The 115,343-nt window shown below is 39.3% G+C and carries 101 protein-coding genes and 1 tRNA gene (1 of these 102 running past the window's edge); 59 read left to right on the top strand and 43 right to left on the bottom strand.

All coding sequences use genetic code 11. The features are described from left to right. Positions 1 to 1,171 carry the 5' portion of an NADP-dependent isocitrate dehydrogenase gene (locus tag C1E24_RS13835; protein WP_138482392.1) on the bottom strand. The gene continues 1,052 nt to the left of window position 1, outside the view, so 1,171 of the gene's 2,223 nt are visible here — the first part of the coding sequence; its start codon is at positions 1,169 to 1,171; its stop codon lies off the left edge, out of view. Between the two features lie 307 nt (positions 1,172 to 1,478). Continuing rightward, positions 1,479 to 1,697, bottom strand: a complete 219-nt coding sequence (gene cspD / locus C1E24_RS13830) for a cold shock domain-containing protein CspD (protein ID WP_138482390.1) — start codon at positions 1,695 to 1,697, stop codon at positions 1,479 to 1,481. A gap of 200 nt (positions 1,698 to 1,897) precedes the next feature. Between cspD and clpS the strand changes: the two genes are divergently transcribed. Both clpS and clpA read left to right on the top strand, forming a co-directional pair. Further along, positions 1,898 to 2,215, top strand: a complete 318-nt coding sequence (gene clpS / locus C1E24_RS13825; protein WP_138482388.1) for an ATP-dependent Clp protease adapter ClpS — start codon at positions 1,898 to 1,900, stop codon at positions 2,213 to 2,215. A 29-nt stretch (positions 2,216 to 2,244) separates the two neighbouring features. Continuing rightward, the gene (gene clpA, locus C1E24_RS13820) at positions 2,245 to 4,512 is read left to right on the top strand and encodes an ATP-dependent Clp protease ATP-binding subunit ClpA (protein ID WP_138482386.1); all 2,268 of its coding nucleotides are present in this window, start codon (positions 2,245 to 2,247) and stop codon (positions 4,510 to 4,512) included. A 154-nt stretch (positions 4,513 to 4,666) separates the two neighbouring features. Here clpA and infA read toward each other — a convergent pair whose 3' ends face one another. From infA to trxB, 4 genes are all read right to left on the bottom strand, one after another. Next, on the bottom strand, positions 4,667 to 4,885 hold the full coding sequence (gene infA / locus C1E24_RS13815; protein ID WP_058029687.1) for a translation initiation factor IF-1: 219 nt from the start codon (positions 4,883 to 4,885) through the stop codon (positions 4,667 to 4,669). 95 nt (positions 4,886 to 4,980) lie between these two features. Next, a complete protein-coding gene (locus C1E24_RS13810) occupies positions 4,981 to 5,688 on the bottom strand; it encodes an arginyltransferase (protein WP_138482384.1) in 708 nt (235 codons plus the stop codon). Beyond that, a complete protein-coding gene (aat, locus tag C1E24_RS13805; RefSeq protein WP_138482382.1) occupies positions 5,681 to 6,400 on the bottom strand; it encodes a leucyl/phenylalanyl-tRNA--protein transferase in 720 nt (239 codons plus the stop codon). The genes C1E24_RS13810 and aat overlap by 8 nt, the downstream gene beginning before the upstream one ends. An 80-nt stretch (positions 6,401 to 6,480) precedes the next feature. Next, positions 6,481 to 7,431 carry a thioredoxin-disulfide reductase gene (gene trxB / locus C1E24_RS13800; RefSeq protein WP_138482380.1) on the bottom strand — a complete coding sequence of 317 codons (951 nt, stop codon included), beginning with the start codon at positions 7,429 to 7,431 and terminating at the stop codon, positions 6,481 to 6,483. A gap of 252 nt (positions 7,432 to 7,683) precedes the next feature. Here trxB and pssA point away from each other — a divergent pair, with 252 nt between their 5' ends. The 6 genes from pssA (at position 7,684) to C1E24_RS13770 (ending at position 15,684) form a co-directional block, all read left to right on the top strand. Then, positions 7,684 to 9,009 carry a CDP-diacylglycerol--serine O-phosphatidyltransferase gene (pssA, locus tag C1E24_RS13795; protein WP_138482378.1) on the top strand — a complete coding sequence of 442 codons (1,326 nt, stop codon included), beginning with the start codon at positions 7,684 to 7,686 and terminating at the stop codon, positions 9,007 to 9,009. Positions 9,010 to 9,127: 118 nt separating this feature from the next. Next, entirely contained in the window at positions 9,128 to 10,336 is a 1,209-nt protein-coding gene (locus C1E24_RS13790) for an ABC transporter substrate-binding protein (RefSeq protein WP_138482376.1), read from the top strand. A gap of 3 nt (positions 10,337 to 10,339) precedes the next feature. Further along, positions 10,340 to 13,633, top strand: coding sequence for a response regulator (locus C1E24_RS13785; protein ID WP_240722021.1), 3,294 nt, complete (start codon positions 10,340 to 10,342; stop codon positions 13,631 to 13,633). A 45-nt stretch (positions 13,634 to 13,678) separates the two neighbouring features. Next, a complete protein-coding gene (locus C1E24_RS21250) occupies positions 13,679 to 14,029 on the top strand; it encodes a DUF1294 domain-containing protein (protein ID WP_431188329.1) in 351 nt (116 codons plus the stop codon). Between the two features lie 80 nt (positions 14,030 to 14,109). Next, a complete protein-coding gene (locus C1E24_RS13775) occupies positions 14,110 to 14,865 on the top strand; it encodes a Nif3-like dinuclear metal center hexameric protein (protein WP_138482372.1) in 756 nt (251 codons plus the stop codon). 9 nt (positions 14,866 to 14,874) lie between these two features. After that, positions 14,875 to 15,684 (top strand): methyltransferase domain-containing protein, encoded by an 810-nt coding sequence (locus C1E24_RS13770; protein ID WP_138482370.1) that lies wholly within the window; start codon positions 14,875 to 14,877, stop codon positions 15,682 to 15,684. 61 nt (positions 15,685 to 15,745) lie between these two features. Here the strand turns inward: C1E24_RS13770 and C1E24_RS13765 are convergent, their stop codons facing one another. Both C1E24_RS13765 and soxR read right to left on the bottom strand, forming a co-directional pair. Beyond that, complete coding sequence (locus C1E24_RS13765; RefSeq protein WP_138482368.1) at positions 15,746 to 17,518, bottom strand: DUF885 domain-containing protein; 1,773 nt, start codon at positions 17,516 to 17,518, stop codon at positions 15,746 to 15,748. Between the two features lie 12 nt (positions 17,519 to 17,530). Continuing rightward, positions 17,531 to 18,040, bottom strand: coding sequence for a redox-sensitive transcriptional activator SoxR (gene soxR, locus C1E24_RS13760; protein ID WP_138482527.1), 510 nt, complete (start codon positions 18,038 to 18,040; stop codon positions 17,531 to 17,533). A 105-nt stretch (positions 18,041 to 18,145) separates the two neighbouring features. Between soxR and C1E24_RS13755 the strand changes: the two genes are divergently transcribed. Next, a complete protein-coding gene (locus tag C1E24_RS13755; RefSeq protein ID WP_138482366.1) occupies positions 18,146 to 19,582 on the top strand; it encodes a sigma-54 interaction domain-containing protein in 1,437 nt (478 codons plus the stop codon). Between the two features lie 134 nt (positions 19,583 to 19,716). Then, positions 19,717 to 21,099, top strand: coding sequence for a cytochrome c oxidase accessory protein CcoG (gene ccoG / locus C1E24_RS13750; protein ID WP_138482364.1), 1,383 nt, complete (start codon positions 19,717 to 19,719; stop codon positions 21,097 to 21,099). 198 nt (positions 21,100 to 21,297) lie between these two features. Here the strand turns inward: ccoG and C1E24_RS13745 are convergent, their stop codons facing one another. Next, positions 21,298 to 22,134, bottom strand: coding sequence for a transporter substrate-binding domain-containing protein (locus tag C1E24_RS13745; RefSeq protein WP_138482362.1), 837 nt, complete (start codon positions 22,132 to 22,134; stop codon positions 21,298 to 21,300). A gap of 189 nt (positions 22,135 to 22,323) precedes the next feature. Between C1E24_RS13745 and C1E24_RS13740 the strand changes: the two genes are divergently transcribed. From C1E24_RS13740 to C1E24_RS13725, 4 genes are all read left to right on the top strand, one after another. Next, a complete protein-coding gene (locus C1E24_RS13740; RefSeq protein WP_138482360.1) occupies positions 22,324 to 22,920 on the top strand; it encodes a hypothetical protein in 597 nt (198 codons plus the stop codon). 122 nt (positions 22,921 to 23,042) lie between these two features. After that, the gene (locus C1E24_RS13735; RefSeq protein WP_240722020.1) at positions 23,043 to 25,286 is read left to right on the top strand and encodes a TonB-dependent receptor; all 2,244 of its coding nucleotides are present in this window, start codon (positions 23,043 to 23,045) and stop codon (positions 25,284 to 25,286) included. A 42-nt stretch (positions 25,287 to 25,328) separates the two neighbouring features. After that, a complete protein-coding gene (locus tag C1E24_RS13730) occupies positions 25,329 to 27,995 on the top strand; it encodes a 7TM diverse intracellular signaling domain-containing protein (RefSeq protein ID WP_138482356.1) in 2,667 nt (888 codons plus the stop codon). Positions 27,996 to 28,382: 387 nt separating this feature from the next. Next, complete coding sequence (locus C1E24_RS13725; protein ID WP_240722024.1) at positions 28,383 to 30,050, top strand: MFS transporter; 1,668 nt, start codon at positions 28,383 to 28,385, stop codon at positions 30,048 to 30,050. A gap of 83 nt (positions 30,051 to 30,133) precedes the next feature. On the opposite strand, the gene C1E24_RS13720 is transcribed toward C1E24_RS13725, so the two are convergent. Both C1E24_RS13720 and C1E24_RS13715 read right to left on the bottom strand, forming a co-directional pair. After that, entirely contained in the window at positions 30,134 to 31,294 is a 1,161-nt protein-coding gene (locus tag C1E24_RS13720; RefSeq protein ID WP_138482352.1) for a putative manganese transporter, read from the bottom strand. A gap of 71 nt (positions 31,295 to 31,365) precedes the next feature. Next, positions 31,366 to 32,991 carry a M28 family metallopeptidase gene (locus tag C1E24_RS13715; protein ID WP_138482350.1) on the bottom strand — a complete coding sequence of 542 codons (1,626 nt, stop codon included), beginning with the start codon at positions 32,989 to 32,991 and terminating at the stop codon, positions 31,366 to 31,368. 141 nt (positions 32,992 to 33,132) lie between these two features. Between C1E24_RS13715 and C1E24_RS13710 the strand changes: the two genes are divergently transcribed. After that, positions 33,133 to 33,933: a DUF3025 domain-containing protein gene (locus tag C1E24_RS13710; protein WP_138482348.1), complete on the top strand. Its 801-nt coding sequence runs from the start codon at positions 33,133 to 33,135 to the stop codon at positions 33,931 to 33,933. Between the two features lie 58 nt (positions 33,934 to 33,991). On the opposite strand, the gene C1E24_RS13705 is transcribed toward C1E24_RS13710, so the two are convergent. Then, on the bottom strand, positions 33,992 to 35,716 hold the full coding sequence (locus tag C1E24_RS13705) for a proline--tRNA ligase (protein ID WP_138482346.1): 1,725 nt from the start codon (positions 35,714 to 35,716) through the stop codon (positions 33,992 to 33,994). An 83-nt stretch (positions 35,717 to 35,799) separates the two neighbouring features. Beyond that, on the bottom strand, positions 35,800 to 36,504 hold the full coding sequence (gene tsaA / locus C1E24_RS13700; RefSeq protein ID WP_138482344.1) for a tRNA (N6-threonylcarbamoyladenosine(37)-N6)-methyltransferase TrmO: 705 nt from the start codon (positions 36,502 to 36,504) through the stop codon (positions 35,800 to 35,802). 148 nt (positions 36,505 to 36,652) lie between these two features. On the opposite strand from tsaA, the gene C1E24_RS13695 reads away from it, so the two are divergent. Next, on the top strand, positions 36,653 to 36,841 hold the full coding sequence (locus C1E24_RS13695; RefSeq protein WP_138482342.1) for a hypothetical protein: 189 nt from the start codon (positions 36,653 to 36,655) through the stop codon (positions 36,839 to 36,841). Continuing rightward, positions 36,825 to 37,124, top strand: coding sequence for a hypothetical protein (locus tag C1E24_RS13690; RefSeq protein WP_171040895.1), 300 nt, complete (start codon positions 36,825 to 36,827; stop codon positions 37,122 to 37,124). The genes C1E24_RS13695 and C1E24_RS13690 overlap by 17 nt, the downstream gene beginning before the upstream one ends. Positions 37,125 to 37,130: 6 nt before the next feature. Here the strand turns inward: C1E24_RS13690 and C1E24_RS13685 are convergent, their stop codons facing one another. After that, positions 37,131 to 37,607, bottom strand: coding sequence for an acyl-CoA thioesterase (locus C1E24_RS13685; RefSeq protein WP_138482338.1), 477 nt, complete (start codon positions 37,605 to 37,607; stop codon positions 37,131 to 37,133). Between the two features lie 105 nt (positions 37,608 to 37,712). Then, positions 37,713 to 39,359, bottom strand: coding sequence for an electron transfer flavoprotein-ubiquinone oxidoreductase (locus C1E24_RS13680; RefSeq protein WP_138482336.1), 1,647 nt, complete (start codon positions 39,357 to 39,359; stop codon positions 37,713 to 37,715). Positions 39,360 to 39,643: 284 nt separating this feature from the next. Here C1E24_RS13680 and C1E24_RS13675 point away from each other — a divergent pair, with 284 nt between their 5' ends. Next, complete coding sequence (locus C1E24_RS13675) at positions 39,644 to 40,396, top strand: electron transfer flavoprotein subunit beta/FixA family protein (RefSeq protein ID WP_138482334.1); 753 nt, start codon at positions 39,644 to 39,646, stop codon at positions 40,394 to 40,396. Next, positions 40,393 to 41,319, top strand: coding sequence for an electron transfer flavoprotein subunit alpha/FixB family protein (locus tag C1E24_RS13670; protein WP_138482332.1), 927 nt, complete (start codon positions 40,393 to 40,395; stop codon positions 41,317 to 41,319). Before C1E24_RS13675 ends, C1E24_RS13670 begins: the two co-directional genes overlap by 4 nt. Positions 41,320 to 41,385: 66 nt before the next feature. Here C1E24_RS13670 and C1E24_RS13665 read toward each other — a convergent pair whose 3' ends face one another. Further along, a complete protein-coding gene (locus C1E24_RS13665; protein WP_138482330.1) occupies positions 41,386 to 44,130 on the bottom strand; it encodes a methyl-accepting chemotaxis protein in 2,745 nt (914 codons plus the stop codon). 128 nt (positions 44,131 to 44,258) lie between these two features. Then, positions 44,259 to 46,724: a TonB-dependent receptor gene (locus C1E24_RS13660; RefSeq protein WP_138482329.1), complete on the bottom strand. Its 2,466-nt coding sequence runs from the start codon at positions 46,722 to 46,724 to the stop codon at positions 44,259 to 44,261. A gap of 139 nt (positions 46,725 to 46,863) precedes the next feature. Between C1E24_RS13660 and C1E24_RS13655 the strand changes: the two genes are divergently transcribed. Continuing rightward, positions 46,864 to 47,388 carry a YaeQ family protein gene (locus C1E24_RS13655; RefSeq protein ID WP_138482327.1) on the top strand — a complete coding sequence of 175 codons (525 nt, stop codon included), beginning with the start codon at positions 46,864 to 46,866 and terminating at the stop codon, positions 47,386 to 47,388. Between the two features lie 2 nt (positions 47,389 to 47,390). On the opposite strand, the gene yfaE is transcribed toward C1E24_RS13655, so the two are convergent. The 16 genes from yfaE to ubiG form a co-directional block, all read right to left on the bottom strand. Next, complete coding sequence (gene yfaE, locus C1E24_RS13650) at positions 47,391 to 47,663, bottom strand: class I ribonucleotide reductase maintenance protein YfaE (RefSeq protein ID WP_138482325.1); 273 nt, start codon at positions 47,661 to 47,663, stop codon at positions 47,391 to 47,393. Further along, entirely contained in the window at positions 47,663 to 48,793 is a 1,131-nt protein-coding gene (nrdB, locus tag C1E24_RS13645; RefSeq protein WP_138482323.1) for a class Ia ribonucleoside-diphosphate reductase subunit beta, read from the bottom strand. The genes yfaE and nrdB overlap by 1 nt, the downstream gene beginning before the upstream one ends. 469 nt (positions 48,794 to 49,262) lie before the next feature. After that, entirely contained in the window at positions 49,263 to 50,903 is a 1,641-nt protein-coding gene (gene merA, locus C1E24_RS13640; protein WP_138482321.1) for a mercury(II) reductase, read from the bottom strand. Further along, positions 50,900 to 51,346: an organomercurial transporter MerC gene (gene merC / locus C1E24_RS13635; protein ID WP_138482319.1), complete on the bottom strand. Its 447-nt coding sequence runs from the start codon at positions 51,344 to 51,346 to the stop codon at positions 50,900 to 50,902. The genes merA and merC overlap by 4 nt, the downstream gene beginning before the upstream one ends. A gap of 4 nt (positions 51,347 to 51,350) precedes the next feature. Next, positions 51,351 to 51,626, bottom strand: a complete 276-nt coding sequence (gene merP, locus C1E24_RS13630; protein WP_020743018.1) for a mercury resistance system periplasmic binding protein MerP — start codon at positions 51,624 to 51,626, stop codon at positions 51,351 to 51,353. 35 nt (positions 51,627 to 51,661) lie between these two features. Continuing rightward, positions 51,662 to 52,006, bottom strand: coding sequence for a mercuric transporter MerT family protein (locus tag C1E24_RS13625; protein ID WP_138482317.1), 345 nt, complete (start codon positions 52,004 to 52,006; stop codon positions 51,662 to 51,664). A 74-nt stretch (positions 52,007 to 52,080) separates the two neighbouring features. Further along, positions 52,081 to 52,479, bottom strand: coding sequence for an Hg(II)-responsive transcriptional regulator (merR, locus tag C1E24_RS13620; RefSeq protein ID WP_138482315.1), 399 nt, complete (start codon positions 52,477 to 52,479; stop codon positions 52,081 to 52,083). 85 nt (positions 52,480 to 52,564) lie between these two features. After that, positions 52,565 to 54,748 carry an ATP-dependent DNA helicase gene (locus C1E24_RS13615; RefSeq protein ID WP_138482313.1) on the bottom strand — a complete coding sequence of 728 codons (2,184 nt, stop codon included), beginning with the start codon at positions 54,746 to 54,748 and terminating at the stop codon, positions 52,565 to 52,567. Then, the gene (locus tag C1E24_RS13610; protein WP_138482311.1) at positions 54,748 to 55,191 is read right to left on the bottom strand and encodes a hypothetical protein; all 444 of its coding nucleotides are present in this window, start codon (positions 55,189 to 55,191) and stop codon (positions 54,748 to 54,750) included. Before C1E24_RS13610 ends, C1E24_RS13615 begins: the two co-directional genes overlap by 1 nt. Next, the gene (locus C1E24_RS13605; RefSeq protein ID WP_138482309.1) at positions 55,192 to 55,605 is read right to left on the bottom strand and encodes a hypothetical protein; all 414 of its coding nucleotides are present in this window, start codon (positions 55,603 to 55,605) and stop codon (positions 55,192 to 55,194) included. Beyond that, positions 55,598 to 57,811: a hypothetical protein gene (locus C1E24_RS13600; protein WP_138482307.1), complete on the bottom strand. Its 2,214-nt coding sequence runs from the start codon at positions 57,809 to 57,811 to the stop codon at positions 55,598 to 55,600. Before C1E24_RS13600 ends, C1E24_RS13605 begins: the two co-directional genes overlap by 8 nt. Further along, positions 57,811 to 59,436: a tyrosine-type recombinase/integrase gene (locus C1E24_RS13595; RefSeq protein WP_138482305.1), complete on the bottom strand. Its 1,626-nt coding sequence runs from the start codon at positions 59,434 to 59,436 to the stop codon at positions 57,811 to 57,813. Before C1E24_RS13595 ends, C1E24_RS13600 begins: the two co-directional genes overlap by 1 nt. Further along, positions 59,437 to 60,720 (bottom strand): site-specific integrase, encoded by a 1,284-nt coding sequence (locus C1E24_RS13590; RefSeq protein WP_138482303.1) that lies wholly within the window; start codon positions 60,718 to 60,720, stop codon positions 59,437 to 59,439. An 80-nt stretch (positions 60,721 to 60,800) separates the two neighbouring features. Continuing rightward, positions 60,801 to 63,086, bottom strand: coding sequence for a class 1a ribonucleoside-diphosphate reductase subunit alpha (gene nrdA / locus C1E24_RS13585; RefSeq protein WP_138482301.1), 2,286 nt, complete (start codon positions 63,084 to 63,086; stop codon positions 60,801 to 60,803). 357 nt (positions 63,087 to 63,443) lie between these two features. Beyond that, entirely contained in the window at positions 63,444 to 64,088 is a 645-nt protein-coding gene (locus C1E24_RS13580) for an HAD family hydrolase (RefSeq protein WP_138482299.1), read from the bottom strand. Continuing rightward, entirely contained in the window at positions 64,088 to 64,798 is a 711-nt protein-coding gene (gene ubiG, locus C1E24_RS13575) for a bifunctional 2-polyprenyl-6-hydroxyphenol methylase/3-demethylubiquinol 3-O-methyltransferase UbiG (protein ID WP_138482297.1), read from the bottom strand. The genes C1E24_RS13580 and ubiG overlap by 1 nt, the downstream gene beginning before the upstream one ends. A gap of 178 nt (positions 64,799 to 64,976) precedes the next feature. On the opposite strand from ubiG, the gene gyrA reads away from it, so the two are divergent. The 9 genes from gyrA (at position 64,977) to pyrF (ending at position 75,257) form a co-directional block, all read left to right on the top strand. Then, positions 64,977 to 67,661 (top strand): DNA gyrase subunit A, encoded by a 2,685-nt coding sequence (gene gyrA, locus C1E24_RS13570; RefSeq protein WP_138482295.1) that lies wholly within the window; start codon positions 64,977 to 64,979, stop codon positions 67,659 to 67,661. A gap of 105 nt (positions 67,662 to 67,766) precedes the next feature. Continuing rightward, a complete protein-coding gene (serC, locus tag C1E24_RS13565; protein WP_138482293.1) occupies positions 67,767 to 68,846 on the top strand; it encodes a 3-phosphoserine/phosphohydroxythreonine transaminase in 1,080 nt (359 codons plus the stop codon). Next, complete coding sequence (gene aroA / locus C1E24_RS13560; protein WP_138482291.1) at positions 68,846 to 70,126, top strand: 3-phosphoshikimate 1-carboxyvinyltransferase; 1,281 nt, start codon at positions 68,846 to 68,848, stop codon at positions 70,124 to 70,126. The genes serC and aroA overlap by 1 nt, the downstream gene beginning before the upstream one ends. Before the next feature lie 154 nt (positions 70,127 to 70,280). Next, positions 70,281 to 70,994: a (d)CMP kinase gene (cmk, locus tag C1E24_RS13555; protein WP_138482289.1), complete on the top strand. Its 714-nt coding sequence runs from the start codon at positions 70,281 to 70,283 to the stop codon at positions 70,992 to 70,994. Between the two features lie 92 nt (positions 70,995 to 71,086). After that, positions 71,087 to 72,754, top strand: coding sequence for a 30S ribosomal protein S1 (gene rpsA / locus C1E24_RS13550; protein ID WP_138482287.1), 1,668 nt, complete (start codon positions 71,087 to 71,089; stop codon positions 72,752 to 72,754). A gap of 58 nt (positions 72,755 to 72,812) precedes the next feature. Next, the gene (gene ihfB / locus C1E24_RS13545; RefSeq protein ID WP_138482285.1) at positions 72,813 to 73,103 is read left to right on the top strand and encodes an integration host factor subunit beta; all 291 of its coding nucleotides are present in this window, start codon (positions 72,813 to 72,815) and stop codon (positions 73,101 to 73,103) included. 14 nt (positions 73,104 to 73,117) lie between these two features. Then, a complete protein-coding gene (locus tag C1E24_RS13540) occupies positions 73,118 to 73,381 on the top strand; it encodes a lipopolysaccharide assembly protein LapA domain-containing protein (protein ID WP_138482283.1) in 264 nt (87 codons plus the stop codon). A 2-nt stretch (positions 73,382 to 73,383) separates the two neighbouring features. Continuing rightward, positions 73,384 to 74,520: a lipopolysaccharide assembly protein LapB gene (locus C1E24_RS13535; RefSeq protein WP_138482282.1), complete on the top strand. Its 1,137-nt coding sequence runs from the start codon at positions 73,384 to 73,386 to the stop codon at positions 74,518 to 74,520. A gap of 32 nt (positions 74,521 to 74,552) precedes the next feature. Next, positions 74,553 to 75,257 carry an orotidine-5'-phosphate decarboxylase gene (gene pyrF / locus C1E24_RS13530; RefSeq protein WP_138482280.1) on the top strand — a complete coding sequence of 235 codons (705 nt, stop codon included), beginning with the start codon at positions 74,553 to 74,555 and terminating at the stop codon, positions 75,255 to 75,257. Between the two features lie 108 nt (positions 75,258 to 75,365). Here pyrF and C1E24_RS13525 read toward each other — a convergent pair whose 3' ends face one another. Together C1E24_RS13525 and C1E24_RS13520 are read right to left on the bottom strand one after the other, a co-directional pair. After that, on the bottom strand, positions 75,366 to 76,202 hold the full coding sequence (locus tag C1E24_RS13525) for a CvfB family protein (RefSeq protein WP_171040900.1): 837 nt from the start codon (positions 76,200 to 76,202) through the stop codon (positions 75,366 to 75,368). Further along, positions 76,199 to 77,524: a DEAD/DEAH box helicase gene (locus C1E24_RS13520; RefSeq protein ID WP_138482276.1), complete on the bottom strand. Its 1,326-nt coding sequence runs from the start codon at positions 77,522 to 77,524 to the stop codon at positions 76,199 to 76,201. Before C1E24_RS13520 ends, C1E24_RS13525 begins: the two co-directional genes overlap by 4 nt. 198 nt (positions 77,525 to 77,722) lie before the next feature. Here C1E24_RS13520 and C1E24_RS13515 point away from each other — a divergent pair, with 198 nt between their 5' ends. The 5 genes from C1E24_RS13515 to C1E24_RS13495 all read left to right on the top strand — a co-directional run bounded on the left by C1E24_RS13515 (position 77,723) and on the right by C1E24_RS13495 (position 80,476). Continuing rightward, positions 77,723 to 78,712, top strand: a complete 990-nt coding sequence (locus C1E24_RS13515; protein WP_138482274.1) for a rhodanese-related sulfurtransferase — start codon at positions 77,723 to 77,725, stop codon at positions 78,710 to 78,712. Between the two features lie 113 nt (positions 78,713 to 78,825). Continuing rightward, positions 78,826 to 79,197 carry a hypothetical protein gene (locus C1E24_RS13510; protein WP_138482272.1) on the top strand — a complete coding sequence of 124 codons (372 nt, stop codon included), beginning with the start codon at positions 78,826 to 78,828 and terminating at the stop codon, positions 79,195 to 79,197. Between the two features lie 84 nt (positions 79,198 to 79,281). Next, positions 79,282 to 79,372: transfer RNA gene (locus C1E24_RS13505), tRNA-Ser, on the top strand. Between the two features lie 49 nt (positions 79,373 to 79,421). Further along, entirely contained in the window at positions 79,422 to 79,793 is a 372-nt protein-coding gene (locus tag C1E24_RS13500; protein ID WP_138482270.1) for a hypothetical protein, read from the top strand. Between the two features lie 65 nt (positions 79,794 to 79,858). Further along, entirely contained in the window at positions 79,859 to 80,476 is a 618-nt protein-coding gene (locus tag C1E24_RS13495) for an FKBP-type peptidyl-prolyl cis-trans isomerase (protein WP_138482268.1), read from the top strand. 321 nt (positions 80,477 to 80,797) lie between these two features. Here the strand turns inward: C1E24_RS13495 and asnS are convergent, their stop codons facing one another. Next, positions 80,798 to 82,195: an asparagine--tRNA ligase gene (asnS, locus tag C1E24_RS13490; RefSeq protein WP_138482266.1), complete on the bottom strand. Its 1,398-nt coding sequence runs from the start codon at positions 82,193 to 82,195 to the stop codon at positions 80,798 to 80,800. A gap of 230 nt (positions 82,196 to 82,425) precedes the next feature. On the opposite strand from asnS, the gene C1E24_RS13485 reads away from it, so the two are divergent. Then, positions 82,426 to 82,860 carry an ATP-binding protein gene (locus C1E24_RS13485; protein WP_138482264.1) on the top strand — a complete coding sequence of 145 codons (435 nt, stop codon included), beginning with the start codon at positions 82,426 to 82,428 and terminating at the stop codon, positions 82,858 to 82,860. A gap of 92 nt (positions 82,861 to 82,952) precedes the next feature. Here the strand turns inward: C1E24_RS13485 and ald are convergent, their stop codons facing one another. Beyond that, a complete protein-coding gene (gene ald / locus C1E24_RS13480; protein ID WP_138482262.1) occupies positions 82,953 to 84,074 on the bottom strand; it encodes an alanine dehydrogenase in 1,122 nt (373 codons plus the stop codon). 144 nt (positions 84,075 to 84,218) lie between these two features. Here ald and lrp point away from each other — a divergent pair, with 144 nt between their 5' ends. The 7 genes from lrp (at position 84,219) to rmf (ending at position 91,794) form a co-directional block, all read left to right on the top strand. Next, on the top strand, positions 84,219 to 84,698 hold the full coding sequence (gene lrp / locus C1E24_RS13475; protein ID WP_138482260.1) for a leucine-responsive transcriptional regulator Lrp: 480 nt from the start codon (positions 84,219 to 84,221) through the stop codon (positions 84,696 to 84,698). Positions 84,699 to 84,856: 158 nt separating this feature from the next. Next, positions 84,857 to 87,466: a DNA translocase FtsK gene (locus C1E24_RS13470; RefSeq protein ID WP_138482259.1), complete on the top strand. Its 2,610-nt coding sequence runs from the start codon at positions 84,857 to 84,859 to the stop codon at positions 87,464 to 87,466. Further along, on the top strand, positions 87,467 to 88,099 hold the full coding sequence (gene lolA / locus C1E24_RS13465; protein ID WP_240722019.1) for an outer membrane lipoprotein chaperone LolA: 633 nt from the start codon (positions 87,467 to 87,469) through the stop codon (positions 88,097 to 88,099). Positions 88,100 to 88,104: 5 nt separating this feature from the next. Continuing rightward, positions 88,105 to 89,442: a replication-associated recombination protein A gene (locus C1E24_RS13460; RefSeq protein WP_138482257.1), complete on the top strand. Its 1,338-nt coding sequence runs from the start codon at positions 88,105 to 88,107 to the stop codon at positions 89,440 to 89,442. Then, entirely contained in the window at positions 89,435 to 89,815 is a 381-nt protein-coding gene (crcB, locus tag C1E24_RS13455; RefSeq protein WP_058029743.1) for a fluoride efflux transporter CrcB, read from the top strand. Before C1E24_RS13460 ends, crcB begins: the two co-directional genes overlap by 8 nt. 7 nt (positions 89,816 to 89,822) lie before the next feature. After that, a complete protein-coding gene (gene serS, locus C1E24_RS13450; protein ID WP_138482255.1) occupies positions 89,823 to 91,124 on the top strand; it encodes a serine--tRNA ligase in 1,302 nt (433 codons plus the stop codon). Between the two features lie 499 nt (positions 91,125 to 91,623). Beyond that, on the top strand, positions 91,624 to 91,794 hold the full coding sequence (gene rmf / locus C1E24_RS13445; protein ID WP_058029745.1) for a ribosome modulation factor: 171 nt from the start codon (positions 91,624 to 91,626) through the stop codon (positions 91,792 to 91,794). Between the two features lie 81 nt (positions 91,795 to 91,875). Here rmf and fabA read toward each other — a convergent pair whose 3' ends face one another. Next, the gene (gene fabA / locus C1E24_RS13440; protein WP_138482253.1) at positions 91,876 to 92,391 is read right to left on the bottom strand and encodes a bifunctional 3-hydroxydecanoyl-ACP dehydratase/trans-2-decenoyl-ACP isomerase; all 516 of its coding nucleotides are present in this window, start codon (positions 92,389 to 92,391) and stop codon (positions 91,876 to 91,878) included. Between the two features lie 200 nt (positions 92,392 to 92,591). Between fabA and C1E24_RS13435 the strand changes: the two genes are divergently transcribed. From C1E24_RS13435 to C1E24_RS13425, 3 genes are read left to right on the top strand one after another with little or no spacing between them, the layout of a single operon-like run. Then, entirely contained in the window at positions 92,592 to 93,449 is an 858-nt protein-coding gene (locus C1E24_RS13435) for a 6-carboxytetrahydropterin synthase (protein WP_138482251.1), read from the top strand. Then, on the top strand, positions 93,442 to 94,260 hold the full coding sequence (locus tag C1E24_RS13430) for a M23 family metallopeptidase (RefSeq protein ID WP_138482249.1): 819 nt from the start codon (positions 93,442 to 93,444) through the stop codon (positions 94,258 to 94,260). The genes C1E24_RS13435 and C1E24_RS13430 overlap by 8 nt, the downstream gene beginning before the upstream one ends. Before the next feature lie 8 nt (positions 94,261 to 94,268). Then, a complete protein-coding gene (locus C1E24_RS13425) occupies positions 94,269 to 94,700 on the top strand; it encodes an acyl-CoA thioesterase (protein WP_138482247.1) in 432 nt (143 codons plus the stop codon). 28 nt (positions 94,701 to 94,728) lie between these two features. On the opposite strand, the gene C1E24_RS13420 is transcribed toward C1E24_RS13425, so the two are convergent. The 3 genes from C1E24_RS13420 to bioA all read right to left on the bottom strand — a co-directional run bounded on the left by C1E24_RS13420 (position 94,729) and on the right by bioA (position 98,446). Further along, complete coding sequence (locus tag C1E24_RS13420) at positions 94,729 to 95,568, bottom strand: HDOD domain-containing protein (RefSeq protein ID WP_138482245.1); 840 nt, start codon at positions 95,566 to 95,568, stop codon at positions 94,729 to 94,731. 125 nt (positions 95,569 to 95,693) lie between these two features. Next, positions 95,694 to 97,031 carry a KamA family radical SAM protein gene (locus tag C1E24_RS13415; RefSeq protein WP_138482243.1) on the bottom strand — a complete coding sequence of 446 codons (1,338 nt, stop codon included), beginning with the start codon at positions 97,029 to 97,031 and terminating at the stop codon, positions 95,694 to 95,696. 119 nt (positions 97,032 to 97,150) lie between these two features. Continuing rightward, complete coding sequence (bioA, locus tag C1E24_RS13410; RefSeq protein ID WP_138482241.1) at positions 97,151 to 98,446, bottom strand: adenosylmethionine--8-amino-7-oxononanoate transaminase; 1,296 nt, start codon at positions 98,444 to 98,446, stop codon at positions 97,151 to 97,153. 123 nt (positions 98,447 to 98,569) lie between these two features. Here bioA and bioB point away from each other — a divergent pair, with 123 nt between their 5' ends. Genes bioB through bioD form a run of 4 tightly spaced genes read left to right on the top strand, consistent with a single transcriptional unit; the run spans position 98,570 to position 102,197 of the window. Beyond that, a complete protein-coding gene (gene bioB, locus C1E24_RS13405) occupies positions 98,570 to 99,604 on the top strand; it encodes a biotin synthase BioB (protein ID WP_138482239.1) in 1,035 nt (344 codons plus the stop codon). Positions 99,605 to 99,607: 3 nt separating this feature from the next. Beyond that, a complete protein-coding gene (locus tag C1E24_RS13400) occupies positions 99,608 to 100,756 on the top strand; it encodes an aminotransferase class I/II-fold pyridoxal phosphate-dependent enzyme (protein ID WP_138482237.1) in 1,149 nt (382 codons plus the stop codon). Next, positions 100,753 to 101,514, top strand: a complete 762-nt coding sequence (locus C1E24_RS13395; protein WP_138482236.1) for a methyltransferase domain-containing protein — start codon at positions 100,753 to 100,755, stop codon at positions 101,512 to 101,514. The genes C1E24_RS13400 and C1E24_RS13395 overlap by 4 nt, the downstream gene beginning before the upstream one ends. Further along, entirely contained in the window at positions 101,514 to 102,197 is a 684-nt protein-coding gene (gene bioD / locus C1E24_RS13390) for a dethiobiotin synthase (RefSeq protein ID WP_138482234.1), read from the top strand. The genes C1E24_RS13395 and bioD overlap by 1 nt, the downstream gene beginning before the upstream one ends. Positions 102,198 to 102,322: 125 nt before the next feature. Here bioD and C1E24_RS13385 read toward each other — a convergent pair whose 3' ends face one another. Further along, a complete protein-coding gene (locus C1E24_RS13385) occupies positions 102,323 to 103,825 on the bottom strand; it encodes a sensor histidine kinase (protein ID WP_138482232.1) in 1,503 nt (500 codons plus the stop codon). Beyond that, positions 103,822 to 104,364: a heme NO-binding domain-containing protein gene (locus tag C1E24_RS13380; protein WP_138482230.1), complete on the bottom strand. Its 543-nt coding sequence runs from the start codon at positions 104,362 to 104,364 to the stop codon at positions 103,822 to 103,824. The genes C1E24_RS13385 and C1E24_RS13380 overlap by 4 nt, the downstream gene beginning before the upstream one ends. A gap of 109 nt (positions 104,365 to 104,473) precedes the next feature. On the opposite strand from C1E24_RS13380, the gene C1E24_RS13375 reads away from it, so the two are divergent. The 10 genes from C1E24_RS13375 to C1E24_RS13330 all read left to right on the top strand — a co-directional run bounded on the left by C1E24_RS13375 (position 104,474) and on the right by C1E24_RS13330 (position 115,244). Further along, positions 104,474 to 105,760, top strand: a complete 1,287-nt coding sequence (locus C1E24_RS13375; protein WP_138482229.1) for an HD domain-containing phosphohydrolase — start codon at positions 104,474 to 104,476, stop codon at positions 105,758 to 105,760. 92 nt (positions 105,761 to 105,852) lie between these two features. Further along, a complete protein-coding gene (locus tag C1E24_RS13370) occupies positions 105,853 to 107,445 on the top strand; it encodes an ABC-F family ATPase (protein ID WP_138482523.1) in 1,593 nt (530 codons plus the stop codon). A gap of 136 nt (positions 107,446 to 107,581) precedes the next feature. Continuing rightward, positions 107,582 to 108,064, top strand: a complete 483-nt coding sequence (gene purE / locus C1E24_RS13365) for a 5-(carboxyamino)imidazole ribonucleotide mutase (protein ID WP_130254288.1) — start codon at positions 107,582 to 107,584, stop codon at positions 108,062 to 108,064. Position 108,065: 1 nt separating this feature from the next. Then, on the top strand, positions 108,066 to 109,205 hold the full coding sequence (locus C1E24_RS13360; protein ID WP_138482227.1) for a 5-(carboxyamino)imidazole ribonucleotide synthase: 1,140 nt from the start codon (positions 108,066 to 108,068) through the stop codon (positions 109,203 to 109,205). Between the two features lie 76 nt (positions 109,206 to 109,281). Further along, complete coding sequence (locus tag C1E24_RS13355; protein WP_138482225.1) at positions 109,282 to 110,214, top strand: YeiH family protein; 933 nt, start codon at positions 109,282 to 109,284, stop codon at positions 110,212 to 110,214. Between the two features lie 273 nt (positions 110,215 to 110,487). Then, the gene (locus C1E24_RS13350; protein WP_138482223.1) at positions 110,488 to 112,968 is read left to right on the top strand and encodes a S9 family peptidase; all 2,481 of its coding nucleotides are present in this window, start codon (positions 110,488 to 110,490) and stop codon (positions 112,966 to 112,968) included. Positions 112,969 to 113,249: 281 nt separating this feature from the next. Next, positions 113,250 to 113,717 carry an OsmC family protein gene (locus C1E24_RS13345; RefSeq protein ID WP_138482221.1) on the top strand — a complete coding sequence of 156 codons (468 nt, stop codon included), beginning with the start codon at positions 113,250 to 113,252 and terminating at the stop codon, positions 113,715 to 113,717. Between the two features lie 109 nt (positions 113,718 to 113,826). Next, positions 113,827 to 114,207 (top strand): hypothetical protein, encoded by a 381-nt coding sequence (locus tag C1E24_RS13340; protein ID WP_138482219.1) that lies wholly within the window; start codon positions 113,827 to 113,829, stop codon positions 114,205 to 114,207. 3 nt (positions 114,208 to 114,210) lie between these two features. Then, complete coding sequence (locus tag C1E24_RS13335; protein ID WP_138482217.1) at positions 114,211 to 114,840, top strand: hypothetical protein; 630 nt, start codon at positions 114,211 to 114,213, stop codon at positions 114,838 to 114,840. Positions 114,841 to 114,956: 116 nt separating this feature from the next. Beyond that, entirely contained in the window at positions 114,957 to 115,244 is a 288-nt protein-coding gene (locus C1E24_RS13330; RefSeq protein WP_138482215.1) for a hypothetical protein, read from the top strand. Positions 115,245 to 115,343 lie beyond the last annotated feature (99 nt).

The following is a 115,343-nucleotide window of genomic DNA, read 5'->3' as shown; positions in this document are numbered from 1 at the left end:
AGTCGATAGTTGCTTGGTAAACACCAGAGTAACAACGGTCCGGAATAACAAAGCTCGTGTCTTGTTGCTTACCTTCAGCATTCCACATCTGACCGCTTGTACGGATAGCTGCAGGCATAGACGCATCGATGATCACATCACTTGGTACGTGTAGGTTTGTGATACCACGATCAGAATCAACCATAGCAATGCTTGGGCGCTCAGCGTATACAGCTTGAATGTCAGCTTCAACTTCAGCACGTTTTGCATCGTCTAATTGCGCGATTTTAGCGTAAACGTCGCCAAGACCATTGTTAACATCAACACCTAGCTCTTCAAATAATTCGCCATGCTTAGCAAATACATCTTTATAGAATACTTTTACAGCGTGGCCAAAGATGATTGGATCAGACACTTTCATCATTGTTGCTTTCATATGTAGAGAGAAAAGTACGCCTTTCTCTTTAGCAGCATTGATTTCTTGTTCTAGGAAAGCTTGTAAGTCAGCCGCGCGCATGCGAGATGCATCAATGATTTCACCAGCAAGTAGAGGTGTGCTTGCTTTAAGTACAGTAACGTCGCCATTTTCTGCAACGTGCTCGATGCGAACGTCAGTTGCATTTTCTACAGTTGTAGATAGCTCAGAACCAAAGAAATCACCATCAGCCATGCTAGCAACATACGACTGTGAGTCAGTTGCCCATGCGCCCATTGAGTGAGGGTTTTTACGCGCATATGCTTTTACAGAAGCTGGCGCACGACGGTCAGAGTTACCTTCACGTAAAACTGGGTTTACCGCAGAACCTTTGATTTTGTCGTAAGTTGCTTTAATAGCAGCTTCTTCATCTGACTTTGGTTCTTCAGGGTAGTTTGGTAGTGCGTAACCTTTCTCTTGAAGCTCTTTGATTGTTGCTTTTAATTGCGGTACTGACGCAGAGATGTTTGGAAGCTTGATGATATTAGCTTCTGGTGTTTTAGCTAATTCACCAAGTTCTGCAAGTGCATCGCCAATGCGCTGCTCTTCAGTTAAAAACTCAGGGAAGTTTGCAATTACACGACCTGCAAGTGAAATATCACGAGTTTCAACTTCAACGCCTGCAGCATTAGTGTAAGCTTGAATGATTGGAAGCAACGAGTATGTAGCTAAAGCCGGTGCTTCGTCAGTTTTTGTATATATAATTTTAGATGTCATTATCATTCCTAGATCAGGGGCACAGAGTGCCTATCAAAACGCAATGGGAATGCTATGTTGCCTAAGGCAACTTTATATAGCAAGTTTGATAGTTATAACTACTCTAAAAGTCTATATGCACCATTGACGGTGATACCTAAATAATTGGGTAAACCTAAATAGGTATAACTAACAAGCCTGAAAACAGACACTAGTTTAACAAGCAATCTATATATGGGCTAATTTAAAAATTTAAAGTTGGAAAGAGAAATTAAATGAGAAGGGGGTGAAGCGAGTTAAAACCCGCTTTATTAATGAGATAATAACATCAAGCGAGTTCAGTCTCTCTAGGAGCGATGTTCGTTGCATGAAGCCCTTTTGGACCTTGTTGCAACTCGAAGGTTACATCTTGACCGGCTTTAAGTGTTTTGTATCCATCCATCACAATCGTTGAGTAATGGGCGAAGATATCTTCTTCACTGCCGTCTTCTACGATGAAACCAAACCCTTTGGCGTTATTGAACCATTTGACTTTTCCGCAAGCCATACTTCCACATCCTTCTATAAGTTGACTAATTTAGTTAATCTAAACTTTATAATTTGCTAGACTGCCCATAGATTAGACAATCTAATAACGACTGTAGTTTAATTGAGCAATCAGTCAAGACTTTTAGACAAATTTTTAACAAAAAATTTATTTTTCAATTCAAGTTTGCTTGAGTTAACAACACAAGACTATATTTTATTATGAGTGGTATTAAAGATTCTGGTGTAATCGATACAGTTAGAGAGAAGCAAAAGCAAAAGCTAAGCCCACCTCGAAAGTATAAAGTCATTTTAAACAATGATGATTACACTCCAATGGACTTTGTAATCGAAGTATTAATGACGTTTTTTAATATGGATAGCGAAAAAGCAACTGACGTGATGCTGCGCGTGCATCACGAGGGAAAGGCAGTATGTGGCTTATATCCTTCCGATATTGCACATACTAAGGCGGAACAAGTAAATCGTTACGCTCGCGACCATGAACATCCACTGCTATGTAGTTGTGAGCAGGAATAACCGATATAAATCTCGTTTGGGGGTTGCTTATGCTAAACAAAGATCTTGAAATTACCTTAAATGCAGCATTTCGTGAGGCAAGAACACGTCGTCACGAATTTATGACTGTTGAGCATTTATTACTTGCATTAATAGATAACCCATCAGCAGGTGAAGCATTAGGCGCATGCGGTGTTGATACAGAAACGCTCAAACGAGAGCTTTCTGAGTTTATCGATGAAACAACACCATTATTACCAGAAAGTGAAAATGATAGAGAAACGCAGCCGACACTGGGTTTTCAGCGTGTTTTACAAAGGGCTGTATTTCATGTGCAATCATCTGGGCGCACCGAAGTTACAGGTGTGAACGTATTAGTCGCAATTTTTTCTGAACAAGAAAGTCAAGCTGTCTATCTACTGAAAAAAAGTGATATTAGCCGCTTAGACATAGTGAATTTCATTTCTCACGGTGTGGCTAAGTCAGATGACGAGCATCATGAAGATGATCACGAAGATATCAATAGTGAAGATTCAAACGACATACAAGGTGAAGAGAAGACTAAACTTGAAAACTTCACAACTAACCTGAACACGATGGCGCATGCGGGACAGTTAGACCCGTTAGTAGGCCGAGATCAGGAAGTAGAACGCACAGTACAGGTTTTATGTCGTCGTAAAAAGAATAACCCTTTACTTGTAGGCGAAGCTGGCGTTGGTAAAACAGCGATTGCAGAAGGGCTTGCCTATAGAATCGTTAATGAGCAAGTACCCGATGTGATTGCCGATGCGGTTGTCTATTCACTCGATATGGGCGCTTTGTTAGCGGGGACTAAATATCGCGGTGATTTTGAAAAGCGTTTTAAAGCGCTTTTAAAAGAGTTACAAGCAAAACCGCATTCAATTTTATTTATTGATGAAATCCATACAATCATAGGTGCAGGTGCTGCGTCGGGTGGTGTGATGGACGCCTCGAATCTAATTAAACCGTTACTGTCTAGTGGCCAATTAAGGTGTATGGGCTCAACGACTTATAACGAGTTTAAAAATATCTTTGAAAAAGACAGAGCACTTGTTCGTCGCTTCCAAAAGATAGATGTACTCGAACCAAGTGTTGAAGATACTACAAAGATCCTAATGGGGTTGAAAGATCGTTACGAAGATCATCATGGTATTCGTTATACCCAAAAAGCACTCCGTGCGGCTGCAGAATTGAGTGCGAAATATATCAACGAGCGTCACTTACCAGATAAAGCCATTGATGTGATAGATGAAGCGGGGGCAAACCAACGCTTACTGCCTGTATCTAAACGTAAGAAAACCATCAACGTTGCAGATATTGAGCAGATAGTATCTAAAATTGCGCGTATACCGCAGCAGAGTGTATCTTCAAGTGATAAAGAAACACTCAAAAACTTAGACAGAAACTTAAAAATGTTGGTGTTTGGTCAAGACCAATCAATCGATGCATTAACGTCCGCAATTAGATTGTCTCGCTCAGGTCTTTCAAATGAAGACAAGCCAATTGGTTCTTTCTTGTTTGCAGGTCCAACCGGTGTTGGTAAAACAGAAGTAACAAAGCAACTTGCAAAATGTATGGGCGTGGAGTTCATTCGTTTTGATATGTCAGAGTACTCTGAACGTCACGCGGTTAGCCGGTTAATCGGCGCGCCTCCAGGCTACGTAGGTTATGAGCAGGGCGGTTTGCTAACTGACTCTGTGATCAAACACCCTCATGCTGTTGTGCTTTTAGATGAGATTGAAAAAGCGCACCCAGATATTTATAACATTTTGCTACAAGTGATGGACCATGGCACGTTAACAGACAACAATGGACGCAAAGCAGACTTTAGAAATGTTGTACTGGTCATGACTACGAATGCGGGTGTTCAAGAAACCATTCGTCAGTCAATAGGATTTGCGCAACAAGATCATTCGCACGATGCCATGGTTGAGATTAATAAGGTGTTCACACCTGAATTTAGAAACCGCTTAGACAACATCATTTGGTTCAACCATTTAGATAAAGATGTCATTTTACAAGTTGTAGATAAATTCTTAGTTGAACTTCAAGCGCAACTTGACCGTAAATCTGTGAACCTTGAGCTTACAGCAGCAGCCAGAGAGTGGTTAGCTGATCTGGGTTACGACAAGGCAATGGGGGCAAGACCAATGTCACGTGTTATTCAAGAGCAATTGAAAAAGCCGCTTGCAAATGAAATCCTCTTTGGCAAGTTAGCCGAAGGCGGCACAGTCAAAGTGGGCCTGAAGAGCAATAAGCTAAACTTCCAATATGATGTTGAAATGGCTGAAGCTTAAGAGTGGGGAAGTGTAATCTCACCATTTTCATAAGACCATTAAAAAAGCCTAGCTAAGCTAGGCTTTTTTATTTAACACATCAAGTTAAATCACGATGATGAGTCAAAAGTAAAACGAATGAACTTAACCAATACGCTTTACAATCACGGCGTAATTAACGCGCGCGGAAAACGATACGACCTTTAGTTAAATCGTATGGCGTCATTTCAACAGTTACTTTATCGCCTGTTAAAATACGAATGTAGTTTTTGCGCATTTTACCAGAAATATGAGCAACCACTACGTGGCCGTTTTCAAGTTCAACGCGGAACATTGTGTTTGGTAAAGTATCAAGGACCGTGCCTTGCATTTCAATTACGTCTTCTTTCGCCATGTGTAGCGTAACACCTCTTTGATTAGATTAACGCAGCAGATTTTGCCGAAAACCACACAATAAGTAAAGGTAAGGGGGGAAATTAGTTAATTTAATTACAGCTTCAGTTGCCAAACATCCGATATAAAACGCTCTGCAGGTTTAAATTGTGACTTGTAAGACATCTTTCTGCATTCATCAATTTGATAACCCAAATACACGGAATCTAAACCAGAGCTTTTTGCGAATTCTATTTGAAGCAATATCATCACAACACCAAGGCTAAACTTGTCATAGTCAGGGTGATAAAATGTATAAATCGCAGACAATGAATTTGGCATAGTGTCTGTCACTGCAACAGCAATAAGTTCATCTTGATCCCACAACTCAATAAAGGTGACAGGTAACCAGTTACAAAATAAAAAGCTTTCATATTGCAGGCGATTTGGAGGGAACATGGTGCCGTCATAATGCTTTTGATTTATATAGTTTTCATATAAAGCGTAATAATTTGATTGCTCTTTATCACTCACCTTAATATTGAAATTGCTTTTAGCTGCTTTTAGTTTACGCTTTTGTGATTTTGATAGCACAAAATCTTTAACAGGAAGGCGCATTGACTCACAGGCATTACAACTAGGACAATGAGGGCGATAAATTTGATCACCACTTCGTCTGAAACCTAATTCTAATAAGTCTTGAAACCGTGCTGCGTTGTAGCATTGACTATCGAGAATGACGAGCAGCTGTTCTTGTTTGTCAGGTAAATAACTGCAATCAAACTGTTGGCTTAATCCAATCTTTGAAGGAAAATGTTCAGTCATAAATCTCTTCCAATACTTGTGGTTTCCACATCGAACTGGGTATATCAAAGCCCTGAGCTAACTTAAGTTTAGCTAAAAACTCAGACCTTGAAATTAATTTTGCACCTAAAGTGGTTAAATAGGGGTTTTCCAACTGACAATCTACAAAATGGGCGTTGTGTTTTTTAAGCCAATTAACTAACGCCCACATGGCTAACTTTGAGCCGTTTGGTTGATTAAAAAACATAGACTCTCCACAAAAAACACCCGAGTTCATAACCCCATAAAGACCACCCATCAGACTATTGTTTTGATCCCAGACCTCGAGGCTATGTGCAAAACCTAACGAATGCATATGACTGTAGGCAGCCAGCATCTGATGGTTTATCCAGGTACCTTCTGCATGTAACCTTTGCTCTCGGCAGGCATTGATAACAGTGTCAAATGCTTTATTAACAGTGACTATAGGTTTTGTTCTTCTTACCACTTTTTTTAATGAACGACTGACATGGAAATCATTCAGTTCAATCACACCTCTGTCATTTGGCGACCACCACATGATGGGCTCTTTTTCATTAAACCAAGGGAAAATACCTGACCGATATGCAAGATTGAGTCTTGCAGGCGTAAGACAGCCTCCGATAGCAAGTAAGCCATCAGGTTCATTTAAAGCCAAAGTTGGTGAAGGAAAATCGATTGTTTCAGTTGATAGTTGATATAGGCGTGGTGTCATTTAAGAAATTAATCGTATTTTTTAATGAAAAACATCTTAAAGTGAAAGCGGAGGGTTAAACAACCCTCCTGGTCTGAAATTTATTGGTTATCTAGGAAGCGCTCGGCATCTAGTGCTGCCATACAACCAGTACCAGCTGACGTAATTGCCTGACGATAGATGTGATCAGATACATCACCAGCTGCAAACACACCTTCAACAGAAGTTTGCGTTGCATTACCATTTAGACCTGACTGAACAACTAAATAGCCATCTTTCATTTCAAGTTGGCCTTCAAACATGTCAGTGTTTGGTTTGTGACCGATTGCAATGAACACACCAGCTAAATCAAGCTGCTCAACATTATCTGAGTCAGTATCTTTAATTTTGATACCAGTTACACCCATTTCATCACCAACTACTTCATCTAAAGTACGATTGAAATGAAGTGTCACGTTGCCATTTTTCGCTTTTTCCATTAAGCGGTCAGATAAAATCTTTTCACTGCGGAATGAGTCTCGACGGTGAATAACATGAACTTCATCTGCAATGTTAGAAAGATACAGAGCTTCTTCAACCGCAGTGTTACCACCACCAACAACAGCTACTTTTTGTCCGCGGTAAAAGAAACCGTCACATGTAGCACATGCAGAAACACCACGACCTTGGAAAGCTGTCTCAGATTCAAGGCCTAGATACTTAGCAGAAGCGCCAGTAGCAATGATAAGTGCATCACAAGTATATGTACCTTGATCGCCTGTTAGTGTAAATGGACGCTTTGTAACGTCTACTTTGTTGATATGGTCGAAAACAATCTCAGTTTCAAAACGCTCTGCATGCTCTTTCATACGATCCATCAGTGCAGGTCCAGTTAAGCCGTGCGCGTCACCAGGCCAATTCTCTACTTCAGTCGTTGTCGTTAGCTGACCACCTTGCTGCATACCAGTAATTAGCACAGGGTTTAAATTCGCTCGTGCTGCGTAAACTGCAGCAGTATAACCTGCAGGGCCTGAGCCTAAAATTAAAAGTTTACAGTGTTTTGCATCACTCATGAGGTATTCCTAATCAATTATCTTTTTAACGAAGTGAGGACGATTCTATGTAAAACAAGTAAGAAGTAAAATAAATTAGGAATATTGAAAATTAATAAATTTAAAAGGTGTCAAATAATCTGTACTTGTTGAAAAAAACATCCAAAAATCGATGTTTTATCAGAAATTCATGACCTAATAATATTTTTTTGATATGTTCTTACTAATTTTGTGTGAGACTCTGGATTGAGTCACCTTTATTTATAGGTTGTTATGGCATTTTGGCAGGACATTCCAAGCTTTGAGTTAGCAGACAAAGACGTTGAAATACTAAATAGCGCAAAGCAATATCATGAAAGACTGTTAAGTCTTATTGAAAGCGCTAAATATCGGATTTATATCACTGCTTTGTATTTACAAGACGATGAAGCGGGTAGAGAAGTGCTTTCAGCACTTCATAAAGCTTCAATTGCAAACCCAACGCTTGAGATTAATGTATTAGTTGATTTTCACCGAGCTCAACGTGGCCTTATAGGCGCTGAGAAATCAGAGGGAAATGCAGCCTTATATTGTGATGAATTAGAAAAACATCAAAGTAATGTAAAAGTATTTGGTGTGCCAGTTAAAGGCAAAGAACTATTTGGCGTTCTGCATCTAAAGGGCATTGTTATAGACGATATCTTGCTTTATAGCGGTGCTAGCATAAACAATGTTTATATGAATGTGGGTGAAAAGTATCGACTTGATAGATACTTCATCCTACAACAGGCAGGGTTAGCGGACTCTTTTTGTAACTTCACAAATGATTTTTTGTTGTCGTCAAAAGCTGTACCAAGAATAGATAGTCGTCCTATACCTAAATACAGTGAGATTAAAGTTTCTCAGCGTCAATTGATGAAAGAGTTGAGAAAAGGGCGATACAATATAGAATCAACGAACACAGACTCTCCTTTGAATGTTCGACCATTCTTAGGGTTTGGTAGACGTGCAAATAAGTTGAACAGGTTAATTAAAACCTTGTTTGACACAACAGAAAAAGAACTGCTGCTTTATACGCCATACTTCAACTTTCCAGCGCCGTTACTTCGCTCTTTACGTCGTTTACTAAAGCAAGGTAAGGAAATAACCATTGTTGTTGGTGATAAAACAGCGAATGATTTTTATATTTCTCCAGAACAACCATTTAGTAAAATAGGTGCGTTACCTTATCTTTATGAAACGATTTTATTTAAATTCTTAAAATCTAATAAAAGGTTCATCCAGTCAGGGTTACTTAAGGTACACCTTTGGAAACATGAAAATAACTCTTTTCATTTGAAAGGCGTAAGTAAAGATGGTCAGCTACATCTACTAAGTGGTCATAACCTAAATCCGAGGGCTTGGGGTTTAGATATTGAAAATGGTATTTTGATTGAAGATAAAGCACACAAGCTCGACAAATTACTATTAGCAGAAAAGCAAGACATTCTTCAACACTGTCGATTACTATCTAGTCATGAAGATCTTGACTCAGTTCAAGATTACCCGTTACCTGTAAGGAAGCTATTAGGGCAGGCAAAGCGTGTAAAAGTTGATTTCATAATCAAAAAATTTATTTAGGAAAGGCCAAATATGGCCTTTTTTATTAAGTTTTATCTAATCAATATACTTTCTTAAATTTCTACAAAGTTGATTTTTTGGACTAAGGTTAAAAAAACAAAATCAACCAGATGAAATTATGAAGGCCATCCAATATTGCTTTATCATTTGTTTTTTTGCCTATAGTTCATCAAATTGGGCGCAATTAGGTCACCAATTCAATATTTATCATGATTCAGATTACTCAAACCATTTTGCATCCGCAAATGCAATTAAAATGGGATTTATGTCTGCGTTAGAATCTGAAAAAAGTAGGCTAGAAAACGTCGAATTTAATTTTTTAGAAATGGATCATCGAGGTAATAGCAATCGTAGCTTGTTACATATGAAGAAGTTTCTCAAAGACCCTAAAGCATTGTTCATATTAGGCGGCCTTCATTCTCCTCCGTATATAAAAAATAGAACCTTCATAAACAAAGAAGAGATCTTATTATTGGTGCCTTGGGCCGCAGGTGGTCCAATTACTCGCTATGAGCATGGAACAAACTGGGTTTTTAGATTGTCAGTTGACGACACTAAAGCAGGATACCGAATAATCCAATTTGCAAAAGAAGCACGTTCTTGTGAGCAGCCTCATTTGCTCCTTGAAAACACGCCATGGGGCAAATCAAACGAACGAACCATGCAAGATGCGCTTGGTAAAAATAAAGCTGAAGTAACATGGTTTAATTGGAATACGAGACTAAAAAAATCAAAGCTAATATTGAGAGAAATTATAAAATCAGGATCTGATTGTATTGTCTTTGTAGGTAATGCCATTGAAGGTAAATACTTCACTCAAGCGATGGCAGAAATAGATAAGACTTTGCAAAAACCTATAATCAGTCACTGGGGGATTACTGGAGGTAATTTCTTCAATAATACTAAGCAATATTTGTCTCAAGGGATTGAACTCAATTTTATTCAGTCTTGCTTCTCTTTTGAAGATCTACCTCATTCAGATAGTGTCAAAAAAGCCATTATGTCTGCGACGAGGCTATTTAAAAATGATTTTGACATTAAAACGTTACAAGCTCCAGCTGGTTTTGTGCATGGCTATGATTTGGGATTACTGTTTGTTCAGGCCATGACACAAATTGAAGCGACAAAAAATATAGCCAGTACAAGAGAGTCGTTAAGACATTCGCTCGAGAATCTCAACTCAACTGTAGATGGCTTGATAAAGGTTTATTCAAGACCATTCTCAAATAAGGGTGAAGATTCGCATGAGGCTTTAGGTTTGGAAGACCTTTGTATGGCCAAATACAAAGATAATGGCTCAATTTCTATCATAAAGAATAAAGGCTAGTGCGTGAAGTCACAGTTCTTAAAAATGCAGCTTGATGCCAACAAAGCTTTCATTGTCTTTGTTGTAATGAGTCTTTTGTTATCGGTATTTATAAGCGTGATGCTAGTAGGAAGAGAAGCATCTTCAGTATTAAATGGCTACAAGCAACAAGCATCTGAAACAGAAGCGAAGCTCAGTGCAAAATATGTAGAAAACTTTTTAGAAACTAGAATTTTGTTGCTTAAAGATCTATCAAGTCAACCTATTATCATTAATGGCGTTATGGGATCAGGTGTATCAGAAGCGTCTTTAAATGATTATTTGTCTGAGTTTAAAATTCTAGGGATAAAAGAGCAACTTTGGGTTTTTAATGTCCTAGGCGATTATGTGTATAAAAATAGTGAAGAGCAGGCATTGAAAGAAACTCCAAGTGATTGGCTTGAAGATTTACTTAATGGTGAGCTTTCACACGCTGTATTGCTTGATCAAAACCAAGGGCAAGCATATTTCAAGTTGGCAGTACCAATAAATTATAACGGGTTCACTGAAGGGGCGCTGATTGTCAAGTTTGAAACCCCCATTGATGTTTTATTATCTGAAGTTCTAGAGTCAAATACACATGGCGTTAAACTATCAGGCCCTTGGTTAAATTATTCAAATTTAAGTACAAATAATCAGTACGACTCAGTGCTAAAATCTGACCTTCACAGTTCCGGCTTGATGCTGAATTACTTAGTTGACTCTACTTTAGTAGAAAAACAAGTGAAGCAAGTCATTATAAGTATCGCCAGTGCAATTTTTGTGAGTCTGTTTTTATCTTCTTTATTTTTATTCTTAGTTGGTCAGAAACTACTTTTAAATCCCTATAGAAAGCTTGAGTTGTCTCAACAAGCAACAAAGTTGAGTGAAGAAAGGTTAAACCTTGCAATTAATGGGAGTTTAGATGGCATTTGGGACTGGGATATAAAAACAGGAAAGGTATTTTGTTCTGTGCGTTTCAGAGAGTTACTCGGTTATGCATCTAATGATGATTTTCCCGAGGACTATACGGTCTTAGAAAGAATGGTCCATATTGAAGACCGTGAATATGTAAAAAGCAGCTTAAAAGCGCACCTTCAGCAAAAAGCAATTTATGATGTGCAACACAGATTCATGACCAAAAAAGGGGAGTTTAGAGTTTACAGAGTGAAGGGCGATGCACTATTTGACAGTACTAACAAAGCCATCAGGATGGCAGGGTCAATGACAGATGTCACAGAGCAAATACAAGCGCAACAAGCGTTGAAAAAAGCGAAAGAAGAAAATGATTTATTAGCCCTTTCTATTGATGCTAGTAACCTCGGAGTAACAATTAGCTCAGTATCTGATCCAGAACTACCTCTCATATACATAAACCAAGCTTTTACTAACATAACAGGTTATGGAGAAGAGATCCTAGGAGAAAGTTGTCGTTTCTTACAAGGAGAGCAAACATCTCAACTAACAATTGATAAGATCAGGAAGGCTTTAAAAAATCATGGCATAGTGAAGGTTGACCTCTTAAATTACAAAAAAAATGGTCAACAATTTTGGAATAGTTTACAGCTTTTTCCTGTACATAATGAAGCGGGAGAGCTCACCGCTTATGTGGGTATTCAACAAGATATCACAGATAGAGTTGCTTCAGAAAAAGCATTAAAAGAAGCCAAAATGATGGCGGAGCAAGCCAGCATTGCCAAAAGCGAGTTTTTGGCCTCAATGAGTCATGAAATACGTACCCCAATGAATGGAGTATTAGGCATGCTTAATTTACTGCTTAATAGTGACTTAAATGCAGAACAGCAACATAGAATCAACGTTGCAATGAGCAGTGCTAACTCGCTTCTGACTTTAATTAACGACATCTTAGACTTCTCAAAAGTTGATGCTGGCAAGTTGGAATTAGAACACCTAGAGTTTGATTTACGAGGGTTGCTCGGTGATTTTGCGGAGTCAGCCGTTATACAAGCACACAACAAAAGCATAGAACTTATTTTAGATGTAACAAACATAGATGAAGCCGTTGTAGTTGGTGATCCTGGTAGGTTGAGGCAAATCTTAAGCAATTTGGTTGGTAATGCCATTAAGTTCACTTCAGATGGTGAAGTACTCATAGAAGCTTCATTGATTAAATATGATACACATAATTGGCAGTTAAATTGTAATATCAAAGATACAGGCATTGGAATATCACCTGAGCAGCAGGCAAAATTGTTTCAATCATTCAGTCAGGTTGATGCTTCAACAACCAGAAAATATGGTGGTACAGGACTTGGCCTAGCAATTGTAAAAAAACTTTGTGAACTGATGGGTGGTGAAGTCTCTGTTTCCAGTCAGGCTGATAAAGGGTCTTGTTTTAGTTTTTCGATTCTATTAGGAAAGAGTAATGCGTCATTTCATGTTATTCCAGATGTTGAAATGAAGCACCTTAATATTTTACTAGTAGATGATAACAAAACTAATCGTGAAGTACTCAGGGCACAGCTTGAACATTGGGGCGCTACTGTAACAGAGGCGCGTTCAGGAATAGAAGCCTTAACCATCAGTGAAGCTTACTTTGCAAAACACTATAACTGCTTCGATATCGCATTTTTGGATATGCAAATGCCAGTCATGGATGGGGCTCAATTGGGGGAACATATAAAAGCAAACGAACATTTAAAAGCCATGAAGTTAATTATGATGACATCGATGTGTCATAAAGGCGATGCGAAGTTTTTTGCTAACTTGGGGTTTGATGGATATTTTCCGAAGCCTGCGACAACATTCGATTTATTTGCAGCACTTTCTATCGTTGCAGAAGATGGAGAAGCTCTCAAAGGCGCTAAACCTTTAGTGACGACTCATTACATAAAGTCGCTAAAAGCTCAATCAGCTTTAAAACCTGAAGAGATATGCTGGGGAGAGGGGATCCGTATTCTTTTAGCAGAAGATAATCGGGTTAATCAGATTGTTGCACAAAGTATGTTGGCAAAGCTTAACTTAACGCATATCGATATAGCGGCAAATGGTGAAGAAGTCATTCAAAACTTATTAAATACAACAAGAGAGACTAAATACACAGCCATTCTTATGGATTGCCAAATGCCAGAAATGGATGGGTATGAAGCTTCACAAGCCGTTAGAAATGGAAAAGCAGGGGAGCTTTATAAAGATATTCCGATCATTGCGATGACGGCAAATGCGATGGTTGGTGATAAAGATAAATGTCTAGAAGCCGGTATGGATGATTATATTTCAAAGCCAATAAAACCCGAGGTTTTATTTGAACGTTTGTTACAATGGCTACCTTACAAATAAATAGAATCATGAGATTAACAAAGCTTGAACTTATTTTTTCGAAGTGTGAACCACTCCCTGCTTATACTAACCCTCTTTTTAGTCACGATTTTTATCGCCACTAATGACAAACTTTTACTGCTTGTTTTAACCTATTTACTCATAACTAATTCGATCTTTTGTTTTTTATTCTTACTTGATAAAAAGCGGGCAAAAATGGATGGGCAAAGGATCAGTGAGTTAAGTTTAAGTGTCACGGCGCTGCTATCGTTCAACCTTTCAACTTTATTGATGCAAGAGTTAATACGTCATAAGACTATAAAATGGCAGTTCAACGGTAAGCTCTTTATTACATTTGTAATTCAAAACATACTTTTACTCTTTTATTTCTTTCTTCAAACCTTTTCAAAGATCTAAAGCACTCGTTTATTGTTGTGCTTTATCATCATGACTAAGCTGTTAAAATACGCCCTAAATTTAAAGGGCCGAGAAATCAAATGAAAAGAACAAAACTTGTTAATCAATTAACTGAACTATTAAAACCATTTTCTATTAGTGACTATTGCCCGAATGGTTTACAAGTTGAAGGGGCTGAAGAAGTTAAAAAAATTGTGACGGGTGTTACTGCAAGTCAGGCGCTGATCGATGCTGCCGTAGAAGCTGGTGCAGATACAATTCTGGTTCATCATGGATTCTTCTGGAAAGGTGAGGATCAAACTATTACAGGCATGAAGCAAAGACGTATTAAAGCGTTATTAGAAAACAACATCAATTTACTTGCTTATCATTTACCTCTAGATGTTCACCCAGAACTTGGCAACAATGCGCAATTGGCTGAGTTACTCGATATAACTTACGAAAGGCCTCTGGAGCCTTGGAATAAAAACTGTGTGGCAGTGAAAGGCAAACTCAAGACACCAATGAGCTTAGAGACATTTTCGCAATTGGTAGAACAGAAACTTGATAGAAAACCATTAGTAAATCAAGCGGGCGACCACCAAATTAAAAGCATTGCTTGGTGTACAGGTGGAGGCCAAAGTTTTATTGATATGGCCGCAAGCCAAGGCATTGATGCCTATTTAACAGGTGAAGCTTCAGAGCAGACAATCCATAGTTCTAATGAACAAAATATCCACTTTATAGCAGCAGGCCATCATGCTACTGAACGTTATGGTGCCAAAGCTTTAGGTGAGTACCTTGCTAAAACTTATGATTTAGATGTCGAATTTATAGATATCAATAACCCGGTTTAACCACTGAATATGAGCAAGAAAGGCAAAAGCTATAAAGATAAATTAGCGCGAGATAGAAGTTTTAATGCTATCTCGCAAAAATTTAAGAAAAATATATACGGTACACCCAAAGGCAAAATACGAGAAGCCGTTTTAAAGCGTGATTTTTCTCAGCATATTCCATGGCTAGATAATGCGAATGCACCAAAACGAATAATAGATATCGGCGGTGGGCAAGGGCAGTTAGCGATTTATTTGGCTAGTTTAGGTCATCACATCACGCTGGTGGATATATCGGAAGATATGCTACAACTTGCCAAAGAGCACGTGGATCAAGCTGGTTTAAGTGGTCAATTCGAATTTATTCACGCACAATTACAGGCTTTGCCTGAATTAGAGTTAGGTACTTTCGATTTTGTACTATGTCATGCTGTGCTCGAATGGTTAGTTGACCAAGTTGAGGCGATTACAGTTTTGTCAAAGCTTGTCGGCGATGCGGGTTATTTGTCTTTAATGTATTTCAATAAAGATGCGCATTTATTTGCAAATATGGTCTATGGAAACTTTGATTATGTAAATCAAGGTTTGCATGTAAAACAAAAAGTTGGCTTAAGCCCAAATCACCCTGTAGAACCTGAAATTGTGGACAATGCTTTAAGTAGCGAAAACTTTGAGCGTCTCTGTAAAACGGGTGTGCGTTGTTTTCATGATTATTTGAGAGAGCTTGAAAAAGGCAAAGCGCACTTTGATGACTTGCTTGAGTTAGAGCTTAAATATAATCAACAAGAGCCTTATGCGTCGCTAGGTCGTTATACACATTTATTACTTCAAGCTAATTAGTGATCCTCTTAACCAAAATAATAAGCCCTTAAACAAGGGCTTATTCAATTAACTTTTGGCGTTATTTATCAGTCATTAACGCCTTGACGTATTTTACTGGTGTACTGCCATAGCTTAAAAACTCCTCATGGAACGCTTTTAAGTTAAAGTCATCACCTTGAGCGACTTTTAATGATTCTCTGAAATCATAAATCTCTCTGTAACCGCTGTAGTAGCTGGTCAACTGGACTTGGCTTAATGTCGCACGACGCCACTTACCTTCGGCTTCCGTTTTTTCTTGGAATGCGCCGTTCATTAATAAATCTAAACCTTCTTCTTTGCTGATCCCTTTTACTTGGATAGCATAATCTAGAATAGTGTTACAGATGACACGAAGATTCCATTTGTAGTACATAAGCCACATCTCTGGCTCGAAATCACCATAGCCTTCCTCTAACATCATACGCTCTGTGTACACCGCCCAACCTTCGATCATCGCGCCATTAGCAAAAATACTCTTAATTAAAGAAGGAGACTCATTTGAGTAAACTAATTGCGTATAGTGACCAGGGATCGCCTCGTGAATATTTAGGATCTGTAAAATCCAGTGGTTATATTCTCGTAAATATGACTCAGCTTGCTCATCAGACATGTTATCTAATGGAGTCACATTGTAATACGTGTTTTCTTTTTTATCGTATGGCCCCGGAGCACTAATAGATGCACCAGCAAAGCCACGCATATACTCTGGTGTTTCACGAACAACTAATGGCTTTTCAGGGTCTAGCGTGATCAGATCTTTTTCTCTGACGAATGCTTCTAAGTCTGGAATTTGACGCTTAATTTCAGGCACGAATTCGTCACGAGCAACATGCTTGACAGATAGGTGTTTAATGAGTTTCGCTACTGCATCTCTGTCTTTAGATGGGCGTTCAGCGTTCGGAAAATACTTAGGCCATAGTTCATCTGTGATCTTAACCATCTCAGCTGTCACACGGTCTTTATCTGCAACTGCTTTGTGATACATCTCTTTTGCGCTATACCCTGATTGAATATCTAGTGCGAACTTCTCTTCATAGAGCTTTTCTCCAATTCTGAATGAACGCGCGTTACCATTTTCTACAAGCGACTTTTCAAGTTCAGTTAGGAAGTCGATATAACCATTGATTGCGTCTTTTGCTGCATTGAAACGCTTAACAAATAGTGTTTTATCACTTGAAGGTAAGTTTGAAGCTTCAACTTGCGTTAATAGCTCATCTTTTAGCACACTGAAAGCGCCCCTGTTTTGGCCAATAGCAAGCTGGGTATATTCTAAAGTGGGGTTATCAATGTTTGCTTTTGCAGCATCGTAATATGCAGGCACGTATTGAAGACGTCTTAAAACGGTAGCAAATTTTTCGTCATCAGTTTTAAAGCGGCTATTTAGAATTGTCGCAAAGCCACCAGATACATTGTAGTTAGACGGGTTCCACTGCCAGCTCTTGAATGTTTCTGAGTGCCAAATGGTACGTTTTAAAGCATTTTCAATTAAGTAATAATCCGTCTTTTGCGCTGTTGGCAATGAGTCTAAATCGAACTTTGCTAGTTCGTTTAATTTTGCATTAGCAAAAGCTAAGGTACTATCACGATAACCTTGATTTGGGATACTGATAATATCATCGTATTTACCGTAGCCAGCCCAAGCTGAATGTTCAGGAAACTGTTTCCAATAATCATGGATAAACTGTTCAGAGAAATTAGTGAAATTTTGTTGTACTTGAACGCTGTTATTCTTTGTTTGTTGCGTGCTTGTTTGCGAACAAGCAGTCAGTCCAAGCGCTGCGACAAGTGCGAGCGAGAGTGCAGTTTTTTTCATGTGTGTTCCTTGTTAGTGATTCTCATCTATTTTATCAGTTTTTTCATGATTAGCCTGTTCATCAGGGGTAGAAGGCAAAAAAGCTGCGCCGGATTGCGATTTTCCACAGACATCATCTGGGTTATACATAGGGCATTGGGTCATTGATAAACAGCCACAGCCAATACAGCCGTCGACTTTCTCTCTGATCTGCTCTAAATATTCAATTTGCTTGGTAAGCTGTGTACGCCATCGCTGAGATAAATTTGCCCAATCTTTTTTAGTCGGGGTTCTATTATCGGGTAACGCATCTAGAGTATCTTTGATGTCTTGTAATGTGACGCCCATATGCTGTGCTGCTTTGATGACGGCAATTCGCCTGAGCACATCGGGTTTGTATCGACGTTGATTTCCTTGATTTCGCCAACTTCTGATCAGCCCTTTGGTTTCATAGAAATGTAGGGTTGACACTTTTACGCCGGCACGTTTGGCAATATATCCGACAGACAAGGTAGCGTCTTGAAGTGGTTTGCTCATTATCATCTCATAAAAATGTGTTTTAGCGACTTTAAACACATTTGTCAGAATTTGCTAATGGTATAAGGTGTCAATATGTTACAGTTTTCGTGATATTTCACGAGGAATACTATGTCTCACTTACTTAAACGCCTATTAAATGACCCTGAACTACTGCTCAACTCTGTTGGCGAAGGCATTTACGGTTTCGACTTATCTGGTAATGCAGTATTCATAAACCCCGCAGCTGAGCGTATGACCGGTTGGAAAGCCGAAGAGTTAATAGGTAAAAAAATACACCAATACCATCATCATAGCTATGCTGATGGTTCGCCATATCCGGCAGATGAATGCAACATCTACTGCACCATGTTTGATGGCAAAGTAAGGCAAATATCCGATGAAGTATTCTGGAGAAAAGATGGCAGTAGCTTTCCTGTGGAATATACCTCTACACCGGTTTTTAAAGACGGACAAATAATTGGGGCAGTCGCGATATTTCGCGATGTAACGAAGCAGCATGAAGCAGAAAGTGCACTAAGAGCAGCATTAGAGCAAGTCCAAACATTAACTGAGCAATTAAAAGAAGAAAATTCTTACTTGTTGGAAGAATTAAATGCAGATTGGCAAGGATCGGGGCTAGTCGGACAAAGTCATATATTTCAAACCATGCTTGAACAAATCAATCTTGTTGCTAAAACAAGTAGTACCGTATTGATTTTAGGAGAAAATGGTACAGGTAAAGAACTTGTTGCCAGAAACCTATATAGATTGAGTAATCGAAATACGAAGCCATTTGTAAAAGTAAATTGTGCGGCTTTTACGCCTAGTTTATTAGAGTCTGAATTATTCGGGCATGAAAAGGGGGCATTCACAGGTGCCAATGAGAGAAGAAAAGGGCGCTTTGAACTCGCCGATACAGGCACTCTATTTTTAGATGAAATTGCTGAGCTATCACTTGAGGCGCAAAGTAAACTTTTGCGCGTACTCCAAGAGCAAGAGTTTGAACGTGTAGGTGGCAGCAAAACGTTAAAAGTAGATATTCGTATCATAGCGGCAACCAATAAAGACTTGTGGCAAATGGTTGGAAAAGGTGAATTTAGAATGGATCTGTATTATCGCCTAAATGTCTTTCCTATCAGAGTACCAAGTCTCAAAGAGCGAAAAGAAGATATTCCATTGCTGTGCACAAACCTTATTAATCAGCTCAATAAAAGACTTGGTAAACACTTAATGGGGCTGACAAAGGCAGCGATAGACAAACTTCAAGCTTATGATTGGCCCGGCAACATCAGAGAGTTACAAAATATTTTAGAGCGAGAGGCTATTTTGTCTAAAGGGCGATTAGTTTCTATTTCTCAGCCATTAAATATGACTGATGAACAAGTACTTGAAGGCCAAAGTTTAAGGCTTGATGAGGCTGAGAGGCTTCATATTGAGCATGTACTTGAGCTAACTAACTGGCGAATAGCGGGTCCAAAAGGTGCAGCAATTAAATTAGGACTTCCAGAGAGTACATTGCGCTCTAAAATGAAAAAGTTGAAAATAACTAAAAATCGCGAGATATGACGGGTTTCGCGATATTTCACGTCTCGCAGTTTTTGATATTATTTAAAATTCAATAAAAACATAGTGTTATAAACTTTCAGATTGGACTGAAACTTGCTCTGCAGATATTAACCAATGTTAGTAGAGCAAGTAATATGAAGTTTGATATTAAAGAAGAAGACATGATCATTAAGCCACATAAATCGGAGGGCCCGATTTATGTGCGAGAACAAAAAGGTTTTTTCCAAAAAATCCGTCGTAATCTGGGTTGGTTATTAATGCTGACCTTTATTGCTATTCCTTGGCTGCAATATAATGGCCAACAGGCAGTATTGTTTGATGTAGGCAGTCAACATTTTAGAATTTTCGGCCTCACATTTTTGCCACAAGACTTTATGATCTTGGCTTGGGTATTTATGGCTGGGGCGTTTGCGCTTTTCTTTGTCACCAATTGGTTGGGCCGAGTATGGTGTGGTTATGTGTGCCCACAAACGATTTGGATGCTGATGTTTACATGGGTGGAGCACCGTATTGAAGGCAGTCGTAATAAACGCATTAAACTAGATAAAAGCCCTTGGGATGCAAAGAAACTTGCATTAAAAACAGCAAAACACAGTGCTTGGTTGCTCATTTCTCTTTTCACCGCAACGTCATTTATGGCGTACTTTGTCCCAGCACAAAAATTATATATCGACATGTTCACACTAGAATGGTCAGGTCTAGTTAGTTTTTGGGTGTTCTTATTTGCATTCTGTACCTATGGTAATGCTGGATTTTTAAGAGAAAAAATGTGTACGGTTGCATGCCCATATTCACGTTTTCAATCTGTGATGTTTGATAAAGACACACTATTAGTCACCTACGATGCACAACGCGGCGAATCACGAGGCAAACGTAAACGTAAACAAGATCCAAAAGACCTCGGCCTCGGTGATTGTGTTGACTGTAACTTGTGTGTTGAAGTTTGCCCAGCAGGTATTGATATTCGAAATGGTCTGCAATATGAATGTATAAACTGTGGTTTGTGTATTGATGCCTGTGATGACACCATGGATAAGTTCGGTTATGCCAAAGGGCTCATTAAATATCAAAGTGAACACGAAGCATCTGGCAAAAAAACCAATCCGTTTAGACTAAAGCTAGTTGGCTATGCAACCCTTACTGCGTTGATTACTTTAACTATGGTGGTATGGGCATTTAATCGTACGCCAATTGAAGCATCGGTTATCCGAGATCGTAATGCGTTATATCGTGTTAACTATGAAGGCTTAGTTGAAAACCCTTATACGTTAAGCGTGATCAATAAAACGCAAACCACCATGACCTACACGGTTAGTCTTGAGGGGTTAGCAAATGCAAAGCTCAATGTGCCTGCTGTGATTGAAATTGAAGGTGGAGAAATGTTGCAAATACCTGTTACCGTTATCAAAGACGGTTATGACCTCAAGCTTAAAGCAACCCCAATTAGTTTTACAGTTGAGTCTAAGCAAAGAGCAGACATAAAAATAACGAAAGAAAGTTATTTTTATAAAAACTAGTTAGTTATATGGGGCTTATATTAGCCCCTTTTTTTAAGCAGTTGAGTACATATTAGTTAACTTATTGACCATTAAAACTAAGAATTAAAACTGCATATTTGTTTGAAAAATCTATTTCAGGACAGAAGAGCTAAAGCTTAAGTACTATGTCCGAAAAGATGGTTTATTTAATGAACTATCGTTGTTACCCGTTAAAATTTATTGATTGTTTAATTTATTGACTAAGTTCTGTTGTAAATTTTTTGGAACCCATCTGAGCATTAACGAAGCGTATTCAGGTGATGCTTTAATTTTACTAAGGCTCATATCAGCTTTCTTTAAAAATTGCTTACTCTCTTTAGATTTATTGCATCCAATGAAACCTAAAACGGTTTTTGGCGATTCAGAGATTTGCAATTGAATAAACTGACTTTCTTTTTTCAATTTTGATTGAAGATAAAGGTGTTCGCCGGGATAGCCAATAATTACATCGACTCTTTTCTTGAGTAGCATATAAGTTAGACTTTGTAAGGAGTCTTTGCCTGCACGAACTATCATATCGTCTTGCGGAATTTTAAGGATAATCCTATCTACATGTTGACCATACGAACGTTCAGTTGATTTACCAAGGAGCAGATCGTTTTTAAAAATTAGGTCTTTCAGCGAAGTAGTGGTAACCCCTTTGGGTATTATTTTTTCGGCAATATCTTTGTGCATAGCAACGGTTGGTGCTAGACCAATCGTGGAGTATTGTTCAGAAAAATAAAATTGCTGTTTTCTTTGCTCTGTTTTATACAGCGACAACATACAAGTTGTTTTTTTACTATGTTGTAATTCAAATAAAGCTCGACTAGATGGAATGAGTATTTGTTGAAAACTATGATCTGGAAGAGACTGTTTTAATAAATCGATGATAGCTTCATCTCTACCTCGTCCTTTATGTACTCCATCGAGTATGTAATATGGTGCAAAGTCTACTTTTAAAAAAGTGACTGTTTTAGCAACTGATTCAAAACCCAATAGCAGAAAAAAAATAATAACTAGGAACTTAAACATTTTTCTACATTTTAAGTATACAGATGTTAAGTGTAGCAAATGTTTGATACAAGATTCCAAATAAACAAAATCTTTACAATTATTTATCAAGTGGTAGATTGGAGGAAAGTTAATTTCACATCACCAATACGTTGTTCAGTGGTAGAATATGAAAGTTTAATAAGAGTCTGCAAATAAGGACCCCCAGCTATGAGAACACTAATTGTTTCCGATATTTTTGGTTGTACAAATCAACTAAAAAGCTTTTGTGAGCAGTTTTCTGGTGAACTGTTAATTGTTTCTCCTTATGAAGCAACCACAGCGGACAATGAACTGCATGAACAATTAATGTACGATAAGTTTATAGACAGGTTAGGCCATGATGGTTACGCAAACAAAGTACAAGAAACGCTGATTAAATTTAGCCCTGACTTTATAATTGCTTTTAGTGCAGGTGCAACTGCGGCTTGGCGTGCTTTAGCCATGACACCCTTGAAGCGCGTGCAAAAGATGATTGCTTTTTACCCAGGCCAAATTAGACATTTCACAAGTTTAAATCCAAACTGTCATGTAGATATCTATTTTCCTGATGTTGAAAAGCATTTTGATCTTAATCCTGTTATAGCCACATTAAAGACAATTCCATGTCTTTACGTTGTTAAATCACGTTATAAACATGGTTTCATGAATGCATTATCTGAAAACTTTAACCATGATGCATATGAGCATTACGCGCAGATTTGTTTGAATGAGCAACAAAACCTACAAGAAATAACAGATAATCATCTTCTTTCTTGTCAGGTGTAGAATATTTTTTGTAATTTACAAGTAGCTTATTGATAAACAAAGTTAAGTATCTCCTTTGGTCACATAAGACATTTAAACTATACTTCGTCTTGCACACCTAAATCTGCACTGAGAGTATGGAAATGTCTAATTTATCCCCGAAAAGCCTTTTATCAACAATGATATCTTTGTCTTTAATGCAATCGTGTTATTCATATGCGAATGAAAGTATTGAAGTCATCGAAGTGTACGCTCAAAAAAGAAAGCAACTCGAAAGTAAAGTCAGTGTGACTGTTAATCAGCTTAAAGGGGAGCAGATAATTAGCACTGGTTTAAAAGATACAACAGACTTAGGCTTACTTATTTCAGGTCTTAAAATCAGTCAAAATGCAGCAGAAGGTACGCCACCTGCAATAAATATTCGGGGAATAGGCTTAATAGATTACAACACTGCAAATACTTCCCCGATAGCCATGTATGTAGATGGAGCATCTGTTGGCTCTGCTAATAATCAATTATTAAACCTATTTGATATTGAGCAAGTAGAAGTTTTGAAAGGCCCTCAAGGTACTTTGTTTGGCCGAAATAGCACCGGCGGCGCAATACTGATCAGAAGTAAACGGCCGGATGCTGGTGATTATGGACAGTTTACAGTCGGTGCTGGCACTGATGGTTTTTATAAAAGTAATGGCTTTTACAATGTACAGATAGATGATACATCAGCGTTTAGGGCTGCGTTTAATCATAATCGCTACGACTATACGAGCTATAATGTATTTCCTACTTCACCAGAGGCGGGAATGGAACAAAATGATCTGCGATTGAGCTATCTGGGTCAGTGGGATGAGTTGGAATGGTATTTAAAGTTAAATTACAGTCACTGGAATGGTATTGCTCAACCCGTCGGTAATATAGGCATATTCTCAGATCCTGTAAATCGTGTTATGTGCTCAGTTGGTGATATTAATGCCGGAAATTGTTTTGATGCATTTGGGTTTAATGATGGTGCTGATGACTTCTGGGCTGTGAGCGTAAATAATGACTCTCCTCATCATGGTATAAATAAAGGCTGGACAAGTGAATTAACTTGGCAATTAAGTGATGATGCATCAGTCATTTGGCTAAACAGCTTTAACCGCTTAGATAGAGAGCACGCATTCAATTGTGATGGCTCTCCTGCGAGGTTATGTGAAGGTCAATTGGGTGTCAAAGCAGAAGTATTAAATAACGAAGTACGTTTGAACTATGAATTAGGCGATGATCATTTCACACTTGGTCTGTTCTCACTGCAAGAAAGAATTTATCAAGACAACTACAATGATATTCTGAGAGATTTACGTGGCACGCAATTTGGCAGTAACTCCGCCAATTTCTTTTATGATAATGACTTAGTTAGTAAGTCATTCGCACTATTTGGACAATATGATTGGCAACTATCTGAGCGCTTAATCTTTACAACGGGTCTTCGTTACTCTGACGAAGTGTTTGAATACAAATCAATAAGTAACATTAATGTTGTAGTAGACCCTAACTCATTAGAAGGTGTTTTATTGCCTTTCTATCGTGTTGAAGGCGAAGTTAAAGATGATGATATCTCTGGCAAACTTTCCCTAATTTACGCATTGAGTAACAATCATTCAGTATTCTATAGTCTAAGTAATGGCTATAAAAGTGGTGGTTATTACGGAGGATACTTATCAAGCCCTGAGCAAGCGATGCTTGCAGATTATGGCCCAGAAGAACTTATTTCGAATGAAGTCGGTGGTAAGTATATTAATGACAATAGAACGTTAAAAGTAAACTGGGCCTTGTTTCACTATGACTATAAAGGTCAACAAGTCTTCATGAATCAACCTTCCCTCATTGAGGGGGCTCCGCCGATACAACTTCTAGAAAATGTCGGTGACTCAAAGATTTACGGTTCTGATATTGATGTTAAGTATAAATTAACAGATGAATTTAACACCACCTTAGGGTTTAGCTATATTCCACATGCCGAATTTGAAAAATTTATTGACCCACTTGGCAATGAACTGACAAACCATCGCTTACCTTTTACTTCAGAAATGAATATAAATGGCGCGCTTACTTATGAAACAGACCTACAAGCTAACCTAAGGATGACAGCAACGTTGGGTTTTGATTATCAGTCGGATTATTATTTTGACCAAAATCAAAATATACTAGCTCACCAACCAAGCTACACATTGTGGTATTTGAATAGCCAAATTACTTTTAAAGACTACCAGCTAAGGTTTTGGGCTAAAAATCTATTTGATAAAGAATATAGTCACTTAAAATTCGATTTATCTAGCTTCTTAGGTATGTTAGAAGATTTTAAAGGTGAGGGTAGGCGTGTTGGGCTAGAGGTTTCATATAACTTTTGATTGATACGATGAGTAAATATAGAAGAGTAGTTGGCTGGCTAAATGCGTAAATTGATACTTTCTATTACGCTAATTATATTGAGTATTGTGTGTGCTGTGTCACACGCACAGACATTTAATTATCACCATAACATGCAAGAAACAAACTTGCATGATTTAGCCTTACTTTTAAAGTCGCAAGAAAATGTGGCGTTTCCTACAAGCTTTCAATCTGTAAAAGAGTGGCAACAAGGCCTTGAGATACTGCCAAAGAGGGCGCTTTTTGGAGGAAAGTACTGGCTTATTACAGAACTTGTAAATCATACCAATGACACAGAGTTTGTCTTATACCCCTACAATACCGTTGTATCAAGAATTGAAAGTAAGCTCTATAGTGAAGAAGGCGAAATTCAAACTATTGCGACAGGGGGGGAAGTCAGTAATGAATTTGCCTTTCATTACGGTAACTCGATTCGACTCAACCCGAATGAAAAATATGTATTGGTAACGTCTTTTGAAAGTGACTTTTTTTACACACCAATTAAATTTGTCATTAAACCTAAAGCTGAGTTCGAGCGTTTAGTCGTTATTGAAAACTTGGTAATGATTCTATGCTTTGGTGTCGGCTTAGTTCTAGGCTTTTACAATCTACTTATTTACTTCGGGTCAAAAGACAAAACGCATTTATATTACGCATTATTTGCTATTTGCTGGGTCTTTGCATGGAGTCACTTTTTCCATATTTCAGATCAACTATTTGGCCTTTATTCGCCGAACTTACACTGGCTTGGTTTTGCCTTAACGCCGCTAACGAATATCCTGTTTTATATTAACTTACTTAAACTTAAAGAAACCCACCCAAAATTAACCAATGGGTCGCTGGTACTTGGTGTTATAGCAGCGTGTGGGATACCAATGGCGATGTTGTTTCCAAGTTTTGGTTTCCTATGGGCCACAATCGTAACTGGTGTAACGCTTTGTTTGGGGCTCTATGTTGGTTTTTTGCGAATAAGCGAAGGCTTTAAACCAGCAAGGTATTTTGTACTTGCTTATGTCGCAATGGCCATTCCAAACATGATTGGCAATCTAACCAATCTTGGCGTGTTGCCCCCATCTAGTTTAAACCTCTACCTACTTGGGCTAATAGGGACAGCAATGGATGCGCTGTTGTTGGCATTCGCTGTTGCAGATAAGTTTAGATTAACCAATTTAGAAAATATTGAGCTGAACAAAAACCTAGAATTGAAAGTACTACAAAGGACTCAGGAGTTAGAAGATTTAGCTTCAGAATTACGTGATGCCAGTGAAGCAAAAAGTCGATTTTTAGCAAATATGAGTCACGAAATTAGAACGCCGATGACTTCAATTATTGGTTATGCAGATGGCATGTTGCTTGGTGACATAAAGCCTTCTGAAAAAGGGCATGCTATCAATGTCATTCTCCAAAATGCCAGACATGTACAAAACTTGATAAATGACATTTTGGATATGTCTAAGATTGAAGCCAATAGGTTGGAAGTAGAACTAATTGAAGCAGATATGTTTAGATGTATTGCTGAAATTGAATCTCTCCTTGGTAAACAGATAAGGGATAAAGGCTTAGAATTTGAATTAAATTATCATTTTCCTTTGCCTAATTTGATTGTTATTGATCCAACCAGATTTAGACAAATATTGCTAAATCTAACTTCAAATGCATTAAAATTTACCAGTGTGGGTAAGATAAGTATTGATGTGTCATGTGGTGACGAAAAGTTGAAAATTTCGGTGAGAGATACTGGAATAGGCATGACCAAAGATGAAATTAAATCATTGTTTACTGCATTCCACCAAGCAGACACATCTACCACACGCCGTTATGGCGGTACAGGCTTAGGTCTTAACATATCCAAGAGTTTAGCTCGTAAGCTTGATGGTGATATTACCGTTGAAAGTAATGTTGGCTCTGGGACAACATTTACACTTGAGTTAGGTTTATATACAACCAAAGATACTCAATGGGTGGGCAACCTAAATGAGCTTCCGCAATCTAAATTAGATTTACAATCTATAGATACATCGGGCACGCTTAAAGGCAAAGTATTGCTTGCTGAAGACCATCCTGATAACAGAAAGCTTATCACCATTATACTTGAAGGTATGGGGCTTCAGGTGATCGCAGCAGAAAATGGGCAAGAAGCCGTTCAAGCTGTTTTAGATCATGAGTTTGATTTAATCTTATTGGATATACAAATGCCTATAATGGACGGTGAAGAAGCTTTTAAGTTTATCCAAGCAACTGGGGTTAGTTCACCCGTATTAGCATTAACCGCTAATACCATGACCCATGAAGTAGAGCGTTATCTAAAAATGGGCTTTACGGATCATTTATCAAAACCCATCGACAGAACAAAGTTCCATAAGAAAATCAGTCATTATCTCAACCTAGAAGTAGAAGAGTTAAGCCTGCCTATCGGTGAATTTGAAGCTCTACAGAATAACTATCTTCAGGGGTTAGAGGAACAAAAACACCTATTGCACTCAAGTTATGAAAATAGTGATTTTGTGGCATTGAAAAGGCATGTACATGCCATCAAAGGGACTGCTGGTATGTTTGAGTGCTATGAAATTCATAACTATGCGACACAACTTGATGAATTACTGAAAAGCGGTAGCTTGGAAGGTGTTGATGTACTTTTAGACCTTTTAGTCAATGCGATGTCTGATGCTTCGAAAGCAGTTATGAGTTAATGACTTTATAATACTAACCGCACTAACACTTAATCATTTTTTAGGGATTAAATCTGGTGATAGCTGCGCTATAGATTTCTCATTTAGAATGACGAAATATTTGCCTTACCTTTATAGATGTAGGTACCTCAGGGATATCACGACGCGTGAACAGTGCTACCAACAAGTTTTCTTGCCTTAAAATAGATCACTTACTCAATCGGGTCATTATTACTGTCTACTATTTATGAAAAAAGAATAGTTATTTTTAAAGATCTCCCTCTAAGAATTAATGCTTTACATCACTCTATGTTTTGGTGGTATATTGTATGCAAAATAAGAGGGGGAGTTAAAGTGTACTCTAATCATAAAGCGGGATTTGGAAAGAGCTTTTATATTGCCAATATCATGGAAATTTTTGAGCGATTAGCTTGGTATGGTTTTTTTGCAGTGTCATCTATTTATATGACGACACCAAAGTCACAAGGTGGTGTCGGATTTTCTGATATTGAGAGAGGAGCAATTCAAGGGATCATTCCTTTCTTTTTGTATTTATTGCCTGTTCTAACTGGTGCGCTTGGTGATCGAATTGGTTATAAAAAAATGTTTGTCATTTCTTTTGTAATTATGGCGCCGAGTTATTTCTTACTAGGGCAAGTCAAAGACTTCTGGCCATTTTTTATTGTACTCAGCTTTGTCGCTTTAGGTGCTGCATGCTTTAAGCCAGTCGTTGTTGGCACGATTGCTCATAGCACTAATGACCAAAATAGAGGGCTGGGCTTTGGTATATTCTATACCATGGTTAACGTCGGTGGGTTTCTAGGTCCGCTTATAGCTGGTTCTATGAGAGCGATAAGTTGGGATGCGGTATTTATGATGTCGGCGGCTTGGATACTATTAAATTTTGTGCCAGTTTTATTCTTCTACAAGAACCCACCATCACTTAAAAAGCAAAGCGATAAAAGCTTAAAAGAAACGATAAATGAGGCACAAAGTGTGTTAGGGAATGGTCGTTTTGCTTTGGTTTTATTTGTTTCTATCGTACTACTAATGTGTGCGGGTGTTGAGTGGTTAACTTACCCTAAAGCGTTTTTGGCCATTGTACTTTGGCTTATATCAAATGTAGTTTGGAATTTATTTGCAAAAGAAAGTGCATCATGCTGGTGGCAAGAGAAAGTAAAAGTCAGTAATGCTAAATTCGCGATTTATCTTGCGATATTAACGGGTTTTTGGACTGTCTATAACCAACTTTTTTACACCGTACCGCTGTTTATTCGTGACTTTGTTGATACCAAAGATTTAGTTCAGTTCTTATCATTATTTGGGCAGGGAGCAGTTGATTTCTTTGCCTTCGTAGATGAAGAAAAAATATCTGCAGCTATAGTGACTTTATTTAATGATATTAAGATGAGTAATGCCATTGAATTTGAAACTTTGAGGCTGGAGTGGGTGCATTTAAAAGTAAATGTGCCAACTAATGAGTTAGCAAATTTGGTGACAGAGTTACGTTTAATTGCAGACAATACAAACGAATTAAATAGTACACAAATACAAAACTATACAGCTCATCTTTTAGCATACAGACAGGTTAACCCTGAGTATCTAATTAACTTAGACTTTGCTGCAATCGTTTTGCTACAAATATTTGTGAGTTTGCTTTGTCAAAGGTTTAAATCTATCTATGTGCTAATTGCTGGACTCATCATCATTGCGGCTGCATTCATATTCTTAATTGGCTCTCAAAACAATATGGTAGGCTGGGTGATTACAGTTGTGATCTTATTAATTGCATTAGGTGAAATGCTTACCTCACCAAAGAGTCAAGAATATGTTGCAAGCATAGCACCGAAAGAGCAAGCAGCCTTGTATATGGGTTATTACTTTGTTTCTATGGCATTAGGTTTTTTGTGTGCAGGATTTTTGTCAGGTTGGAGTTATGCGAATCTAGCATTAGGTATGAATAAACCAGAACTGATGTGGTTACTATTTGCTGCCATTGCCGGCGTCACATCTATTGCGTTGTGGTGTTTTAATCTTTACTCGAAAAATGTAGCTGCAGAGCCTGTCATGAATTAATGTTGATACTTTAAAAAAACAATGAAGCCTTTAGAGCAAACCCTAAAGGCTTTTTTCTTGTCTATACAAGTGTTAAACCTTGATTATAAATACCAAAACAAAATATAACTCACTAATAATGCAGGGATTGCTGAATATAACGTGGCAATTAAAGCTGCCTTAGGTGCCATTGCTAAAGCAGGGAAAAGCGCGTCTCCATCATTTGATATAGCATTACCAACTAAAGCACTAAATGGGATAATACCTTGTATATACAATGTGGTGATGACTATTTGAGGGCCACAACCAGGTAATAAACCGATTGCAACAGCAATGAGCGGGGCATAAATCGCATATTCACTAAACCAAGCTCTAAGGTCTAGTCCAAACACACTCACTGCAATTTCATAAAGCATAAAGCTCGCGATGACCCAGGCTGTTACAAAGTGGGTATCTTGTATTATTCGAGAAAACTTACTAGGCGGTGATACTTCCTCATCTTCAGCAGCAATTTGTTGATAGGTTTTACCTTCTGAAGAAAATGCCCAAATGGTGACTGCGATAGCAGCAAACAAAGCACCAAAATAAGTGATGGCATTATCAAACTCGCCGAAATCTACATTAAATGCAATGAGTAAAGATATAACCACACAAGGCGCTAGAAAAAACTTCCATAACTTTTCACCAACATGAATGGCCTTATTAGATTTCATGCAATCATGTGCATAGTTTGCAGCTTTTTGAGGATAGCAAAATGAATCTGCATGGAACAAATGGACAATTAAACCACTTATTATGCCTGTAACAACGCCGATACTAATTACACTTAAAGCAGCAATAGGGTCTTTAGCTAACAGTAGAAAAGCAGCATCTCCCATGGTCGCAGTTAATACAGCGACAACAGAAGCAAAGCTGGCTTGTTTCTTGGTAAATTGAGTAACTACAATAATAGCTCCACCACAACCTGGTAATGCGCCGAGTATTGCTGCGAAGGTAATTTCTAATGTAGGTGATTTTGCTTTTAAGTAACTGAGTTCAAGCTGAGGTAATCTGTCAACTAAATAGTAATAGATGAATAAGGTTGCGGCGACGAAAACAGTGACCTGAAAAAATGCATCTGCAAGAGTAGGTATTGTAATAGGTCTTATTGGTTCATAGAGTAAAGACAGCAGTATAAAAACAGGTAAAACAAGTCGTTTATTGGCAAGCATGAATGCAAGCGAATTAAGAACAGGCGAATGCCTTAACGTTGTGAGAGTGTTCATAAAGTGCAACCAATAAATATTATCAGTTGCACTTTAGTCTTAATTTAAATAAAAATCAATCTCATTTGGGTTTATTTGCGTTTGAATTCAGCACCGGCTTTCCATGTTGGCCATTCAGCTTGTTGAGAAACGTCATAGCCAACTTGGAAGAACAACTGCAAATCTTGAACTGCACCGCTTAAATCCCACTCATCACGGTATCTATCACACGGTTGGTGATAGCAGCCACGCAGTACTAAGCTCATTTTCTTACGATAGTTTGCTGTTGCCTCATCGAGTGCTTCTGTACCACCACCAGCGTACATTGCAGGTACACCCATATTAGCGAATGCAAAGTGATCTGAGCGGTAATAACCTCCTGATGCCGGACGTGGATCTCCAGAAACTACACGACCCTGAGCTTTAGCAGCATCAGCCAACATTTCGTCTAGGCTTGATTTACCGATACCCACTACGCTGATATCTTTCACTTTACCAAGTAGGTTTAAGCTATCCATGTTGATGTTAGCAACGGTCTGTTTTGCTGGAATGACCGGCGTATTCGCATAGAATTTTGAGCCAAGTAAGCCTTGCTCTTCCGCAGTTACTGCTAAGAAGGTGATGGAACGGTCTGGACGAGTTGGCAGCTTAGCGAATGCTTCTGCTACTTCAATCATACCACCAGTACCCGTCGCATTATCATGCGCGCCGTTATAGATTTGGTCACCTTTACGGTTTTTATCTATACCCAAGTGGTCCCAGTGCGCAGAGTAAACAATGTGCTCTTCTGGCTTTTTGCTTCCAGGTAAAGTCGCAATAAAGTTATACGACGTTGATGTCTTGATCTTGCTCTTAACCGTTACTGAGGCGGTTAAGTCGCCCATATCAACATGATAGGCGCCTTGTGCCGCTTTCTTCTTAACATCCTCAAAGTTTAGACCTGCTTTTTCGAACAGCTCTTTAGCTACATCGACAGTCACCCAACCTTCAACTGCTACACGGTCCATGTTTTTATTCTCTTTTTGGAAGCCAAATTGCTCGCCACTCCAAGAGTTTTCAACAACGCTCCAAGGATAAGAAGCTGGCGCTGTTTCATGAATGATGATGGCACCCGCAGCCCCTTGACGACTTGCTTCTTCATATTTGTATGTCCAACGACCATAGTAGGTCATGGCTTCACCCGTGAACATGCTTGGATCTTTGGTCGCAAAACCAGGATCATTAACCAGCATTACAACCGTTTTACCTTTAACATCTAGGCCTTCGTAATCGTTCCAGCCATATTCTGGCGCATTCACACCATAGCCAACAAACACCATTTCAGAGTTGTTGATAGACTCAAGTTCGCTAATGCGGCCTGTGCCCATGACCATTTCTTTTTTGTATTGGTAAGCTTTGCCACCAATTACCAACTCCATGTCAGAGTCTGCTTCAATTGAAACAAGCGGCACTTCTTGGAAGAAGCTATCACCATTACCAGGTTCATAACCCAGTGCTTTAAAGTGTTTTGTTAGGTAGGCTAGGGTAAGCTCTTCACCTTTTGAAGAAGGGGCACGACCTTCAAACTCATCAGAAGCGAGTGTTTTAATATGCTCTGCAAGTTGTGTTTCGTTAATGCTGTTATAAGCGGCTTGAATATCGTTAGATGTGTTACTTGTTGATACGCAACCTGCAAGCACGGCAGCTGCAATTGCGCTAAGTGTTATTCTCAGTTTCATAATCACTTTTTTCTTTTAATTAAAATCGCTTAAGTATACACATTTCTAGACTGCTTGTTCGAGTTAAAGCGATTAACCGCCTTGGTTGGCGTGAAGACAAGTTTACGATAAAATCGCGAAAATTTTTAAGTCTGTAGTCCTATGAAAAGATTTGTTGCCTCAGAGACATTCTCTCAATCCTGTCTTAATAATGGTGCTTTTGAGCATCTAAATACTTTGTTTAACCTCTGTTCACATACAGATTGGCCAAGTTTTGACTGGTTAAACGGGTTAAAAGACTTAAAGAACCCACAAGGATTAAAGATTCGCTTTACGCCTAACTCTGAATTAGAAAATGAAACCCGATACTACGAAGCAATTATCTTCGAAACAGGGCAAGTGCCAACACGTGAGCAAAATTGGCATGACTTATTTGGCGCTTTCATTTGGTGCTTATTTCCAAAAACCAAAGCACTTCTGAATGAATTGCATATTGAAGAAATAGAAGCGCATGGCACTAAACAAAGAAGTAAAAAAAGAAATGCAATAACATTATTTGACGAGTGTGGCGTTATATTAGTGGTTAATAATGATCAAATAATTTCTCAACTAAAATCACATCAATGGTCAGAAGCTTTTGTAGAACAAAGAATGCAGTGGGGTAAAAATTATTTACCTTTTACATTTGGCCACGCTAACTATGAAATGATGACCAACCCATTTATTGGGCTTACCGGTAAGTTAGTTTGTATAAAAGCTGAGGAAAGTTTTTACAAATTAAGTTTAGAGCAGCAATATCACTATTTAGATGAGCAGCTTTATCAAATGATCACAGATGGGTTATTAGAAGACAATAAAAAGATGTCACCTTTACCATTATTGGGCGTTCCTTCATGGTATGAAGAAAACAAAGATGCAAATTTTTATACTAATACCGATTATTTTCGCCCAAAACGAAAATAATAGCGTTTGAAGACAATAAAAAAGCGGCTAAATAGCCGCTTTTTTTGATGCTGTGAGATTAAGCTTTGATAGCTTTCGTGATCTCAGCAACCGCTGAATCAATATCAAGCATTAGCTTTTCACCGGTTATACGGTTCTTAAGCTCAACCTTATTTTCGTCAAGGTTACGCTCACCAATAACAAGTGTGTATGGAATACCAACCAACTCCATGTCATTAAACATGACACCAGGGCGCTCTTTACGGTCATCGAATAACACATCAACACCAGCATCTTGGAATTCGCTGTATAAACGCTCTGCGATATCAGGAATACGATGCGACTTGTGCATGTTCATTGGCACAATAGCAAGTTCAAATGGCGCAAGTGTTTTTGGCCACTTAATACCAAACTTATCATTGTTTTGCTCAATCGCTGCAGCAACGATACGAGATACACCAATACCATAACAACCCATGGTCATGATTTGGTTTTTACCGTTTTCGCCAAGTACGCCAGCATTCATTGCTTCAGAATATTTACTGCCAAGTTGGAAAATATGGCCTACTTCAATACCGCGTTTGATATGTAGCGTGCCGTTACCACAAGGGCTTGGATCGCCTTCAACAACGTTACGAATATCTTCTACAGTGTAGTCAGTGACATCGCGATCGAAGTTGATACCGCTGTAATGCACGCCATCTTTATTTGCGCCTGCAACAAAGTCAGCCATCACATCTACACTGCGATCAACAATAATTGGCATATCAAGACCTACAGGGCCTAATGAGCCAGGGCGAGCGCCAATGGCAGCGACAATGTCTTCCTCTTTTGCCATTTCTAGCGGAGAGTCTACAAGTGATAGCTTTTCAGCTTTTAACTCATTTAATTCATGGTCGCCACGAACGATAAGTGCAACTAAACCACGTTCTCCATTTTCATCTGATGCACCATAAACAATGAGGGTTTTAACACCACGATGTGCTTTAACACCATGCTTTGTTTTAAGCTCTTCAATGGTTTTTGCTTCTGGGGTATCGAATGTGTTTAATTCTTTAGATGGAGCAGGGCGTACTTCGCTAGGTGTAACTGCTTCGGCTTTTTCAATATTTGCTGCGTAATCACTTGCATCACTGAATGCGATTGCATCTTCACCTGATTCTGCTAACACGTGAAATTCATGAGAAACACTACCACCAATTGACCCTGTGTCTGCAATTACTGGACGGTAATCTAGACCTAAACGCTCAAAAATATTGCAGTATGCTTTATGCATACGTTGGTAGGTATTATCCAGACACTCTTCTGTCATATGGAAAGAGTAAGCATCTTTCATGGTGAATTCACGTGCACGCATTACACCAAACCGAGGACGTACTTCGTCGCGTACTTTAGTTTGAATTTGGTAGAAATTAATTGGTAACTGCTTGTAGCTGTTAATTTCTTTACGTACTAGATCTGTGATCACTTCTTCGTGTGTAGGACCAAGCGCAAACGGACGATTATGTCTGTCGTTGATACGCAATAGTTCTGGGCCAAACTGTTCCCAGCGGCCAGACTCTTCCCACAGATCAGCAGGTTGAATAACCGGCATAAGTAACTCGATTGCACCGGCTTTGTTCATTTCTTCACGAACTACTTGTTCAACTTTGCGTAAAACTTTTAAGCCTGATGGCAACCAAGTGTACAAACCTGATGCAAGTTTACGGATCATGCCTGCACGAAGCATAAGTTGGTGGCTGATAATTTCAGCATCAGAAGGCGTCTCTTTTAGAGTCGCAAGAATATATTGACTGGTACGCATGGTGGTTCCGTTCGTATAGTATTTTGTTTTTCTAGAAAATGGCCGTTAGTTTAGCAGTGCTAACGACCCATACAAAGTGTTTATTAACGTTCAATACTGATTTCTGTGACAAGATTGTGTTCACCGTCGACTTGCCATCGAATATTGTAATGATACAAGTTCATTCCGTAAGTCTGTGTGCCTGCTTTTTGTTTTTTGTAAGCAGGTCGAGGGTCTTGTTTAAGTACATTGGCAATAAACTCTGTCAGTGATTTATCAGCTTGCTTTGCCAAAAACTCAGCTGCTTGCTTTGAAAACTCAACAGTCATTAAGGTTTCAGGGCGTGTATCGGCAAAACCTGCAGAAGCTTCAGGCATGGCATCTGAATAAGGTAAATATGGCTTTATATCTATAATTGGTGTGCCATCAAGTAAATCTATACCAGATAAAAGTAGAGCAAGTTGACCATTATTATATTCAACACCTTCTAATTTCACCGCACTCATGCCAATGCCATTTGGTCGAAAAGTGGCTCGGGTTGCAAATACGCCTTTTTTTTCATTCCCGCCTAAACGGGGCGGACGTACAAGCGCAGAATAGCCTTTGTCAGCGGTTTCGTGAAAACGAAACAACAACCATAAGTGTGTAAACTCTTCGATACCTCGAACAAACTCTTCGCGGCTAAATTCTTTACTAAAGATAAGTTTGGCTTTTGCCTCTGGCACTAAACGGGGCTGTCTAGGTATGGCAAATTTTTGTTTATAAGGAGATTGAATAAAACCGACAGGCTCAATTTGGTAGTTTTCCACAAGCAACTAAATATAAAAACATAGATGTTCGGATTGTAACTTTTCTTAAGCAAATAAACCATGTAATGAAGCTGTAATGGCGTGTAATTGGATTATTTTGCAAACCGACATAATCTTATGTCTGAATTATCATTTAAGTTACAGAAAAATGACCGATAAAAAAAACGCATCTAGGTTTATTGCCAGTAACCATCAACCTCCTGAGCATGAGCGAGAATTATTGATGAGTGCAAGAGCATCTGCCTTAAAAGATCATTTTGCTTCTAGAACAGTATTTAACCTTAAGGGCACGAGTAATAACTCAAAAGGGAGTGATGAGAGTGAACATGGGATTTGAGCACAATATTGATGTCGTATGTAGAAAGGTAATATTAAAATATAGCTGTGAAGAGTTACACAGTTCGATTAAAGATTCACTGATATCGAGAAAAACAAAGCTAAATGAACTTGTTTCTCAGATCCAAGATGGCTTAGTGAGCCCGAAAAACTTTGAACTTTTGATTGAAGAACAAAAATCACTATTAATTCATGATTTAAAAACGAATAAACATAATCAGCAGCAAATAAATGACATTGCAAATATGACTATTTATGAACTGGCTAAGCACGCTCTCAATTAAAACCTTTTATTCCTCTACTGTGCGATGAAGCAAGGATTCAGTTTCAATCGCTATTTCTTTCATTTTGATTGCATATTGCTCTAACTTTTTCTGTTCTTTGGTTTTTGCTACAAACTGTGGCACTGGCACAGGGTAACCTGCTTTATCCATCGCAATAAAACTAATAATGCAGTGATTACTTTCAGATAGAATATTATTTTGTGGATCGCCACATTTTACTCGGATGAAAATTTGCATGCTTGTTTTACCGGTATGTGCGATTTGTGCGGTGACTTCTACAACTTGGCCGACAAGAATAGGGCGTTTAAACCTGACACCTGCAACCGAAACGGTGACACAATAACTGCCACTCCAGCCCGCAGCACATGCATAACCGGCTTGATCTATCCACTTCATAACAATGCCGCCATGCACTTTACCGCCAAAATTGACATCCGTGGGTTCTGCTAAAAATCTAAAAACAAGCTCAGATTGCTGATTCATATATTTCAACCTATTACGATAAGTAATGTTAAGTATAGTCAACAGTCTGTAAAACGAAAAAAGGGCCATTCGGCCCTTGTGCAATTTAGGTATAGGAATACAACTTTACATATTCGGGTAGTTCGGACCACCGGTCCCTTCAGGCGTCACCCAAGTGATGTTTTGATTAGGATCTTTGATGTCGCAGGTCTTACAATGAATACAGTTTTGGGCGTTAATGACAAACTGCTTCTCACCTTCATTTTCAGAAATCTCATATACACCAGCAGGGCAATAGCGTTGTGCAGGTTCATCAAATTTTGCAAGATTCACGCTAATAGGAATAGCATTATCTTTTAACTGCAAGTGACAAGGTTGTACTTCTTCATGGTTGGTATTTGATAAAAATACAGAAGATAATTTGTCAAAGCTTAGCTTACCATCAGGTTTTGGGTAGCTAATGGTGTCACATTCACTCGCATGCTTCATACATGCATGGTCGAAGCTTGTATCTTTGAATGTAAATGGTAAAGAGCCATTGAAAAAGTTTTGGTCTAGGGTGTTATACGCGCCACCTAAAATACTACCAAACTTATGAATGACCGGACCGAAGTTGCGCGATTGGTATAACTCATCATATAACCAGCTTGATTTGAATAACTCGGCAAATGAATTTAAATCAGCTGTTGGGTTTTCTTGCGATAGCGCATCAACAATTGCATCGGCAGCTAACATGCCTGATTTCATTGCGGTGTGATTACCTTTGATTTTGGCAAAGTTCAATGTACCCGCGTCACATCCAATCAATAAGCCGCCAGGGAAATGCATTTTAGGTAGTGAATGGAAACCGCCTTTTGCAATAGCTCTCGCACCATAGGCGATACGTTCACCACCTTCTAGCGTTTCTTTGAACACAGGGTGGTGTTTCATTCGTTGGAATTCATCAAATGGACTCAAATGTGGATTCGAGTAATTTAAGTCAATGATAAGACCCACAACGACCTGATTATTTTCAGCGTGGTACATAAATGAACCACCTGTTGTGTCGCCTGTTAGTGGCCAACCAGTGCCGTGTACAACTGTGCCTTCTTTGTGCTTACTTGGATCAATTTGCCAGATCTCTTTGAAGCCTAATCCGTAATGTTGCGGTGTTGCATCTTCATCGAGTTTAAATTCTTTAATTAACTGTTTACCTAAATGACCACGGCAACCTTCAGCAAACACAGTATATTTTGCTCTAAGCTCCATACCCGGCATGTAGCTATCTTTCGGCTGACCTTCTCTGTCTAGACCCATATCACCTGTAACAATGCCTTTTACTTGATTGTCCTCAATAATGAGAGAGTGGGCACTGAAACCAGGGAATACCTCAATACCTAAGCTTTCAGCTTGTTCAGCCAGCCAGCGACATACATTACCCATAGACACAATATAGTTGCCATCATTCTTGAATGTCTTTGGAATTGCAAAATGAGGAATGCTGGTGGCATTTTCTTCATTTTTGAATAGATATATTTCGTCTTCGGTGACTTGCGTATTTATAGGTGCACCTAGACTTTTCCATTCAGGTAATAATTCATCCAGTGCTTTAGTTTCAAATACAGCACCAGATAAAATATGTGCGCCGACTTCAGAGCCTTTCTCAACAACGCAGATCATTAATTCTTGTTCTTTTTGTTGTGCTTGTTGAGCCAGACGTATTGCACATGAAAGGCCAGCAGGTCCTGCGCCAACAATTACAACGTCAAACTCCATCGTTTCGCGTTCGACCATATTATCCTCACTTATCTTGACGGTAGCGTAAACGTTTAAATGTTTTATTGTGACCTAGTTATATGACGCAATCTTGAACTTGACCGCTATTAAATGACTCTGAACACATTAAAATGGCTGACGGATTGCCAAATAAACGTTTATTTAAATATTAAGTTTTTTATAAGTTAATCTAAGGTTATTTTAGGTTGACGTTTACGTCAACAGGAAGTAGGCTGATTGCATTAAATAAATGTATTGACGTTAGCGTCATCTTCAAGAATTAACCAGATCATGGAGTAACTATGAAAGTACTTGTGCCAATCAAACGCGTGATTGACTACAACGTCAAGGCAAGAGTAAAGCCTGATAACAGTGATGTTGATCTTACGAACGTAAAAATGGCAATGAACCCTTTCTGTGAGATTGCGGTAGAAGAGGCCATCCGATTAAAAGAAGCGGGCATTGCGACAGAAGTGATTGCTGTGTCTATTGGTGATAAAGCTTGCCAAGAGCAGCTTCGTACCGCACTAGCACTAGGCGCTGACAAAGCTATTCAAATCGATACAGATGCAAAGCTTGAGTCAATTCACGTTGCTAAGCTGCTAAGTAAACTTGTAGAACAAGAACAACCTGAATTAGTTATTTTAGGTAAGCAGTCGATTGATTCTGACAATAACCAAACTGGTCAGATGCTTGCGGCATTAACAGGTCGTAGCCAAGGTACATTTGCTTCAAAAGTGGTTGTTGAAGGTGGTAAAGCATTAGTTACTCGTGAAGTTGATGGTGGTTTACAAACTGTGTCTCTATCACTTCCAGCAGTTGTTACAACAGATTTACGATTAAATGAACCACGTTATGCTTCTCTACCGAACATTATGAAAGCAAAACGTAAGCCATTAGACGTAATTGCAGCTGACAGCTTAGGTGTTGATTTAGCACCTCGAACTGAGCTTTTAAAAGTTGAAGAGCCGGCTAAACGTGAAGCAGGTATCATTGTTGAAGATGTAGCAGAGCTTGTAAATAAACTAAAAACTGAAGCTAAGGTGATCTCATGAGTGTATTAGTAATTGCAGAGCACGAGCAGGGCGCTCTAAAACCTGAAACAGCTAAAGTTATCAATGCAGCAGCAAAGATTTCAGACAATATTACAGTGTTAGTTTCAGGCCATTCAGTCGCAGCTGTCGCTGAATCGGCTTCTAAAATCGCAGGTGTTACGGCAGTAATTGTTGCTGATAAGCCTGTGTTCGATCACCAGCTTGCAGAAAGTACTGCGGACTTAGTTGTAGAGATTGCTGCTGATTACTCACATATTCTAGCAAGTGCTTCAACCACAGGTAAAAACACGTTACCTCGCGTTGCAGCATTACTAGATAAGTCGCAGATTTCTGAAATCATTGATGTCATTGATGCAGACACATTTAAGCGACCAATTTATGCGGGTAACGCGATTGCAACTGTTAAGTCAGCAGAAGATAAAAAGATTATTACAGTGCGAGCAAGTGCATTTGATGCGCAAGGTGAGCAAGCTGCAGTTGCTGATTCGTCTGTTGAAAGTGGTGCTGATAATACCCTATCTGAGTTTGTTTCTGTTGAGCAAACTGAATCAGAGCGTCCTGAGTTAAATGCTGCACCTGTCGTGATTTCAGGCGGCCGTGGTATGCAAAATGGTGAAAACTTTGCGCTACTAAATGGTATTGCAGATAAACTAGGTGCTGCAATAGGTGCTTCACGAGCTGCAGTTGATGCAGGCTTCGTTCCAAATGATATGCAGGTAGGTCAAACAGGTAAGATTGTTGCACCAGACTTGTATATTGCAGTAGGTATCAGTGGTGCAATTCAGCACTTAGCGGGTATGAAAGACTCTAAAGTCATTGTTGCTATCAACAAAGATCCAGATGCACCAATTTTCCAAGTTGCTGACTATGGTTTAGTAGCAGACTTATTTGATGTGTTGCCTGAACTAGAAAACGCATTATAAGAACAACAATAGTTTCTGGTTGTAAAGCCGCGCTCCATTTCATGGTCGCGGCTTTTTTAATTGATATTACACGGTAAATTGACTGACTAACGCTTTCAAGTGCGAGGCTTGTTTATCCAAAGATGCGCCAGCATGACTGGTTTGCTCGACAAGCGAGTTGTTTTGCTGAACACTTTGGTCGATTTGTTTAATGGCAATATTGATTTGTGATACACCATTTGACTGCTCGTTACTTGATAATGCAATGTCATTCATAAGTTTCGACAGAGTCTGTATGCTACTTACAATATCACGTAAGGTATTACCAGATTGCTCTGCAAGCATCAAACCATTTTCAACCTTGTCGGCACTGTCTTTTAGCAAACCAGAGATTTCTTTAGCAGCATCTGAGCTTCGTTGTGCTAACTGACGCACTTCAGCGGCAACCACGGCAAATCCTCGTCCTTTTTCGCCTGCTCGTGCGGCTTCTACGGCGGCATTGAGCGCAAGTAGATTAGTTTGAAATGCAATGCCATTGATTACTTCAATGATATTAGAAATTTCATTTGAACTGTCACTAATGGCCTTCATTGCAATAACCGTGTTATTGACTAACTCTCCACCTTCGATGGCTTGTTGGTCGGCATTTTGTGCGTGTTCATTTGCGGTTTGTGCATGTTTGGTATTACTAGTGACTTTATCAGTCACTTCACCCATAGAGACGGTAGTTTCTTCAATAGAAGCCGCTTGAGATTCTGTGGATGAATTTAACTCTTGTGTTGACTGACTTATTTGCGCTGAAGCATTCGCAACGGTATTAGCTGTTTCATTAATTTCGGTGACCATAGCGGCAAGATTTTCAATACTTTGGTTTACTGAGTCTTTGAGACTTGCAAAGTCACCTGAGTAGTTACCATTGATTTTTTTAGTTAGATCGCCTTGCTCTAAGGCATTCATTACTCCGATACAAGATTGCAATGGAGTAGAGATGGCGTCCAATGTATCGTTGATTGAAGAGACTATATCTCTATAAGCTCCTTGGTGTAACTCGAAATTGGCACGCTTTGATAGCTCACCAGAATTAGCAGCACTAGCTAACATTGAAGTGTCATTTAAGAGCAAGTTAATGGCATGAATACTAGTTTCAAAACTGGTCAGAATTTTCTCAAAATCGCCTTTGAATTGTGATTTATCAACATTGGGTAATTGTCCAACGGCAATATTATCAAGGTAGCTAGACGTGAGTTGGACTGGCTGTATGATGGCATCAAGAGTTTGGTTAATGCCAGTGATGATAGATTTAAATTCTCCATTATGCGCATTGCTATCTGCGCGATTTGAAAGTTCACCAGCCAAAGCTGAATCTACTAAATACGTTGAGTCAGAAATTAATAAGTTAATCGCTTTTGCACTTTGTTCCAAAGATTGCTTAATCTTTAAAAAGTCGCCTTGGTAGCTCCCTTCAATTTTATTTGGTATTTCACCACGTGAAATAGCTGTGAGATATTTTTCTGTTTGCTGGACGGGCGACACAATGGCATCAAGCAAGCGGTTGATGCCTTGGCTTAGTGTCAGCATAAAGCCGTTTAGGTTGTCTACGTCTAACCTGGCGTCCAATTGGCCTGCTACCGCAGCATTAATAATGTCGTCTACTTTATTTTCTGTGTTTCTCTGCTCAGTTAGATCATTGAGTTCAACGACCACACCAATTACATCACTAGCATTATTTAAAACAGGGCTCGCTGTAATATTTAGGTAAACATGCTCTACATTCATTTCGAATTGAACTTGTTGAGTTTTAGCTTGCTCAATTTGTTGTTCATACTTACTCGACAATATTTGAATAATATTAGAGCCAATCAGTGTTGAAGGGCTGTTGAATATACTCTGATAGCGCTTTAACAGTGTATTTGTTTCATTATTAGCGTAAATAATTTCATTATTTGCTTTGTAAAGTAATACTGGGGAAGAGGCGTTATCTAGTGCTTGTTTAATTCGGCCGCTTTCTTCAGCCTGTAACTTTTGCTGGAGCATTTGTTGGGTCAATTGCTCATTAGCTTCACGAATGTTGGTTTGCATCTTATCGAGTGAAGTGAGTAGAGTACCAATCTCATCTTTACTAGTTGAGTTGATGCTGTTTTCTAAATTACCGTCAGATATTTCTGTTGCAACTTGTGACGCTACTTTTATAGGGCGAGTGATCCAACGCTGAATTAACAATGCCATGATCACGATTACAACAAAAGAGACAGCTAAGGTAATTACAGTACTTTCAAAGATTGCATTTTCCTTCTCTTCACGCAGCACTTTAACGGCCTTTTCAACATACTTATCTATGGATTGATTCAGTTCCTTTAGCTGTGTAGCAGCCGCTCTATCTATACCTTTTACGGCTTTGTCACCTACTTGCGTATTGAAACTTGCATTCTCGAAATCAGACAAACCAACACGATATAGCTCGCCAAGTTTCTTGTGCTCAGTTTTAAACTTATTGAGTTGTGACCGGATAGCTTCTGGCAAATAGGCTTCAGCCATAAGCTCAGAAGTTAGGTTTTGTACAACTTTTTCTTGTTCTGTAAATTGCTTTAAATATTTCTCGAATTGATCAGGGTTTTCACCACGAATAAGAATATTTTTCCACTCTTGGACCTGAGTTTTGAAAGTATTTAAGATGAGGTTAACTTTTAATTGTGCACTTAGCTCTTCTTCTATCAGAACATCATATTCTTGTGCAATATATTTAACAGAGTTAATCGCGAACATTGCACTGAGAAGTACTAAGGCTAATCCACCAAAAACTGTGCTGAGTAACTTGGCTTTAACAGTCTTCATCTTCATTCCTTAAATTTATTTCAGTATTATGAAGACTAGTGAAATATAATATTAATTCAATGTCTTGTAAGGAATAAAATAAAAAAAGGCCAATAAATTGGCCTTTTTTTAGTGTGATTACTTTAAATTTAGAAGAATGCTCTGACACCTAATTTAAAGTTTCTGCCAGGAAGCGGTGCTTGCTCTTTAATTACAGAGGTATGAACGAAGCCTAATTCATCTGTTAAGTTATCAATATTGAAATAAGCCATTACGTCATTGCCTGCAATATCAAAATCATACTGCATACTTAAATCTACTAATGTATAACCAGCTGTCTTACTCTCATAAGAGGTAATGTTATTTTGAGTTGCGTAACGCGTCACAGTTAAGTCAGCAACTAAATTGTCGAGTGCGTATTCGTACTTAATGCCAATTTTATTGCTTGGAATACGAGGTAAATAACTTGAGTCTTTTAGTTTTGCCGTAATTGAATCAGCAAATAGCTTAATCGTGTTTTCTTCATTCAGCTTGTAGTGAGTATCTAGTTCAAAACCATATAGCTCAGCATCTTGGCTTTTGAATTGGTATACAGGTAACGCACCTTCATGCTCATGATCTGCTTCTTCAATACCGTGCTCAGAAGAGTAGATTAAACCAGTATTTTCTTGGTAATAATAGTTTTCTACATCGTTATAGAAGAAGTTTAGTGTGTAACCAAAATCACCAGTGAATTTTCTAAAGCTGATGTCAAAGTTCGTAGAAACTTCTTGTTGAATATCTTCTGGTTCGAAGTGGGCTTCACCATTTTCTAAATGATAAGCAAGACCTAACTCATAAGTACTTGTTGCGATATGCGTACCGTTAGAGAGTAATTCAGCAGTTAAAGGTGAGCGTTCAGAGTGTGACAAGTTAACAGCAATGTTCTGTCCTTCGGCATAATCATATACACCACCAATTGAGTAGCTCATATTGGTTTGGTTTAACTCATATGCAAATAAACGCTTTTCTTCATGCTCTTCATGCTCTTCGTGATCGTCATGTTCTTCGTGTGCTTCCTCAGAGATAACACTAGAAAGTTGGTAATCTTCAATTCGAGCACCAAGCTCAAGGGTAAAATCACCAAACTGCTTTTCTTCTAAGACATAAAGCGCATGACTCGTTGTTTCAGTAGCTGGTGTAAATGCTTCAGCACCTTGTGCTTCATAATCACTATCAGAGAAATGATAGCCAATAATGCCATGCCAACCAGCAAGTTTATGCTCAACACTGGTTCTTAATTCAGACGTTTTATTTTTGAAAGTAGTGCCTACAGCGCCGCCTTCAATTTCACTGTGTTGATAATCTGTAAAACCTGCTTTCACATTAATATTTTCAACGTAATCGTTGTGAAGTGCGTAATTTAAAAGTGCTTGCCAACGGTCTTGTTTTACACGTGCAAAAACACTTTCTTCGTCATGGCCTTCGTCTTCATGAGACTCATGTTCATCCTCTTCATGGTCATGGTCATGGTCATGGTCATGGTCATGGTCATGGTCATGATGAGCGTGACTATGCGCAGGAATGCCATAGTCTGTATCAATTCTGCCAAATGAGAAGCCTACGGTCAGGTGGTCATTTACATAGCTGGTACCAAAATTAACTTGTTGAGAGTCGATGAATGTATTTGGTACTGATTTTAAAAGTTCTTCGTGTTCCTCATGCTCTTCATGTTCACCGTGCTCTTCATGTTCATCATGCTCTTCATGTTCATCATGCTCTTCATGAGAAGGGTATTCAGGTGCGTCATAATCTTTACCATTTCTGACTACACCGTCAAAATGGAAATTGAATCCATCTTTACCTGTTTCGAATAAAGCAGCATAAGTATTCGTGTTAGACACAGTATCGAAGCTATACCCTACAGCACCGGTTGATGTCTCAATGATGTCTGTTGGAATACGGTTATCTACAACGTTTACAACACCGCCTATTGCACCAGAGCCATAAAGTAGGGTTGCTGGGCCGCGTAATACTTCTATTTGTTCGGCAGATAAGCTCTCATTAGTTGTTGCGTGATCTGGGCCAATACGAGAAGCGTCACTGCTATCTAAACCATTTTGCGTAATTTTTACTCTTGGACCATCTAAGCCACGAATAATTGGGCTAGAAGATACTGGCCCGAAGTAGCTTGCATTAATACCAGGTTGACCTTTAAGTGTCTCGCCTAGAGTTGGCTTAGCTTGCTTTTTCAATTCATCGCCAGATAGAACTGAAACAGGTGACGCCATTTCTAAATTATTTTTATGAAGGGCAGAGGCATAGACAACAATGCTTTCAACTGAACTAGGCTCTAAAGACACTAGTACGTTACCTTGATCTGCTTTGATATCAATTCGCTGGTCGATGTAGTTGTTTTTAGTGATGTGTAGCTGACTATCAGAATCAGTATTGATGCTAAATTTACCAAACCTGTCAGTAATAACAGATTGTTTTTTACCATGTAGGTGAACTTTAGCACCAGATATAGGTTGTTTGTTTGAGTCAATCACTTTGCCAGTGATTTGCGCAGCATATGCATTGCCTGCAGACAAAGCTGTCAGAATTGCAGTCGCAATTATAGAGTGTTTTTTCATCTTAGTACTTCATTAATGTTCTCAGTTATGGTTATGGTATAACAACACCATGCTTGCGATCAACGAATGTTATACTGTAGCTTTGTTGAATTATCGCATTTTTGACCTAAAGTTAGTTCATTAGGGATAGGAGTATCTGATGAGCAAACCTTTTGTCTTTAAAGCAAGGTTAAAAGTGGCGGATCTTTTTCACCATGCAAATCATATAGAAGTGTTTACAGCTGCTGTTGCAAAAAGAGAAAGTCTAGAGCACTTTTTACTTAGGATACTAGGGTTTTGTGCACTTTCTTATAATCAACGTACTTTTTTGAATCAAAAGTCAGACAAATCGTATCCGGATGTTTGGTGTGAAAACGATGAGCAAAAGATTGTCTTAGCTTTATATGTGTCAGAGTTAGACATAAGCGAAATTACCCGACTATGTAAACTTTATAATAGACTTTTGATTTTAACTATCGATGGTGAGCATTGGTACAAAGAAGTTTCATCACACTTAATACAACATCACAATATTAGTATTTTTAGCATTAAAGCTAGCTTCTTAGAAGATCTAAAAACAAATCTAACCAATAGTATGCATTGGGACATTTTAATTGAACAGAATTCGATGAGTGTGAGTGATAAGTCAGGTTATTATCAAACAGAAGTAAAACAACTTTGTTAAAACTAGAGTAATGTGATTGAAATATCAGTTAAAGGTTTAGAGCAACACATTAACACTTCACCATCTCTTACAAAAGCTAACGGCTCTTGGTTGTAAATCACTTCACCTGAGTTAAGTTTGGCTCTACATGCACCACAAAAGCCTTCTCTACATTGATAAGTAACTTCAATATTTGCTTTTTCGAGTGCATCTAGTATGGAAGGGCACTGAGCCGCAAATGTTAGCGGCTCAGAATGTTCTTCAATAGATATTTTAGAACTGGGTTTCGAATTCATTATAAATCGAAATCACCGAAGTCAGATGCATCGACTTGAGAGTCGATTTGACCGACTAGGTAAGAGCTGATCTCAGCTTCTTGCGGAGCAACTTGCACGTTGTCTGATACCAACCAGGCATTGATCCACGGGATTGGATTGCTCTTTGTCTCAAAAATAGGCTTTAAGCCAACTGCTGACATACGTGTGTTAGTAATGTATTCAACATATTGGCAAAGGATGTCTTTGTTTAGACCAATCATAGAGCCATCTTTGAACAGGTATTCAGCCCATTCTTTCTCTTGCTGTGCCGCTTCTTCGAACATACGAATTGCTTCAGCTTCACATTGCGCTGCAACAATAGACATCTCAGGATCGTCTTTACCTTCTTGCATAATATTAAGAATATGCTGCGTACCAGAAAGGTGAAGGGCTTCGTCACGGGCGATAAGCTTGATGATCTTTGCGTTACCTTCCATTAGTTCACGCTCAGCAAAAGCAAATGAGCAAGCGAAGCTGACATAGAAGCGAATAGCTTCTAAAATGTTTACAGACATGATGCAAAGATAAAGTAGTTTCTTAAGCTCAAATAAGTTAATTCGAACTTCTTCACCATTAATTACATGCTTACCTTCACCGTAAAGGTTATAAATTGATACCTTTTCGATTAGTTCGTCGTAATATTTAGTAACCGCATCAGCACGCTCATTGATTTTGTCGTTGCTTACGATGTCGTCAAAGATAACTTCAGGTGACTGCGTTACGTTACGAATAATATGTGTATATGAACGGCTGTGAATTGTTTCACTGAACGCCCAAGTTTCAATCCAAGTTTCAAGCTCTGGGATTGAAACGATAGGCAATAATGCAACATTTGGTGAACGGCCTTGCACACTATCTAGCAATGTTTGATATTTCAAGTTGCTTAAAAAAATGTGCTTTTCATGCTCTGGCAACGCTTGGAAATCTAAGCGGTCTTTAGATACATCAACTTCTTCTGGACGCCAGAAAAAAGAGAGTTGCTTTTCAATTAATTTTTCAAAAATAGGGTATTTCTGCTGGTCATAACGTGACACGTTTACAGTTTGACCAAAAAACATTGGTTCTTTTAACTGGTCGTTATGATTTCTGCTAAATGTAGAATAAGACATATTTTTTAATACTCGATAACGCAAAAAAGTGAGCAAGCACACTGCTTACTCACGTCTTAATTAAATTTTGTTATGTCGTGAGTTTTTTAGTATCACTGAGTGGGTGGGTTGGTTGCACGCCTTGTTATCTCTTGCACTCTTCACAAACATAACTTTAATCCTTAAATTCTTTTCTATCAGTATAAATAAGTATCATTAAAAAGGCTATCAAAAATAGGTTTTTGTTGGCTTTCTTAACAAGTTCAACTTGCTACTTTGATACTATCATATTTAGCCTGTTTTAGTTCATCCTGTAACGTTAAATCTTATCGAGAATAATAGGACGATTTATCAGTATCTTAGGGGAGAGTTGAATTTAGTGTTGCCAAATTACACGTCTGAGATAAGAAGAACAGAAGGTGTTTGCTATGATCGTTGAATAAAAAGAGAGCTAGTGTAAGCACTAGCTTCAACTTGTTTGGGATAGCGATTAAGCTGCGCAGCAGGATAATTCAGATACGTCTTTATGAAAGGTTTGAGCGCATAGTTTCAATCCCTCTGCCATTGTCAGGTAGGGAAATAATTGTCCTGCAAGTTCTTCAACTGTCATCTTGTTGTGAATGGCAAGTGCTGCACTTTGAACAAGCTCACCTCCTTCATGAGCTAATATTTGTGCGCCTATCAGCTTACCTGTGGATTCCTCTGCAACTAATTTAATAAACCCGTCAGTTTCAAAGTTTGCTAATGCTCTAGGCACATTTTCCATTGGTAACACCCGACTTATCGTACTGATGCCTTGCTGGTTCGCTTGAGTTTCTGTTAATCCTACCGTGGCTACTTGGGGATCGGTAAAAATAACGGCAGGCATAGTCGTTAGATCTAAACTCACGTCACCACCAGTCATATTCGTTCCTGCACGGCTACCTGCGGCTGCCGCTACGTAAACAAATTGTGGCATGTTTGAGCAGTCACCTGCTGCATATATACCTTCGACATTTGTTTGCATCTTTGCATCGACCATTACTTCGCCTAGCTCGGTAACTTGTACACCCACCGCTTCTAGGTTGAGCTTTTCAGTGTTTGCATGACGTCCCGCAGATACAAGTAGTTTGTCAGAAGTAATTCGACCGTTGTTTGAATCGATAATAAAGTATTTACCATCATGGGCAATGTTATTGGCACTCGTATCGGTAAGAACATTGATGCCTTCTTTTTTGAAGCACTTCTCCAACTCTTCACCTAATAGCGGGTCTTCCCGATATAGTAAGGTATGCCTTGCAAGCACCGTGACTTCAGAACCCAACCGACGATACGCCTGAGCAATTTCTAGTGCTACTACCGACGAACCAATAACAACCAAATGCTCTGGTAAATCAGTCGCAAATAGTGCTTCTGTGGAAGTCCAATAAGGTGTATCGCTCAACCCATTGATTTCTGGAATGGTGGGAGTAGATCCCGTAGCAATTAAAATTTTATCCGCACTGATTTCTTGTTGTTCACCGTCTGGTTTATCAATAATCAGAGTGCTGGCGTTTTTGAACTGTGCATACCCCTTGATAAGACTCAGGGAAGGGTTTGTATCTAATATGTTCTGGTATTTAGCATGTCTCAATTCTTCAACACGAGCCGACTGTTGCTGCGACAATAAGGCTCGATTTAATTGTGGTTGTTGATTTTCAAGACCTGAAAATGGATTGTTACGTTGCTGCTCTGCGAGTTGTGCGGCTCTGATCAATATTTTAGATGGCACACAACCAACATTTACGCAGCAGCCACCTATAACATCAGCTCCTTCAATGATGGTAACTTTTGCGCCACCTTCAGCCGCCTTAGTTGCACAAGCGAATGCGCCAGAACCACTGCCGATAATGGCAACATGTAGTTCTTTTTCATTTGATGCAAATTGCTCAGGTGCACAGCAAGAATTCTTCTGCACATGAGATTGGTAGCCCTCTGATTCTAAGGCGTCAATTGCACTCTGGACGTTGAAATCTTCTGAAGGAGTGATTGAGACTAAACTCTCTTCATAAGAGACTGAAACGTCAAGTACGCCTTCTAGTTTGATAATTTTATTGTGAACCTTAGGTGCACAACTGGGGCATGTCATGCCTTGAATACTTAACTTGATCATTTTAACTCCTTAGCGCCAATATTGTCAGTTGTGTCACATGTGTCATCACAGCGATGGTAAGCAGGTGAAAATATATCCCACAGCGATACCAAGACCATTAACCCCAGCGCTGAATAGGTTACGTATGTACTCCACCCATATTTAAACCAAGGGTACAAAGACAATAGTAAAAAGACGGGAGCTATCATACCGATGGCGCTTCGTCGCCATTGTTTATGACTCAGCCATCCTAAACCATTTAGTACGAGTACAACCCAAGCAAAAAAGGGCAATAAGGTATTGATAAACAGTCCTTCCCACTGACTCAGGAATCCCATGCCAATTGCAGCGCCTAAGCTGGCAATTGCAGGGAAACACATCGCACACCCCATCGCGGAAACGAGCGCTCCAATAGCACCTGCTTTTTCTCCAAAACGTGTGGTTATATTCAGTAGTTTCTTCATAAGACTACTTAACTTTCTTGGATGGGTAGCCCGCATTCGTTGTGGCATCAGTGAGTGCTTTGATGGTGGCCTTTTCGTCATCAAATGTTACCAACGCTAATTTAGTGTCATACGATACTTTGGCGAGTTTCACACCATCAACGTTTTCTAAGGCTTTTTTAACGGTAATCGGACAGGTCACACAGTTCATGGTAGGAACTTCCAGCGTAACCGTTTGTTCTTTTGCCACAACAGACGCCGCCGACACGCTAAGTAATAAACAAGTTATTAATTTTTTCATAATGATATTCTCCGTTTTAAATATTTTTCGAAAACTTACGCAAACCAAATGATCCAGTAATTACTCGTCACAAGTACAAGTGCGACTAATAAAGATACCCAAAAAGTGACTTGTCTGCGTTTTCTTGTTTTTGGAATTGCACATGCAGTGCCTTGCTCACATTTTTCGATAGGTCGATGAACTTTCCAGCCTGCGAACCCAAATGCAGCAATAACCAAAACTATAAAGATTGGTCTGTATGGCTCTAATAGCGTTAGGTTACTTATCCAAGAACCGCTAATGCCGAGTAAAAGCAAAACCAACGGTCCAGCACAGCATAATCCTGCACCAATGGCTGCAATTACCCCACTAATCAAAGGTAAGTTTGAATCTTGGTTCAATTTTTCATACTCCAGTCTATGAACTTAACTAGAGTATAAATGCCGTATCTAGGTACGGAGTCAAGCGTTTTTTGTTATTTTGAATTCGGTTGAAGTGAGTCAATGACTGGGCAGGTGTTTTTATCGGCATTAGAATGACATAAACCAACCAACTCGGTTAACGCCTTTTGTAATTTTTTTAAATCACTGATCTTATCGGCTACAGATTCTAGCTTGGCTTCAGCCAAATCTTGAACTTGGCTACATGGGGCGTCGTTTAATTTAAGTAGATTTTCAATCTCTTTTAAAGAAAATCCTAATTCTTGGGTACGTTTAATGAATCTCACTCTGTTCACAATATCATCAGAGTAATGTCGGTAGCCTGTCTCTGGTTTAACAGGTTGTTCGATTAAACTTTTGCGCTCGTAAAAGCGGATAGTTTCGACATTCACCCCAACTTCTTTTGCCAGTTTGCTAATAGTTCTGTTTGGCATAATGTGGCCTATTTTTTGGTAAATTCTCGTTTCATTTTACATATATGCTGCTTATATCGATACGGTAAATCTAGTAACGGTAACCCTATCGATTATCTACAACACGTTCAAAGTGGTTGTGGAGAAGGGTTCGTCGATTTAAAGCATTAGACTTTTGTAATGCAGAATAAAATGTACATCGACAACCGACGAAAATCGCTTGCTTTTTAGCTCTTGTCACTGCGGTGTAAAGCAAGTGCCTATCAATATTTCTGCTGTTTTTAACTACGATAATGACCCGCTCATATTGAGAGCCTTGAGACTTATGTACAGTCATCGCATAAGCACGCTCAATATTGCATAAATCATTCAGTGCTAGCTCAACGATGTTACCTTCAAAGTCAATGGTCACCGTTTCATCATTGAAGCTCAATACTTTTCCAACAGAGCCGTTGCGAATGTCCTTTTTGTAGTCATTGCGAGTGAACATGACCATCTCGCCAACCTTAAGAGGTCTGCCGTCAATGTTATGGTTTACATTGCCAAGCTCGGTATGTTCTAGTGTTAGCTTTTCACCAAGTGCAAACTCATCGTAAACGTGGCTATTTAGGTTAACTACGCCGCCTTCTTGGTGCTTAACGGATGAGAGCAATACCACGTTATCATCAGTGCCATTACCACCAAGTTCTTTGTAGACTTTCATACACATCGCTTCAATGTTACTAGGCTCACAATCTATAAAGCTGACACCATTGCCTAACCCTTTATATTGGGTGAATGGTACTTCGATTTTGTTTGCTGGGTAGTTTCGTATCGCTGAAGCAATGTTTGGAATACCTGAGCTTTCTGATTGGCGTTTTACAACTGACAGATGAGGATTAGCCAAGGATAGATTGACTAATACGTGTAAGCCAAGCCCAACTCCAACAGGTGGTAATTGTTCTTGGTCACCCGTTAAAATGATACGCCCACGTTTTGGAACACGCTTTAATACTTTCAGCAACGATAAAATATCCACCATAGACGCTTCATCGACGATTATCACTGCGTCGTCGTCAATGTCTTCTGGTTTTACATTGTGCATGAAGCCAGCAATTGTCATTGCTTCTCTGCCAGTCGCTTCTGTAATACGCTGTGCGGCTTTTCCTGCTAACGCCATAAGGATGACTTGCTTAGTTTGATTTAAGCTCTCTAGGGCGTAACAGATGGCTTCTATGACAGTTGTCTTACCGCAACCAGCACCGCCAGTGAGTAAAGTAATGGAGTTGGTGCAGCATTGCAGTACAGCATTTCGTTGTTCCTCTGTGAGTGAAAAGCCAACGCCTAACTCGAACGTATCAATAACGCTATCAACTTGTTTGGCGAGAGCAGGGCTGTATGTTTTCTCATGCAAATGCTTGATGATACTGGCAACCGAAGACTCAACAATATCCATGCTTTTTACTTGCACAAGGCTATCGTGAACAAGTAGTTCCCCTTGTTCTACAGCCTCGTCAAATGCCTTTGTGCCAAGCGCTTTTCCTAGCAAACGGTTAAGTTGATATTTCACTTTGCTTGTTTCGAGACACGTATTACCTGAGTTAAAGCCATTAAACATTACTTGTTTTGCATAAGCGATAAGGCGCTCAGGTGCATCTTCTTTCATTTTTAGACGGTCTAGGGCATAGGCATCGATTGCTGATAAATCTGCCATGAATGCGGTTAGGAGATACGGATTCTTTTTGATCTGCTCATACGCTTGCTGTTCCCATATGGTGATGACAGAATCGCCAATATGAGGTGGTACTCCTAACTCATCAAGTAGACGTAATGCGCCTAACTCTTCGTATTGATTTAGCCCATCAATGATGCGCTGAGCCACTTCCTGACCCACAATTGGCAATAAACGTTCAATATCCTTATTTCGAGCTATGTCGTACAGGGTGTCGCCAAAGAAGGTCACAAGCTTTTCTGCTTTGATTTCACTGATACCTTTAAAGTCAGGCGATTCAGCCAATAAGCGCTTGAGGTTTTCGTGAGCCGCTTTAACAAAGTCCATCTTTGTCGGTGTGATGGTTTTCTCAATCACAGTCGTGCCATCTTTCCATTTGATCGGCGTTTGCTCGACTTGGCCTTTTACATGCCAGATGTGCATTTCTCTAAAAAGGCTAGGTGAGCGAGCAATTTTGTGGTTGGCTTTAACCACAAAGCGTTGATTGCTACCGATGGCTACGGCTGAAAATATAACGCCACCACTACCACCACGACGGCGTATTTTGCGTATTTGTAGCTCACCTTCAAACACACCCATTACAGTCGTCCTGACGCTAATAAGTAGTCTTCAATTGCGGTGAGTCGTTTGAGTCTGGCTTTTGCTTCTTCTAGCTCTTTTGTGGTTTTATATAATTGTTCTTCCAGTGCTGCGTTGGTTTCTTGAGATTTTTTCAGCATACGCTTATCAACGCTGGATTTGCCAATAGTTGCTTTGGCCGAGTGCTGCTCTGAAGGCGTTCTGTTATCTTCAATTAAGATGCCTTTTGCAATTAAATCAGTCTTAACCACATTGTATTTTGCTTTGATCTTTGAGTTTTCCGTAATGCGTTTTCGGTCAAATTCACATTCTCTAGCTATCATTTTTTTATTGAGATCTAGTCTGTTGGGCAACACGAAGTCTTCCCAGTCAGCTTCGCAATTTCTGGTATTAACGAAAGCAAGGAAGCGCTCAAGGTTTTGCAGGGCTTTTGGGTTACTCATTTACGCCTCCTTGTGTTTCTTAAGGCGTTTAGGGTAAACGAATTCAGGATCAACACCTTGGTCTTCAAGCATCTGGTAGCAGTCATTCAGTCTTAACTGCAATATAGAAATTGTCTCGGCTTGCTCTGCTACTTTTGCTTCAAGTTTCGCTATTTTCTCTTTATCACCAGAGATAGGAACACCATCGGATGGTGGCTTATCAACTTTTATTTCTTTAAGTAAATCTTTGACTCTTTGAAACTCTGTCATGTACTTATCACAGCGATACAATGTCGGCTTACTTACACCTAATTGCGAGGCGAAATATTCATGTTTGAATTCATGTTTGTACTCAGGGCTTGACTCGAAAAATTTAAGTGACATTAGGGCATCAGCAAGCCACTTAGGATCTTTTTTCTTAGGTTGCTTATTCATCGTTTACCTCTGGCGTGTAGACTTGAACAATATCAATTAGCTGACCGCTGTTTTTGCTTTGTCGTTCATAGGCTTTTAGCGCATTCTCACACCCTTTGATGGTATCGATGCAGTATTGAACGTGTTGATCTAACGGCTCCTGTTTGTTCAATGTTTCACTTAGCTCTTGATAGTTTGGGAGCAGCACACTTAGCTGGTTTTCATAGTGTATTTTGGTATTGATAATAGATGCCTTGGCTTTTTCATCGTTGGGGTCTATGCCGAAATGCTGACAGGCATCTCCATCGTTGCTTCTTAAGCACATCATGCCTTTCTCGCAAGGGCTAACATCTAAGTCTCGATTACAGGTTCCCCAAGGCGTGAAATGGACGACAGAAAGTGTATGGCTAAGCGCCATTTCAATCTCGTCAAGTGACACATTGTTTTCTCTCATGCGTTTAATACGTCTGCCGAGCACATCATCAGGAATGGAGTCTTCAGATAGATAACGTTCACGTATTTCTTCTGCACGTTCTTTAGCTGTTCTATGGTCGTAATTTCGACTTTGTCCTGCGGTACGACCCATGAACAAATCGATCATCATTTCGTTTTTACCAGAGCGTTTCATGGCATCCGTTAGCCAGTGTCTAAACTGGTGAGACTCCACATTGACGATATTTCCATCGTCATCGCGGACATCAAAACGCTGAAACAGGCTTTTTGCTCTGGAAGTGTCTTTTTTGAGCCATCTTGTAAATGATTTCGGTCTCATCGGTAATGGTAAAAATCCGTGAGAATTGCTGCCGTCATCAAAGGTATCTTCTTTTGCTATAAACAAAAAATCGCTGAAAGGCATCTTAAAAGCATAAGAGGTAGAAACGATTTCCTCTGTTATATCTTCGCCATCATCATTACTTTCATAGACTTGTTTTTGCATATCGTTGTAGCGTCGAATAGCAATTTCACTGAGAAGCGTTTTGGAAATAACCACTTGAGTGTTTTTATTTTTGTGTGGGAAGAGTTTTATGGAAACTTTATCAACAACAGCATCACTATAAGTTCCTTTCTCTCTAAGGCTGTTAAAACTTACGCCTGTTGAATGAATTTCGCCAGTTTTGCCTACCTCACTTCGTACAAAGTAACTCGAAGGTTCATAGCCTGCTTGTTGGAACGCCGATTTAAAATATTCATCTCTATCAGAGAAGTGCAGTACGTTAATAATCGCTTGTTCTCTATGTTGCTCAATACTTTTTGCAAGTGCTCTAAACGGCTTTGTAATTTCTAAAATGCGTTTATGTGATTCGAGGATGATTTCTTGCCACATTAAGGGGACAGGGCGTGCTGAAGCGAGTTCTCCTTTTTCAGTGAGAACTCGCAAATACCAGCGTTGATTGGTTTCATCAAAGCCAATACAGTCTTTATGCAATCGACAGACTTCGCCAATGCGAAGTCCAAAGGCCATAAAGAATGGAATAGCTAAAAATCGAAGCTCATCATAGCCTGATTTCATTTTAGGGTAGATAGGTTCTTTCCCTTCAGAACTAAGTGTTTGGTCTGCTTCAAATCGACGTTTAGCAATACCAATATACTTGTCTATATCAACGTTGAATTTTTTGTCTCGTCGATTTCGGTATTCTTTGGTTGTGACATCGTTTTGCTTGTTGGCAGGATTTGCCATCTTTACTTTTGGAGCAAATGATGGGCACAATTTTTTTGGTACTAAGAAGGTTTTTACAAAAGCGACGGTTTCTTTGTATTTTTCGAAGACAGAACGTTTTGCAAAGTGCTTATCGAGCGTGCTTGGAAGCTCGTCAATGTCTGCTTGCTTTAAGGTAATTATGCTGTCGAGTTCATAATTGAAGTGGTCAGCAAGCCAGAAACAGCCAGCAATCGAAGCGACAACTGACTTGTTAGCCTTACCTTTTTTAATATGTACAAGCGTGTAAAGCTTGGCTATATCACACCATATGCCGTCCATAGGGACTCTAGCTTCAAAAGGTGTTTTGCCTGTGACTAATTCGCCAGTATTATCATATCGTTTTGTGAAATAGATATTTTTGTTTTGATAAGTCCAGTAGAAGTCGTCCCATCCACCAATTAACGTTCTATTCTCTTGCATAGATTTAAACGTCGGTAATTCCTCTTCAATCAGTTCTTTTACAGCGTCTAATAGTCTAGTCTGTTGCTTATTGAACCTATGGTGCCCAAGTTGCGTTACGCTATTCATTACTCACCGCCTTTCATTGACTTAATGGCTTCAACGATTTGAATAGCGCCTTCCCACGCTTCATCAAGTTGATGTAAAACTGCACCTGATGAATTGGCTTTTACGAAGTCTCGCTCAGCTTCAATGACTTTAAGCTGTGCTTCATGGTCTGCATTTTTAAAGGGGCGGAAACGAGAGCAGCTATAACAACTTACAGTAGGGTGCATCTCGCATTGAGTTTTCTTTAAGCACTTACCAAGGCTCGCTATGTCACTCACTCTAATTAAAGAGCCTTCGACACTGCCATCGTCTTCATCGACGATGAAACCTTGCCATCTCATAACTGCACTTTTGATGGTGTTAGATGACTCGAAACTGTCGTCGATAAAATCAATTAAGTCTCGGTTATATCGAAAGTAATGCTGCACACTGGCAACGGTACTGTGATCCAAAGCTATTGCAACTTCTTCAGGGGTTTTTCCTTCCATGACCATGCGTGTACCGAGTGTATAGCGAAAGCGGTAACAGGTGATCTTAAGTGGAGTGGGATTGCCGTCGTCATCAGTTAAATGGCGAGACTGGATGTTTAACAAATTTCTGCTAAATCTGAATAGTTCAGTGATGTTTTTAGAGTACAGATGCCAAGCATATTCTTTTAATTTCTTCTGGCTTAATAACTCTAAATGGCACGTTTCTGCTTTTAAAAGAGGACGAGGAAGACTATTGCCTTCGAGGTCAAGCATATTGATTTCTGAATTTGTTTTGTTTAGTTCAGAGATATCCTCTGCTAGATGGTTTGGTAACTCTCGCAATACGAAATTGTTCTTATTCCGTCTAAGCTGCGCTGTTCTACCTTTTACACGGGGAATGTTAATAAACCAAGCTAAAAGTTTGTCGTCGTAATAAACATCATCTTCTCTTAACAGAGCTAATTGAATTGGTCGTAAGCCAAATTGCATTGCTAATTTAAAACAAACGCGGGTTTGTAATGGAACATTCTCTTGATGAATGGCTTGAGCTATTTGTGCTACTTCGGTACGAGTAAAAGGTCCGTTTTCGTGATCGAGAAGAGATACTCTTAGTTTTCCACCAGAATTGGGGATTTTTATTTCATCCAGTTTAAATATTAGATTTTCATCAAAGCCCCAATATGCATTTTCTATAGCGTAATTTGCAAACATTCGCATCGACAGCCAAATCATTTGATTGTCTTTGTTTTTCTGTATTATCGAAGATATGTTTGAAGCAATTTCTTTAGAAAATGCACGTTCATTGTTAAGAGCTTTATCTGATAATTTGATACCTTTAAGAGCCTGAAATCCATATGATAAATGACCGATGGATGCTGGTGAACGTTCAATTGCGAAGTCTATCCAGCACTTTACAGCTATGTAGTTTAGGTAGTGATAATCTGAGTATGACTCTGAGAGAGTGTAATTTTGATTGCTCTTTCCAACATTGATAATTTGGAGCTTAGTTTTAAGCCGCTGATTGCTTTCTCTTATAGAGATTTTTTGACCGTGAAATGAGGTGAACTGGGCAGGAAATGGGTCATAATCGCCATTTAACCGAGCTACTTCATCATATAGGTCTTGATAAGGATCGTTATCTTGCTCTGGTAAATAAATCGTTAGTGCGTGCGCCATTTAGTCTTCCTTTCCTCTTAAATAATCACTGATCTTTCGTTGCAGGTGGGCTTGTGTATATCGCCTTGTCATATCACTGGTTGTTGACCAGCCGCCCCATGTGGTCAATAAATCCTGTGTTTCACCCGCTTGTGTCATTGGGGAGTTAGAATCTTCGTAATTTGTATCGATGTTACTGCGTAGTTCTGTGCCTCGTGTAACACGGAATCGATGTGGATGAATGACATCAGCAAGGTTTGGGATCGTTTGATATATTTTAGTGATCATATAATCCAACCCTGACGTTGTCAGAGCACCACCATCTTTTTCGCTGATAAATAGATATTCCGTTAGGCTCCCTTTAAAAGGTTTCCTAAGAATGGGACGATGTTCTTCAAGATACTCTAAAATGAGTGCTGCTAGACCACGACTGATCGGCAGCTCTCTAAAGCGAGTTTTATGTGACGCACCATCTTTACGGTTTCTGAACGCTGAGTCTTCTGAAAATTGAATAACGACTGTGGGATTTGTCGTTAGCTTTAGATCTTGATCTGAACGAATGAGCACTAACTCGGATGCTCGACATCCTAATTCCAATAAAAGCAGTATGGCACAAGCATTACGCACCTGTAATTGACGTCGAAATGGATTGATTTCATTGGTAAATGAGTCAGTAGAAGGGCGTATTATCTTTTTGATTATGTCTATTTCATCGTTGTTTAATGGTTCTGTCTGCTTAGTAGCATTATCGACTTGCGCTTTTGAGTAACGTTTCTTTGCAATCCAGCCACAAGCTCTATCGACTGATTTTTGAACTTGTTCTTTTTTATCGTAGTCATCAAGCCTTTCAATATAACGGTTGTAGTGAAACTTCAAAAATAAAATGATGGAATCAATACGTCGGTTGTAAGTCGAGGGGGCGATACTTACGCCGTCCTCTAACTCATAGTTGAAATTGTGCAGTAGGAAAGTACCAAGGTTATTGACTTGGCGATTGGTCAATATATTGAGTTTGGCAGCTTCTTCGAAAAACGTTTGATGCTCATTAGCGCAGTATTCATAAAACACGCAAAGATCATTCAGGCGATTGAGGGTTGTGTTGTATTTGGAGGATAGCCATAAATCCCATCCCCAGATCGCCGCACTAGGTTCTGGTAAGCACTGGTTGTGCGTATCAACCAGCATGGGCAAGGTTTGGTTTCCGTATCTCGGATTGGTAATTTTTTCAGTTTTATAACGCAAAATGATACTAAATAAACACAAGGGTAATATGTTATAGAGTAATACAAAAAAGGGAAGTGTCAAACACTTCCCTTAACTATATGTTTTATATATGTTTACGTAAAGTTATCCACAAAAATGATACTTTTTATAAAACACAGTGGTCATATTTTACACGCGCCGCCTTCGCAGCCATCATCTTCAATTTCTGGTTTTAATTCGTCTTGAGTGTCTGACGCACCATCACGTGTATTGTGATAATAAAGTGTCTTAACACCCAACTTATAAGCAGTAAGCAGGTCTTTAAGAAGCAACTTCATTGGTACTTTACCACCTTCAAAGCGAGTTGGATCATAATTCGTGTTAGCCGAGATAGTTTGGTCAATAAACTTCTGCATGATACCTACAAGAGCAAGATAACCATCATTCGAAGGGATGTCCCAAAGTAACTCATATTGATCTTTTAACTTTTCATACTCAGGCACTACCTGCTTCAAGATACCATCTTTACTTGCTTTTACACTGATATGGCCGCGAGGTGGCTCAATACCATTTGTCGCATTTGAGATCTGTGATGAAGTTTCTGATGGCATCAGTGCAGATACTGTCGAGTTACGCATACCATGCTCTTGAATGCTTGCGCGTAGCGCATCCCAATCAAGGCGAAGCGCTTCGCTACAAATGTTATCTAAGTCACGCTTGTAAGTATCAATCGGCATAATACCTTTTGAATACGTTGTCTCATTGAACTTAGGACATGCACCACGCTCTTTAGCAAGTTCATTTGAAGCTTTCATTAGATAGTATTGAATCGCTTCGAATGTGCGGTGTGTTAGGTTATTCGCACTGCCATCAGAGTATTTAACGCCATTTTTAGCAAGATAATAAGCATAGTTAATTACACCAATACCTAGCGTACGACGACCCATCGTTGCTGTGTGTGCAGCAGGAACCGGGTAGTCTTGGAAATCTAATAGATTATCAAGTGCACGAACAGCAAGCTCAGCTAATTGTTCAAGTTCATCTAGAGAGTCGATTGCACCAAGGTTAAATGCTGATAGCGTACAAAGCGCGATTTCACCTTCTGGGTCATTAATGTGTGAAAGCGGCTTTGTCGGCAGCGCAATTTCAAGACATAAGTTAGACTGACGGATAGGTGCAACCTTTGAATCAAATGGGCTATGCGTATTACAGTGGTCAACGTTTTGTAAGTAAACGCGGCCTGTACTCGCACGTTCTTGCGCAAACATAGAGAATAGCTCAATCGCTTTAATGCGCTTTTTACGAATAGACTCATCTTGCTCGTACTGTGTGTATAATCGCTCGAACTCTTCTTGATCTTCAAAGAATGCATCGTAAAGGCCTGGCACATCAGACGGGCTGAATAGTGTGATGTAGTCGTCTTTGATAAGGCGAGCGTACATTGTTTTGTTGAACTGTACACCGTAATCTAGGTGACGAACACGGTTTTCTTCAACACCACGGTTGTTTTTAAGTACCAGTAGGTTTTCGACTTCTAAATGCCAAAGCGGGTAGAATAAGGTAGCTGCACCACCGCGCACACCACCTTGAGAACAACTTTTAACAGCTGTCTGGAAGTGCTTGTAAAACGGAATACACCCTGTGTGGTAAGCTTCACCGTTACGAATTGGGCTGCCTAGAGCACGAATACGACCAGCATTTATACCGATACCAGCACGTTGGCTAACGTATTTAACGATTGCTGATGAAGTCGCATTGATTGAGTCTAAGCTATCACCCGTTTCAATTAATACACAAGAGCTGAATTGACGTGTTGGTGTACGAACACCTGCCATGATAGGTGTCGGTAATGAAATTTTGAATAAAGAAACGGCATCATAGAAGCGTTTGATGTAATCAAGACGAGTTTCTTTCGGGTAATCAGAGAATAAACTTGCAGCAACAAGAATGTATAAAAACTGAGCACTCTCATAGATTTCGCCAGTTACACGGTTTTGTACAAGGTACTTACCTTCTAACTGTTTTACCGCTGCATAGCTAAAGTTTAAGTCGCGGCTATGATCTAAGTAGTTTTCAAGCTCGTCAATTTCTTGCTCGGTATAATCGATAAGGAGGTGTTGATCATAACGCTTTTGTTCAACCAGCTTTGTAATGTGGTCGTATAAACGTGGCGGCTCAAACTGGCCATATGCTTTTTTGCGTAAGTGAAAAATTGCTAAACGCGCAGCAAGGTACTGGTAATCTGGAGAGTCTTTATCGATTAAATCAGCAGCAGCTTTAATGATAGTTTCATGAATATCTTCAGTACGGATCCCATCATAAAATTGAATGTGTGACTTTAATTCAACCTGAGAAACTGAAACATTATCTAAGCCTTCTGCAGCCCAAGTAATGACGCGGTGAATTTTATCGAGATCGAGCGGCTCTTTGCGGCCGTTTCTTTTACTGACAGATAACTGTTGGTTCATAGCTGTGCCTGTAATCCTTCGGATTGAATATTTAAAAAATAATTGGCGAAAAAAAGCTCAGGTTTTGACCACTATATATGGTGGTTCTTCTGATTGGGATCACAAGATAGTGGGGTTCAATTTAATTTGCAATAGCAAGGTAAATGCACAAATGTGGATAAGTTTGGGATAAATAAAAAGTGTTAGTAACTATTAACCTTTTGAGGTTTGACGCAAGTAACCTCAGCAGGAAATCAATAAAAATGATGCGATTTTTAAAGAAAATAAAAAAATATTTATAGTGTTTTCTTAATGAGCAACTTGTGGTGATGAAAGAGCCAAAACACTAGATGTAGTGTTTTGGCTTAAATGTGAGCACTAGATATGGTTTAGCACTAACAGTGGGTTAGTTAAATTTAGATCTGCTTGCCAACTATACGCGTCTTCAAGACTTGGAATGTATCCCCATAAAGCACAAGCAGAAGACATACCTGCCGCTTTTGCTGCTTGAATATCACGTTCTGCATCACCGACATAAAGGCATTCGGATGAACTAATACCTAATTGTTTCGCTGCATATAATAATGGCTTAGGTGAAGGTTTAGCTTCATCCAATGTGTCCCCACAAACAATAACTTCAATTTCTTTGAGTGCTGAAATTTGCCTAACAAGGGGTAAAGTCAGGAATGTTGGCTTATTTGTCATGATAGCGACTTTTATATCATCATTATGCAAAGACTGAATTAACTCTGGTACACCATCAAAGCAATCCGTATGCACTGCAATATTGGCTTCATAGTAGTCAAGGACATCTTGTCTTAATCGAGCTAAATTAAATTCAGCGAGCCGACTACCAAAACCAACTTCTAATAGCGCTTTTACGCCATCAGAAATAGCAGGGCTATATATTTCTCGCGAAACGGCAGCAAGGCCATTTATTTCAAGAACGTGGTTTAAAGCTGCCCCTAAGTCGTCAGTGGTGTCGAGTAGGGTGCCGTCTAAATCAAATATGACAGCCTTCATTAACCAAGTTTCTCGAAATGTAGTAAGTAATTCACACTGACATCATCAGTTAGGGTAAATGTTTTATTGATTGGGTTGTAATTTATCCCCGCACTTGCGCGAACTTTAAGTCCAGCCTTTTCAGCCCAGCCGATTAAAACAGAAGGGCGAATAAACTTATCGTGCTCATGTGTACCATCAGGTACCATTTTTAGAATTTTTTCTGCACCGACGATTGCAAGTAAATACGCTTTAATCGTTTTGTTTAGCGTAGAAAAGAACACACTTGCGCCAGGCTTTGCCATTTGTGCAGCAGCTTGGATAATAGATTCTGGATCTGGGACGTGCTCAAGCATTTCCATACACGTTACTACATCAAATTGCTCAGTATTGTTTGCTGCAAATTCCTCAGCAGGTACTTTTATATAGTCAACTGTTACACCCACTTCTAAAGCATGCAGTTTGGCAACATTGAGAGGCTCTTGGCCTAAGTCTATACCGGTCGCTTTGGCCCCAAGTTTCGCCATGCTTTCAGTTAAAATACCGCCACCACAGCCGATATCTACAACTTGTTTATCAAATAAACCATTAGATTTGTCATTAATAAAGTCGAGACGTAACGGATTAATATCATGAAGGGGTTTAAATTCTCCTTCAGTATCCCACCATCTTTCTGCGATGCTCTCAAATTTCGCAATTTCTTGTGGATCTACATTTTGATGCTCGGTCATAAAAAACTTCCTCGTGAATCTGAGCGCATTTAAATTGGATTATTTCAAAATCACACGGATTTTGCGCCTGTAATAATAATAAATCTGTGTTAGCATGGGCATTGATATTAATAATAACTTAATCTCTAGGGCACTTGATAGTGCTAATGGAGATAGACTCTGAAGGAAAGTGCAATCAATGACTGATCTCGCCAATGAAATCCTCCCAGTCAATATCGAAGACGAGTTAAAAAATTCATACCTAGATTACGCGATGAGTGTAATCGTAGGTCGTGCATTACCAGACGTACGTGATGGTCTAAAGCCTGTTCACCGTCGTGTATTATTTGCTATGAATGAGCTTCGTAACGACTGGAATAAGCCTTATAAGAAGTCGGCTCGTGTTGTCGGTGATGTTATCGGTAAATACCACCCGCATGGTGACAGTGCTGTATACGACACGATTGTTCGTATGGCTCAGCCTTTCTCTCTACGTTATATGCTGGTTGACGGTCAAGGTAACTTCGGTTCTGTTGACGGTGACTCAGCTGCTGCGATGCGTTATACCGAAGTTCGTATGGCGAAAATGTCGCATGAACTATTAGCTGATCTTGAAAAAGAAACCGTTGATTATGTACCAAACTACGACGGTACAGAGCAAATCCCTGATGTTTTACCAACTAAGGTACCTAATTTATTAGTAAATGGCTCATCGGGTATTGCTGTAGGTATGGCGACAAACATCCCACCTCATAACTTAACAGAGGTGATCAATGGTTGTTTAGCGCTTATTCAAAACCCTGATCTAACGATTGAAGAGTTAATCGAATATATCCCAGGTCCAGATTTCCCAACTGCCGCGATTATTAACGGTAAGAAAGGCATCGAACAAGCATACAAAACGGGTCGCGGTAAGATTTACATTCGTGCGCGTGCTGAAATTGAAGTGGATGAAAAAACTGGTCGAGAAACGATCATCGTTCATGAAATCCCTTACCAAGTTAACAAAGCGCGTTTAATCGAAAAAATCGCTGAGCTTGTAAAAGATAAGAAAATCGAAGGCATTAGTGCGCTTCGTGACGAGTCTGATAAAGACGGTATGCGTATCGTTATTGAGGTTAAGCGTGGTGAAGTGGGTGAAGTTCTATTAAATAACCTTTACGCACAAACACAAATGCAAACTGTATTCGGTATGAATATGGTTGCGCTAGATAATAACCAACCTAAGTGTTTCAACTTAAAAGAAATGCTAGATGCGTTTATTATCCACCGCCGTGAAGTCGTTACTCGTCGTACGGTATTTGATTTACGTAAAGCGCGTGATAGAGCGCATACACTTGAAGGTCTCGCAATTGCACTTGCGAATATCGACCCAATTATTGAGTTAATTCGTAAGTCTCCTACGCCTTCTGAAGCGAAACAAGCGCTTGTAGCTCGTCCTTGGGAATTAGGCACAGTAAAAGCTATGCTTGAAAAAGCAGGTGAAGACAATGTTGCACGCCCTGATTGGCTAGCTGCCGAACTAGGTATCCGTGATGGTCAGTACTACTTATCTGAGCAACAAGCACAAGCTATTCTTGATTTACGCCTACACAAGCTTACGGGTCTTGAACACGAGAAGATCCTTGGCGAATACCAAGAGCTATTAGACCTAATTGCTGAACTTCTTTACATTCTTTCTTCTCCAGAAAGATTAATGGAAGTTATCCGTGATGAATTAGTTGAAATAAAAGAGCAATATGGTGATGAGCGTCGTACTGAGATCAGTGCTGCTGCACACGATATTAGCCTTGAAGATCTGATCAACGAAGAAGATGTTGTTGTAACACTTTCTCACGAAGGCTACGTAAAGTATCAGCCATTATCTGATTACGAAGCGCAGCGTCGTGGTGGTAAAGGTAAAGCTGCAACTAAGATGAAAGATGAAGACTTTATAGAACGTCTTTTAGTTGCAAATACACATGACACCATTTTGTGTTTCTCAACAGCCGGTAGAATGTACTGGTTGAAAGTGTACCAATTACCACTGGCATCACGTCAGGCACGCGGTAAGCCAATCGTTAACTTGTTACCGCTAGAAGCGGATGAACGTATCACAACTATTTTACCGGTTCGTGACTATGAAGATGACAAGTATGTATTAATGGCAACTGCTAACGGTACTGTTAAGAAGACACCTTTAACAGCTTATAGTCGTCAACGTGCAAGCGGTATTATTGCAATTAACCTTAATGAAGGTGATAGCCTGATCGGTGCAGACATCACAGATGGCAGTAACGACATTATGCTATTCACAGATCACGGTAAGGTAGTGCGATTCAACGAAAAGCTTCGTGATTCAGAAACAGGTGAAGTTAAGATAGATCCTGAGACGGGTGAAGAAATGCTTGCTTTACGTCCTATGGGCCGTACTGCTACTGGTGTCCGCGGTATTAAGATGCCTGAGGGTGTTAAAGTTGTATCACTGATCGTGCCTAAGAATGACGGTGCAATCTTGACCGTTACTGAGAATGGCTATGGTAAACGTACACCACTAGAAGATTACCCAGCGAAGAGCCGTGCAACACAAGGTGTTGTATCAATTAAGGTATCTGAGCGTAATGGTAACGTAGTCGGTGCGGTGCAAGTTGAAGATAACCATGAAATCATGATTATATCAAACCGCGGCACGCTTGTACGTACTCGTGTTAACGAAGTTTCTACTGTCGGTCGTAATACACAAGGTGTTATTTTGATAAGAACTATTGACGAAGAACAAGTAGTTGGTTTACAACGTATCGAGGAAATCGAAGTTGATGAATTACCTGAAGACGGTTCTGAAGCAGTAGTGCAAGATAACCCCGAAGGTACACAAGAGAGTAGCGAAGATACTCCAAGTGAATAAATCTTAAAAAGCGGCTTCGGCCGCTTTTTTTAACTCTAAAAAGCGGGAAGTTATTTATAACGATAACTCAATGCGTTCACAAATATACAGTTTAGGAATGAGGAAATGACGGTATATAACTTTTGTGCTGGTCCGGCAATGTTGCCACCAGAAGTAATGAAAAAAGCACAACAAGAATTTTTAAATTGGCAGAACCTAGGTGTATCTGTCATGGAAGTGAGCCACAGAGCTCAGCCTTATCTAGAAATGGTGAAAGAGTGCGAAGCAAGCCTTCGTCGTTTAATGAATATTTCAGATGAATTTGAAGTTTTATTTATGCATGGCGGTGGTCGAGGCCAATTCGCTGCTGTGCCTTTAAATCTTCACCTAGATGATGCACCAGGTGTTTATGTTGAGAATGGGATTTGGTCAAGCGGTGCAACTAAAGAAGGTGCTAAATTTACCGAAGTAGAAGGTATTAACATTCGCACTGATGTAGATGGGCAATTCGATATTCAGCCAGTTGCACAGTGGAAGTTACCTGAAAAAGCGTCGTTTATTCATTATTGTCCTAACGAAACAATAGATGGTATTGAGATATACGATGTACCAAAGCACAATGCACCTATTGTGGCAGATATGTCTTCAATGATCTTGTCACGTGAAATCAATGTAGATGATTTTGATCTAATTTATGCTGGTGCTCAGAAAAATATCGGCCCTTCAGGCTTATGTATTGTTATCGTGCGTAAAACCTTGTTAGAGCGAGAAGGTTTACCCCGTCCAGCTATCCTTGACTATGCGATTGAAGCAAAGCAGGGCAGTATGTATAACACGCCGCCAACTTTTGCATGGTATTTAGCAAATGAAGTATTTCAATACCTAGAGTCAATCGGTGGTGTTAAGGCAATGGAAGCGCATAACAAGAAAAAAGCAGCGATCCTATATGACTATATTGATAGCTCAGACTTCTATTCTAATAAAGTAGCTACACACTGTCGCTCACTGATGAATGTCCCATTCTGGTTAAAAGAAGATGCTTTAAACAATAAGTTCTTAGCTGAAGCTGAAAACGCAGGATTGCTAGCGCTTGAAGGACATAGATTTGTTGGCGGTATGCGTGCAAGTATTTATAACGCAATGCCATTAGAAGGTATTGAAGCGCTAGTTACGTTTATGGATAAGTTTGCACAGGAAAATAGTTAATGGAACAACTTACCTTAAAGCCAATTAAAAAGGTTAGTGGTTCAGTAACCTTACCTGGCTCTAAAAGCCTATCAAACAGAATTTTGCTGCTTGCAGCACTTGCAGATGGTGTGACGCAAGTCACTAACTTGCTTGATAGCGACGACATCAGGCACATGCTCAAAGCACTTGGGCAGTTAGGTGTTAGGGTGGATCTTAACGAAGACAAGACCATTGCAACAGTTCATGGTGTTTCAGGCAAATTTAAAACACCAGATGAACCGCTATTTTTAGGTAATGCTGGTACTGCTTATCGTCCTTTAACAGCTGTTTTAGCGGCTATTGAAGGCAATTATGAGCTTATTGGTGAACCTAGAATGGAAGAGCGTCCGATAGGTCATTTAGTTGATGCACTAGATTCTATTGATGCAAATATTACTTATCTTAAAAATAAAGATTATCCACCATTAAAAATCTTGGGTAAAAAGCTAGCAGGCGGACACGTTGAAATTGACGGCAGTATTTCAAGTCAATTTTTGACAGCGATTTTAATGGCAGCCCCTTTATTTGATGGTGATTTAAATATCACGATATTAGGTGATTTAGTTTCAAAACCTTATATCGATATTACAATAGGTGTAATGGCAAAATTTGGTGTGCATGTCGAAAATGACAATTACCAGCATTTTGTTGTTAAAGCAGGTCAAGGCTATCAGTCACCGAAAAGCATAATGGTAGAAGGGGATGCATCATCTGCATCTTATTTTATTGCAGCTGCAGCCATCAATGGTGGTGAAATAGAAATCAATGGCGTCGGCAATGCAAGTGTGCAAGGCGATATTGTTTTTGCAAAAGTCATGGAGCAAGTTGGCGCGAAGATCGATTGGTATGATGAAAAGCTTGTTGTACGTAAAGGCGAGTTAAATGGCGTCGATATCAATGCCAATGCAATTCCTGATGCTGCTATGACATTAGCGACAGTGGCACTGTTTGCCAAAGGCAAAACGGCTATTAGAGATATATACAACTGGCGTGTAAAAGAAACAGATCGACTACATGCGATGGCAACTGAATTAAAAAAATTAGGTGCTGAAGTTGTTGAAGGTAATGACTTTATAGAAGTTACACCACCAGAAACATTGAATTTAGTTGATATTGATACTTATGATGATCACAGAATCGCCATGTGTTTTTCAATGGTCGCAGTAGGCGGCCAAGAAGTGATCATTAATGACCCAAAATGTACGGCTAAAACCTTCCCAACGTACTTCGATGTACTTGCATCTTTGAGCACTCATTAGTCTCCCAAGATCTTGAAAAAGCAGGGTTATAACTTTATAACCCTGTACCTCAATTATATTATTTAACAAAAAGTTACAGCTAAAACAGGATCTATTCATAAAACATGATGTATAATGCAGCGGAATTTTTTGGTGAGCATTTCAGGAGGTTTAAATGCAGGCTGCAATGCCAGTTATCACCGTTGACGGTCCAAGTGGTTCAGGTAAAGGAACTGTTTGTCGTTTATTAGCTGAAAAATTGAATTGGGAAGTACTAGATAGTGGTGCGATTTATCGCGTTTTAGCACTCGCAGCAATTCATCACCACATAGAATTAGAAAATGAAGAAGCATTAGTGCCTCTTGCTGCTAATCTTGATGTGCAATTTCCAATCGACCGTGAAACTAAATCATGTAAAGTGATTTTAGAAGGCGAAGACGTTAGCTTAACAATACGTAATGAAGAAGTGGGTGCTGCGGCATCAAAGGTTGCTGCGTTACCTAGAGTTCGTGAAGCTTTACTGCGTCGCCAGCGTGCATTTAGAACCGAAGCAGGTTTGATTGCAGATGGTCGAGACATGGGAACCGTTGTTTTCCCAAATGCAGAAGTTAAGATTTACCTTACAGCGAGCGCAGAAGAGCGTGCTCAACGTCGTTTCGACGAGTTGAATGGTCGTGGGTTAAATGTTACACTAAGTGGTCTTCTTGCTGATATTCAGGCAAGAGATGACAGAGATATGAATCGTAAAGTAGCGCCACTAGTGCCTGCGGAAGATGCCATTGTAATTGATACGACAACACTAAACGCTGAACAAGTGTTTAGTGAAGTTCAAAACATCCTTGAACAAGCCGTCATTAATGGTAAGTTAAAACAATCTCTTATAGCATAGATTTTTAATGTACTGACAGGAAGTCGGTGCTTGTTAAACTACCCCATGCGGCATGGTTGCCAATTGGATTATTAAATATTTAGAGACGTATAATGTCAGAAAATTTTGCGCAGTTATTTGAAGAAAGCCTAAAGGGTTTTGAAGCAGAACAAGGTTCAATCGTTAAAGGTATTGTTATCTCAATCGAGAACAACATCGTTCTTGTTGACGCTGGCCTTAAATCTGAAAGTGCAATCCCTGCTGAGCAATTCAAAAATGCTGCTGGTGAACTAGAAGTTGCTGTTGGTGATGAAGTAGACGTAGCACTAGATGCTATCGAAGATGGTTTCGGTGAAACTATCCTTTCTCGTGAGAAAGCTAAGCGTCACGAAGCTTGGATCCGTCTTGAAAAAGCATGTGAAGAGCAAGAGACTGTTACTGGTATCATCAACGGTAAAGTTAAAGGCGGTTTCACTGTTGAAGTTGATTCAATCCGTGCATTCCTACCTGGTTCACTTGTTGATGTTCGTCCAGTACGTGACACAACTCACCTTGAAGGCAAAGAGTTAGAGTTCAAAGTAATCAAGCTAGACCAGAAGCGCAACAACGTTGTTGTTTCTCGTCGTGCAGTTATCGAGTCTGAAAACTCACAAGAGCGTGATGAACTACTTGCTAACCTTGTTGAAGGTCAAGAAGTTAAAGGTATCGTTAAGAACCTTACTGACTACGGTGCATTCGTAGACCTAGGTGGTGTTGATGGTCTTCTACACATCACTGACATGGCTTGGAAGCGCGTTAAGCACCCAAGTGAAATCGTTAACGTTGGTGACGAAATCGCAGTTAAAGTACTTAAGTTCGACAAAGAGAAGACGCGTGTTTCTCTAGGTCTTAAGCAGCTTGGCGAAGATCCATGGGCAGCTATCGCTGGTCGTTACCCTGAAGGTGCTAAGCTTTCAGGTCGTGTAACTAACCTAACTGACTACGGTTGTTTCGTTGAAATCGAAGAAGGTGTTGAAGGTCTAGTTCACGTTTCAGAAATGGATTGGACTAACAAAAACATCCACCCTTCAAAAGTTGTTTCACTAGGAGACACTGTTGAAGTTATGGTTCTTGAAATCGACGAAGAGCGTCGTCGTATTTCTCTAGGTCTTAAGCAGTGCATTGCTAACCCATGGCAAGAATTTGCTCGTCTTCAAAACAAAGGCGACCAAGTTACAGGTAAGATCAAATCAATCACTGACTTCGGTATCTTCATCGGTCTTGAAGGTGGTATCGACGGTCTTGTACACCTATCTGACATCTCTTGGAACACTCCAGGTGAAGAAGCGGTACGTGAGTACAAGAAAGGCGACGAAATCACTGCAATCGTACTTCAAGTTGACCCAGAGCGTGAGCGTATCTCACTAGGCGTTAAGCAAATTGAAGCTGATCCTTTCAATAACTACCTAGACGCAAACAAAAAAGGTGCTATTGTTAAAGGTAAAGTGACTGAAGTTGACGCGAAAGGTGCAACTGTTGAGCTTATCGAAGGTGTTGAAGGTTACATCCGTGTAGCTGACATCGCTCAAGAGCGTGTTGAAGATGCAACAACTGTTGTTTCTGCAGGCGACGAAATCGAAGCTAAATTTGTAGGTGTTGATCGTAAGAACCGTACTATCAGCCTTTCAGTTAAAGCTATGTTCGAAGCTGAAGAGAAAGAAGTTCTTGAGAAGCTTAAGAAAGAAGAGCCAGCATTCGAAAATGCAATGGCTGCAGCTTTCAAAAATGCTCAGAAAGACTAATTTCGAGTACAGATAGAAAGGGCACTTTTGCCCTTTCTTTTTATTTTGAGGAAAAATTATGACAAAGTCAGAATTGATAGAACAGTTAGCTGAACAACATATTCATATTCCAGTTAAGGACGTTGAAAATGCCGTTAAAGAGATTCTTGAACAAATGGCAGGGTCATTAGCAGAATCTGAACGAATTGAAATTCGTGGATTTGGTAGTTTTTCACTACATTACCGTGCCCCTCGTACAGGTCGTAACCCAAAAACTGGTGAAACAGTCGAATTAGATGGTAAACACGTCCCACACTTTAAGCCTGGTAAAGAGCTTAGAGACAGAGTAAACGCAAGTATTGCTGGTTAAGGGTAGGGTAGCAGTTGGTAAAGATCGCCAAAAAAGGATTGTTGTTAGTTCTAATAGTTTTAGCTTTTGTAATAGGTTCACAAAACCCTTCAGAAGTTCAAGTAAACTATATATTAGCGAGTAGCACTTTACCTCTTGCCACTATTCTCGCAATCACATTTATTATTGGGTTGTTGATTGGTTGTTTAATCGGCACTGCTTCGGTTTCTAAACTAAAATGGCAGAATTACCGTTTAAATAAAAAAGATAAAGTAAACGCTGATCAGATAAATACTTAATAATGATAGAACTGCTGTTTTTACTTCTTCCTGTTGCTGCTGCTTACGGTTATGTAATGGGTAAGAATAGTGCTAAGAATCAAGCTCATGAATACAGCAGAAAAATAACGTCCGAATATAGTAAAGGGCTAAAATTCTTACTAGACCGTGAAGAAGATCAGGGCCTTGAACACCTCATTCAACTTCTTGAAGTCTCTGCTGACTCTGTAGAGCATTACCTTACTTTAGCCAGTTTATTTCGCAAACGTGGCGAAATAGATAGAGCAATCAAAATTCACGAACTTCTTCTTAATCAACCTAATCTAGATGAACGCATCATGTCTGATTGCAGACTTGAACTTGCACAAGATTACATTATGGCTGGCTTATTAGACAGTGCTGAAGAGCACTTAATCATTTTGGTTAAGTCAAATAACACACAAGCCCTAGAGCCTATTATTAATTTATATTCACAAATGAGTGAATGGCAAAAAGGCGTGAATATGTTTGAAGCTCATAGTGACTTATTTAGTAAAAGAAGCCATTGTGCCGCAATCGCCAACTTCTATTGCGAAACTGCATTATCTAGTCAAAGCCCTAAATTAATGGAAAAGACATTTGCACTAAACCATAAAACAATTCGCCCTATGTATGAACTTGGTTTCGATGCTTATAAAAACAAAGATTATGTAAAGAGTATATATTATTGGCGAAAACTAATTTGTAGCTTTACTGATACAGCACCAATTTATATGGAACAACTTGAGCATAGCTATAATGCACTCAACTTGCAGTCTCAGTTTTATGAATTGATCAGTGAGTTATTACCTAAGGGTGGCATGCTCATAAAAATAAAACATTGCCAATCCTTATTAGAATTAAACAAAGCCAACGAAGCGATAGAATTTCTAACTGATAGTTTAAAACGTGAGCCATCAATTAGAGGTTTTAGTTACTTATTAAAACTGCTGAGTAGTAAAAACCACAAACTACAGGATGTATTAAATGAAATAGATCATTTAGTTACATCCTATATTAATACTAAACCAGAGTATCAGTGTCGTCACTGTGGTTTTACAAGCCATAAATTATATTGGCTTTGCCCTTCTTGTAAGCATTGGGAAACCATACGTCCAAATAAAGGCGTAGATGGTTTTTAAGGCTTACTTAACTTTATTCGATTAGGATTATTATGTCTCAACACGATTCTAAAAAAGTATTAATTGCGCTTGATTACGACAATGAACAAGCAGCATTAGACTTTGTTAAGCAACTTTCTCCTCAAACGTGTCGCCTTAAAGTCGGTAAAGAAATGTTCACCTATTTCGGTCCTCAGTTTGTTAAACAGTTAGTTGACTTAGATTTTGATGTATTTTTAGACCTAAAATTTCATGATATTCCTAACACAGTTGCTAAAGCTGTAACAGCAGCTGCTGAGCTAGGTGTGTGGATGGTTAACGTTCATGCTAGTGGCGGTCTAGAAATGATGCAAAAGGCAAAAGAAGCCTTAGCAAAATATGAAAATGCTCCATTACTGATTGCGGTAACTGTTCTAACAAGCATGGATCAGGCACAACTATCACGTCTAGGTGTTGATAAAACGCCACAAGAGCAAGTTTTATACCTTGCCAAGCTTGCTAAAGAAGCTGGTCTTGATGGTGTCGTATGTTCAGCTCAAGAAGCAGAAAGTTTAAAAACTGAATTAGGTGCTGATTTCAAATTAGTGACACCAGGCATTCGTCCTGTTGGCGCAGATGTTGGCGACCAAAAGCGTATTATGACACCAAAGAAAGCGGTCGAAGCAGGAAGTGATTATTTAGTAATTGGTAGACCAATTACAAAAGCCGAAGATCCTGTTAAAGCGTTAGAAGCCATTAATTTGGAAATTAACGCTTAAATTGACTGACGAAACGATAAAAGGCAGCGCAAGCTGCCTTTTTCTTAAAAAAATTTTGTTTATATCAATCCGTTTAACTAAATGATTAAGTGTTATTTCGGATTGGTATTACTGTTCTTTCAAAGAAATAGACTTGGCTTCGATATCAATTAAGCCTTGTTTAAATAAGCCCCCGATGGCTTTTTTAAAGTTTGCTTTACTTGATCCAAAACGTTTCTTAATTTCTTCAGGATCAGATTTATCGCCAAGAGGAATAAAGCCCTCAGAGCTTTTTAATTCTGACAAGATTTGCTCACCTAAATCTTTAAACTTTTGAACGCCTTGCTTTTCAAGTACAACATCAATTTTACCATCTTCACGAACTTGTTTGATAAAGCCTTTTAATTTTTGCCCGATAAACAGTCTTTTGAAAACGGTATTAAAAAACACCACACCTGTATGGCTGTCATTAATGATAACTTTAAAGCCAATATCCGTTTTAGAAGCGACGATTAAATCGACTTCTTCATTTGGTTTATATGACGGTGTTTCATTGTCTAAAAACTTCTTTAAGTTACTCGATGCACAAATACGTTTACTTGCATTATCTAAATATAACTTAACAAGATAACTATAGCCTTCACGCATTTTTGGCTTTTGTTCATTGTAAGGGGATAAAATATCTTTATCGATACCAATATCTAAGAAAGCACCAATCTTATTTATTTCTTTAACTCGTAATAAAGCGAAATCACCTACTTGAGCAATTACATCTTTAGTCGTAGCAGTAGGGTGACCTAAATTATCTTGGTATATGAACACCTGAACGCTATCACCTTCTTCTAAATACTCAGGTACTTCAGATTTTTTCAGAAAAACTTCGCCTAGTTGACCGCCGTCTAAATAAGCACCTTCAGCGCAAAGCTCAGTGATTTGTAAATGTTGTTTTGTGCCTAACATAATTATTCCTCAGTTGGCTTGGGCTTACGTCTTAATGGTGCTGTACCATCTACGTCAAATGGCGCAGGGATAGGCTTTTTATTTTTCTTAATCGGTTTTTTATATGGCTTTTTCTTAACCTTTTTAACCGTATCTTTTGATTTAGGGTTAATTTTTTTGGCTGGTTTTGGTGGTCTAAGGCCTTTAAATTTACCTTCTAACCCTTCAATGACTTTAAAATCAGGGATTTCGTGTAAATATGACTTAATGGCTAGGTAACTCTTCCAATCTTTAGGACCTACAAATGATACAGCAACACCTTTAAAGCCGGCACGCCCGGTACGACCGATCCGGTGGACATATTCTTCGGCTTGTTTAGGGAGATCGAAGTTAATAACGTGTGTAACGCTTAATAAGTCAAGACCACGTGATGCAACGTCTGTGGTCACTAATACTTTAAATAAGCCGCGACTAAAAGAGTCCATGATGTCTAAGCGTTTGGCTTGCGTTAAATCACCCGCAAGACCTACTGCAGAGATATCCATTTCTTTAAGCAGTTCACTAATGCGCTGAGTGTCGTTTCTTGTGGCTGTAAAAATGATGCATTGACCAACAGATTCATCAGTCACTAAATGTTTGAGAAGTGCTTCTTTGTGATCAAGATGATCAGCAAAATATAGCGTTTGCTCAATGTCGTCGTGTTTCTGTTGGGCATCACTCAAAATGATGCGTTTTGGTGCTTTTAAGAGCTGACGAGAAGTGACTTCAACTTGTGCATGATCTAAAGTCGCTGAAAATAGCAATGTTTGTCTTAGACGATGATCAGCAGATTGGTTGATTAAGTTTAATTGTTCTTCGAAACCTAAATCTAACATGCGATCAGCTTCATCGAAAATTAGCAGCTCTAAACCGTTTAATTGCACTGTGTTTTGAGAAAGGTGATCGGCTAAGCGGCCTGGGGTCGCCACAACAATGTGTGGGTTTTTACGAAGTGCTTTAACTTGGTCATTAAAGTTCTCACCACCAAGAATTTTAACTAAAGAAATATTGGTGCTTGCAATTAAGAGTCGGCATTGATTAAAAACTTGTGTCGCGAGTTCACGTGTAGGTGCAATGATAAGCGCTCTAGGATCTCGCTTACTTAATGCTTTTTGTTTCATTATTCTGTGCACTGCAGGCAGTAAAAAAGCTAATGTCTTACCAGAGCCTGTTTTAGATTGTGCAAATACATCGTGACCTGCGATTGCAGTCGGAACGGCCTGAGCCTGAATTTCAGTAGGTGAAACTATCCCTTGGTGCGAAAGTTGTTGAGCCAAGCGGCTATCAATACCTAATTCGGTAAATTGCAAAGTTACTACTCCAAATAAAGTTTAAGCAGCAATTATATCAAACAGAGTTCTGCAACACAGGGATATTTTAGCTTTATTAGTGCATTTTTTTGCTAAATCCGTACAATACCGCCTCCGGCGCCGGATTTACGATCCGGTAGTTAGCTATTAGTCGTGCTTAAGAACTAATAGCCTTATTCAAAGCTAATTAGGAATATTATGTCTGCTCAATATGTTGTATGTGCACTTTATAAATTCGTTTCACTACCAAACTACAAAGAAGTTCGTCAGCCTCTTTTAGAAGTGATGGAAGCAAATGAAGTACGAGGTACTTTACTACTTGCTGCTGAAGGTATTAACGGTACTGTTGCTGCAAAGCGCGAAGGTATTGATACATTACTTGCTTGGTTAGATGCGCAACCAGGTTTAGATAATATTGTTTCTAAAGAGTCTTACGACGAAACGTGTCCGTTCTATAGAACAAAGGTAAAACTAAAAAAAGAAATCGTGACCATGGGTGTCGAAGGTATTGACCCGTTAAAAGTGGTTGGCTCTTACGTTAAGCCACAAGATTGGAACGCGCTTATTTCGGACCCAGATGTTGTGGTTGTTGATACTCGTAATGATTACGAGATTGAAATCGGCACGTTTAAACATGCTATTGATCCAAACACTAAGACTTTCCGTGAATTTCCTGAGTGGGCAGAGAAAAATCTAGATCCTACAAAAAATAAGAAAGTTGCCATGTTCTGTACAGGCGGTATTCGTTGTGAAAAGTCGACAGCTTATATGAAAGAGCAGGGATTTGACGAAGTTTACCACTTAGAAGGCGGCATTCTTAAGTATCTTGAAGATGTGCCAAAAGAAGAATCATTATGGGAAGGTGAGTGCTTCGTATTTGATAACCGGGTAGCAGTTGATCATGACTTACAAAAAGGTCAATACGATCAGTGTCATGCTTGTCGTATGCCAATTACCGAAGAAGAAAAGCAAAAGCCTGAATATGAAGAGGGTGTTTCTTGTCACCATTGTATTGATAATGTCACTGAAGAACAGCGTACACGTTTTGCTGAGCGCCAAAAGCAAATGAAATTGGCGCAAGAGCGCGGCGAAGGCCATATAGGCCATGAAGCTCAGGAAGCTTTACTACAGCGCAAGCAAGCAAAACAGCAGCTAAAAGAAGCACAACGACAAGCTTTAAAACCATAATTAAGAAAGCGCTCAATTGAGCGCTTTTTTGTTGCCCGAGACGGTTGTTTTATAGCCAGTATATTTGTTAGTCTTATAAAGATATTAATAATAATAAAATCATGTGACACTTTATGGGCAATCTATTTTTAAAAGAAAAAGAGAATTGGTGGGTTTGGCTATTGTGGTCCGCAATAGGGGCTGCTCTTTCTTTCTATTCATCTTTTGTCACGGAACAAGTTCAATATCATTTTTTTCCCGCATCATTTTTACTTTTAGTGCTTACTTGGTGGATGAACTATAGTAAACGCTATGAATTTTCTAGAGCTTTTAAAGTGTTGCTTTTTGTCGGAAGCATTTCATTTGCACCGCTTTTATATACACAAAATTACACTCTAGACGAGCTTACAAAATTATTTGTTGATTCAGCATTTGTACTCATTAGCTTAACCTGCGTGAGTTTAATGGGCGCATTTATAGCAAAACGACCAAAGCAGTATTATTAGTAATCAAACAATTCAATATTGGTTCTTTTTTTAAAATAGTACTTTACAAGGTTTATAAAACTCTCTATTATTCGCGCCAACAACGGAGAGATGGCTGAGTGGTTGAAAGCACCGGTCTTGAAAACCGGCATACGTTAATAGCGTATCTAGGGTTCAAATCCCTATCTCTCCGCCACCTCATTCCCAAAACCGCCTTTAGGCGGTTTTTTTCGTTTGGAGGAAGTATGAAACTTGATTTGGTAAAGCGTTTTTCTCTTTGGATCATTTTTAGTTTTTTCTATGTCAGTGGCTTGGAAATGGCATTGCAATTATCAATCGATGCACAACAAGACCCGAACCTTCTTAACACCGTTCTCTACACATTTCTGTTTAATCTATTAGTTGGTCACTTAATTGTGAAGTACGAAAAAGTATGGCCAATATTCTGCGCAATGATAGTTGGTGCTTTTGGTATTATTGGCTTTGGATATTTTTTCACAGAGCAACTTATCGACTACAGCAAAGAGTTAAAACTTGCCTTGGTATTAAGCTTACCGTTTGCAACATTTGTTGTGATAGAGCTCAAGAAATTAATGGATAAGCAGCAAGCAGAGTAACCTTTATCTCAATCTGCAGTGTGTTACACTGCAACATTCTTTAAATTAAAAAAGCGAAAATTTACATGTCTGATTTATTTAATACAGGTGCAGAAAAAGCAAGCTACGGTATCGGTCTACAAATGGGCGAACAGCTTAAAGCTAACCCTTTCGACGGACTAAACCTTCACTCAGTGTTTGAAGGTATGAAAGATGCGTATGCTGGTGAAGCACTTCGTGTTGAAATCCCTGAGATTCAAGCTGCATTTGAAGCAATCAATGCAGAAATTCAAAAACGTCGCGAAGAAGAAGCTAAAGTTTTAGCTGCTGAAGGTACGGCTTTCCTAGAAGACAACGCTAAGCGTGCAGAAGTAACTGTTACTGAGTCAGGCTTACAATATGAAGTTCTAGCAACAGGTGAAGGTGACAAGCCAGCTGCAGATTCAACTGTACGTGTTCATTACCACGGTACATTAATCAACGGTACAGTTTTCGACAGCTCTGTTGAACGTGGTCAACCTGCTGAGTTCCCAGTAAACGGTGTTATCAAAGGTTGGACTGAAGCACTTCAACTAATGGCGCCTGGTGCTAAATTCCGTCTATATATCCCGCATGACCTAGCATATGGTGAGCGTGGTGCTGGTGCATCAATCGCACCATTCTCAACACTAGTATTCGATGTTGAGCTATTAGAAGTTCTTTAATTAAGAATTTACCACTTTTTCAATTTCACTCAGTGAATTGAATCAGCTATAAAAATCCTCGTTTTGTACGGGGATTTTTTTTTGCATAAGTTTTTGGTCCATATATTCGTAATACCAATCCGCAATAACACTTAATCATTTTGAGGGATTAAACCTGATGATAGCTGCGTTAAAGATTTCTCATTTAGAACAACTAAATAACGAAATATTTGCCTTGCTACCAACAAGGTTTTCTTGCCTCAAAATAGACCACTTAGTTAAGCGGATTGGCATAACACAAAAAAAGCGCCAATTTGGCGCTTTTTTATCAGCTAATGCAACTTAATAGTTTGCATTGCCTTTAGTACGAGGGAAGGCGATAACATCACGTACATTGCCCATACCTGTCACATATGCTACTAAACGCTCAAAGCCTAGACCAAAGCCTGAATGAGGTACTGTGCCATATTTACGTAGATCGCGATACCAGCTGTAGTCTTCTTTGTGTAGACCCATCTCTTCTAAACGTGCATCTAGTACATCTAAACGCTCTTCACGTTGAGAGCCACCGATGATCTCACCAATACCTGGTGCTACTACGTCCATAGCTGCTACTGTTTTACCATCTTCATTTTGGCGCATGTAGAATGCTTTAATGTCACGAGGGTAGTTTTTAATAACTACTGGTGCTTTAAAGTGTTCTTCTGCAAGATAACGTTCATGTTCAGATTGTAAATCTACACCCCATTCAACTGGGAACTCAAATTTCTTACCACAGTTTTCAAGGATTGTGATTGCATCAGTATAATCAACTTGTGCGAAATCTTTTTCAACAAACTCTTCTAAACGAGAGATCGCTGTTTTCTCGATACGTTGTGCGAAAAATTCCATATCGTCACGACGTTCATCAAGTACTGCTTTAAATACATACTTAAGCATATCTTCAGCAAGGCTTGCGATGTCTTCTAAGTCAGCAAATGCAACTTCTGGCTCTACCATCCAGAACTCAGCAAGGTGACGAGAGGTATTTGAGTTCTCAGCACGGAAAGTTGGGCCAAATGTGTAGATCTTTGACATTGCACTTGCGTACGTTTCACCGTTTAGCTGACCTGATACAGTTAAGAAAGCTTCTTTGCCAAAGAAATCTTCTGAATAGTCAATGTCACCTTTGTCTGTGCGAGGTAAGTTTTGCATATCTAATGTAGATACACGGAACATTTCACCCGCACCTTCACAGTCACTTGCCGTAATAATTGGTGTACTGATCCACATATAACCATTTTCGTGGAAAAAACGATGGATAGCTTGTGATAAGCAGTTACGTACACGTGTAACCGCACCGATTACGTTAGTACGAGGGCGTAAATGTGCATGTTCACGTAAAAACTCGATACTGTGGCGCTTAGCAGCCATTGGGTAAGTGTCAGGGTTTTCTACTTGTCCAATCACTTCAACCGTATCAGCTTGAATTTCGAATGCTTGACCTTGACCCTGAGACTCAACGAGCTTACCGGTTACGCTAACTGAACAACCAGCCGTTAAATTGGTAACTTCATCATAATTATTGAGCGAATTCGGAACAACTGCTTGAATAGGGTTAAAACAAGAACCGTCGTGTACGGCTAAGAAAGAAATACCTGCTTTAGAATCGCGGCGTGTACGGATCCAACCTTTTACTGTTACTTGGCTGTCTACCGCAACGGTGCCTTTAAGTAGCTCCGTTATCGCTATGTGGCTCATCTTCACTCCAATGATTTAGTTACTCTAATAATTATTTAAACTGTCGTACGCTTTGGTACGAGGGCATTATCTTACCTGTGATGAGCAAATAAAAAAACCATTTATGACAACTCTTTTCAGGTCAATTGCACTAAATAACACTCTGTATATAAGTATCATGACTAATTTGCATAAATATGGCATCATTGACGTATATTAAGTGATAAAAATAAGTAATTAGTTGAGAGGCAATGAAGCAAGTTTTTATTCTAAGAGGGCTCCCCGGTTCAGGCAAAAGCCATTATGCACAAAGTTTAGTCGATGAACTCGTCGCAGGTGATGAGACACAATATACGATCTGTGCGACAGACGACTACTTTTATAACGAACAAGGTGAGTATCATTTCGATAAATTCAAGCTATCAGAATTTCATAATTTGAATCTTGCTCGTTATATCAATGCGCTTGCTGAGGGCATCCCACTTGTGATTGTTGATAACACAAATATTAAAAAATGGGAGTTTGTCGCTTATGCACAAGCAGCCCATGCACTTGGCTATCAAATCAAAGAAGTAGTAGTAGGTGAAATCAAAGATAAATCGTTACAACATTTGTATGCTAAACGAAATACCCATGGTGTTGTATTAAGAACCATCAGTAAAATGGCCTATATGTTTGAGTGGTAATCCTTGTAAAAAGGCATTTATCTTTTAGATAGGCAATTTAAATATATATAAAAAAACCCGCTGAAAGCGGGTTTTTTCATTTCACTTATACATTAAGCATTTTCTAGTGCAGTACGTGCATCTACGAATTCCATGTTGAAGCCTTCAGCAACTTCTTTACATGTAATTTGACCGTTGATCACGTTTAAGCCATTCATGAAGTGTTCGTCTTCAAGAAGCGCAGCTTTATAGCCTTTGTTCGCAAGCTTGATGATGTATGGTAGCGTCGCATTGTTAAGTGCAAACGTCGAAGTACGCGGAACAGCACCTGGCATGTTAGCAACACAATAGTGAACAACGTCATCAACGATGTATGTCGGTTCAGCGTGTGTAGTTGCTTTAGAGGTTTCAATACAACCACCTTGGTCGATCGCAACGTCAACGATTGCAGAACCAGGCTTCATGTTCTTGATGTGCTCTGCAGTAACTAGTTTCGGCGCTGCTGCACCTGGGATTAGTACACCACCGATCACAAGATCAGCTTCTAACACGTGTTTTTCTAAGGCGTCAGCGGTTGAGTATACCGCTTTAACACGGTTACCGAATTGCGCGTCTACACGACGAAGAACGTCAACGTTACGGTCAAGAATAACAACATCAGCACCCATGCCTACAGCCATTTGTGCTGCATTGTTACCAACCATACCAGCACCGATAACAACTACTTTAGCCGGTTCAACACCAGGTACACCACCTAAAAGCATACCACGACCTGCATTTGATTTTTCAAGTGCCTGAGCGCCAGCTTGAATTGACATACGGCCAGCAACTTCTGACATAGGCGCAAGAAGTGGTAAGCCACCACGAGCGTCAGTTACAGTTTCGTATGCGATACAGATAGACTTGCTCTTAACAAGGTCTTCAGTTTGTGGAAGATCTGGTGCAAGGTGAAGGTAAGTGAATAGGATTTGACCTTCACGTAACATAGCGCGCTCAACAGCTTGAGGCTCTTTTACTTTTACAATCATGTCTGCTTTTGCAAAAACATCAGCAGCTGTTGGTAAGATTTCTGCACCAACTGCAATGTAATCTTCGTCAGTAAAACCAATGCCAATACCAGCATTTGTTTCAACAACAACTTGGTGGCCGTGGTTAATTAATTCACGAACACTTGCTGGAACCATACCAACACGGTATTCATGGTTTTTTATTTCTTTAGGTACACCGATAAGCATAATAATCGCCTCATATATAAGAACGGGATAAAATTTTCGACTATTATATTGGTCATTAGCTAGTATGTCCTACCTTTTTTGGTGTATCTTCTAGATATAAATTCTAAAAAGCATCGTATGGCAGATTAAAACTCTGGAAAGCACATGTACCAACAGTTAGATCGAATAGACAGAAACATTTTAGTAGAACTTCAGAAAGATGGCAGACTTTCAAATGTAGAGTTAGCAAGGAGGATAGGACTTAGTGCAACGCCCTGTTTAGAACGTGTAAAAAAGCTAGAGCGAGAAGGCTACATAAAAGGGTATAAAGCAGTTGTTGACCCGGCAAAGTTAGGTCAGGGGCTGTTAGTTTATGTAGAAGTAACAGTCAATAAGAATAGCCCAGATGTATTCGATAAGTTCAATCAGGCAGTTAGACAGCATGATGAAATAATAGAATGTCACTTAGTGTCAGGTAATTTTGATTTTTTACTAAAAACACGAGTAACAGATATGTCTGAGTATCGAGGTGTTTTGGGCGACATACTGCTGCAATTACCAAATGTAAGTGAAAGTCGCACTTATGTTGTTATGGAAGAGGTAAAAGGGGAGCTCGGAGAAGTAATAAAACCCTGTGAAGCTTAGTTATTTCTTGGTATTGTTAGATTTATTATAAAAGCGTACTTAAGCGCTTATTCAGATAGAAAAGATTTTAATATCCAAAAGTTTAGATTTACCAAAAAAGCATCAATAGCACTCAATAAAAAATCTAAACCAAGGCAAACTAGGGGTGAACGCACTTTATGCGTCTTAATGGAATTCAAAGGCTACTTGAAACTGGCCTGATCGTCAGCACATTCACTGCATTATTTACTTTATGTGCCTTGATAAGCTTTGACCCATCTGATCCTGCTTGGTCTCAAACAGGTGAATATCTTGAAGTAAAAAATATCACAGGCACAGCAGGTGCGTGGGTTGCTGATATATTACTAGTTAGTTTTGGCTGGATGGCGTTTTTAGTGCCTGCAGCCATTCAATTGGCTGGGTATTTACTGTTTAAGAAGCCACACAAGTTATTTCACCTTGATTATGTCACTCTAGCTCTAAGACTGATTGGTCTAGTTTTGTTTGTATCTTCAGCAAGTGCCATAAGCAGCATTAACTTTGATGATATCTATCATGTGTCTTCAGGCGGATTTATTGGTGACGTCGTTCGTGATGCGATGATCCCAGCATTTAAATTCACGGGCACTTCAATCATTTTATTGTGCTTTTTCTTTGCAGGGTTAACCTTAATGACAGGGGTGTCATGGGTTGAGTTTGTTGATTACATCGGTGAAAAGGTTATTCAAGTTTGTCGTTTATTATTCAACAAGTTCCAAGACATCCAAAAAAATAAGCAAGTACAGCCTGTCGTTAGACAAGAAACTCAAGTTCAGTTAGATGAAATGACAACTCTTGAAGATACGTCAGATAAAACCGAAGTCACCTATGCTGAATCTGAAATTACTTCTCAACAATCGCAAGAGCAAAAACCAATTGCGAAATTAAAAGACAGACTATTTACAAACAAAACAGAGTCAGAAACAAATCTAGACACTGAAAGCAAAGCAATAAAAAGTGAACCTACACTTGATAAATCAAACTTAGATAATCCTCGAGCAGATATATTTGATGAATTAGATGACATTCTAGAGCAAGAAATAAACTTTTCAGCTATTGATGATGACGATTTTGATGCCTCTAGCGCTTTACAAGGATTAGACGATGCACCTGTTGTAGCTCAAGAGCAAGAAACCAGGGTTCAGTCTCCAGCAAGACCGCTTAAGCCAAGAAATGACCCAGAAAAAACGGTTTTCGTGCCAGAGCCAACAGCGAAAGAAAAGTTTGAAGAATTACTGAATGCTGAGCCGCCAAAAAATCCACTTCCTTCACTCGATTTATTAGACAGGCCTGATAAACAGAAAAACCCTATATCAAAAGAAGAATTGGATGCCGTATCTCGTCTTGTTGAAGTTAAGCTGCTGGATTTTAATATTCAAGCGAGTGTAGTGGGGGTGTACCCTGGTCCCGTTGTCACGCGATTTGAGCTCGATTTAGCACCGGGTATTAAAGTTGCGAAAATCACCGGTCTTGCAAAAGATTTAGCTCGTTCGTTATCTGCAGTCAGTGTTCGTGTTGTAGAAGTAATCCCAGGTAAAACCTATGTTGGTCTTGAACTACCAAACAAACACAGAGAAATTGTACGCCTTTCAGAAGTAATTAACGCCCCTAAATTTGAACAAAACCCATCGCCATTGACCATGGTTTTAGGTAAAGACATTGCTGGTGAGCCTGTGGTTGCAGATTTAGGCAAAATGCCGCATTTATTAGTTGCTGGTACAACGGGTTCAGGTAAATCTGTTGGTGTAAATGTCATGATTTTGAGCTTGCTCTACAAGTCACCGCCAGAAGATGTGCGTATGATCATGATAGACCCGAAAATGCTTGAACTTTCTGTCTATGAAGGTATTCCGCACTTACTATGTGAGGTTGTCACAGACATGAAAGAAGCATCAAATGCACTGCGATGGTGTGTTGGCGAAATGGAACGCCGTTACAAACTCATGTCAGCACTTGGTGTTCGTAACTTAAAAGGTTACAACCAAAAAGTGCTTGCGGCCAAAGAAGCGGGTCAACCAATATTAGATCCGCTGTTCAAAGACACAGATGGTATGGCGAATGAGCCTGAAGAGCTTGATAAACTGCCAAGTATCGTTGTTGTGATTGACGAGTTTGCTGACATGATGATGATTGTCGGTAAGAAAGTTGAAGAGTTGATTGCGCGTATAGCACAAAAAGCACGTGCTGCAGGTATTCACTTAGTGCTTGCAACACAAAGACCGTCTGTTGATGTTATTACAGGTCTTATCAAAGCGAATATTCCAACTCGTATGGCTTTCCAAGTATCAAGTAAAATCGACTCTCGTACCATTTTAGATCAGCAAGGTGCAGAAAACTTACTTGGCATGGGTGACATGCTGTATTTACCGCCGGGCACCAGCGTACCAATTCGTGTTCACGGCGCGTTTGTTGATGACCATGAAGTGCATGCTGTTGTAAGCGACTGGAAAGCCCGCGGTAAGCCCAATTACATTGAAGAAATCTTATGTGGTGATGCCACTGAAGATATTTTATTACCGGGTGAAACACCAGAAGGTGGCGACGATGAGTCTGACCCACTTTATGACGAAGCTGTTAGCTTTGTTATTGAATCAGGCAAGGTGTCTGTTTCGAGTGTGCAACGTAAGCTTCGTGTCGGTTATAACCGAGCTGCTCGTTTAGTTGAACAAATGGAAGCGTCAGGTGTCGTAAGTTCACCAGGGCACAATGGTGCTCGAGAAGTATTAGTCCCTAAAGGGGGAGTAAATTAAATGATGAAAAAAACACTATTAACAAGTTTAATCGGTTTGTCTTCGATGTTTTTGTCACAAGCCGCATTTGCAGATGCTGCAATTGAACTTAAAGCTAAACTCTCTGAAATGACGACGTTTAAAGCGAGTTTTAATCAAAAAGTAACGGATCAGCAAGGTGAAGTATTACAAACTGGCTCGGGTAACTTAGCGCTAGCACAGCCTTTAAGAATTCATTGGCAACAGCAAGAGCCTGACTCAACCATGTTGGTTTCTGATGGTCATCGTGCTTATTATTACGATGAATTTGCAGAGCAAGTGACCATTATGGCCAGTCTTAATCTGATCGAAACAACGCCTTTTGTTTTATTAACTACAAATGCTAAAACACAATGGGAAAAGTATCAGGTTTCTAAGACTAAAGATAATTACAAAATCATCCCCAAATCGACAACAGACTCGCAAGTAGAGTCGTTAGAATTACAGTTTAATACTGATAAACAACTTTCAAAAATATTGGTGGTGGATTTATCAGGTCAATTAACTGAGTTTAAATTCTCAGATATCAAATTGAACGGTACTTTAAATAGTGACCTGTTTAATTTTACCATTCCTGAACATGTTGTAATTGACGACCAAACACAAAGTGAATAGTTTTTGTGAGTAATTTAGGATTTGATTTTGGCAACGATGTTAAGCCATTGGCCGCAAGAATGCGGCCAACACAGTTAGAAGACTATATCGGCCAATCACATATATTAGCCGCTGATAAACCCTTATATAAAGCCATACTGTTTGGCAGAGCACATAGTCTAATCGTTTGGGGGCCGCCAGGCGTTGGCAAAACTACCATTGCTGAAATAATTGCTAACCATGCCAATGCGCGTATTCAGCACTTATCTGCTGTGACTTCAGGTGTAAAAGAAATCCGTGAAGCAGTGCTAGAAGCTAAACAAAACCTCAGTATGGGACAAAGAACTTTATTGTTTGTTGACGAAGTTCATAGATTTAATAAGTCTCAACAAGATGCTTTTTTACCTCACATTGAAGATGGTACTTTTATTTTTATTGGTGCCACTACTGAAAACCCAAGTTTCGCCCTTAATAACGCGATTCTATCGCGGGCACGTGTTTACACCTTAAAGGCTTTAGCCGATGAAGAACTTGTACAGGTATTAAAACGCGCGATTACTAAAGATGAGACACTATCAAAGCTTCAAATAACAATTTCAGATGCGCAACTTATGCAAATTGCACAAGTCAGTAGTGGCGATGCGCGTAAAGCTTTAAATCTACTTGAACAAGCTATTGAATTATCTGACCAACATGGCCAAGTGGTTATTACTTCTGATGTACTTAGTCAGCTATTGCCTTCTCATTTTGCAAAATATGATAAAGGGGGAGACTTATTCTACGACCTGATCTCAGCGTTTCATAAATCAGTTAGGGGGAGCGATCCAGATGCTGCGCTTTATTGGTATTGTAGAATCCTAGCCGGTGGTGGCGACCCACTTTATGTTGCAAGACGCCTTTTAGCCATCGCCACCGAAGATATTGGTAATGCTGATCCAAGAGCAATGCAAGTGGCATTAAATGCGTGGGATATATTTCAACGCGTCGGGCCCAGTGAAGGCGAGAGGGCTATTGCACAGGCAACAATTTATCTTGCCAGTGCAGCAAAAAGTAACGCAGTTTATATGGCATTTAATCAAGCCAAACAAGATGCAGCAACCGACCCAGATCACCAAGTGCCCGTTCACTTACGCAATGCACCGACAAAGCTCATGAAAGAGCTAGGTTATGGTGATGAATATCGATATGCCCATAATGAAGAAGGGGCATTTGCCGCAGGTGAAAATTACTTTCCTGAAGAAATCAAAGACAGGCAATATTATGTGCCCTCTGAACGCGGCTTAGAAAAGCAGATCAAAGATAAGCTTGAATATTTAAAGTCATTAAATCAAATGAGCGTGAACAAAAGATATTCAAATGATTAAAATGTACCTCTCAATTGCACTTGGAGGCGCACTTGGTGCGTGTTTAAGGTTTTTTATTAGTGATACAATGCTTAAACTGCTGGGTAGGGGATTCCCATTTGGCACTTTGACCGTTAATATAATCGGTTCATTATTATTGGGAGTTGTATTTGGCTTACTTGAAAAACAAGTACTCGCGGTAAGCCCTTATAAGTCACTTATTGTGATTGGTTTCTTAGGTGCATTAACAACTTTCTCTACATTCTCGATGGACTCTTTGTTGCTACTTCAACAAGGGCAAATTGTGAAGATGATTCTCAATATCACCTTAAATGTGGTGTTATGTATTTTTATGGCTTGGTTAGGCCTTAACTTAGTCATGCAAAAAGGTTAAAAGCAAAATGTTAGATTCAAAATATTTACGTCAGGATATTGCTGAAGCAGCAGCTCGACTAGCTAAACGTGGCTTTGAGCTTGATGTTGATGCGATTAATGCTTTAGAAGAGCAACGCAAAGCGCTTCAAACAAAAACACAAGAATTACAAAGCGAAAGAAACAGCCGCTCCAAAGCAATTGGTCAAGCTAAAGCAAAAGGCGAAGATATTCAGCCACTACTAGATGCTGTTGCTAACTTAGGCGATCAACTTACAGCGGCTAAGAACGAACAAGACGAAATTTTAGCTAAGCTAAATAATATCGCTTTAACTTTACCTAACTTACCTGCTGAAGATGTGCCAGCAGGCAGTGATGAAAGTGAAAATGTTGAAATCATCAAATGGGGTGAACCTAAGCAGTATGATTTTGAAGTTAAAGATCACGTAGATTTAGGTGAAGCGCTTGATAAAGGCTTAGACTTTGAAACCGGTGTTAAACTAACAGGCTCTCGCTTCACTGTAATGCGTGGTGGTGTTGCGCGTATGCACCGTGCACTAGTTCAATTTATGCTTGATACACACGCTGATAAGCATGGATACACAGAAATGTACGTGCCTTACCTTGTAAACAAAGACAGCTTGCTAGGCACAGGTCAGTTACCTAAGTTCGCAGGTGATTTATTCCACACTAAAGGTTTAATCAACGACGATGGTGAAGAGCAAGAAGGTTTCAGCTTAATTCCAACGGCTGAAGTTCCGCTTACAAACTGTGCACGTGATGAAATCTTTGATGAAAAAGAACTTCCAATCAGAATGACAGCGCACACGCCTTGTTTCAGAAGCGAAGCGGGTAGTTACGGCCGTGATACACGTGGTTTAATTCGTCAACACCAGTTCGATAAAGTAGAGCTTGTGCAACTTGTAAAACCAGAAGACTCAATGGCGGCGCTTGAAAAGCTAACTGGTCACGCTGAATATATTTTACAAGCATTAGAGTTACCGTATAGAAAAGTCGTGTTATGTACTGGTGATATGGGCTTTGGTGCAACAAAAACATACGATCTAGAAGTATGGTTACCAGCGCAAGATACTTATCGTGAAATTTCATCTTGCTCAAACATGTGGGATTTCCAAGCACGTCGTATGCAAGCGCGTTTCCGTCGTCAAGGTGAGAAGAAGCCTGAACTACTTCATACATTAAATGGTTCTGGTTTAGCTGTTGGCCGTACGTTAGTAGCAATTTTAGAAAATTATCAACAAGCTGACGGTTCAATCGTGGTACCAGAAGTATTACGTCAATACATGGGTGGTTTAGAAGTCATTAACTAAGACTTCTTTCAATCACTGTTTATACGATCAAGGTCGCTTTGTTGCGGCCTTTTTTGTGTCTGTAAGATACTAAAAAATAGGCACTTTATTTAGGCAAATAATTACAGTGAAATGACAATGTTAATTTTCAGTAATTTTAAATTTTTTATTTATAAATTTTTATTTATTGAAGTTAAATCTTAAATATCAATGTTTGTTTGCTTAAATTATTCTTAATTGGCTTGAGCTAATTTTAATTGTGTAAATTATATTGCAGCTATATGAAGAATATGTTTTATTAGGTTCCAAGGGTTGGCCAATCCTGCTTTTATGAAGCGTTAAAGTCATTTCTTTAACCGTCTTCGTGTTCTCGTATTTACAAAATTAGACTTTATAAAACATGCATCATTTTAATTTGAGCGTAAAGGCTAATAACATTTGAATTTTACGTTTTTATTAACTATTCATTAAATGTTGCAATGTTTTGCAGTGTTAATAAACAAAAGGTGAGGATTTACCTATGAAGAGACAAAAGCGTGATCGATTAGAAAGAGCACATTCCCAAGGATATAAAGCAGGTTTAGCAGGACGCTCAAAAGAACTTTGTCCATATCAACAATTAGAATCTAGATCAGAATGGTTAGGCGGGTGGCGAGAAGCCATTGATGACCGCAATATGTTTAAAACTTAATATACAGAGAATAGAGAATTTAATACAACAAAGCCCTCAATTGAGGGCTTTGTTGTTAGAGCAAAGTACTTATAACTTTAACTAGAAAGCGCTTGTATCTTGGAAAAGACCTACTTTAAGATCTTTTGCTTCATAGATAACGCGACCATCTACTTCAACTGTACCGTCAGCCATACCCATGAATAATTTACGTTTAATTACACGCTTCATATCTACACGGTAAGTCACTTTTTTAGCCGTTGGTAAGATTTGACCTGTGAATTTAACTTCGCCAACACCTAGTGCACGACCAAGACCAGGGCCACCAGACCAACCTAAGAAAAAGCCAACGATCTGCCACATTGCGTCTAGACCAAGACAACCAGGCATTACAGGGTCGCCTTTAAAGTGACAATCGAAGAACCAAAGGCTAGGGTCAATGTCTAACTCAGCGATAATTTGACCTTTGCCAAACTCACCACCGTCATCGTTGATCTCAATGATGCGATCCATCATTAGCATGTTGTCACTTGGTAAACGGCAGTTGCCTTCACCAAACATTTCACCACGACCACATAGGATCAATTCTTCTTTTGTGTAGCTGTTCTTTGGTTCCATAGTATTAATACTTTTTCTTCAAAATAAAATTCAGGCTACTTTAGCTTACAGATGTACGCCAAACAACTCTGAACAGTTGATTATTGTTAATATTTTAAATATTTAAGCATTTTTATATGACAACTTGCATCAACTTGGGCGATTTTTAGAATACATTTCTTTATAATGATTCTTGTTAACTTAGTTCATTTTGGATCGACATGATTTTATTCGTAGACGCTTTAACTGTTATTGATTTTTCTTACTTTTGTAATAAAAGAGGGCCGGTAGGTGAAAGTTGGATTGCTGACTTAACACTTCATGGAGACTTGAATGATGAATCTATGGTCTTAGATTTTGCACTTGTAAAAAAACAGATTAAACGCATTATCGATGACACAATCGACCATAAGCTTGCAATACCTGCAGGTTTGAATGGTATGTACAGTATTGAAAACGAACAAGTGAAGTTAGATGCACAATTCGGTGACGAACAGCACATTGCGATGTATGCACCAGAGCAAGCTATTTGCTTAATTGATGCTGAAACAGTGAACGAGCAATCAGTGATAGCCTTCTTGAAGCAACAAATTATGCCTAAGATGCCTGAAAACGTAAAAGACATCGATATTGAGCTTCGTCCAGAACAAACGTCTAGCTTTTATTACCACTATAGCCACGGTTTAAAAAAGCACGATGGTAATTGTCAGCGCATCGTTCACGGTCACCGCTCGTTGATTGGTATTAGCCTGGATAACATTCCTATGCCTCGTCTCCAAAAAGAATGGTCACGTAAATGGGAAGACATTTACCTTGGCTCTGAAGAAGACTTGATTGATAACTCAGAACTAAAACATATTAAAGCTTTAGATTCTGATTACGCGTTTGCATACACCTCTACACAGGGTTACTTTGAATTAGCAATTAGTAAAGCGCGTTGTGATCTTTTGCCTTGTGATACAACAGTGGAATGTATTGCAGATTATTTGGCAACAGAAATTAAAAAAGCGCACCCCGACAATGCAGTGAAAGTAAAAGCATTTGAGGGCGTAGGCAAAGGAGCTATTGCATATGTTTAAAGCTGCATTGTTCGCTTTAGTTAGTTTGACTGCCAGTGTTAGTTCAATGGCATTAGAGCTTAAAGGCAGTCTAACGCAAGGCGGTATGATCATTGGTAAGCTAGACAAGCCTAACTCGGTCTATTTTAATGGCAAAGCATTAAAAATAACCAAAGACGGAGAGTTTGTGTTCGGCTTCGGTCGAGATGCAGATACTAAACACTCGCTTACTTGGGTTGACCAAAACGGTAAACATCATAATCAAGACATTGTGATCACTAAGCGCGAATATAAAATCGATCGAATTACGGGTGTTGAGAAGAAATACGTCTCACCACCTGACTCAGTACTTGCTCGCATTAAAGATGATGCAAAGCGAGTACGAGCTGCGCGAGCTGGTGCATCTAACTTTACTTATTTTAAAGATACCGTTTTACGTCCAGCCAAAGGCCGTATTTCGGGTGTATATGGCAGTCAGCGCTTCTTTAATGGCAAACCTAGAAACCCACATTTTGGTTTAGACATTGCCAATAAAACGGGCACGCCAGTTTGGGCACCACTTGCGGGAAAAGTGGTTATGGCAGATCCTGAACTATACTATAGCGGCGGCACAGTGATCATCGACCATGGTCATGGGATCACATCAACCTATATTCACCTAAATAAAATACACGTAAAGGTTGGAGATAAAGTAAAAGTCGGTGATCATTTTGCAGATATAGGCGCCACAGGCCGTGTAACAGGCCCCCATTTAGACTGGCGATTCAATTGGTTTAATGAACGTCTTGATCCGGCATTATTAATGACAGATAAATTAGCAAATACTAAGTAGTAACTTAAATGAATGATATTGAAAAACAAGCAGTGATTGAGCAACGCATTAAAGAGTCTATTACGTCTGTAACTAAGACTGTTTTTCCTGGACGTACAAATCACCACAATACCTTATTCGGTGGTGATGCACTGGCTTGGATGGATGAAGTTGCTTTTATTGCAGCAACACGTTTTTGTCGCAAGCCTCTCGTTACTATTTCATCAGATAGAGTGGATTTTAAAGAAGCTATTCCGGCGGGTACTTTCGCTGAATTAGTAGCAACTGTATCTCATGTTGGTAATACAAGCTTAAAAGTGGATGTTAATATCTTCCTAGAGCGCATGCACAAAGATGACAAACACTTAGCTATTTCAGGCAGCTTTACCTTTGTTGCTGTTGATGATAATCACAGACCAACGCCAGTTGTATGTGAAAATATGCTTAAAGGCTTTAAATAGCACTTATGTTATGAGGGCGCTTTGGCTCTCATATTTCATCTGTAATTTCTTCGATAATACTAAATAACTGCTCTTCTTCCATATCTAGATGATCTATAACGTCATCCATGATGTTTTGCCATTCACCATTTATTTCACTTGGTTGCTCTTTCAAAAAAGCACAGTGCCTTGAGAGTTTGAGAATACACAGTAAGTCTAAGCCGACTTTATCCAATTCTTCTGATTGGAATAAGCCATCGGTGTCATGTTGGTAGTAAATAATGTTAATCATGACTTTTGGTAAGCGCCATTGTTGCGCGAGTAAAGCACCAATGGTCGCGTGATTTGTCTGGTATTTTTCAAACTGCAATTTGGCCGCATCATCCCAACTGTTTTCATTTGCATAAGACATAACATCTTCAAAATCGTCAAAATGCTGATTCAAAATTGCCACACCAACACCGTGAAAAAGCGCAAGCATATAAGCATGATTAGACAAGGCCGGTTTTTCTAGTTTCATTGCAACTATACTGGCAACATGCGCTATATCTGTTTGCACATCCCAAAATTTAGCCATTGTTGGATCTGTGCCAACAGCAGCTTTAACCGCGACGGCCTTAACTAAGGGGACTAATCTCTTTAAGCCTAAGATCATAATGGCTTGATCGATTGATTCTATTTCTTTTGCGCGTCGAAAAGCGCTTGAATTGACGACTTGAAGTATAGCTGCACAGATCCCAACATCGTCTTGTAGAATTTCAGATACACGAGAAATGTTTGGCTCTGGCTTTTTAGTTTCTTCAGAAAACTTTATCAGTGCCTCAGGCCTTGGTGGAATTGAAACACTTCGTAGAATTATCTTTTCTTCATTGGTTAATGATATTGGCATACCATAACTCCAATTTAATTAACTATTTAAATCATAGTTTATGGCTCGGAAAAGTGGTATCGAATTGAAAGGTAGGAGTGGAAAAAGAATTGCGTAGCTAACTACGCAATTCATATTTAACTTATTTACATTGCTTCGTATTCTTCTTGCCAGAAGAACTTTTCTTCACCGAAAGCAGGAACGAGTCCATCAAGCCAAGTTGCTTCTTCATCGTATTTTGCAAAGAAAGGACGTTGAACCCACTCAGGGTTACGCGCTTGGATAAAGCGAAGTACAAATACTTTTTCACCTGCAATTTCAGTAACACCTGATACTTCAACTTTACCAGGGCCTGCACTCATCGAAGGGCCACGTACTGTTCTACTTACACCTGAAACTTGTTTGTAAGCATCACGGAAAATTTCCCAAGTTTTGTACAATGGTAATTCGAAGTAGCGCTTAGCACCAGTATCACGCTCAATGAACATATAGTAAGGGATCATGCCCATTTGAGTTTGTTCTTTCCACATCTCAGCCCACATATCTGAATCAACGTTTAAGTTGTTTAATAGTGGAGCCTGTGTACGGATCTGCGCGCCAGTTTTACGAATAAGCTTTATTGCTTCACGGCTAATCTCTGTACGTAATTCTTGTTTATGGTTAACGTGCGCCATAATTGAAACATGTTTGCCAGCATCTACAAGCTCTTTTAATAATGCTAATAGGTCTTGCGCATCTGGATCAGTAACGTAACGGAATGGCCAGAATGTTAAAGACTTAGTACCAATACGAATAGTCTTGATGTGATCAAAGCGCGGCTCTTTTAGTGCTTCTAGGTACTTACGTAACTTCACAGTTCGCATAACCATAGGGTCGCCACCCGTCATTAGCAAGTCGGTTACTTCTTTGTGTTCAGCAAGGTAGTTGTGCAGTAAGTCTTCATCGTTATTGTTAAAGCGCGTTGCTTTGCCTACGAATTGCGCCCAACGGAAACAGAAAGTACAGTAAGAATGGCAATATTGACCTTGAGCAGGGAAGAACAACACAGTTTCTTTGTATTTGTGTTGGATACCTTCAACTTGCTCACCCTCAAAGGTTGGCACATTTTTATCCATTTGCCCTGCAGGGTGCGGGTTCAATTTTTGTCTGATTTTTGTAGCCAGATCGAAAACTTGCTCAGGCGTATGCTCTTCTCTTAATAAGGCAGCCATTTCATCATATGACTCGTCATCAAGCATGCCACGTTGAGGGAAAGTTAATTGGAATACCGGATCATTAGGTACTTTATCCCAATCAATCAGTTCTTCAATCACGTAATTATTTACACGGAAAGGAAAAACATTGGCGACAACGCGCATCTCAAAGCGTAAATGCTCAGGAAGTTGATGAAGTTGTTCAATCTTATCTATCTGACGATGTTGATAAACATTGAATTTAGGTGGTACATAAGCTTCTGCTGGCTGCAATTGGACGGTTTGCTGCATATGTTAGTTTACTCTACTTCTAATTACATAAAGCGCAGTAGTCTAACAAATTAATAGTTATGTTTCAGCGTTATTTGTATCAGTTCGAACAAATAACGCTAAGTTTATGATTATAAGCTTTAGTATTCTTCTGTGTTGATAGCTTGGTGAATTGCATTGCATAAAGCCATTATGTCGCTATCTGAGCTGATATAAGGTGGCATTATATAAATCAGCTTGCCAAATGGTCTGATCCAAACCTTATGTTCTCTAATAAAATACTTTTGAATTTTTGCGACATTGACAGAGCGATTGACTTGTACGACACCAATACCACCTAATACTCTAACATCTTCAACAGCATCTAATTTAGAACATTGAGATAAGTGAGTATTCATTGTCTGTTCGATACGATTAATCTGTGAAAGCCAATCGTTTTCATCTAACAGGTCTAAACTTGCATTAGCAGCAGAGCATGCAAGCGGATTACCCATAAATGTTGGTCCGTGCATTAACACGCCGGCTTCGCCTTGACTGATCCCAACAGCAACTTCTTCTGTTGCAAGAGTCGCAGATAACGTCATCGCACCACCAGTCAACCCTTTACCAATACACATAATATCGGGGCTGATATTTGCATGTTCACAGGCAAACATTTTTCCTGTTCTGCCAAAGCCAGTAGCGATTTCATCTAAAATGAGTAGTACATGATATTTGTCACACAGTGCTCTGAGTTTTTTAAGATAAGAGGGGTGATAAAAGTTCATGCCACCAGCATTTTGTACAATGGGTTCGATAATAAAAGCGGCGGCTTCATCGCTATGTTGGTCAAACACGTGTTCTAACGCTGCAAGTTCAGCTTCAATTTCGTTATCGTAAAAACCAGCTTTTGGTGCTTCGACAAAGATATGCTCAGGTAAGAAGCCCTGATACATACTATGCATTGAATTGATTGGGTCACAGACACTCATCGCTGCAAAGGTATCACCGTGATAGCCTTTTTTGGCAGTCATGAGCTTTGTTTTATTGGTTTCACCTTTACTTATCCAATATTGCAATGCCATTTTGATTGCAACTTCAACGCTCACAGAGCCGCTGTCGGCTAAAAACACTTTTTGCAAAGGCTCTGGACTTATTGCAACCAGCTTTTTACATAGCTCAACCGCAGGTGCGTGTGTGATACCGCCAAACATAACGTGGCACATTGTTTGTGCTTGTGCTTGTATTGCTGCGACTATTTTAGGGTGATTATAACCATGAATGGCACTCCACCAAGAGGCCATGCCATCGATGAGTTCTGTGCCATCATCAAGATAAAGTTTGTTCTTATCTGTATGTGTTACACCGTAAACAGGTAATGGATCACCTATAGACGTATATGGGTGCCAAATATGCTGTTTATCGAAGTTGATATCTATAGGTTGATAATTGTTCACTTGTAAACCTTTAGCTTTGCTGTGACGTTGACAATACTACGACACTCAGTAGACTAAGCCAATCACCGTCAAATCAAACGCCTAATTAATAGACAGGCTAAGAATAAAAAAGAGTATCAGATTATGGCTACAGTTCGTCACGATTGGACTTACGAAGAAGTAAAAGCACTATTTAACATGCCGTTTAACGACTTGCTATTTCAAGCGGCAAGTATTCACCGTGAGAACTTTAATCCAAACGAAGTCCAGATCTCGACCTTACTTTCAATTAAAACGGGTGCTTGTCCTGAAGACTGTAAATATTGCCCACAGTCAGCGCACTATAAAACAGACTTAGACCGTGAACGCTTAATGGAAGTAGAAAAGGTTGTTGAACAAGCGAGATTAGCGCGCGAAAAAGGCGCTACACGTTTTTGTATGGGCGCAGCATGGTCTGATCCTAAAGACAGAGACATGCCTTACATTGCTAAAATGGTACGTGAAGTAAAAGAGCTTGGTTTAGAAACCTGTATGACGCTTGGTATGCTGGATAATGAAAAGGCACACGAGCTTAGAAACGCAGGCCTTGATTACTATAATCATAACCTAGATACCTCACCTGAGTATTATGAGCAAATTATCACTACACGTACTTATCAAGACAGACTTGATACATTAGACAATGTGCGTGATGCAGGTATGAAAGTGTGCTCTGGTGGTATTGTTGGCATGGGTGAGCAAGCGGGTGACCGTTATGGTTTATTAATGCAACTTGCAAACTTACCAAAACAACCTGAAAGTGTACCAATTAATATGCTTGTAAAAGTAAAAGGTACTCCACTTGAAGACGTTGAAGATCTAGACCATTTTGAATTTATTCGCACCATCGCTACTGCGCGCATCATGATGCCGCACAGTTATGTGCGTTTATCAGCTGGTAGAACAGCAATGAATGAGCAAATGCAATCAATGTGCTTCTTCGCAGGCGCTAACTCAATTTTCTATGGTGATAAGTTACTGACTACTGAAAACCCAGAAGCCGATGCAGACATGAACTTACTTAAAAAGTTAGGTATGAATCCTGAGAAACGTCAAGACTACTCTGATGAAGCATACGAAGCCTCTTTAAGTTCAAAAATTGCTGATAAGGCAACGTCAGAGCTCTTTTACGAAGCATAGTGAATGGCTTTTGAATTTATACAAGCAGCGCTGCAGCAAAGACGAGCAGAGTCTTTGTTGCGTGCTCGCAATGTGATTGCCGATTCAAGTGACGCACGCTTTTTGACAAGCAAAGAGGGTAAGCAATATTTAAACTTTGCCAGCAATGATTATCTTGGTTTAGGGTCTAAATTAGAGTTGCAAGGTGGGCTAACAGGTAGCCGCTCATCGGCACTTGTGACAGGATACCAGCAGTGCCATAAAGATTTTGAGCTCTTACTGTGCAAACACCTTGGCTACGAGTCCGCTTTACTGTTTAGTACAGGTTTTAGTGCAAACAGCAGTGTTATTAAGTCTCTCTTTTCACAGAGCTCAAGCTCAAAAGCAGCGCTTGATTCAGCCATTTTCCAAGACAAACTTAACCACGCCAGTTTAATTGATGGTGCTTTACAATCTGATGCCAAGCATATACGTTTCAATCATAATGATATGGGGCATTTACGTCAGCGTTTAGAAAAAAGTAAAGCTTCAAATAAGTTAATTATTAGTGAAGGTGTGTTTTCAATGGATGGAGACAGCGCGCCACTACAGCAGCTTATGGAATTAAAACAGCAACACAATGCTTGGCTTATGTTAGATGATGCACACAGCTTTGGTGTATTGGGCGAACATGGTCTAGGAAGTGTAGGTCAAGGTTGCAAGCCTGAAATTCTGGTGATCACATTTGGTAAGGCAATGGCGTGTCAGGGGGCGGCTGTTTTAGCAAGTAAATCTGTCATCGACTTTTTACTTCAGTTTAATCGTGATTATATTTACTCGACGTCTATGTCACCGCTTATGGTTCAAGCTGCAGAGCAGCAGTTTTTACGTGTACTTGAAGCAAGTGAGCAGAGACAGCACTTGTTTAGCAATATTGCGTTATTCAAGCAGCTTTGTTTTGATCAAAACATACCTGTTATGCCGTCAGAGACTGCTATACAACCGGTTGTGTTAGGTAGTGCAGAAAATGCATTAAATGCACAAGCTAAGCTCAAAGAGCTTGGCATTTGGTTAACTGCAATTCGCCCACCAACAGTGCCACATAATACGTCAAGACTTAGGATAACAATTACCGCTGCACATACTCATGATGATATTGAGAAGCTTGTATCAGCCTTAAAGGTTTCAATATGATTGCAACACCCGATAAACTGTCAACGGCGAAGCAGTTTTCAAAAGCCGCAGGGCAGTACAAGCTACACGCGCATGTACAAAAGTTGGCTGCCGAATTGTTATTCTCAAGATTAAATAAGCACAGTCAAGTCATGCTTGACCTTGGCGCAGGCCCTTTACTGCATCAGCATAAACTTAAACATCATAGTGAGTGTCTAGTTGCGATGGATCTGAGTTTGGGCATGTTGTCTGAAACGCATCCTGAGAATAATGTGAATCGTGTTTGTGCAGATATGGATAAACTGCCTTTTACAGAAAACGTATTTGATGCAGTATTTTCAAATTTTGCAATTCAGTGGAGCGCTGGACCTGAAGCTTTATTTAAATCACTTTATTCAGTGTGTAAGCCAGGCTCTCAAGTTTTACTATCGACGGTTTTAGATGGTTCCTTGTCTGAAATAGCACAGGCATGGAAAGCTGTGGATGACAAACAACATATTAATGATTTTTTGAATCTAACTCAGTTAGTAAATATTGCTAATAGCGTGGGATTCAAAGTGGTGTACTCAAATCAACACTGTCTTCAAGATCACTACGACAAACCAATTAATGCCATCAAGTCGGTGAAAAATATTGGCGCAAATCATTTAACAGACTGTCAAAAAGAGCAAGGTTTACTGGGGAAAGCGGCTTATAAAAATCTATTGTCAGCTTTTCCACTACAAGATGGTAAAGCCGTTATTAGCTACCAAGTCGGTGTTTTGGAGTTAACAAAATAATGAATTCTTTTTTTATCACAGGTACCGATACTGAAGTCGGTAAAACCCATGTTACTTGTTTACTACTCAAGTTTTTGACCCAACATAAGCGCTCAGCAATTGGTTTTAAGCCTATTGCTGCCGGGGCAGAAGAAGCCTTTGGTCAACTGGTCAATGAAGACGCTTTAAACATCATGGAGTCTTCAAACGTACATGCTAAATATGACCAGATAAATCCAATTTGTTTCGAACCGCCAATCGCGCCTCATATTGCAGCGCAACGTGCAAACAAAGTAATTACACAAATAGAACTTAATCATCATTATAAAGAGATTTTATCTGTTGGTGCTGAATTTACTCTTGTAGAAGGCGCTGGTGGCTGGTCTTTGCCAATTAATGACACGGAATATTTGTCTGACTGGGTAAAAGCGCGCGAAATCCCCGTCATTTTAGTTGTTGGTATGAAGTTAGGGTGTTTGAATCACACGCTACTTACAATTCAAGCGCTCAAAGAACAAGGTGTGAAATGTGTGGGTTGGATTGCAAATGAGATTGACCCAAACATGTCGGAGTTTGATGCAAACCTAGAAAGCTTGAAAGCGCGTATTGATGCACCTTTATTGGCTGTCGCACCATTTGCAAAAAGCAAAGCAAAATTGAAAATTTATCAGGCACTAACCGATCTTTTTGCAATTAATTTGTAAGGTAAACCCTTATAGCTAGCTATTAAAGCCAGATTTAGCATTTGGTTAAATTTAAAAAGTGATACATGTATAGGTATCACTTTTTATTTTGAGGTTTGTATTTAACAAAGAGAAATTTGAATAGATTAGAAAAATTCAAAGAATGAGATCACAAATTCGGTGCCCTTATTAGGCTCGCTTAATACTTCAACTTTCGCATTATGTTGCTGCAAAATGCTGTATGAAATAGACAAACCCAAACCAGTACCTTCACCGGGCGCCTTAGTTGTGAAAAAAGGGGTGAATATTTCTTTTATGTTTTCATGAGGAATGCCTTTACCTTCATCTTTTACACGCACCATGATTTTTGTACGCTCTCTATAGCAACGTACGTACAAAGTACCACCCTCAGCCATGGCCTGTTTTGCGTTAACAAACAGGTTTATAAAGACTTGTTGTAATTTACTTTCTATTCCTAGAATCGTGGCGCTTTCTAACAGGTCTGTTTCGATATGGTGTTTATATTTGAATTCATTGCTTACCATATTAAGAGATTTATTGATGACTTTGGTCACATCGATAGGTTCTAGTTCATCGTTCTCCATCCGAGAGAAAGTACTCAAATCAGCCACAATGGCTTTGACTCTTTCTAAGCCTTCGACTGAAGATTTTAAAATTTCGTCGCTGTCTTCAAATAAAAACGGCAATTCATATTCTTCATAGTTTTTGCTTAGTTGTGGCAACGAGGTACTCGAGGGCTCATCAGCAAGCGGCTGCAAAGCAGATTTAATATCCTTGATATAGTCAGCCATGGTATCGAGGTTACTTAATACAAAGCCAACCGGGTTATTAATTTCATGGGCAACACCAGCAGCAAGGAAACCTAGGGAGGCAAGCTTTTCTTGCCCAACCAGTTGCAATTGTGTTTGTTCTAAAACTTTATTTGTTTCTTCAAGGTTTATAAGCTGTTGTTGAAGTTCTTCTTCAGCTCTCTTTCTTTCTATGGCAATAGAAAGCATGCTTCTTGATGACTCAAGGGTTTGTAGTTTGGTGATATTGATATCTTGTTGGTCTTGATAGAGTAAAACTGCAACCCCCACAGTTTTTTTATCTTCTAGCGCGAGTGTGTATAAAGGCACCATAACGCAAAACTGATAAAAGTCTTGCGTCTCGTTACTTATCTCGTTGGTATCTATGAGTTGTGTCTCTTGCTCTTGCTGTAATAAATCATACAATTTCTCTCTATCAAGTTGTGCAAGAAAAGACTTCAACAGTTGTAAGTGTTCATTAATTTCAGATTCAGTACTTGACTGAGTATAGTATTGAAACTGGCCGTAATTACATTGATTATCAAGTTCAATAAATAAATTATCTGGTTTAGATAAAAACGCACAGGTTCTTTCGAGGTAGTTTTCAACAATTTTATTTAACGTCGGCTTACTCCAGGTTTCAGCTAAAAGCCCGGTTAAAAAAGACAGTTGAGTTTGTTGGTTTTCGACTTCCATACGCGTTTCATCATTTAAAACTTCTTGTTCTAAAAGCTCTCGAGTATAGTTTTCAAGCTGCATTTCGGCGAGCTTTCTGGCTGCTCGCTCTCGTTTCAGTGCGCGTTCAAGTACGTCTACTTTGTTTTGTGCTTCTTCACTCATAAAAACCTTACTTCTATATGACAAGCATCATCACCTTCATGTAAACATTTAGATTGAGAAATAGAGACTTCTTCACCGAAGTGTTTAGCTGCCCCTAAAATGAGTCCTTCAGATAAATGACATAGCTTTCGCTCTGAGTTATAAATCATTGTCAGGTGTTGATCACTTTGGTCTTTATAATCGAATTCAGGAAGATTTGAATCTGCGTAGATTTTTTTTACTTCGACGTGAATTAAGTTATCAACCATATATAAAAACGCATGTAGAGAGGGCGCTTTTTTCGCTTCACTGGGTGCCATAGGCATGAGTTTCGAAAACAAAAACTCTCCAAAAGTTCGAAGTAAGTCAGAAGCTGGTACGTTTAATGCTTCACAATAATAAGTGACGATGCTGAACATTTCGCTGTCATCGTACTTTATTGAAGATGTGTAGATCCCTTGAGAGGGAAGGTCGAGTGTATTTAACATGGTGTCCCATGCTTCTAAGCCATGATTGGTTTCTACAAACTCTTGTAGCGCGTTGAAAACACTGCCTTTCATATAAATCTCCACATTTCGTGTTATGAAGTTGATATTATTCTAAAATAGTGTCACTTTTTACATAACGCAATGTTTTAAAATCATTTGTAGAAACATAAGGTTTTATTAAATGTCTGATAAGTTGCCAATTTTAATTGTGGATGATGAGACACAAGTACTTAACGCTTTAAAACGGCTTTTTAGAAAGGAGTTTGAAGTGACTGTGTGTGATAAACCACTTGAAGCTGTAGAAGTTTTAAAGCAGCGTGAATTTGCAGTTATCATTTCTGACATGAAGATGCCATTGATGAGTGGTGCAGAACTACTTTCTCAGGCTTTTATCATTAATCCAAACACGGCTCGTATTCTGCTTACAGGCTACTCGGACATCGACTCAACTGCTTTAGCAATAAATGAAGGTAAGATTTCAAACTATGTCAGCAAGCCTTGGCGCAATGACGATTTAAAAGAGATTGTCATGCAGGCTTGTGATCAGTATCAATTGAAGCAGTCTGTTATTCGTTTGCAAAATGAGCTGGCAGAGAAAAATAAACAATTACAAAGTTACAATGATGAACTAGAAAGTAAAGTTCAGGCTCGAACTTCATCACTTTCTCAGCTTACTGACAAACTAAAAAACGTCAATCAAAAGCAGCGCAAACTGTTTCATGATGTCATTGAGATGATAAACCTTATCATTGAAGATACAACAGGCAGTGATGATGGGCATATAAAGCGTGTTGCCTCACATTGTAGGCTCGTTGCGAAACACATGGGACTAGAAAAGCCACTTATTACTCAAGCCTATTTAGCTGGTCTAATGCATGAAATTGGTAAAGTGTCATTACCAGATGAGCTTGTTAAATGCACTGAAAATGAACTGACAAAAGAACAGTTAACAGCAAAGCAGCAAAATGCCATCAAAGGTGCTGAAATTCTTCAAAAGCTTCCTAATCTACAAATTATAGGCAAAGGTATTTTGCATCAATACGAACACTATAATGGCACGGGCTTACCTGAGCATTTAATCGCAGACAACATACCGACGATCAGTCGTATTCTTACCATAGTAAATGATTACGATAAGTTATTAATCGGTCGTATTACAGGTGAGAAGATGCAACAAGATCAAGCTATGCTAACCATGAAAACCTTGGCAACTGAGTTTTATGACCCACACATTCTAGATGTGTATTTCGAATTACTGTCTAGTGGCAAAGTATTTGAAAATCATGATATTGATGTGTGTGTCGGGGTAAGTTGTTTAGAAACAGGTATGCATTTAACACAGGATCTATTGAATAAACAGGGCGCTGTGATTTTAACAGCTGGCACCGAAATCACACCGAGCATTATTGAAAAGTTACAAAAGTATCAAAAAGATTGGAATTATATTTTTAACGTGTTCGTGCATTAGTTGCTATTCTTAGCCACTCTCTGGTGGCTCTCAAAAAACCTTTAGTTTAAAATACCGCTTGTTTTATTTTATTATGCTATTTGGAGCTCGTTATTTTAAACGTATCTAATGTCACCATGCAGTTTGGTGCAAAACCGCTTTTTGAAAACATTTCTGTAAAATTTGGTGATGGAAATCGCTACGGCCTCATCGGTGCCAATGGATGTGGTAAATCGACATTCATGAAGATATTAGGTTCTGAGCTCGAGCCTTCTGCGGGTAACGTGAGTGTAGCTCCAAATATTCGTTTAGCGAAGCTTAATCAGGATCAATTCGCTTACGAGCAATACACAGTTATTGATACCGTTATTATGGGTCACAAAGAGCTTTGGGAAATTAAAGCAGAGCGCGATCGTATCTATTCTTTACCTGAAATGAGTGAAGAAGATGGTATGAAAGTGGCCGATCTTGAGACACAATTTGCTGAAATGGATGGCTACTCGGCAGAGGCAAAAGCAGGTGAGTTGCTTTTAGGTGTTGGTATTGGTACTGAGCAACACTATGGTTTAATGTCTGAAATTGCACCGGGTTTCAAACTTCGAGTGCTTCTGGCGCAGGTGCTATTTGCTGATCCTGACATCATGCTACTAGACGAACCAACCAACAACTTGGACATTTATACAATCAAATGGTTAGAAGAAGTACTTAACCAGCGTGATTGCACCATGTTAATTATTTCGCACGACCGTCACTTCTTGAACTCTGTTTGTACGCACATGGCTGACATCGACTACGGTGAATTACGCGTATATCCAGGTAACTATGACGAGTATATGTTTGCAGCGACTCAAGCGCGAGAAAAGCTACTAAATGAGAATGCCAAGAAGAAAGCGCAAATTGCAGAACTTCAACAATTCGTGTCTCGTTTCTCGGCAAATGCGTCAAAAGCAAAACAAGCCACATCTCGTGCAAAACAGATTGATAAAATTCAGCTTGATGAAGTTAAAGCGTCATCTCGTCAATCGCCGTTTATTCGTTTTGAACAAAGCAAGCAGCTTTTCAGAAATGCACTTGAAATTACCAATGTGTCACAGGGTTATGACAGCACTTTATTCTCAGGCTTAGAAGGTTTAGTTGAAGTGGGTGAGCGTATCGCTATCATTGGTGAAAATGGTGTGGGTAAATCAACGTTACTACACACGTTAGCGGGTCGTTTGGCACCTAAGGCAGGTGAGTTTAAATGGTCTGAAAATTCAAATATTGGTTATTATGCCCAAGACCATGCTGATGAGTTTGAGAAAGATCAAACCGTATTTCAGTGGATGGAGCAATGGCAGCAAGAAGGTGACGACGAGCAAGTGGTTCGTGGTTTCTTAGGTCGAATGCTTTTCTCACAAAATGACATCAAAAAGTCAGTAAAAGTCCTATCAGGTGGTGAGCAAGGTCGTATGTTGTTTGGCAAATTAATGATGCACAAACATAATATTCTGTTGATGGATGAACCAACAAACCACATGGACATGGAATCAATCGAATCCCTTAACTTAGCCCTTGAGCAGTACGAAGGTACTTTGTTGTTTGTGTCACATGACCGTCAGTTTGTATCATCGCTAGCAACCCGTATTTGGGAAATTAAGGACGGTAAAGTTATCGACTTTAAAGGTACATATGACGAGTACCTAGCCCAACAAGAAGCGGCTAACTAACCGCTTTATACAATGGTACTTTTCAATGGTATTACCTAACTAGATAGGTATAATACCCACATAGAAACTGCAGGCTTACCCCCAATAAGAGCCTGCAGTTTGTTTTTCTATCGTTCAAAACTTCTGAGGATTTATTATGACGGTTGGCATTATCATGGGCTCAAAATCAGACTGGCCTACTATGCAACATGCAGCAGACATGCTGGACAAGTTTGGCATCGACTATGAAACAAAAGTAGTTTCGGCTCACCGTACACCTCAACTTCTAGCTGATTACGCGTCAAGCGCAGCTGATCGTGGTATCAAAATTATCATTGCTGGTGCTGGTGGTGCTGCACACCTTCCGGGTATGGCGGCAGCTTTCACAAGCTTACCAGTGCTGGGTGTACCAGTTAAATCAAAAACACTTAACGGTGTTGATTCACTACTTTCAATTTGCCAAATGCCAAAAGGCGTAGCAGTAGGTACGTTGGCAATCGGTGATGCGGGTGCGGCTAACGCGGGCTTACTTGCAGCTCAGATTTTAGGTTGTCAACAGCCAGAAATCTTTGCAAAAGTTGAAGCTTTCCGTAAAGAACAAACAGAAACAATTTTAGCTAACCCAAATCCTGCTGAGTAATATGAACGTTTTAGTCCTTGGCGCAGGGCAACTTGCGCGAATGATGAGCTTGTCATCGAAGAATTTAGACATTCATGTTACAGCTTACGATGTTGGCTCTGAAAAAGTTATCGATCCTGTTACCTTTTTAACAGTTGAACAGTCATTACAACAAGCCATTGATTCTGCTGACGCTATTACTGCCGAGTTTGAGCACATCCCTTTAGATATTCTAAAGTTATGTGATGAAAGTGGTAAGTTTTACCCGGGCACAGAAGCCATAGCAACGGGTGGTGATAGAGCGAAAGAAAAAGCGCTGCTAGATACTGCAAAAGTAGCTTGTGCACCGTATAAAATAATCACTGAAAAGCAGCACTTGCTAGATTCGATTGATGAATTGGCAATGCCTTTGGTAGTCAAGACTTGCCAAGCTGGTTACGACGGCAAAGGCCAGTGGCGTGTAAAATCTTTGGATGAGGTTGAGCAAATTTGGGCTGAGATGTCTGAATTTTTAGCGAAAGATGCATCTCATCAAATTATTGCAGAGAAAATGATCCCATTTGATCGCGAAGTATCTATCATAGGTGTTCGTTCAAAAAATGGTGAGACTGCAATTTACCCTCTGACTGAAAACCAACATACCAATGGGGTCTTAACGCTTTCAATCGCGGGTAAAGAGAAAAATGCAATTCAAGCGCAAGCTGAGTCTGCGTTTAACGCTATCGCCAATGCATTAGACTATGTCGGTGTATTAGCCATAGAGTTTTTCGATGTAGATGGCACTTTATTGGTAAATGAAATTGCACCACGTGTACACAACTCGGGTCATTGGACTCAACAGGGGTGTCATGTTAGCCAATTCGAAAACCACATGCGTGCCGTTACAGGCCTTCCACTAGGTTCAACGGTTTTGAATCGCCCAACAGCGATGATCAACGTGCTAGGGCAAGCTGCTATTTCAAAAGCAGTATTGGCTGTTGCTGACACAACCAGCCATTGGTACGGCAAATCTGCAAAGCCAGGCCGTAAGATGGGGCATATTAACGTTTCAGCTAATAGCTTATCTGAACTAGGCGATAAACTTGCTGAGCTGGCAAAAGTACTGCCAGAACAAGATTACCCAGGTGTACAGGCAACTGCTGAGCAGTTAAAAGCACTATAATAAAAAAGCCGAGTTTAACTCGGCTTTTTTGACTCAAGTTACTTGAATTCAAGAAACTAAATAAGGCATTTGCACAGTGACTAGTCAGTCTATTAAACAGTTTTCGTTTATTGGGTTATTTGTACTTTGTCTAACAGGATTTATAGGTCCTGCATTCTCACTTCTTCTCGGTCTTGCTTTCACCCTGATTTTTACAAACCCATACTTGTCTTTAAGTAATCAAGCCAGCAAATGGTTATTAAAATTAGCTGTGATAGGACTTGGGTTTAATGTCGACTTTAATGACGTACTTGAAGTAGGGCGAAGCTCATTTGTACTTACCATTGTGAGTATTACTGCCATAATAGGGCTCGGTGAAATTTTAGGACAGCTCTTTAAAGTTAATAAAAACACCAGTGTGTTATTGTCTTTTGGTACAGCCATCTGTGGTGGTAGCGCAATTGCGGCAATGGCCCCGGTAATAAAAGCTAAACAGCACGAAATTGCGGTGTCACTCGCCATAGTATTTCTATTAAATGGCTTAGCTTTGTTAATTTTTCCTGCAATCGGGCATTACTTTCAGTTAAGCCAAGAACAATTTGCGATCTGGGCTGCGCTTGCGATCCATGATACGAGCAGTGTGGTGGCGACAGCTTCGACATACGGTCCAATTGCAGTCGGTATTGCAACAACAATTAAGCTCACTCGCGCTATGTGGATCATTCCATATACTGCTTTGGCCGGTGTATTTTGGAAAAGTGAAGAAAAGGCGAGCATTCCACTTTTCATTGTGGGTTTTTTATTCGCCGCGCTTATTAACACTTACCTTCCTGAATATTCATCTTTTTGGCAGTTGGGTTATGCAGGAGCAAAACATGTACTTTATGCCTGTTTATTTTTAGTCGGATCAAGTGTGTCTCTGGCTATGTTAAAACAAACAGGGTGGCGCCCTCTAGCAATGGCAACTTTACTTTGGTGCATTGTCAGTTCAGTGATATTGTTACTCATCACCGATGGAGTGATAAATTAATGCAAATTTCTTGGAACTTTTCAAAAATGGACTAGTCTTAGGTAATGAGGCGCGGATAGGCCTCATTTCATAATCGTTGTTCATCAACGACTATGTGAGCGCAGAGAGTATTTGGCCAGCATCCTATGCTGGCCTTTTTTATGTTCATATACCCCAATGTTTTACTGCAAGAATTACGCACTTCCTTAATTATTGTTATTTTATCTAAAATTATTCGTATTCTATCGTCGCATTTGCTTAAATTGACCTAGTCTAACAAGTTGAAGAATAACTATGATCAAACACTCTCTAATTTCTGCTGCGGTTGCAGCGAGCCTGTTCTTAACAGGTTGTCAAACAACCACATCGACAGACGCGGTAAAGGCTGAACCAGCTTCAAACTTCGCCCCTGTTGTGGCTACGCCTTTAGATTTTGGTGGTGAGAACATCACATTAAAGCAAGCAATGGCACACCCTGATTGGTTGGGTCGTCAACCTGAGCGCGCATTTTGGGCTGCAGATAGCCAAACTGTGATTTTCAACCGCAAGCAAGCGGGGAATGAATTACGCGATACGTTTGCTGTTACAGCTGGTAAAGCGCCTACGCAAGTTGTATTAAACCAACTTCATACAGTTGGTGCAAAAAACGCGGTTTATTCAAAAGATGCTGCAGTGCAAGCCTATACGTTTGAAGGCAATGTGTTTGTTAAGAACATCAAAACGGGCGCAATCAAGCAGCTTACACAGAGATCTGATAGAGCACGCTCTTTACAGTTTTTAAACTCTGGTGAATTAGCTTATCGCACTGGTAATAGCTTCTTTAGCGTTGATATTAATTCAGGTCTGACTAAAGAGCTTGTTAAATTACATCTAGCTGACAAACCTAAAGGTACGCAAGAGCCATCAACTTACATTGCCAAAGAACAACACAAGTTGATTGATTTTGTAAAGCTTACGCATAAAAACGCACTAGATAAAGAACAGCGCAAAGAGCAATTAAATGCTGAAAATGACACAATTGCGTCAAACCAATTTTATCTTGGTAAAGGTAACCGCCTTGTAGAGGCAAGCCTTTCTCCTGAAGGTGACAAACTTATCGCCGTTGTGACAAAGAGCACACCATGGCGTGCTGATACTGACATTATGCCTAATTATGTATCACAAAACGGTGACATCGAAGCAGTCCCTGCTCGTCGTCGCGTAGCTGATTCGAAGCCATCTAGCTCAGACGTCATTTTCATTGATATCGCAACTAAAGCACAAACAACTTTAAGTTATGAAACACTACCGGGCTTTGATGAAGATGTTTTAGCAGCTGAGAAAGCAGAGAATGCAAAAGCTGAAGGTAGAACTTACGAATCAAAACGTGAACCTCGTCACATTAATTTGATGATGGACTGGGGCTGGGGCCAAAGTGCAGTGCAGTGGAATTCAACTGGTTCTCAAGTTGCTGTAATGCTTGAAGCATGGGACAACAAAGACCGTTGGATAGCAACCGTTGACTTTGACAATAACGAGTTTAAATCACAACATCGTTTACATGACGATGCATGGGTGAACTACACTTACAATGATTTTGGTTGGATGAACAATTCAGATACGTTGTATTACTTGTCAGAAGAATCAGGCTATAGTCATATTTATACTAAACCTGTAAATGGCAAAATAAAGCAACTTACTAAAGGTCAATTTGTTGTATCACACCTAACGCTAAGCAAAGATGATTCACAAATCTATTTTAAAGCGAATGTTAAGCACCCAGGTATTTACGAAGTTTATCGCGTGAATACGCAAACAGCTGAAAAAGTGGCGCTAACTGACTTAGATGGTATGACGGATTATGAATTGAGCCAAGATGAGCAAAAACTATTGCTTAATCACTCAAAGATCATGATGCCGAATGAATTATATGTTGCAGATGCTAAGCAAAACGCACAAGTAACGCGACTAACAAATACTGTTTCTGACGAGTTCTTAAATAAAAAGTTAATTGCACCAAAAATCGTTGCTGTGCCTTCGAGTCATACTGATCAACCAATCTATGCAAAAGTGTATTACCCAGCTGACTATGTAGAAGGTGAGACTGGTAAAACTCGTAAAGCTGTTATCTTCAATCACGGTGCGGGTTACTTACAAAACTCACACATGGGTTGGTCTGGTTACTTCCGTGAGTTTATGTTCCATTCACTGTTAGCAAGTGAAGGCTATGTGGTCATGGATATGGACTACAGAGCGTCTAAAGGTTACGGCCGTGATTGGCGTACAGCTATTTACCGCCAAATGGGCACACCTGAAATTCAAGATTTAGAAGACGGCGTTAAATGGATGGCTGAAAATGTGAATGTTGATACTGGCGCAGTAGGTACCTATGGTGGTTCTTACGGTGGCTTCATGACATTTATGGCACTGCTTACAAAGCCTGATTTATTCCAAGCGGGCGCAGCACTTAGACCTGTGTCTGATTGGGCATACTACAATACGCCATACACGTCTAATATTCTTAACCACCCAGATGTTGATCCGATTGCGTATCGTCGTAGTTCTCCAATCTACTTTGCTGAAGGTTTAGAAAAGCCATTACTTATCAACGCACCAATGGTTGATGATAATGTTTTCTTCCAAGACGTTGTTCGACTTGTACAACGCTTTATCGAGCTTGAAAAAGAAAACTTCGAAACAGCGATTTATCCAGTTGAGCCACATGGATTTAGACAGCCAACGGGTTGGTTAGATGAGTACCGTCGTATTTATAAGTTGTTTAAAGAGCATCTTTAAAACATAAAATGAATAGTAAGGGCCTTTATAGGCCCTTTTTTATGGAATCAAAAAATATACTGTTTATTTATACAGTAGCTTGGTTTTGTCCAATAACATTATTACAGCGCGTTTTGTCCAATTTTCACAATTGAGCAAAATTGGACATTTTAAACTCATGTTTACATTGGATTTTTCTTGTGCGAATATTGGGACACGTAATATAGCCCGTTTTGCCTGTATTTTTATGGGTAATTTGGGAGAGAATAAGCTGTTAGGCTACTTTCATAAACGGAGTTTAAATGTCAGAGTATTTTGCCAAAATCAATTGGGTTAGAGATAGTAATGAAAGTTATATTGATAACAAATATAGCCGAGGGCATGAATGGATTTTTGATGGTGGCGTAACCGTTCAAGCCTCTTCTTCACCTCACGTAGTTCCTTTACCTTATTCCGTTGAAGCAAATGTAGACCCAGAAGAAGCATTTGTTGCGTCTCTTTCTAGTTGCCACATGTTGTTCTTCTTATCAATTGCAGCCAAAAGAAGATATGTTGTAGATTCATATGTAGACGATGCTGTAGGTATTATGGAGAAAGATAGCGATGGTAAAATTTCAATGACTAAAGTTACACTTAGACCACATGTTCAGTTTTCGGGTGATAAAAAACCAACGATGGAACAACTTGAAAAAATGCACCATCAATCACATGATCAATGTTTTATTGCTAACTCAGTAAAAACTGAAATTGTTACGGAAATCGTAGCCTAACAAACTGTTAAACAAGGACAAAAAACAGTTGGTTTTTGCTCCTTCGTCGCTTATTTTAACCAACTATTTTATTGCCTGTTAACAGAGCGTTATATTCTCGGAGGGAACGGTGCATTCAAAAGGATTTTATATTTGCGGTTCGTTAGTTACTTTACTTTCAATTTTAATAATCTTTTTTGAACAGATTCCTTACATAAAATATAAAGATAAATATATTGCTGTAAGTCACGTAGAAATTGAACATGGTAAAACGTTAGAGCTAGAAAAAGCTGCATTTGATTTAGCAATTAAAAACCAAGATTTGGAAATGTTAAAAGCTATTTATTATCAAAGGCTATCTGCGGAGCAAAGCTCTAAAGAATTATCTGTTAAAGGTTTAGATGTAGCTAAAGCTCTAGCTCAACTTATAATAATTATTACCGTTACCTTTATGTTAATCGGTTTTGCGAAGCAAAGAGAATATAACAAGCAACTAAAGCGGGACAAATAAAGCTTGGCTTTTGTCGCTACGCTCAAAATTTTAGCCAAGCTAATTATTTGCCCCTTAGTGGGGCGTTATATTGCAAATGGAGTTCAGGTGAAAAAAACGATATTCTTATTTTTTTTAATATCTTTTAACTCTCTAGCTGGAGGTTATTATCAAAATGTAAATCAAGGATATGATCCTATTACAGGCCTGTTTTACTATCCTGTAAAACATAAACCTGAATCAGGAGGAATGTTTTCAAGTAAATCAAACACTCGCATTAAAAACATTCTCATTTTTGATCCAACCTCTGAAACAAAGTCATTTTTGTTTAAACCTGAACAAGTATGGAATATTCAAACATTTACTTTTGAAACAGTCTTAAACTCTAGCGGTGTTCAATTTTTCAATAGCAGTTACATCGCTCTAAATAACTCTTCCGAAATTTCTAGAAAACTAAAAGATAAGCTTCTTATTATTACTGAGTCAGAGAAATCAAAAAAATTAACTATGTGGTTTGCAACCAAGTCGGGTAAAGACCTAAAACAAGTGCATACCTTTCATAAATCAACCAAGTGGCACATTGATGTGAAAAATTCCAAAATTAGGTTTATCACTCACAAAAATGAAGTTAACTTCAAAAGTATTGAGTGGTAGCAATATAACAAGCAATTAAACAGGGATTAAAAACAGCGGGCTCTTCGCTTCGCTCAATTTTAGCCCACTATTTTTAACCCGTTAATCGGACGTTATATTTCACGGAGAAGTCCAGTATGAGTGAACAACAAATCGTTTATTCCTTCGCTTGGTTTCAGCCTGAAGAATGGCAAAAGCTAAAGGAAACTGTAGAAGATCCTGAAACACTGGATGATACATACCAAGAATGGCGGCACAATGCAGAATCTGTCATCACAGAGCTTCGAAATGATGGGCATCAAGTGAAGAAAATATCAATTAAAATTAGTAAATTGCTAGATTGGTGCGAATTAAAAGGTTTAAAGCCAAATGGTAAAGCTAGATCTGAGTACGCAGCTTTTCTAGCTGAACAGAGAAGTAAGTGAAATATAACAAGTGCCTAAACCAAAGGACGCAAAACAGCAGGCTTGCGCTCCTTCGTCGCTAATTTTAGCCTGCTATTTTACGCCGGTTAGGCAAGCGTT

This window comes from Pseudoalteromonas phenolica (assembly GCF_005876835.1).
GTDB classification, from domain to species: domain Bacteria; phylum Pseudomonadota; class Gammaproteobacteria; order Enterobacterales; family Alteromonadaceae; genus Pseudoalteromonas; species Pseudoalteromonas phenolica_B.
Note: the sequence above shows the minus strand (reverse complement) of the source record. Positions and strands in the feature narration are given on the sequence as shown.

What these genes read in the sequence shown, in the direction of transcription:
- cspD (WP_138482390.1), bottom strand. Translation starts at nt 1,697, where the DNA reads ATGGCTTGCGGAAAAGTCAAATGGTTCAATAACGCCAAAGGGTTTGGT.
- clpS (WP_138482388.1), top strand. Translation starts at nt 1,898, where the DNA reads ATGAGTGGTATTAAAGATTCTGGTGTAATCGATACAGTTAGAGAGAAG.
- clpA (WP_138482386.1), top strand. Translation starts at nt 2,245, where the DNA reads ATGCTAAACAAAGATCTTGAAATTACCTTAAATGCAGCATTTCGTGAG.
- infA (WP_058029687.1), bottom strand. Translation starts at nt 4,885, where the DNA reads ATGGCGAAAGAAGACGTAATTGAAATGCAAGGCACGGTCCTTGATACT.
- C1E24_RS13810 (WP_138482384.1), bottom strand. Translation starts at nt 5,688, where the DNA reads ATGACTGAACATTTTCCTTCAAAGATTGGATTAAGCCAACAGTTTGAT.
- aat (WP_138482382.1), bottom strand. Translation starts at nt 6,400, where the DNA reads ATGACACCACGCCTATATCAACTATCAACTGAAACAATCGATTTTCCT.
- trxB (WP_138482380.1), bottom strand. Translation starts at nt 7,431, where the DNA reads ATGAGTGATGCAAAACACTGTAAACTTTTAATTTTAGGCTCAGGCCCT.
- pssA (WP_138482378.1), top strand. Translation starts at nt 7,684, where the DNA reads ATGGCATTTTGGCAGGACATTCCAAGCTTTGAGTTAGCAGACAAAGAC.
- C1E24_RS13790 (WP_138482376.1), top strand. Translation starts at nt 9,128, where the DNA reads ATGAAGGCCATCCAATATTGCTTTATCATTTGTTTTTTTGCCTATAGT.
- C1E24_RS13775 (WP_138482372.1), top strand. Translation starts at nt 14,110, where the DNA reads ATGAAAAGAACAAAACTTGTTAATCAATTAACTGAACTATTAAAACCA.
- C1E24_RS13770 (WP_138482370.1), top strand. Translation starts at nt 14,875, where the DNA reads ATGAGCAAGAAAGGCAAAAGCTATAAAGATAAATTAGCGCGAGATAGA.
- C1E24_RS13765 (WP_138482368.1), bottom strand. Translation starts at nt 17,518, where the DNA reads ATGAAAAAAACTGCACTCTCGCTCGCACTTGTCGCAGCGCTTGGACTG.
- soxR (WP_138482527.1), bottom strand. Translation starts at nt 18,040, where the DNA reads ATGATAATGAGCAAACCACTTCAAGACGCTACCTTGTCTGTCGGATAT.
- C1E24_RS13755 (WP_138482366.1), top strand. Translation starts at nt 18,146, where the DNA reads ATGTCTCACTTACTTAAACGCCTATTAAATGACCCTGAACTACTGCTC.
- ccoG (WP_138482364.1), top strand. Translation starts at nt 19,717, where the DNA reads ATGAAGTTTGATATTAAAGAAGAAGACATGATCATTAAGCCACATAAA.
- C1E24_RS13745 (WP_138482362.1), bottom strand. Translation starts at nt 22,134, where the DNA reads ATGTTTAAGTTCCTAGTTATTATTTTTTTTCTGCTATTGGGTTTTGAA.
- C1E24_RS13740 (WP_138482360.1), top strand. Translation starts at nt 22,324, where the DNA reads ATGAGAACACTAATTGTTTCCGATATTTTTGGTTGTACAAATCAACTA.
- C1E24_RS13735 (WP_240722020.1), top strand. Translation starts at nt 23,043, where the DNA reads ATGTCTAATTTATCCCCGAAAAGCCTTTTATCAACAATGATATCTTTG.
- C1E24_RS13730 (WP_138482356.1), top strand. Translation starts at nt 25,329, where the DNA reads ATGCGTAAATTGATACTTTCTATTACGCTAATTATATTGAGTATTGTG.
- C1E24_RS13725 (WP_240722024.1), top strand. Translation starts at nt 28,383, where the DNA reads ATGGAAATTTTTGAGCGATTAGCTTGGTATGGTTTTTTTGCAGTGTCA.
- C1E24_RS13720 (WP_138482352.1), bottom strand. Translation starts at nt 31,294, where the DNA reads ATGAACACTCTCACAACGTTAAGGCATTCGCCTGTTCTTAATTCGCTT.
- C1E24_RS13715 (WP_138482350.1), bottom strand. Translation starts at nt 32,991, where the DNA reads ATGAAACTGAGAATAACACTTAGCGCAATTGCAGCTGCCGTGCTTGCA.
- C1E24_RS13710 (WP_138482348.1), top strand. Translation starts at nt 33,133, where the DNA reads ATGAAAAGATTTGTTGCCTCAGAGACATTCTCTCAATCCTGTCTTAAT.
- C1E24_RS13705 (WP_138482346.1), bottom strand. Translation starts at nt 35,716, where the DNA reads ATGCGTACCAGTCAATATATTCTTGCGACTCTAAAAGAGACGCCTTCT.
- C1E24_RS13695 (WP_138482342.1), top strand. Translation starts at nt 36,653, where the DNA reads ATGACCGATAAAAAAAACGCATCTAGGTTTATTGCCAGTAACCATCAA.
- C1E24_RS13685 (WP_138482338.1), bottom strand. Translation starts at nt 37,607, where the DNA reads ATGAATCAGCAATCTGAGCTTGTTTTTAGATTTTTAGCAGAACCCACG.
- C1E24_RS13680 (WP_138482336.1), bottom strand. Translation starts at nt 39,359, where the DNA reads ATGGTCGAACGCGAAACGATGGAGTTTGACGTTGTAATTGTTGGCGCA.
- C1E24_RS13675 (WP_138482334.1), top strand. Translation starts at nt 39,644, where the DNA reads ATGAAAGTACTTGTGCCAATCAAACGCGTGATTGACTACAACGTCAAG.
- C1E24_RS13670 (WP_138482332.1), top strand. Translation starts at nt 40,393, where the DNA reads ATGAGTGTATTAGTAATTGCAGAGCACGAGCAGGGCGCTCTAAAACCT.
- C1E24_RS13665 (WP_138482330.1), bottom strand. Translation starts at nt 44,130, where the DNA reads ATGAAGACTGTTAAAGCCAAGTTACTCAGCACAGTTTTTGGTGGATTA.
- C1E24_RS13660 (WP_138482329.1), bottom strand. Translation starts at nt 46,724, where the DNA reads ATGAAAAAACACTCTATAATTGCGACTGCAATTCTGACAGCTTTGTCT.
- C1E24_RS13655 (WP_138482327.1), top strand. Translation starts at nt 46,864, where the DNA reads ATGAGCAAACCTTTTGTCTTTAAAGCAAGGTTAAAAGTGGCGGATCTT.
- yfaE (WP_138482325.1), bottom strand. Translation starts at nt 47,663, where the DNA reads ATGAATTCGAAACCCAGTTCTAAAATATCTATTGAAGAACATTCTGAG.
- nrdB (WP_138482323.1), bottom strand. Translation starts at nt 48,793, where the DNA reads ATGTCTTATTCTACATTTAGCAGAAATCATAACGACCAGTTAAAAGAA.
- merA (WP_138482321.1), bottom strand. Translation starts at nt 50,903, where the DNA reads ATGATCAAGTTAAGTATTCAAGGCATGACATGCCCCAGTTGTGCACCT.
- merC (WP_138482319.1), bottom strand. Translation starts at nt 51,346, where the DNA reads ATGAAGAAACTACTGAATATAACCACACGTTTTGGAGAAAAAGCAGGT.
- merP (WP_020743018.1), bottom strand. Translation starts at nt 51,626, where the DNA reads ATGAAAAAATTAATAACTTGTTTATTACTTAGCGTGTCGGCGGCGTCT.
- merR (WP_138482315.1), bottom strand. Translation starts at nt 52,479, where the DNA reads ATGCCAAACAGAACTATTAGCAAACTGGCAAAAGAAGTTGGGGTGAAT.
- C1E24_RS13615 (WP_138482313.1), bottom strand. Translation starts at nt 54,748, where the DNA reads ATGGGTGTGTTTGAAGGTGAGCTACAAATACGCAAAATACGCCGTCGT.
- C1E24_RS13610 (WP_138482311.1), bottom strand. Translation starts at nt 55,191, where the DNA reads ATGAGTAACCCAAAAGCCCTGCAAAACCTTGAGCGCTTCCTTGCTTTC.
- C1E24_RS13605 (WP_138482309.1), bottom strand. Translation starts at nt 55,605, where the DNA reads ATGAATAAGCAACCTAAGAAAAAAGATCCTAAGTGGCTTGCTGATGCC.
- C1E24_RS13600 (WP_138482307.1), bottom strand. Translation starts at nt 57,811, where the DNA reads ATGAATAGCGTAACGCAACTTGGGCACCATAGGTTCAATAAGCAACAG.
- C1E24_RS13595 (WP_138482305.1), bottom strand. Translation starts at nt 59,436, where the DNA reads ATGGCGCACGCACTAACGATTTATTTACCAGAGCAAGATAACGATCCT.
- nrdA (WP_138482301.1), bottom strand. Translation starts at nt 63,086, where the DNA reads ATGAACCAACAGTTATCTGTCAGTAAAAGAAACGGCCGCAAAGAGCCG.
- C1E24_RS13580 (WP_138482299.1), bottom strand. Translation starts at nt 64,088, where the DNA reads ATGAAGGCTGTCATATTTGATTTAGACGGCACCCTACTCGACACCACT.
- ubiG (WP_138482297.1), bottom strand. Translation starts at nt 64,798, where the DNA reads ATGACCGAGCATCAAAATGTAGATCCACAAGAAATTGCGAAATTTGAG.
- gyrA (WP_138482295.1), top strand. Translation starts at nt 64,977, where the DNA reads ATGACTGATCTCGCCAATGAAATCCTCCCAGTCAATATCGAAGACGAG.
- serC (WP_138482293.1), top strand. Translation starts at nt 67,767, where the DNA reads ATGACGGTATATAACTTTTGTGCTGGTCCGGCAATGTTGCCACCAGAA.
- aroA (WP_138482291.1), top strand. Translation starts at nt 68,846, where the DNA reads ATGGAACAACTTACCTTAAAGCCAATTAAAAAGGTTAGTGGTTCAGTA.
- cmk (WP_138482289.1), top strand. Translation starts at nt 70,281, where the DNA reads ATGCAGGCTGCAATGCCAGTTATCACCGTTGACGGTCCAAGTGGTTCA.
- rpsA (WP_138482287.1), top strand. Translation starts at nt 71,087, where the DNA reads ATGTCAGAAAATTTTGCGCAGTTATTTGAAGAAAGCCTAAAGGGTTTT.
- ihfB (WP_138482285.1), top strand. Translation starts at nt 72,813, where the DNA reads ATGACAAAGTCAGAATTGATAGAACAGTTAGCTGAACAACATATTCAT.
- C1E24_RS13535 (WP_138482282.1), top strand. Translation starts at nt 73,384, where the DNA reads ATGATAGAACTGCTGTTTTTACTTCTTCCTGTTGCTGCTGCTTACGGT.
- pyrF (WP_138482280.1), top strand. Translation starts at nt 74,553, where the DNA reads ATGTCTCAACACGATTCTAAAAAAGTATTAATTGCGCTTGATTACGAC.
- C1E24_RS13515 (WP_138482274.1), top strand. Translation starts at nt 77,723, where the DNA reads ATGTCTGCTCAATATGTTGTATGTGCACTTTATAAATTCGTTTCACTA.
- C1E24_RS13510 (WP_138482272.1), top strand. Translation starts at nt 78,826, where the DNA reads ATGGGCAATCTATTTTTAAAAGAAAAAGAGAATTGGTGGGTTTGGCTA.
- C1E24_RS13500 (WP_138482270.1), top strand. Translation starts at nt 79,422, where the DNA reads ATGAAACTTGATTTGGTAAAGCGTTTTTCTCTTTGGATCATTTTTAGT.
- C1E24_RS13495 (WP_138482268.1), top strand. Translation starts at nt 79,859, where the DNA reads ATGTCTGATTTATTTAATACAGGTGCAGAAAAAGCAAGCTACGGTATC.
- asnS (WP_138482266.1), bottom strand. Translation starts at nt 82,195, where the DNA reads ATGAGCCACATAGCGATAACGGAGCTACTTAAAGGCACCGTTGCGGTA.
- C1E24_RS13485 (WP_138482264.1), top strand. Translation starts at nt 82,426, where the DNA reads ATGAAGCAAGTTTTTATTCTAAGAGGGCTCCCCGGTTCAGGCAAAAGC.
- ald (WP_138482262.1), bottom strand. Translation starts at nt 84,074, where the DNA reads ATGCTTATCGGTGTACCTAAAGAAATAAAAAACCATGAATACCGTGTT.
- lrp (WP_138482260.1), top strand. Translation starts at nt 84,219, where the DNA reads ATGTACCAACAGTTAGATCGAATAGACAGAAACATTTTAGTAGAACTT.
- C1E24_RS13470 (WP_138482259.1), top strand. Translation starts at nt 84,857, where the DNA reads ATGCGTCTTAATGGAATTCAAAGGCTACTTGAAACTGGCCTGATCGTC.
- lolA (WP_240722019.1), top strand. Translation starts at nt 87,467, where the DNA reads ATGATGAAAAAAACACTATTAACAAGTTTAATCGGTTTGTCTTCGATG.
- crcB (WP_058029743.1), top strand. Translation starts at nt 89,435, where the DNA reads ATGATTAAAATGTACCTCTCAATTGCACTTGGAGGCGCACTTGGTGCG.
- serS (WP_138482255.1), top strand. Translation starts at nt 89,823, where the DNA reads ATGTTAGATTCAAAATATTTACGTCAGGATATTGCTGAAGCAGCAGCT.
- rmf (WP_058029745.1), top strand. Translation starts at nt 91,624, where the DNA reads ATGAAGAGACAAAAGCGTGATCGATTAGAAAGAGCACATTCCCAAGGA.
- fabA (WP_138482253.1), bottom strand. Translation starts at nt 92,391, where the DNA reads ATGGAACCAAAGAACAGCTACACAAAAGAAGAATTGATCCTATGTGGT.
- C1E24_RS13435 (WP_138482251.1), top strand. Translation starts at nt 92,592, where the DNA reads ATGATTTTATTCGTAGACGCTTTAACTGTTATTGATTTTTCTTACTTT.
- C1E24_RS13430 (WP_138482249.1), top strand. Translation starts at nt 93,442, where the DNA reads ATGTTTAAAGCTGCATTGTTCGCTTTAGTTAGTTTGACTGCCAGTGTT.
- C1E24_RS13425 (WP_138482247.1), top strand. Translation starts at nt 94,269, where the DNA reads ATGAATGATATTGAAAAACAAGCAGTGATTGAGCAACGCATTAAAGAG.
- C1E24_RS13420 (WP_138482245.1), bottom strand. Translation starts at nt 95,568, where the DNA reads ATGCCAATATCATTAACCAATGAAGAAAAGATAATTCTACGAAGTGTT.
- C1E24_RS13415 (WP_138482243.1), bottom strand. Translation starts at nt 97,031, where the DNA reads ATGCAGCAAACCGTCCAATTGCAGCCAGCAGAAGCTTATGTACCACCT.
- bioB (WP_138482239.1), top strand. Translation starts at nt 98,570, where the DNA reads ATGGCTACAGTTCGTCACGATTGGACTTACGAAGAAGTAAAAGCACTA.
- C1E24_RS13400 (WP_138482237.1), top strand. Translation starts at nt 99,608, where the DNA reads ATGGCTTTTGAATTTATACAAGCAGCGCTGCAGCAAAGACGAGCAGAG.
- C1E24_RS13395 (WP_138482236.1), top strand. Translation starts at nt 100,753, where the DNA reads ATGATTGCAACACCCGATAAACTGTCAACGGCGAAGCAGTTTTCAAAA.
- bioD (WP_138482234.1), top strand. Translation starts at nt 101,514, where the DNA reads ATGAATTCTTTTTTTATCACAGGTACCGATACTGAAGTCGGTAAAACC.
- C1E24_RS13385 (WP_138482232.1), bottom strand. Translation starts at nt 103,825, where the DNA reads ATGAGTGAAGAAGCACAAAACAAAGTAGACGTACTTGAACGCGCACTG.
- C1E24_RS13380 (WP_138482230.1), bottom strand. Translation starts at nt 104,364, where the DNA reads ATGAAAGGCAGTGTTTTCAACGCGCTACAAGAGTTTGTAGAAACCAAT.
- C1E24_RS13375 (WP_138482229.1), top strand. Translation starts at nt 104,474, where the DNA reads ATGTCTGATAAGTTGCCAATTTTAATTGTGGATGATGAGACACAAGTA.
- purE (WP_130254288.1), top strand. Translation starts at nt 107,582, where the DNA reads ATGACGGTTGGCATTATCATGGGCTCAAAATCAGACTGGCCTACTATG.
- C1E24_RS13360 (WP_138482227.1), top strand. Translation starts at nt 108,066, where the DNA reads ATGAACGTTTTAGTCCTTGGCGCAGGGCAACTTGCGCGAATGATGAGC.
- C1E24_RS13350 (WP_138482223.1), top strand. Translation starts at nt 110,488, where the DNA reads ATGATCAAACACTCTCTAATTTCTGCTGCGGTTGCAGCGAGCCTGTTC.
- C1E24_RS13345 (WP_138482221.1), top strand. Translation starts at nt 113,250, where the DNA reads ATGTCAGAGTATTTTGCCAAAATCAATTGGGTTAGAGATAGTAATGAA.
- C1E24_RS13330 (WP_138482215.1), top strand. Translation starts at nt 114,957, where the DNA reads ATGAGTGAACAACAAATCGTTTATTCCTTCGCTTGGTTTCAGCCTGAA.